Here is a 115,343-nt window from a genome sequence, read left to right as displayed (position 1 = left end):
CGACATCCGGATGTAATTCAAGCGCTTTCGCTATGGCTTCATCCCCGTCGGCGGCATCTCCGATGACGCTAATATCATGCTTTCCGTCCAATAATGCAATCAGGCCGGACCGGACAACAACATGGTCATCAACAACAAGTATACGAACCAAAATATCCCTCCGTAGGCGATGTATCGCGTGTATGATCTCATCATAGCAAAAAGAAAGGAAACCTATCAATGCAGGATTCCTTTCTAAAAGCCCCGTTAGGAATGAATACAGGCACAAACAACCAGTACAGGTTAAAACTTGAGGGTGCCCAGCCGCCGGGCAGTCTGCTCCACCAAAGCAGTATCATGGGGAACAAAGCTGTAGGCGTTCCGATGTCCGACCAATACCACACCATTGGGAATATCGTCCACGCCGAAAATAGGAGCCGCAAAGGCGGAGTGAAGCTGTTCCGCAAGCATTAATGCAGAGTCCTGTCTTAAACGGTAGGTATCCCTTAAAAGAGGATTAGCCTCTATGGAACGTCCAAGCCTCGCGGCCATGCCTGATAAGCCGTGTCCGGCCTTAAAGGAAATTCGCTGGTAACGGTCATTGCGATTTCCGGAGATATAACGCCAGCGGAAAAAATTATGCGCCGAATGAATCCAGGCTACCGCAGCCACATCACACGAAATCAGCGCACGCAGAGAGTCAAGCTCACGCTTGACTTCCAGCAAAAGATCGTTCATGACAGAGCACTTCCTTTACGAGGTGAAAAGCAAATATTTTCGATCTATCTTCAATTAGGGAAAATATCATATTCTCGTCCGGACTGTAGTGATTTTTATCACACATATTCAGGGTCATGGAGTGGGGAAAATCAGGTAATTTCCTGATAACGCAAATTCGTGAATTATACTATGATTAGAATATAAGAAAGACATGAAGGGGAGATGAGCATGGCTTCATTATATATAGCAAAACTGGCAGGATCGGCACAGGTGGAACGTACGGGAATCAACTTATTTTTGACGGAAGAGCATATTGAACTGCTTAAAAGTATTATGACCTGGAAGAAGGTTAAGGCGGGCGTCAGTCTTTTTATGGAGGGAGAGGCAGCGGGACAGCTTTACTATATTCACGCAGGACGGATCAAATTGCACAAATCAACGGAAGACGGTAAAGAGCTTTTGCTGACCATTCAACGCAGGGGTGACCTGATCGGCGAATTCGGCGGCTTGGGCGGGGAGGAGCATAACTACACAGCGGAAACGGCGGACACATGCGAAATCGGCGTCATTCAAGGTAAGGAATTGGAAGGGCTCTTGACGAGGCATGGAGATATGGCTGTGCAATTTATAAAATGGTTCGGTCTCAAACAGCGGATTATGGAATCCCGTTTCAGGGATTTGCTGCTGTATGGAAAAACCGGTGCTTTGGCTTCGACCTTGATCCGTGCATCGAATACGTGTGGAATCAAAAACGAGGATGGGATTTTGCTGAACATCAAGCTGAATCATACGGAGATTGGAGAAATGATTGGCGCGACTCGTGAGAGTGTCAACCGGATGCTTACCTCGCTCAAAGAACAGGGCACGATTGAGATGAGGGAGGGGAAAATCAATATTTTGCGGATGGAGGACTTACGCTTGATGTGCGGCTGTCCTGAGGTGGGACACTGTTCTGATGAAATATGCCGTTTGTAAGAAGAAAAAAAGGCTAATCAAGGAGCGAATCCCGGATTAGCTTTCTTAATTTATTCTAGGCCTGTTGTGATGTATGCTGCAGCAAGCCTTGCAGTTTACGCCGAATTTCCTTCTGCCATTTCTCATCCTGAACTTTAACAGCAAGATTCAGAAGGTCCAAGTAATCATCAATATGCAGAGAGGTCTTTTGAAGAGCTGCGTTCACCAGGTTCCTTCCCCCTTAGAAATATTACACATCATGGATAAACTCAATAATGATAATCATTATCACAAAATCAATTTAAACCTATTATGCCGATTATTCAGGAGAAAAGCAAGTGATTTGCAGGAAATGCATGAAATAAAACCCCCTTAAAAAAACAAACCTCACTTCCTAAGTTCGCACATTGTTCACGTCCGTGAATTGGAAGATAATAACCATATCACCTTAGACAAAAAGTTCTTTATGCAAACGGCAAGAAAATGCTTAATTCATTTATTTAAGGAGGAAAAAGGGTCATGCGTACAGGAAAAATGAAAGCGTTTGCCTTGACGATGGCAGGCGCAATGATCTTCATGCTGGCGGCATGCAGCAGCGGGCAGGAAGGCGGTGGAACTACCGATAATTCCAGCAGCAGCGGCGGCGGAGAAAAAAGCGGGGAGCAGGTTACGATTACATTCCAGAACATTTATCCTGATCCGACGACTCCCGCACATAAAATGATGAACCAGCTTGTGGAGCAGTATGAAAAGGATCACCCGAACATTAAGATTGAGCTTGACTCACTGAATACAGACCAGCAGAAGCTGAAGCTGAAAACACAGGCTGCTTCCAAGGAGGTTCCGGATATTACCATCGTGAACCCGGCGGCTCAGATGAAGCCCTTCGTTGACGCCGGACTGCTGGCACCGCTCAATGACGTGGTGGACCGCGACAATCTGAAGGATAAATTCCAGGATGGTTTGCTGAACTATTACAGCTTCGATAGCAACGTCTACGCGCTTCCTGACGGCAATAACATCGAAGTCGTGTACTACAACAAGGCTCTGTTCGAGCAAGCCGGCATTAAGGAAACGCCAAAAACATTTGATGAACTGCTTGAAGTTGTCAAGACTTTGAAAGCCAAAGGCATTACCCCGATCGCTATCGGTGAGAAGGACTCCTGGACAGGTTCGCTGTTGTTCATGAACATCCTGCTTCGCACCAACGGCGGCCCTGGCTTCTTGCAGGACGTCATTGATGGCAAGAAAACGTTCAATGATCCCGCATTCACGGAAGCTGTAGCAGCGTTCCAGGAGCTGGTGAAAGCCGGAGCATTCCCGGATGGAGCAACTTCGATCGATTACAACGCTGGTGGCAACATTTTCAAAACAGGCAAAGCGGCCATGTACATCATGGGCACCTGGGAGACCGGAGCTATTGACTCGTCCTCTGTAGCGGATCAAGTAGCCGCATTCCAGTTCCCTACGGTGAACGGCAAAGGCGATGTCAACGAATATATTATTGCGCCTGGCAGCGCCTTTGCGATTTCCGCGAACAGCGAGCACCTGGAAGAAACCAAAGACTTCCTGCATTATTTTATGACCGAAATGCCTAAAGTTAAGTTTGAGCTTAAGGACGCGGTAGGCAGCGGCCACAAAATTGAAGGCGACTTTAAAGCAGCAGGCTATTCGGAGCTCGCCGTCGGTCTCAACGAGCTGTTCAAAAATATTAAGGGCGGAGATCTGGCCTTCGATAATACGATGAACCCTGCAGTCGCCCAGGCGCATCTGAGCAGCATTCAAAATCTGTTCGTCACGGATGCAGACCCGGCCCAGGTAGCACAAGAGCACCAGGCTGCTTTTGAAGCCAATCCGCAATAACAGAATGGCCCGGCCAGCGGCAGGGAGGGAGCCTTCCGGTTCCTTCCCTGCTTTTAGGATCGGCAAAATAAGCTCTGCAATAGAGGATAGAGTAAGAGATACAGATAAAGGAGGAGAACCATGAATGTATTAAAAGTGCGGGCCGGTACCATCGCGGTATTCGTGCTGCCTTGTCTGCTGCTTTACGTTTGTATGGTGTTCATACCGATTCTCGTGTCCATCTACAGCGGCCTGCTGGATTGGAACGGAATCTCGGATGCGAAGTTTGTAGGCGTGGCTAACTACCAGAAATTTTTGACCGATGATCCGTTGTTCTGGCCTTCCGTGAAGCGCACGATCATGTTTGCTGTCTTTTCAATGCTTGAAATTCCAGTCTGTCTGCTGATTGCGATCTTGTTGAACCGGTATGTGCGAAAATCCAATACCCTCGTCACCATCTACTTTCTGCCTGTCATCCTGTCTGTCGTTATCATCGGCCAACTGTGGAAAACGATTTACAATCCTGCTTCGATGGGTGGCATGCTGAACGGAGTGCTCACGTCATTAGGACTTGAAGCATGGACCCGGAACTGGCTGACTGAGCCTGAGATTGCCATCTATTCACTCTTCTTCGTAGCCCTGTGGCAGTATTTCGGGTATCATCTGTTGATTCAGTTTACAGGTGTGCAGAATATTCCCAACGAGTTGTATGAGGCGGCCAAAATTGATGGAGCCGAAGGCTTCAAGGCCGACCGTTATGTCACGCTGCCGCTGATCGTCCCGATTTTTAAAATTTCTATCGTTCTGGCCTTTATCGGTTCACTCCAGTCCTTCGATCTGATCTGGGTCATGACAGGCGGCGGTCCGGCTCATGCCACAGACACCGTGGCTACCTATATGTACGGTATGTCCTTCCTGTCGATGAAATATGGATACGGCAGTGCCCTGGCATCCTTCCTGGTCGTTTTCTGCCTTGTATTTACAGTCATCATAAATTTTGTTTTCAAACGAATCGAGAATAAGGTAAACTAAGGAGGCCGGAGCCGATGAAAATGTTAAAAAAGTCAATCGTATACGTTGTGCTTGCGGTCCTCGTCGTTACGCAGGTGTATCCGCTGTTTTGGCTGTTGACGTATTCGCTGAAGACCAATGAGGAGATTCTGGGCGGTAGCTTCTTTGCTCTTCCCGAAACACCACGTTGGAGTAATTATCAAGAGGCTTTTGAATCAGGCAGCTACCTGCAGTACCTGTCCAACAGTGTGTTTGTTACCGGCGTGACGATGATCTGCGTCATTCTGCTCAGCTCCATGACGGCTTATGCGATCACACGCTTCCGCTGGCGTTATGGCGGCATCGTTATGCTGGTGTTTCTCGTAGGCATGATGATCCCGATGCAGGCTACACTGCTGCCCTTAATGGTCATTTTTAAAAATGTAAATATCCTGAACACCCATTTGTCATTGATTCTGCCCTACGTTGCGTTCCAGACTCCAATCGCGGTGTTCATCCTCAGTGGTTTTATGAGATCCATTCCTCATGAAATTGAAGAGTCGGCTTATATGGACGGGGCGAACATATACCGGATTTTCCGGAGCATCATTCTGCCGATCTCTATACCGCCGGTCATGACGGTCTGCATTCTGACGTTCATTAATATCTGGAATGAATACATCATGGCAGCTACGTTTATTTCCTCAGAAAAGCTAAAAACGCTGCCATTCGGTATCTATACGTTTGTCAGCCAATATACCGTTAATTACGGCAACATCGGCGCGTATCTCGTGATGGGGGCGCTTCCGGTCATCATCATTTATTTCCTGCTCTCCGAACGGATTACCAAAGGTATGGTTGCCGGCGCGGTGAAGGGCTGAATCAGGCTTGTCCAGCACATGGCCAGCACGAAGAGGGGCAGATGGGACAAACGAGACGAAAGGAGCGTATATACGTTTGCAGCGCCGTTTTCAATCCATTCATCATCGGATGTTCATTCTGTTTCTCTTCTGCATGTCAGGCATTGTGCTGGCGGTAAGCCTGCTGTTCTACAACCGGACCACCGTGCAGTTCCATGACAAAATCAGCGATCTGGCCCGCAAGAACGTGTCCCAGACGGCAGGGCTGTTCGATTTGCTGCTGAACAGCTATAACAGTCTGACCAAATCCATCACCAATAACCTGGACCTTGTCCGGCTGCTCGGTACGGAAACCGATCATCAGCCAGAGGCAGTTGCTTATATTAATGAGCGCACAATTACCAATATTCTGGGCGCTATTTATTATTCGCGGGAAGATCTGATAGGCATTCATGTCTTGAAGGACAGCGGCAAGGTATATAATTACGGCAACTACATGAATGTTATAGATCCGGAATACATGCATGCGGAATGGTATAAGGAAATCAAGAAATCCGCAGGCAAAATTGCCTGGCTGGGCGTCTATCCCCATTCGGTTATTGACCAGATGGAGAAGAGGCCTGTTTTTGCATTCGGGCGTCAGCTCTATGACCTGGATGAACATAAGCCAATCGGTATCGTGCTGATTGAGGCGGAGCCGAAGTCGATACTGGCTGCCCTCCATAATCTGCGTCTGGGCCCGAACAGTGAGGTTTACCTGATGGGCCAGGAGGGACGGATTGTCTCGTCAACCTCCGTTAACCCTCCCCCGTCTCTTGAAAGCCTGCAGGCGGCCGGCGGAGACGACATCATCGTGGAACGGAGCGACCAACAGGTCGTTATTGCTTCCCGGCTTCCTTATGCCGATTGGTCCGTGATCAGTGTAACGCCAAACCGGGATTTGAATGTCGAGCTGGCTCAGACGCAGCGCTTTCTGCTGATTGTCGCCCCTGTTCTCATTATTCTGTCCGCACTTATTGCCCTGGTGGTGTCCAGAAGCATATCTCAGCCCCTGAAGCGGCTGATTCGTGAAATGAAGCTGGTCGAGACAGGCAATTTCCGGCGAAGGCTGGAGGTGACCTCCTATCAGGAGGTCAATCAATTGGTAGACTCCTTTAACCATATGGTCGGGCGGATCGAGGAACTGATCGAACTGGTCAAAATATCTTCGGTCAGTGAGAAGAACGCAGAGCTGCATGCCCTGCAAACCCAGGTGAATCCCCATTTTTTATACAACACGCTTGATATGATCTACTGGCTGCTTGATGAGAAGGGGCAGGATCAGCTTGGTGAGGTCGTGCTGGCCTTGTCCCATCTGTTCCGCTACAGCAGCCATTGGGAAGAGGGAGCGGAGGTGACCCTGCGGGAGGAAGTTGAGCAGATGGGGCATTATCTGACGATTATTCAGGCCCGTCTGGAGGGCAGGGTGACCGTGCTCATGGAGATCAGCGAGCGCTGGATGGATATCCGTATTCCCAAAATGACGCTCCAGCCTTTGATTGAGAATGCGGTCAAGCATGGCCTTGAGCCGCTGGAGCTGAGTGTGCGCGGGGAGCTGCATGTCCGTGCCGAGGAAGCGGGGAACACGCTGCGGCTGACCATTGCCGACAATGGTGTCGGGATTACATCGGAGCGTTTAATCGATGTCCGGTATGCGCTGGCTAATCCGGGCAAACAGAGCATAAGCGGCAGATCCGGCCATATCGGCTTACAGAATCTGCAAATGCGTCTGCATCATATGTTCGGCAAGGAATTCGGGCTTGGTATCGCAGGAAAACCCGGGAAAGGAACTGTAATCACCGTAACCATTCCGCTTCCAAAGGAGAGGAAAAGCGATGAATATACTGATAGCTGATGACGAGCATACGATCCGCCAGGGGATTGGGCGCACCCTTCACCAGGCCTGGCCGGACAGCCGTATTTATGCGGCCGCTTCCACGGAGGAAGCGGCGGGCATTCTGACTGAGCATCCGGTGGATATTGTGCTCACTGATATCTTGATGCCAGGTATGGACGGTCTTGAGTTTATGCGGATCTCCAAGCGCAAGCACCCGCACTTGCAGTGGGTGGTCATTTCCGCGCACTCGGAATTTCAATATGCCCAGAAGGCGGTACGTCTTGGCGCAAAGGATTACCTGCTGAAGCCGATCGGCAAAAAAAAGCTGCTGGAGTGTGTGGAGACGCTGGCAGGAGAAGTACAGGCCGAATCGGAGAGAATGAAGGAAGGCAAGCTGCTGAAATCCAGTCTGGGCTACCTGAGAGAAGCCGTATTTCAGCGCTACGCGCTCGGTCTGGATACGGGCAAGCTGGATATTCGCCCTTTCGTGCAGAATTATCCGCAATTCCACCTTTTTATGGTTGGGATGGAGGCAGTGCAGCGAAAGAATCATCTGGAGCATTTTATTGTTGAAAATGTGCTCTCCGAGCTGCTGGACACGGCCGGTCATGGCTTTGTCGTCAGCCTGGACCGGTATAGCCTGCTCGGCATCGCCCGCCTTCAGGATGAATCGGAAGCAAGCAGGCTGATCAGCCAGTTGAAGGAGCATTTGCGGAGATATTTGAAGCTGCCCTTTCAGGCGGCGGTTTCCGGACCGCATCATGATTTTGCGGGCATTCCCGATGCGGTCGCGGCGCTGCGCAGTTCATTGGAGGGCAGCCTGGTATCCGGCGGAGATGAATCGCTGAAGGAGGGGATTCATACGGTGGATGTGGCGCTGCAATATATTCGTGCCCACTATACAGAGGACTTGTCTCTTGAGGGAGTAGCATCGGTTGTATTCCTGAATCCCGTCTATTTCAGCCAGCTGTTCAAACAGAAGACCGGCCAGGGCTACAAGGATTATGTCATCAGCCTGCGCATGGAACAGGCCAAAAAGCTGCTGCTTGATCCCCAGTTGAAGCTGGCCGATATTGCCGACCGGATCGGGTATCATGATGTCAGGCATTTTACGCAGGTATTCCGCCGCAAGTGCGGCATGACTCCGACGGAATATAGAATAGGTATGTCAAAATAGGACTAAAGTATCTTAATTTTTTCCCAGCATCTACCGATATATGAACTTATGAAGTTTAAAGAATACACATATATCGGAGGTAAATCATTTGAGGAACCGTTTGACCAAACCGCTCGCGATCATGCTGTCCTTCCTGCTGTTGATCGTTGGTGCCGCACCGGCATGGGCTGCAAGTACAACTGTTTCGAAAATTGTTCTCTCAGCGAACAGTGCCCAGCTGATGGTTGGCGAGACGTTAAAGCTGAACGCTACAGCCGTATATAGCGATGCCAAAACCTCGGACGTAACGATTAATGCTGATTGGACAAGTGATGACACTTCCATTGCTTCCGTATATAACGGTACAGTTACCGCCAAGTCGGTGGGAACAGCAACGATCGTTGCCATTTTCAAGGACGGGGACGGCAAAGCATTTTCCCAATCGGCTTCCATTACAGTCACCAAGAACGTAAAAGCTTTGACCGCAGATGTAACGAGCCTGAATATTCGCAAGGGAGCATCTGAACAAATTACACTCACAGCCACTTACAGTGATAATACGACAGACAATAAGGTGGCTAATCAGGCGGAATGGACATCCAGCAGCCCGGCTGTCGCTACGGTCGTGAATGGCGCAGTGACAGGTATTGGGGCCGGTAAGGCAACCATTACCGGCGTATACGGCAAGCAGACCGTTTCGGTAGAGGTAACTGTGGATGTGGTGAAGCGCATTACACCAAGCACCACGGATGTCTCCCTTTTGCTTAGCGAGGGTTCGGAGACAGTCACGTTGACCGCTACTTTTCCTGACGGAACAACCGAGGACGTAACTGCTGCTGCCGAGTGGTCCTCCAGTGATGAAGCGGTGGCCGATGTGCTGAAAGGCAGCATTACACCTTATAAACAGGGGACCGCAGTCATTACAGCCGAGTACGGAACCAAGACAGCCACTATCAACGTAACGGTCGAGAAAACAAGCAAGCTGACCGTGGACAATGAGGATCTGTTCCTCGGGATTGGCGGAGAGAAGCAGCTTAAATTGACCGCATCTTATCCTGAGGCTGCGGCCAAGGATATTACCGCTGACGCTCAGTGGACATCAAGTGATGAGAGCATTGCCAGCGTGTATAAGGGCAAGGTCACAGCCAACAAAGCAGGAGTAGCTACGATCACTGCCAAATACGGCGATAAAACGGCAACAGTCAAGGTAAGTGTGGAGGTTGCCCGCTATCTTGACTTTAGTCAGGGCCAGGTCATTCTTGATTCCGTTGGCGGGAAGCAGCAGCTGGAGCTGACCGCGACATTTGCGGACGGTACCCGTAAAAATGTGACAGCAAGCGCTTCTTACTCGTCCAGCAGCCCGTCCGTAGCAGATGTGAAGGACGGCTTCGTGATCGGGTATAGTGCAGGGACGACGACAATTACGGCAAGTTATGGCACACAGACGGCAACCCTGCCTGTAAAGGTGGGCCAAGTCAACACGCTGAGCGTGGACAAGTCCGCAGTCTATCTGGCTGTCAAAGGCACCCATCAGCCTGTATTGAAGGATGAAAACGAAACCGATGTTACAAGCCAGGCTGCCTGGACATCGAGCAACGAAGCCGTTGCCTCTGTGTCTGACGGTGGACTGATTACGGCATATAGCTCCGGGACCGCTACGATTACAGCGGCATATGGCGGTAAAACGGCTACCATCACCGTCAATGTGGAGACAGCATCCCATTTGGACATCGGCAGCTCGAAAATTTCCATGTCTGAGAACGGGAAACCGGTTCAATTGACAGCCAAAGTAACTTATACAGACGGATCGACGGAAGTTGTAACCGATAGTACAACCTGGACATCCGATAATGATAGTATTGTATATGTGAACCAGGGCAAGCTGACGGCTTACAAAAAAGGAACTGCGGTCATTACCGCAACCTACAACGGCAAAACAGCCACAGTTACCGTCACAGTTGGCGAGCCTGCAAAGCTGGAAGTGAAATCCAAATCACTCGTTCTCGATATTGATGATACGTACCAGCAACAGCTCACGGTAACTTACAAAGATGGAACCACGGAAGATGTGACCAATGAAGCGGAATGGACCACAAGCAGCGCTAAAGCTGCGACGGTTGATTCTTCAGGCTTGATCACAGGCATGGCTGAGGGTGAAGCCACTGTAACGGCTACCTATGGAAGTCTGAAAGCGACCGTTAAAGTGGAAGTGGGCCTTGCTGCTGAGCTTGAGGCCGATAAAATTCTGATTGTCATGTCGGCAGGAGATGCCCCCCAACTGATTACGCTCACAGCAACGAATTCGAAGGGCGATACAAGAAATGTAACGAAAGACGCGGAATGGTCTTCAAGCAGTGCGGCGATTGCTTCCGTCAAGAACGGTAATGTCACCGCATATAAAAAAGGCAAAGCGAATATTACGGCAAAATATGGCGGTCAAAAGGTAACCATAACGGTTTACGTAGACACGGCCACAAAAATATCAGCATCCGAAGTTACCCTTTCACTGAAAACGGGTGAAACGGATAATATTAAAGTTACAGCCACACTAAGCGACGGTTCGACCATCGACGTGACGGACAAAGCCGAATGGACAACAGGCAGCTACAAGGTAGCCACTGTGAAGGGCGGCACCGTAACGGCAACCGGATACGGCAAGACCAGTATTACGGCAAAATACGGTGGTAAGACGGTCAAAGTGCCGGTTACGGTGGATGCGCTGAAATACCTTGAGACCAGCGAGGTATTGTTGAACCTTACTGTCGGCCAGCAGGTGCAACTGGCCGGAACGGCTACGTATGTGGACGGCACAGAGGGGGATGTAACGAAAAAAGGAGTATGGACCTCCTCCAGAATTCTGGTGGCTACAGCTAAAGACGGAGGGATTAAAGGCATCAGCAAAGGGAAAACCACCGTCACGCTGAAGTTTGCCGGCAAGACAGCCAAGGTTGTTGTCAATGTAACAGAAAAATAATGGGTTTATGAGCAGAAAGGCCGCTCCCGGTGAAACGGGAACGGCCTTTTTCCGTTATACTGCACGATGGCGGGTGAGGTACGTTGCTGAACGTTGCTGAATCAAGAACGGAACTAACTTTTATCCCCTGCCCCTGCCTCTGCCTTGCGGCTGCCGGCTAGTGATTCTGTCATCCGTCGGCCCGTCGGGGTCTGGGCAAGGCCGCCCTTGGCGGTCTCCCGGTGCTTGACAGGCATGGCGCTGCCGACTTCAAGCATGACATCAATGACTTCATCCGATGGAATGGCGCTGCGTACGCCTGCCAGTGCCATATCAGCCGCAGCCAGAGCCGTCACCGCCCCGAGTCCGTTGCGGACGATACAGGGGATTTCGACGAGGCCGGCTACAGGATCGCAGATGAGACCCAGCGTATTTTTCAAGGCAAGGCCGACCGCATGAACCGCCTGCTCCGGGGTGCCGCCGCGCAGCTCGACCATGGCGCCTGCGGCCATGCCAATGGCGGAGCCGATCTCGGCCTGACAGCCTCCTTCGGCGCCGGAGATAAATGAATTGTTGGCGATCACGTAACCGATGGCTCCCGCCGCGAAGAGACCGCGCACCATGTGCTCATCCGACCATCCGAATCGCTCCTGGGCGCTGATGAATACCCCGGGAATGACACCGCAGGAGCCGGCTGTTGGTGTAGCGACAATACGACCCATCGAGGCATTTACCTCAGAGACGGAAAGGGCATAGGCCATGGCGAGGGCTGAGGCATCTCCTGAGCAGGTTTCACCTGACCGCAGATAATCCGCCACCCGTTTGCCGTCTCCGCCCGTTAAGCCGCTGCGTGATACGGTATTCTCTGTCTGGCCGCGGCGCACGGCTTCCTTCATCACCTCGTAATAGTCGGTCATCTGGCTGATCACGTCCTGGGCAGGGGTGTCCGTCTCCCGGGATTGTTCTTCGATCATTAAAGTGCTGATGGTCTTGGACTCTTGCCGGCAGATTTTGCTGATTTCGTGAAGATGACTGAAACGCATCGCTTATTTTGCTCCTTTATTGGCATTTATGGCAGACGCCTGTTTTTGTTGCGGATATCGATCTTTCTTACTTCGTACATATGGGCTAATGACTGCAGCTGCGTGATGACCTGTTCAGGGACAGCGCTGTCCGTCTCAATTGCGGTTAAAGCCTCGCCGTCCCGCCCTTTGCGGTCCACATGCATATAAGCGATATTGACGCTGGCGGCCCCGAGCCCGGAGGTTACAGCCCCGAGCATGCCAGGCTTGTCGGAATGAAGCAGGATCAAGGCCGGAAGCTCGCCCGTCAAATTGACACGGAACTCATTGAGCTGCTGTACATTTATATTTCCCCCGCCAATGGATGAACCGAGCAGCGTGCGCTGTTCGCCGCCGCGCTGCAGTTCAAAGCGGACGGTATTGGGATGAGGAGCGGGGAGGCTGCTGGCAACAAACTCAAATGTCATCCCGGCCTGCTCCGCCCACTGCTCGGCATCGGGAATGCGGGCATCATCGGTATCGTAATCAAGCAAACCGCTCAGCAGGGCCAGATCCGTGCCATGCCCTTTGTAAGTATCTGCAAAAGAGCCGTACAGCGTCATTTTGGCCTGCTCAGGCACTCCACCGAGCCAGTGCCGGGCCATGCGGCCAAGACGAACGGCACCGGCGGTATGCGAGCTTGACGGGCCCGTCATGGCCGGGCCAATGATGGAGAACACATCCTTGAAGCGCATATCCATTCCTCCTGATCTGGTGCAGTATTCATTTACTTACGTAATATGTAAGCACAAAAAAGGACAGAACAAGGAATAGTCCCTTGTCTCTGTCCTTTGTACCTGAGAGTTTCCGACAGGCACTGGCCCGTCTTACCCCTTGGGTGGCTTCAAAAATGCTCTCTCCAGAGCTGCGTCGGCTGGCGGTACATGTACCTGAGAGATTAACTGCCGGCCGGGTGCCGTGCAGCTTGCTCCTTCGGTGCCCTGTATCCTCCGTGGATCAGGTCTCTCCCGTCAGCTTCATCCGCGGCGGTATTCAGTTCAATGATTCAAATTAAGAGTAAAGGATGGCCGCCAGCGTGTCAATGCTCACTGGCCCATAGTTGCTCAGTGGGTCCGCACTTCCAGCTTCCTGGCAATCAGCGACATGCTATAGTTTACAGCAAAGTACAGGAACGCCGCAAACAGCAGGGCCGGAATAACGTACGACTGATTCTGGGCACCGGCAATTTGTGCGCTGTGCGTCAGTTCAGGCAGCGAGATGATGACCGCCAGTGAAGTATCCTTCATCAATGAAATGTACTGGCTGACCAGGGGCGGTATCATGCGCCGCAGGCCCTGCGGAAGAATGATATGCCACAAGGTCTGCGTGTAATTCAAACCGGACGACCTTGCAGCTTCAATCTGCCCCTTATCGACCGATTTCAGGCCACTGCGCACCACCTCGGCAATCATGGCGCCTTCGAAAATGGACAAGCCGATGATGGCGGACCATTTCAATTCGACATCAAATCCGAGCGGCTTGAGGACGAGGAACAGGAAATAAATGATGAGCAGCAGCGGCAGGTTGCGGATCAGGTCAATAAGGGTGGCAGCAGCCTGCGAGATCACGGGGATTCGAGTATAACGCAGAACCCCGAAGATAATACCCGCGATTGTGCTGATGGCAATGGACCAGATGCCGACTTCCAACGTAAGGAGGAAGCCCTGCAGTATAAATTTGACGTTAGGCCCGGAAAATAATCCAGCAAAATCCATAAGTGGCTTCCCTCCTTAAGTTGTTCTGGCCAGCCGTTTTTCCATGTACAGCATGACAAAGCTGAGCGGAAGGGTGACGACCAGATATAATACAGCGGTGAACGCATAAACGCTGACAGGCAAAAATGTCTCCGAATTGATCCGGTCGGACATCAGCATCAAATCTGCGGCGGCCACGACAGCGAGAATGGATGAGTTCTTGAACAGGTTAATGAACTGATTGCCCATGGCCGGCAGCGCGATCTTGATGGCCTGCGGTAGAATGATATGGATCATCGTCTGATTGTACGTCAAGCCGGACGAGCGGCCGGCTTCCATCTGGCCTTTGGGCACTGTCTGAATGCCCGCCCGTATGGCTTCCGCTATATAAGCGGCGGTATAAATGGACAATCCAATAGTGCCAGAAGCAAAACCGTCAAGGTTGATGCCAAGAGGACCGAGACCCAGATAGAAAATATAGACTGTGATCAACAGCGGGATATTCCGGAAGATTTCCACATAAACGGTACCAAGCCAATTCAGTGGTTTGAAGGGTGCTATCCGGAAAATGGCAATCAAGGCGCCAAGCAGAAAGCTTGCCACAAGAGCAATCAGGCTGACCTTGATGGTGTTCAGGAAGCCTTCCATGTACAAGTCCCAATAATTGAACAGGACATTAACGTCAAAAGTTAGCATGTCGGATCACACCTCCGTTAACCGATGGCAAGCAAGAAGGAGCACGCTGCTGCGGCTCCTTCCGCCATTCTTTTATTCAGGTTTAACGCCAAGCCACTGCTCATACAGTTTGTCATAATCACCGCTTGACTTCAGGTCAGCCAGCGTATCGTTGACCGCCTGCAGCAGATCGCTGGAGCCTTTCTTCACTGCGATGCCGTAGGGTTCGTCCGTGAAGTTGCCGCCTACCAGCTCGAAGTTCGGGTCCTGCTGCTGCATTCCGAGCAGAATGGCGTTGTCTGTTGTCAGGGTGTCGCCTTTATTGGCTTTGAGCGCGTTGAAGGCATCCTGATAGTTTTCAAATTCAAGCACTTCGGCTTCCGGAGCCTTTTCCCTGATATTTTTTACGGAGGTGGAGCCTTTAACGGCGAGCACGGTTGTGCCTTTAGTCAAAGAATCTACGCCGGTAATCGGGCTTCCCTTCGGAACGAGCAGGGATTGGCCTGCTTCAAAATATACGTCGCTGAAGTCAACCTGCTGCTTGCGTTCTTCCGTAATCGTCATCGTTGCGACGATCATGTCGATTTCGCCGTTTTGCAGGAGGGGAATGCGGGTCTTGGAGGTTACTTCTTTCAGTTCAATCTTGGATTCGTCACCCAAAATGTGCTTTGCGATCGCTTTTGCGATATCCACGTCGAAGCCTTCGATTTCACCGGTGCCGGTGTTTTTCAGACCGAAAAGCTTGGTGTCGCTCTTTACACCGACAACGAGCTTGCCGCGTTCCTTGATGGCATCCAGCGCGCTTTGCGCTTTGCCGCCGGATTCACCGGAAGAGCCGGTGTTGGTGCCGGATGAAGCATTGTTGCCGCATGCGGCAAGAACGAGAGCGAAAGAGAGGACGAGCAGCAAAAGCGCATTCCATTTCAAACCTTTTTTCATAAGATTGAACCCCTTTCAAAGCTTTATATTTAGTGGTTGATCAAACGGCTAAGGAACGTGCGTGCACGTTCTTCACGCGGCTCGGCAAAAAACTCGGCCGGCGTACTGTCTTCCAGAATCTGACCCTGATCCATAAAAATGACCCTGTCGGCAACCTCGCGGGCAAAGCCCATCTCATGGGTGACAATCACCATCGTCATGCCATCATGGGCAAGAGAACGCATCACATCAAGCACTTCACCAATCGTCTCGGGGTCGAGTGCCGACGTCGGCTCATCAAACAGCATGACCTGGGGTTTCATGGCTAGCCCCCGTGCGATGGCGACACGCTGCTGCTGTCCTCCGGACAGCTGTGAAGGATAGCTCTGTGCCTTGTCTTCAATGCCAACCCGCTTCAGATAAGTCATGGCTGTCGCGGCGGCTTCCGATTTAGTCACACCGAGAACCTTCGTCGGAGCAAGCACGATGTTGTCAATGACCCGCTTATGAGGATAAAGGTTGAAGTGCTGGAAAACCATGCCGATGTTGCGGCGGAACTTGTTGATGTCCACTTTCTTGTCATGAAGCTGCACACCGTTGACGATCAGCTCGCCGCTGGAAATCGTCTCCAGACGGTTCATGCAGCGAAGCAGTGTACTCTTACCGGAACCGGAAGGGCCAATAATCACAACGACCTGGCCTTCTTCAATCGTCAGGTTGATGTCTTTCAGAACTTGAAAGCTGCCGTAATATTTGTTGACGTTCCGAAACTGAATCAGAACGAGCCCCCCTTTGTCTGTGCTTAAGCTCTAAGTTCAGTAGCCAGTAGCTAGTGTCTATGCCTCCATTTTAACATCGTAGCTGTAAAATAAACACATTTTTGTTATGTTAGCTAATAGAACACGATAAAGATAGATAATTCATGATACAATGATATTATGGGAATTTCAAGATTTTTTGTGAAGAAAGATAACACAAGATTAAGATATGGAAGCATAAGCATATAAATATGGAAGCATAAGCCATATAGATATGGAGGCATAAGCATATCGTAAAGGGAATATAGTATTTCACGACTGCTGCGTGACAAATGTATGTAAGTGTCTTACAGTAGAGGGAGCGTCTTTGTTTGAATAAGGCAATATTTTTAATAAAGGAAGGTAATGATGATGAGCAAACCTGTTTCCCCGCTGGTGGCGGCATTACATATGGAACCGCATCCCGAAGGCGGATGGTACAAGGAGATGTGGAAGGCCAATTTTCAAATTCCGAAACCGGTGCTGCCGGACGTGTATTCCGGCCCCCGCTTTGCTGCGTCCTCAACGTATTTTCTGCTTCATCCCGGTGAATTCTCCGAGTGGCATGTGGTGCACTCTGATGAGCTCTGGCTGTACCACAGCGGGAGTCCGATCGAGCTGAAGCTGGGGGGCAGCGGCGTAGAGCCTGGCGAAGAAACTGTCATTATTGTAGGCGCTGATGTGGAGAAGGGAGAGTCTCCGCAGGCGCTTGTTCCAGGTGGTGTGTGGCAGACAGCCCGTCCGCTCGGCGATGAGCCGGTGCTTGTTACTTGTGTGGTTGCGCCGGGCTTCCACTTTGATGATTTCAAGCTGTATTCCCGTCCGCAGGAATGAGCATGTGATCCGTAGTTGGAAAAAGGGGCTGACGCACGGTCTGGTGACCGGCGGCAGGTCCTTTTTTGTCATTGGCAGATTTTTATTGCTGTAGAATGGTGACGGTTTATGAAGGCTACTGTTTGGGATTTTTGCCGTACGGTGATAATATGGTGCCAAAGGGTAATTCAGTCAGAGGGGCATTGTTTGGAGGATAAATCATGGCAAAACCGAAACAGAGAAGACAGACCAAGAAAGCGGCCACCTGGTCGTTAGTCATAATGGGGGCAGGATTTGCAGCATCCCTTCCGTTTCAGCAGTACGGCGCTGTCCGTCTGTTGGCAGGCGCATTTGAGGCCGGAATGGTTGGCGGTCTGGCGGACTGGTTCGCCGTTACGGCACTGTTCCGCCATCCGCTGGGCATTCCAATCCCGCATACGGCACTTCTCCCCAAAAACCGGGGCAAGCTGACAGATGCGCTGGTGGGCACGGTGGAAAATAATTTGTTGAACAAAGAAAGCATCGCAGCCAAAATCAGGGATATCCGGCTCGCGGAAATGCTGCTTGGCGGGGCGGAGCAGGCGCTTGCATCCCCTAAGGCGGCCGAGGCCATCGATACACTGGCGAAACGGCTGGTGAGCCGGCTACCGCTGGACAGTATCGCCCCAGTCATTACGGAGGAGATCCGCAGGCAGATGACTTCCCTGGATGCAGGGCAACTGCTTGAATCGCTGGCAAACAAGACATTGGAACACGGCTATGACCACAAGGCACTGGATTATGCGCTTGAGCAGGCGGAATCCTGGCTGAGGAAGCCAGAGTCCATCATGACGCTGGGAACGATGGGCATGCAGGCCATTTCAGGCTTGCAGTTGCACGGACTAATGCAGTTCGCGGTCAATGCGTTTCTTGGTTACCTCAATGAGGAGCGTATGGGGGAAATGATCCGGCAGTTTTTGCTGGCAAGAATAGATGAGCTGCAGATGGAGCATCATCCGCGTCGCTCTGCTTTGCTGACAGGCTTGCAGGGACAGATTGAGAAGCTGGCGTCGGACAGCGCGGTTCATACCAGACTGAATGATTGGAAAAATGAACAGGCCGCCTCCTGGAAGGGCGAAGAAATGGTGCTGGGCAAGCTGGAGGAGCTGCGCAGCCGCCTGCTGGTCTATATGGAGGATGGGGCTTATGTGCAGGCTCATATTTTTCCGCTGTGTGCACGGCTGCTTGAGGATTTGCGCAAGCACGAGGAACTGCTTGACAGGCTAAATGAGCAGATTATCTCGGCTATTACCAGTCTGGTGGAGAAGAATCACGGCCGGATCGGCGATCTGGTCAGAGAAAATGTGGAGAAGATGGATAACGCCACACTGATCACGCTTATGGAGGACAAGCTGGGGCAGGATCTGCAGTGGATTCGTATCAACGGGGCGCTGACCGGGTTCTTGATCGGCATCGTGCTTACGGGAATTCGTATGCTGGTAGAATCACCTATTTGGTGATTTGGGATAGATCAAAGTCAAAGGACCTCAAATCTCACTATTAAGTGGGAAAGAGGTCCTTTTTTTGCAGCCAGATTTAATACTAAGTGGGCTTAATTACTCAACTTTCACAGAGCCCGAATCCACTTCAGCCTTTGTAGCTACTAGGTTCTGAGGAATTCGAAACCCCTTCTAGTGCTTGACAGTCAAGCTGCCAGCCGATCGTGGCAAGACATGTGATACTCGCTGTTCAGGGGCTTTGCACGATTATCCCGTTGGATCAGGCACAGAAAAACAGAAAACCAGGAACCGAAAAAATACATTTTAGGCACGTTAAAGTAAATAACGGATCAAATGAGGCACGAGCATGCCTGTACCCCCGAATCTATAATACACGAGCATAAGTTCTTTTTTTATTATGCCAAACGTGTGTTCCAGTTTCAAACCGGATATCCCATTTGAGCCGTCTCTTTTATTCTTATCACTCTTTTGTCTCGTTTCTCTTTATTCCTTCCCCTAGGCCCTCCGAACCTCCACCCTCCGCATTCTGAGCAAAAGGGATAATCGTGCAAGGCTGTATGGAGAGGCACCAAGCACCGGGCACCAGGCACCACACACCACACACCACACACCAGGTAACGGACACCAGACACCACACCTTTTATAGACACCACATCTATAGATACCTATCTCACTCTGACTACTAGACTCTGAGGGGATCATCCTCTTCTTGCAAGAAAGCTGGAAAAAAGCTGTCTGCTTTGATTCAGCGTCCACCCCAGTAGTAGATCTCCGTTTTCCCCCGTTATCTCCGGCTTTTTAACGCACGCAGGAGGGCCGCGGCGGATAACAAGAGGGCGGCGATGCTGATCACAAGTGTGGCGGTTTGCACACCGGAAGAGGCTGATGCAGCCGGGGCGGCTTGTGAGGCAGCAGAGCTGTTGTCAGTGGCGGTCTGTTCTCCTTCATTGGTATCTGCTGCACCAGGTGCGCCGTTGTGTCCTGTTTTGGCATCGCTGTGCCCGCTTTGCTCCGGCGCTGCTGCGGGGTCAGCAGTCACGGTCGTCACGGAATGAGGGAGGTCGGACCCTTCATCACCGGTCCATTCGACAATGCTTCCATCCGCATAATACTGGAAGGCATCCCAGGCGACTTTCGCTTCTGCGGATGGATTCACGGCCACAAAGCTGAACCGCTGGTACTGGCCGGCCAGAATTCCTTCCCCTTCAGCGGTCCAGGTTACGGTTTTGACGGTGCCGGAGTCACCAGCGGTTGTGCTGACCTTCCAGCCAGGAATGGGCTCATACTGCTTGAACTCCACGCCCTCCGGAATTTTAAGGGCTACCTTCGTGGTGGCCACATCTTTTTCGACAGGCACCTTGATCGTATAGGTCTCCCAAGCTTCCGGCTGCGAGACGGCAGGGGAGACGGTGACATGCGCGCTGGCAATACCGGCGAACAACAGCGCCCCCGTCACAGCAGCGGAAAAGGCGGAGGATAATTTCATCAATTTCTTTTTGAAGGAACGATTGTTTGTATTCATCAGTTTTTTTTACTCCTTTTAAAATAATTTCGGGCTGCGGCTGCCTTGAAGCCCTGAATGGTACAGTCGGCTTTCCATAAGCATGTTACGGGCCGGCAACAGGCAGCTCGAAGTCGGCATCGATGGAATCGAGGGACCCGGTCAGGGCATGCACCTTAACGGTCCAGGTGCCTGGGGCAGCAAGCAAGCCCTTAGCGTCGAACGGTTGGGCAGACTTGCCGGGAATCACAATTTCCTGGCTTTGGTTTTGGCTGCCATCAGCTTCAGGTGTCAGTGTCAGCGTTATCTGCTGAATGTCCGCAACAGGCTGCTCGCCAGTGTCGCGGATCCAGACCTGGAAGCTGCTGCTGCCTACCCTGGTCGGATCAACGGACAGCTCGACCGTATAGCTGCCTGCTGCTGCTGTCTGCCGGAAAGAGCCGTTTTCCGCCTCAGTCTCTGCCCCTGCAGTAGGGGACAGATGGGTAAGCAGCGCGGCCAGCAGCAGCACGAGCATGCCGGTGGAGAGCTCCCAGCGGATCGCGGCTCCGTTCTGCGTACGACCGTCTGACTGGCGGGCTCGCAGGAACTGGTAAGCGGCGAAGGCAAGCATGACGATCAGCAGCGCTGTTTTGCCAAGCAGCGTATAACCATAGCCTGTTGTGATGAGCGCGCCAAGTGAAGGCAGATGCACCAGGGCGGTATAAATGCCTGTCGCCAGCAGAACTGCCGCCGCCGTCATGCCCCACCCGGCAAACCGCCGCATCGTCTCGTTCCGGACGCGTCCGCTCTCCGTGGCGGGAAGCTGCCGAGTGGCTGCCGGCAAGTACAGGATCATGGCAGCGAGCGCGCCAATCCAGAAGGAGGCGGCTGCCAGATGAACGAAATCGGCGGTGATGGTCAAAGCCGGGATCGGAGCCGCCGCCGCATGGCCTGTGAAGGCTTTGGCCAGCATGATACCGAGGATCAGGATGACCGCCGTATGGGACCACAACAGCCGCCTGCGCTCAGGCTGGGCATGGTCGAAAGCATACAGCAGCAGCACGCTGAGCAGCAGCAAAATCATGACCTGGACAAACCAGACCTTGCCTGCGGTTGTGAACTGCAGGGCTTCACCGATCAACGCCGGGGAAAAGGCACGGGCTACCGGCACCCCGGCATCCCAGGAGACCTGCAAGGGCAGACTGACCAATACCGCTGCGGTGGTTATGGCAAAGCCTGTCCAGATCAGCGCCTGCAAGCGAGCCGCTCCCGCCTCCAGCCAGGAACTGTTGCTCTCGTTATGGCTGCGCCACACGTAAAGACGGAAGCACAGCAGCCCGAATAACAGGGACAAACCCGCATAGAGCAGCCAGCGTACGGCAACAAGGTCAGGGCGGGCCGGGGGAGAAGGAGTGGCAGATCCGGTTCCGCCCGGCATCTCGCCTGCAGTGCCGACCTGGAAAGGAATAACCCCTTGAATAGGGTGTCCGTCAGCGGACAGCACTCGCCAGGTTATGGTATAAACGCCGTCGGGAATACCGGTCTTCAAGCTGGCAGTAACCACCGCAGCATCGCCGGGGGACAGCGCTGCGTCTCCTGTATCCACTCTCGAACCGTTAGCGCCCCTCACCTGTACGGACAGAAACGCAGGCTGCAAATGCTCGCTGAAGGTCATCTCGATGTCGGCAGGCGGCTCGCTGAGCACCTCATTGGCGGCAGGATTGGAGTCCACAAGCGAAGCGTGAGCCCAAGCCATATGTGGGAACAGGAAAAGCAGCGCCAGACCAAGACTTGTAAAGCCGGCTCTCAGCACGGCTCGGATGCTGCGGTTCATAAGGCACCTCCGGAACATGTTTCAATAAGTAATCTTGATGAGTGATCATTATAGTATTTCGCAAGGAATGGGGACATCCCCACAATGGGCTATATTACAGGAAAATTGAGCGCGGAAATTTGACAGAAGTATGAAAAATATCACATGAAAGCTGAGAAGTATACTTTATTTGCTTAACTATTCATATGATTTACAAATAATACAATTAAAAGACAGGCACGGGTATCTGTGCCTGTCTGCTTATTTGCGCGGCTGCCGGTCGACCAGTCCCTGTTCCAGGGCGTAACGTGTAAGCTGGACGCGGTTTTCGAGCTGCAATTTATGAAGAATGTTTTTGAGATGATTTTTGACGGTCTGCTCCGAGATGCCCAGCCCTTCCCCGATTTCCTTGTTCGTCTGTCCGGACGCCACCCAGTTCAGAATTTCCCGCTCGCGGGGGGTCAGGCTCTGACCTGCTGCCGTCTGCTTCGGAGGAGCCGGGAATTCCTGCAAAATACGGTAAGCCAGTTCCTGGCTCAGCGGCGCTTCATCACTGACTACAGCCCGCAAGTATTCCAGCCAGGTGGAGGGAGACAGGTTTTTCAGCAGATAGCCTTGCGCCCCCCGCTTCAGCGCCTCGAATAAATGGGCCGCATCGTCGGATACGGTGATGATTACGATCTTTACGTACGGAAAACGCATCTTGATCAGTCCAGTGGCCTCCAGCCCGTCCATATCCGGCATGCGAATATCCATCAGAATCAAATCCGGCATCAGCTCCTCTGTCATGCGGAGAGCCTGTTCTCCGCCGGAAGCTTCCCCGATGATTTCAAAAGCCCCGTCTTCCGCCAGAATATCGGAGATCGCCTCCCGTGCGTGGGCTGAATCGTCCGCGACCAGCACCCTTGTCCTGTTCAATTGACTTGCCCTCCTTTGGAAATCTCCATTACGGTCCTGCCGTTGCGCCGTTCAAATGTGAACGTCCATCCCATTTGTTCTGCGCGTTCCCTCGTAATGCGCAGCCCGTACCTGTCCGCCCTGTCCAACGGGTCGCCCTCAAAGCCACGGCCATTGTCTTCAACAAGCATCCTCCAGCCCTGCTGCCCTGCTGGCGTTCCATGGATGCTGATCAGGCTGGCCTGGGCATGCTTGCGGGCGTTCAGCAGCGCTTCCCGGATGCAAGCGAGCAGCTCGGCCTGTTCACGGGCCGTCAAGGCTTCATCGGCCATGTCCCACTCCACGTCAGCCTGGGGGTAGACATCATCGGCTGTGTCTCTGACCCGCTGCAGCATCGAGGGAAGTGCCGCCCGGTCCGAATGGGGCGGAAGATCACGCAGATTGGAAATGGACTGCCGGACATATCGGTCCACCTCATGCAGTGTTTTGCGGATCCCGCTCCAATGCGATGAATCCGCAGCGGAGCCGATGCTGCGTTCGGCTTTATCGATTTTGACGGACAGCAGAAACAGCGACTGGGCAATGCCGTCATGCAGCTCCCGCGCAAGCATTTCCCGGGCCTGCAGCACATCCTTGGTGGCCCGTTCCCTCTCAAGCTCGGCCCGGGATGCCTCCATGAGGGTGAACAGGCGCCTGAGCAGCGTTACACTGATGACAAACACAATGAACGGAGTCAGCCAGTTGCCTGTCTCCATTGAAATGACAGGCAGCAGAAACTGATGCCTCACATATTCCCACAAGCCGACGGTAATGGTTGGAATGATAAGAATCATCCATTTGAGTTGTCTGTATTTCATCCCGCTCTCCTTAAGTCATTCTTTCTTTACATTATAGCTACTGCAGTGAACGGATGTAAGGGGAGGACAGATGTGAGTCTTTGATGTAACGGATAAAAATACGGGTGAGTTCGGGATCAAACTGTGTGCCGGAGCAGGCGCGCAGCTCGTTCAGGGCCTGCTCGAACGTTTTCGTCCGCTGATAGGGCCTCTCCGTCGTCATCGCATCAAAGGAATCGATAATGGTAAGCATGCGGCACAGCCGCGGGATTTCATCCCCCGCGAAGCCGTAAGGATAACCGGTGCCGTCATATCGCTCGTGATGCAGCTCGATGAACGGGATCAGCTCTTCAAAGCGTTCGTTGGCTTCGACGATTCGTCTGCCCCAGGTAACATGTCCCTTCACGAGCCTCCATTCATCGGGAGTGAGCTTTTCTTTTTTGTTCATAATATCCCAGGGAATTTCCAGCTTTCCGATATCATGAATCAGGGATCCAAGCACAAAGCGGCGTTTCTCCTCCTGTCCTAGCCCCAGCACTTCGCTGATATCCATGGCGTATTTGAATACACGCTTGGAATGTTTGAAGGCATTAATATCCTTGTATAAAAATAAGGTGAGCTGCTGCTCAATATCCCGGATATCCTGGGCGAGGTCGATTTCGCGTTCCGTCTCATTATAGCTGCCGGATAGATGGACTGCATTTTTCCCCTGACGCTTCGCATAATACAAGGCCTTGTCAGCCTGATCCACAAGCTGGGATTTATCGTAAATCCCGGCCTGATATTCCGAGATGCCGGCTGAGAAGGATAGGCACCCGTGGGGGAAAATCTCCACCCCCTCATAATGGGAATCGTTCAGCTTCTTGCGGATGCGATTGACCATTTCATAGGCCTGTTCGGCGGAATACCCCGGCATCAGCAGGGTGAATTCCTCGCCGCCGTATCGCGAGGCGGTTATGCTGGTCTTTTCCGTTTCCTTCTTCAACAGATTGCCCAGAAACCCGAGCAGCTGATCCCCTTTCAGATGGCCGAATTGATCGTTAAACCTCTTGAAGTCATCGATATCTATTAAGGCAAGCGACAGGGGGAGCTTGTCTTTTCTTGCTGTCTTCAGCTCGGATTCGAGCGCATTTTCAAAATAACTGTGGTTATATAAACCGGTCCGGCGGTCCATGATGGACTTTTCTTCCACATCTCTGAACATATCAAACAGCTTCTTGAAGGCGTGTGACAGCAGCATGCTCAGCCCCAGGAACAGCACCAGCCCCAGAATGCCGTTGTGATAGATCAGCACGGTCAGCACCAGCGACAGAATCAGCGTGCACAGGTACACCAGCAGGGATTCTGCGACGAAGGCTCTCCGCAGCTGCTTTAACGAGCCTTCGTAGGCCAAATAGAAGTATAACCCCAGGGTGAACGTATTTACCGCAAAATAGGTGAGCATGGACAAAACATAAGCGGCGATATAACCATCATTAAGCGGCCCCTGGGACCCTCCGGCCCATTGAAAAATGGAGGCTGCTGAAAAAATAGACAACGCGTAAATGGAAAAATTGATAAAATGCTTCCACCAGGAAAGCTTGTAATCCCGGATCGCCGCAATTACGCTCGTTAGCAGCAGGATGAAGATGGCAACTTCGCTGCCGTGGACGAATATGCAGGCAAGATAAACGGACGAGTCCATGGACTGCTTGTTGCTTGCAGGCGGAAGCTGAAACGTGAAGTATTCAAGGATAAGCACAGCTCCCAGCATGGAATAGACGGTAACCCATTCCAAGGAGGAATACTGCAAAAAGGACCCCTTGTTCGTATATCCAAATATCGCGGCACCAGCGAGGCATATCACTACAGCGTAGATGCCGGTAGGGGTAATGTGCTGATGGAGAGATTTCAATAATCTCATGGGTATTGTTCTCCTGCCTTGTAGGGAATCTTGATGTCTAACATATCAGGGTCTGTGCGAAAAATCCACTCATTCGCAATGATGTGACCACAATCGACACTGCCGGAGAATACACGAAAAAACAGGCCGATCCCGGCCTGTCTGGGTGATGGATACAAATCATTAACCGCCAATCTTGTATCCGGAAGTCAGAGCGATAACAACAGAAGCAATAATAATGGCGTTTACAACAATGCGTGAATATTTGATGTTTTTCATCCTCTTCTACCTCCCTTCAGCGTAGTATGCTGTATATTAGGCATGATGCGGATTCACCTGTTTGTTTATTTTTTTCTTCTTGACCACCATGACACGCTGAATGAACAGAAAGATGCCGACATTCATCACGACGTCACCGACGCTGATCACCTGGGTGCGGGGATAAGGGGCGGACAGGGGGATGATATCACCCAGAAAAGAAAGGCGGGTGCTGTCATTCATCATAAAATGCTTGGATATAACCTCTCCCGACTGCAGCAGTTCAACATAATAAGGGCCCAGGACGTAGGAGGCGGTCAAAGATACCGGCATACGCCCACCGTTGACAGCCATAACGAGAAAATTCAGGAACACGCCGATCAGAATGATAAGGAAGCCGGGCTGATGTCTGTTCAGCCAGAGAAATACAAGGCCTGCCACATAAACGGCCATGAACAGATAGCCATTAATGGAAGCCAGAAAGGCGGAGTCCTCCTGAAGATAAAAAATACCAAGCTGAACGAGCAGCAGGAGTGGAAAGATCCAGCCGGCAACCAGCCGGATATGGCTTAATCCCGTCAAACCCTGACGAAATCCGCCCCTGAACAGACCGGTGATCAAGCCGAGCAGCACTCCATCATACACCATAGCGCATCCTCCGTAACGTGATTTGTATAAGTGATGATACAACGTGAGCGGTTTCAACAAAATCCTTCGAAATAACTCTTCATGTTCTTGCATTTTTGTGTAAAAGACGTTGTGAACAAGCAAGAATAAACCGCGAATTTTCGAATAAAATGAAATATTGTAGACATTATACCAGAATCAAGTAAAATGTAATGAGTATTTTTTACCAAATTCATGGACATTTTTGGTCGAAAATTATGTTTTTCGAATATTGAGATAAATGGGTTTGACATACCCTGTGGGGGTATATTATGATGTGTGTATAACACATGGGGGAGGGAACAGCCAGTGAAGCATCCGGAAATGGGAGCAGATGCGGTGCAGGCTGACGGCAATGTCCACGCCTGCGGCCATACTGACACCGGTGAAGAAACGGCGGTCAGACGCAGCCATCATTCTCCTGAACTGAAGAACAGCATGATATCGCGCTTGAACCGGATTGAAGGGCAGATCCGTGGCATCAAGGGACTGATTGAGAAAGACACCTATTGCGACGATGTACTGAACCAAATTGCGGCTGTCCAGTCCGCGTTGAACGGTGTCGGCAAGCTGCTGCTGGAAGGGCACATGAAGAGCTGTGTGATCGAACGCATACAGGCGGGAGAAGATGAAGTGATTGATGAGCTTTTGGTTACTGTCAAGAAATTGATGAAATAATATATCCAGGGAGGAAATGAACAATGGCACAAGTTACGCTGAATGTAGAAGGAATGTCCTGCAACCATTGCGTTAATGCTGTACAAACAGCCGTTAAAAATGCAGGGGGCAGCGCCAAGGTCGATCTTGCATCCAAGACGGTAGAGGTCGAATTTGATGAGGGCAAAGCAACGTTGAAGGCGATTAAGGATGCGATAGAAGATCAGGGTTATGATGTGGTCTGAAACGAGATACAGAAACCAGGCTTTTGCAAAAGCGAGGGGGAGCTTCAGGGGATGAAGCTCTTTCTTTGAAAGTGAATTATACCCCACTGGGGTATTTTAGATAGAGGAGGATGATCGAAAATGAGCGCACAAGCGGAAGGGAACGAGCAGGCAACACTGCATATTACAGGCATGACGTGTGCGGCTTGCGCTACTCGGATTGAAAAAGGGCTCAACCGGATGGAGGGGGTAACACAGGCAAACGTCAATTTGGCTTTGGAGCAGGCGACAGTAAGCTTTGATCCGGAGGTTGCGAATCTTAAGGACGTGCGGGATAAGATTGGCTCTCTCGGGTACGGTACGGCCGTGGAACAGGCGAATTTTGATATTACCGGAATGACCTGCGCCGCCTGTGCCAGCCGGATCGAGAAGGGACTGTCGAGAATGCCTGGCGTGACCTCGGCCAGCGTCAACCTGGCGCTGGAAACCGCGCATGTGGAGTATATGGCGGGTGCGGTCACCGCTGTGGACATGGTTAAAAAAGTGGAGCAGCTTGGCTACGGTGCCGTCCTGCAGTCGGAAGGCACGGACATCTCCGATGTGCGGCGGCGTGAAATCCGGCGCAAGCAGTGGAAATGGATGATTTCCGCCATCCTGTCGCTGCCGCTGCTATGGGCGATGGTGGGGCACTTCAGCTTCACCTCCGGCCTCTATGTGCCTGAGCTGTTTATGAATCCGTGGTTCCAGCTCATTCTGGCGACACCTGTACAGTTTATTATTGGCTGGCAGTTCTATGTTGGTGCTTTCAAAGCATTGCGCAGCGGCAGCGCCAACATGGATGTGCTTGTGGCACTGGGGACTTCGGCGGCATACTTCTACAGTCTGTATCTCACACTGGAATCGCTTGGAATGCACGGACACGGTCAGGTTGAAATGTACTATGAGACCAGTTCGGTGCTCATTACGCTGATCCTGGTAGGCAAATGGTTTGAGGCGGTGGCCAAGGGCCGGTCCTCTGATGCCATTAAAAGCCTGATGGGACTGCAGGCACGTACGGCCCGGATTGTAAGGGACGGACAGGAGCTGGATGTGCCCATTGAGCAGGTGCTTGTTGGGGATACTCTGATCGTGCGTCCGGGGGAAAAGGTCCCGGTTGACGGAGAAGTCATGGAAGGACGCTCGGCGGTGGACGAATCGATGCTGAGCGGGGAAAGCCTGCCGGTCGAGAAGCAGCAGGGTGATCCGGTTACCGGGGCGACCCTGAACAAGAACGGGCTGCTGAAAATCCGCGCGGCCCGTGTGGGCGCAGACACCACGCTGGCGCGAATTATCAGGGTGGTGGAGGAGGCGCAAAGCTCCAAAGCTCCGATCCAGCGGATTGCGGATGTCATCTCGGGTATTTTTGTCCCGATTGTCGTGGGCATCGCGCTGGTGACCTTTGCGGTTTGGTACTTCTTCGCTGCACCGGGCGATTTCGCCGGCTCGCTGGAGAAGGCGATTGCTGTTCTCGTCATCGCCTGCCCCTGTGCGCTTGGGCTTGCTACACCGACGTCGATTATGGCAGGCTCGGGCCGGGCGGCCGAATACGGCATCCTGTTCAAGGGCGGAGAGCATCTGGAGGCTGCACGGAATATCCGTACGGTGGTGCTGGATAAAACGGGCACTGTTACGAACGGCAAGCCGGAGCTGACGGACATCATCCCGGCAACCGGTATGCCGGAAGAGCGTTTGCTGCGCTTGCTGGGAGCTGCGGAGAAGGGCTCGGAGCATCCGCTGGCGGAGGCCATCGTTGTGGGGATATCGGCCCGTTCCGTGGAGCTGGCGGAGGCATCTGCCTTTGAGAATATCCCAGGTTATGGCGTCAAGGCTGTCGTTGAGAGCAGCACGGTATTGGCGGGTACGCGCAGGCTGATGGAACGGGAACGGGTGCAGCTTGATACACAGGTCCATGAGTTGATGGAGCAGCTAGAGAGCAGCGGCAAGACGGCTATGATCATTGCCGTGGATGGCCGGTATGCAGGGCTGGCTGCAGTGGCCGACACCATCAAGGATACTTCGCGTGAAGCCGTGTCCCGTCTGCATGAGATGGGGGTTGAAGTGCTGATGATCACCGGTGATAACGAGCGGACGGCGCAGGCGGTGGCGAAGCAGGCCGGAATCCGGCGTGTGCTGGCCGAAGTGCTGCCGGAAGGAAAAGCAGACGAAGTGAAGAAGCTGCAGCAGCTTGGCGGTTCTGTCGCCATGGTCGGTGACGGCATTAACGATGCACCTGCTTTGGCTACGGCGGATGTCGGCATGGCCATGGGCACAGGCACGGATGTAGCGATGGAGGCTGCGGATATTACGCTGATGCGCGGCGATTTGAACAGTATTCCCGATGCGATTGAGATGAGCCGCCGCACGATGGCCAACATCAAGCAGAATCTGTTCTGGGCTTTGGCCTACAATGTCATCGGCATTCCGATTGCGGCGCTCGGTTTCCTGGCCCCATGGCTGGCGGGAGCGGCGATGGCATTCAGTTCGGTCTCGGTGGTGCTGAACGCGCTGCGGCTGCAACGGGTCAAGTTGTAAGGGGGGCATGCCTGGAGTGGGGCGTACCCGGATTACTCTTCTGATCGCTGTTGGGGCCGTGGCCCGGATTGTCCCTCCGATTGCTGTTGTCCCTGAATTTCCTGATTGAAGCAGGCAGCGTAAGAAATCCGGGGACGAAGGCGGACGCTCTGCTTCTCCAGAACAATTCCGGGCACTTGGCAGGGAGTATGCCTTGAACACTTCGTTTGTTCAAGGCAATTTTTGTCGGTTCTTTCGAAGATGTAAAGAATGTGAGTAGTCCATCTGGACGGATTGAGCCAGAACTTTATATAGGCTTCATAATTGTTACAGTAAGAGTACCGGTGAATGAAGTGGCTGGTATATTCAACTCAACTTTCACAGCATGAAATCGGCAAAGGCCCCGTTGTCTGTTGCCTAATGCCTAATGCCTTTTCATGCAGCTTTGCACGATTATCCCTTTCAGTCAGAATGCGGGGGTTGGAGGTTCGGAGGGCCTAGGGGAAGGACTACAGAGAAACGAGAAAAGAGAAAAGAGATAAGAAAAAAGAGGCAGCTCAAGTGGGCTGTTCGACTTGAAATGGGAACATGTGTTTGGTATAATGAAAAAGAACTTATGTTCGTGGATTATGGATTATGGATTATGGATTATGGATTCGGGGGCGAGCAGACATGGAAGTCCAAGTGGAAACGAAACTTCAATCCTTTAGCAGTCGTTATCACAACGAGCAGGCCTGCATGGAGGCATTGATCGCGATGAAGTGGCCGAATGGCTTCGTCTGTCCACGCTGCGCTCACACCCGCTGCAGTCGTCTAACTTCCCGACGTGTCCCTTTGTTCGAGTGCACCAGGTGTGCGCATCAAACGTCGGCTTTGGTGGGCACGATTTTTGAACGAACGCATCTCCCCCTGACCAAGTGGTTCCAGGCGCTGGAGTTGTTCCTGCTGCCCGACGGCATCTCGGCGATGCGGCTGAGTCAGGTGATCCAGGTCACCTACAAGACCGCCTGGGCGATGCTGCACCGAATCCGCCATGCCATCGGAGAGTTCGACGCCCGGGAGCTGCTCTGCGGAGATGTGAAGGTGAACAGCGACCTGTATGGGTGTAATCCGTCCCGGCCTCAGTTTCCTCATCCGCATGCTTCGGTAGTCGTAGCGGGGTGCACGGTCACGGAGTCAGGCGAGCCGGAGCAGGTCAAAATCCACCTAATCCCGCAGAAGAAGGGAGAGGGGCAAAGAGCAAATCGTCACGAACTTGCTGCGTTCATCAGCGAACAGGTAGATGTCCGTGCATCGGAGGTACAGTCGTTCCCTCAAGCCTATCGACTGTATAGACCCTTGCGGAAAGTGGTAAGAGAGGCGTGGACATCGCTGAAGAGTACGTATGTAGCCTTAGGAACAAAGCATCTGCAGGCGTACCTCAACGAGTACACCGGACGCCGCCGCCTGCGCCTGTCCGAAGGGGAAGAAACGATGTGGCAGAAGTTGCTGTACATGAGCGTGGCGATTCCGGCGATCCCTTACCGCCAACTGATTGCGTGCCAACCGGTTCAGCCTCTTGCGGCTGCGGCCTGATCGCAGTACTTGAACGAGGAAAGGTGAGCATAAGGTGCGTCGCTTGATCGGTGTGGGCTAGTGTCGGCTAGCTCCATTGATGTTAGTTTTCAGACACGCCCTAGTATGAACGAGGAAATTGGAAAAATTCGAGTTCAAGCTGCAACGAGGACCAGGCTCTTTTTATTTTTCCGATGCCTTGCTCCGCTTCTTCCTTCTCCCTCCTTCTCTTTCGGTCGGTTTCACATCACCTAAACGCTCTGCTTTCTCCTAAGATCGTCTCATGACCTCGAACCGATCTGCTTCTCCATAAGGCACAATCTAAAAAATAATAGACCCATTCAAGGGTCCTGAATAGCGTAACAACAGGCATTTTTGTGCCTCATATGCTCCGTTATTTTCTTTAACGTGCCTAAAGTGTATTTTTGGTTCCCGGTTTTCTGTTTTTCTGTACCTGATCCAACGGGATAATCGTGCAAGGCTCCTGAAAAGCGAGTATCACATGTCTTGCCACGATCGGCTGGCGTCCTGACTGTCCATAATGAAAATTACATAAAAATATTGACATATAGTTTCAAATCCAATATATTTTAAACAAACGTTTGATTTAAACGTGTGATTAATTTAAATTTGGAGGATGAAACATGCTTAAAGCATTAAAGCTTTATTTCAGCAAGCCCATGACCATTGTGGGCATCATTACCGCTCTGATGTTCCAGATTATTTTCAGTGTTATCTGGATGACTGCATATAGTGGAGTAACCGAGCGCAGCAGCAATCTGAAAATAGCTATCGTCAACGAGGATCAGAACGTCGGCAAGACGATTGCCAATGAGCTGGAAGGCAGTCTGCCTTTTCAAATCGTAACCGGATTGACGGCAGAGGAAGCGCAAAAACGGCTCAATGACCGGGAAATGCAGATGGTGATGGAAATACCGGCTGATTTTACGGCCCGGCTGACGTCACCGGTGGAGAAGGCGGAAATCCGCTACACCATCAATGAAGCCAATCCGATGACGATCAAGAGCATCATGCAGGGTGTTGAGCAGAAGGTCACGGCCACGATCAACAGCCAGGCGGCGGTGGAAGGAACGACGGCGGCGCTTGTCCAGGCCAATATGCCGGAGGCAGCAGCGGAACAGACAGCCGGGGCGTTAACGGAGAAGGTGGAGTCGCAGGTGACTTCCATTCACCCGGTGAATGGAATGAACAATCAAATGGTGCCAATGATGATGGTTTTGGCTACGTTTGTAGGCTCCATGATCATGGGGCTGAATATTCAGCAGTCCACAATGGCCCTCGGCAATCAGGTCGGCAAATGGAGCAAATATGGCGCGCGCGTGCTGATTAACGTGGGAACGGCACTGGTTGTTTCGTTTGTGGGAACGGTTCTGATCAACATATTGGGAGGACAGATGGAGCAGGGCTTTGGGCTGATGTGGCTGTATGAAGGGCTGCTGATGCTGACTTTCATGTTTTTCACCCAAATGTTCCTGATCGTATTCGGCATGCCGGGCATGTTTTTCAACATCACCATGCTGTCCATCCAGCTTGTATCCTCGGGAGCGATGGTGCCGCGTGAAATGCTGAACGGCTTCTATCAGCACATCGGGGCGTTTTTACCGGCCACCTATGCCGTCAACGGCATTATGAGCCTGCAGCTAGGAGGGCCGGGCGCTGGCCATGCGGCGGGAGTGCTTGCTCTTATTCTGCTCGTATGCATGGGAGTTGCCCTGCTGGCAACAGCTCTGAAGAGAAAACCGGCAGTGGCTCCCGCAGTAGTGCCGAAGACCACTTAAGCAGCCGAAAGGCGAATCTCTTTGCGGGTCATGCAGCAGGGCCCGCTTGATTCCCCTTCGGCAAAGATACATAATAAAACTAGCATATGACGAAGGAGATCGGGGTAGAATGACGCAGACGGAACCGGATATCAAAATGCGTATCCTGCTGGCGGCCAAGAAGCTGTTTGCCCAGCACGGCTATAGTGGAACGAGCTGTCGGCAGATTTGTGAAGAGGCAGGTGCCAACATCGCGCTGATATCTTACCACTTCGGGGGGAAAGAGGGTGTATATCAGGCGGTTTTTGAGCACTTTTTTCCCATTAGGGAGCTGAAGAGTATAAATTTCGCCGATCTGGACCCCATTGAAGGGATTCGTCTGCTGGTTTCACGGATTATTCGCTTGACTTACCAGGATGGGGAGCTAAGCTTTATGATCCAACAGGAAATGCTGCTGCGCTCACCGCGCAGGCAGATTGTGATGAATGTTCTGGTTGAGGTCTGGGCGCAGGTAAGATCACTTTTGCTGAGAGGGAAGGAGGATGGAATATTCTTCTTCGGTTCGGCAACCAATGCCCTTGTCATGGTGATGAGTGTGGCCTTGTCCCACAAACATATGGTCAATTTTGAAGATGTGTTCGCTGATGAGAAAATAGGGGTCGACCATATTGCGGCAGAAGCGATACGGTTTATATTGTCAGGATTAGGGGTGAAGGAACCATGAACGAAACGTTGTCCGTATTAATGAACCACAGATCGATCCGTAAATTCAAGCAGGAGGAAGTTTCGCAGGAGCAGCTGGCTTCCATTGTGGCGGCGGGGCAAATGGCGTCAACCTCCAGCAATGTGCAGGCATATTCGGTGATCGCAGTCACGGAGCCAGGCCTGAAAAAGCAGCTTGCCGCACTGGCCGGAGGTCAGGCGTATGTGGAGCAGTGTCCTGTGTTCCTCGTCTGGTGTGCTGATCTGTACCGTTTGAAACGTGTGACAGAAGAGCATAGGCCTGATCAGACATCCTATGAAGATTCGACGGAAAATTTCATCATCGCTACGATTGATGCCGCGCTTGCGGCCCAGAACGCGGCCATTGCCGCGGAATCGATGGGTCTGGGCATTGTGTATATTGGAGGCATCCGCAACCATATTGCCGAAGTAGCCGAGCTGCTGGGTCTGCCGGAGCTGGTCTATCCGGTGTTTGGTATGTGTGTAGGTGTGCCTGACCAGGAGCCTGGTCTGCGCCCCCGTCTGCCGCAGGCCGCCGTTCTGCATATGAACGGTTACGATGCGAACCAGACGATGGAGCAGGTGAAGCTGTATGACGAGACGATGGGCCATTATTTGTCTGAGCGTACGAGCGGGGAACGGACGACCCCGTGGTCGGAGATTATGGCGGTGCGGTTGACTGAACCGGTACGCCTTCACATGAAGAGCTTTCTTGAGCAAAAGGGATTCTTGAAGCAGTAAAGAAAACATTTTTAATCTGATCTATCAAAATTTGCTTGAAATCAAGAGATGATCTGATTACAATGAACGAAACGGAAATCATTTACACATATTACATCGATCAACCAAGGCTTAAAGCTCCTTACATCCTGTCAGGCCCTCTAAAGGCGGAAACCACTGAGTATTTCACACCCGCTCTGGCCGCTTCTTGTGTTCGCATCCCGGTCCAGTCAAGGTCGGAAGCCGTCGAATTTCAAGCTTGCAAGCAGGAGGAGGAACGTTATGCATGTGGCACTTGTAAGCATGCCCTTTGCCTCGGCCTACCGGCCGTCGATCGGGCTTGGTCTGCTTCAGTCCGGACTGCGCAGCCGTGGTATTGACTGTGATACCTTGTACCTGAATCTGAAGTTCGCAGCGCTGATCGGCCTGGAGGAGTACGATTGTTTTGCCGAAAATTCAACCTACCCGACCAATGCGCTGGCAGGGGACTGGATTTTCTCACAATCGTTATTTGATGGGGAAGATACGTTTGAACAATATAAGGAGTATCTGATAACGACGTATTCCCGATTCAGGAGGAATTCCTCCAATAAAGGACAGGCTTTCCAGCGCCTGCTGGATGTGCGTGCCAAAGTTGACTCTTTTCTGGACAGCTGCCTGACCGATTATGACTGGACTCGCTACGATGTCATCGGTTTTACTACAGTTTTTGAGCAAAATACAGCCTCTCTAAGCATGGCTAAACTTCTAAAGTCCCGTTTTCCCGACAAATTGATCATCTTTGGCGGCTCCAATGTCGAGAGCCCAATGGGACTGGGGACACTTCGCAATTTCGGCTTCATTGACGCGGTATGCTCGGGTGAGGGGGATCAATCCTTTATTTCCTTCATCGATCGTCTTCGGGATACCGGGGATCCGGCCGCAAGCGCCGGTCCAGGCATCATCCTTCGCTCTGCCCTTGATGGACAACATCCGGAGCAGACAGCTTCTTCTCCATCTATTCATGATATGAATTCTCTTCCTTATCCGGACTATGATGATTATTTTGCACAATTTGACGGGCTGGGCCTGCCGGATCACAAGACCAGGCGCCGTTTCCTCTTTGAATCCTCCAGGGGCTGCTGGTGGGGACAAAAATCACACTGTCTGTTTTGCGGGCTCAACGGCTCTACCATGAGCTTTCGCAGCAAATCGCCCGCAAGGGCCTTGGACGAAATCATGTATTTAAAAGAACGGTACGGACAGTACACGAATAAAGCGACGGCCGTGGATAATATCATAGACATGAACTATTTCAAAACGGTACTTCCGGTCATCAGGGACAATGAGCTTGATCTTGACATGTTCTATGAAACCAAAGCGAACCTGACCAAAGAGCAAATCAAGCTGTTCAAGGAAGCCGGGTTTCATTACGTGCAGCCAGGTATCGAGAGTATGATCACCTCCGTGCTGAAGCTGATGAAAAAAGGAGTGAGCATGCTCCAGAACATCCGTTTGCTGAAATGGTGCTCTGAATATTCGGTAACACCGCTATGGAATTTTCTGTACGGCTTTCCCGGCGAGAACGAGTGGGAATATGATGCGGCCGCAGAGCTGATCCCGGCTTTGACCCACCTGATGCCCCCGGGAGGGACCGCGCCTATCCGGCTTGATCGTTTCAGTCCGTATTTCATGAATCCGGAAGCCTACGGGATCTGCAATATCTGGCCGCTCCGTTCCTATGAGCTGATCTATCCTGTACTTCCTTCCGAGCAGCTGGCACAGATCGCCTACCATTTCGATTTTGACTACATAGACCACCAAAACCCGTTTTCGTACACATCCCGTATGCGCCAGGCCGTCCAAAGCTGGCAGGCTGAACATGGGGAGAGTGAGTTCTTTTCCGTGCTCAAGGATGACCGGATCATTCTGGTGGATACACGTTCAGCTTCCGCACAGCCTACAACGCTGCTCACTTTTCATGAAACAATGATTTATCAAGCATGTGACAATATGATATCGATCCCGAACATTGTCATTCGCTTGCGCGAGCAGGGGGTTACGGTGCATGAGGACGAGGTGAGGCATTGTCTGGAAAGGTTTGTGGAGCGGCGCTGGATGGTAACCGAGGGCGAAGTTTATTTGGCTCTGGCTGTTTCGCTGGGAACCTATACACCCAAGCAAGCCGGATTGCAGCGTCTGCGGGAGCTGTCTGCTCCAGGCAGAAGCGGGGAGAATCAGCTTAGTACCATGTCCTGAAGGCTTGGCATAACGGGAGGATCACCCTAAGGGGAGGTGAGGATCAAAAAAACGGGTATGAACGTTGTCCGGTAGGCGGAACTGTCTGGCTTCTTAGAAAGTACGATTGATGAACGTTTTACTTACTTATCCCATTTTATTTAAAAGGAGAGATTGAAATGGCACAGGAGAAAAAACAGTTAACGCTCAGCCCGGAGGCATTCACGGTAAACAGCCAGGGTGAGGTGATCATCAGTGATTCGGCGCTGTCCGAAGCATTGCTGGGATCTGCCGAGGAGAACAAGATTGGCGAGCAGGGAATCCAGGAAGCTGTCAAAGTATCGGTGAGCGTGTCCTTCTAGCCAGCAGCCTGAAATAAGCGGGAAGCGGGAGCCGCTCTTGTATGACGGCGGCTCTGCCGCTTTTTGCGGTACAGGGCCCGTGCGAGGCCCATCCGGGGAAGGGAGTAGGATCATAGGATGTTCTCTGAGCTGGTGACCAAAGCTGTTTTTGAAAATTGCCTGCAGGTGACCATACGCAAAATACCTCATGCAAGAACAATGAATATCGGCGTATTTATCAATCACGGTGTCAAGAACGAAGAGAATCATGTGAACGGCATTTCCCATTTTATCGAACATGTGTCCTTTAATTATACGAATATGAACAGTCATGCCCGCCACCTGCTCGGCGGTTTGATGGACCGGGGTGCGCTGTATGAGGCGTTTACAGGCAAGGAGATGACACGCTGTACACTGTCTGCCCAGCGGGAGCACTTGCCGATGATGATCGAATGCCTGGGCAGTATTGTCATGAATAACAACGTAAGTCCGGAGAGTCTGGAGCATGAACGCAATATTATCCTTCATGAAGCGGAAAGCTATTTTTCCTCAGGCAGAATCAAGGAAGAGCTGGTGGAGCAAGCCCTGTGGGGCAACCGTTCCCTGGGGCAATTTGTGATCGGGAACCGGAACAACATTCTTGGCTTTAACCGGGAGCAGATTGAAGAGAGGCTGCATCACTATTATATTCCGAACAATACCCAGATGATTGTCCAGGGCAATGTTGAGCCTGAAGAAGTCATCGAGCAGGTGGGCCGTTATTTCCGCGATTGGAAGTATCAGGGGAAGCAGCGGGATGTTGTCATTGAAATCGAACCGAGCATTCTGGGCTTGCCTACCGCAAATCCAAGGGTGGACTTGAATATTTCTTTTGTGGGGGCGTCCTTTCATTCCCAGGAAAGGCAGCTGATGAATCTTCTGTCCGTCATTCTCGGCTCAGGGCTGAAGTCACGCCTGCATGTGGAGCTTCGAGAGAAGCGGGAGCTTGCCTATCTGGTCTTTTCTTATACGCAAAGCTATGCGCTCAGCGGATATTTAAGCATCCAGGTGAACTGCCGCCGGGACCAGATCAAGGAGGTTTACGAGGCCATCTTATCCGTACTGGAGGACTTGAAAACAGGTGCCGTTGGAGAGGAAGAGCTCCAGCGGGTGAAGGCGGCAAGAATCACCAACCTGATGCAGGTTCCCGGCAATGACGCCAAGCTGCTGCAGATTACAGGTCGTTACGCGCTCCTGAACAGAGACTTCTTCATCGATCTGGAGCGGGTCGAAATCGAGCGCCTGACCGCTGAAGAGCTGCAGTCGTTCGCTTGCGAGTTGTTCAATCAGGATCGGATGGCCCTTTCGGCCCTCGGTGTAGGCTCAGAGGAACTGGCTATTTTACTGTAAGGAGGATGAATCATGACGCCATCGCAATACGGCAGCGGCAGTGAAGTACAGGGAAAGCCGGAGCTTTTGGAGCGGCTCATTAAAGACAGGGGGCTGGAGGTATTCCTGAGCATTATGGATAAGCCTTCCACTGCGGGAGAGCTGGCCGACCGGCTCGGCTGTTCGAGGGCCAAAATGAATTATATTCTCGACAGCATGCTGAAGCAGGAATTTATTACTTTGCATTCAGAAAAGGTCAGCGGCGGAATTGTCGAGAAATGCTATTCCTCCAAGGCGGACACGTTTCATCTGCTGGTGGGCAGCAGCTACAGCGACTCGGAGCGGCTGTCTGCCGCCATGTATATCCTCGGGGTTGTCAAAACGGCGCTGCTCACCAATATGAACCGGGGAGATCTCTTTCATATGGGCATGGTGCATGCCAAGGTGCCTGTCTCCCGCATCGATGAGTACATGACGAGACTTAAAGAGCTTCAGCAGGAGTTTGATGATGAAAATCTGGTTTCAAACGATCCGGATTGTGAATGGCACACGCTCGCCGTAAGTATGTTTCGGGGGCCGACGCCCAGTAATTGAATCGGAGGGGGGACGGGGGGATGGACGATTCCTACAGAGCTTTATTTTCCATCCGCAACTATCGGCTGCTGTTGCTGTCCCAGACGGTATCGGTCATCGGGGATGGCGTCTATGCCATTGCGTTGATCTGGCTGATGAAGCTGCTCACGGGAAGCGCCTTATGGATGTCTGTTCTGCTCGTTGCCGAAACGCTGCCGCTCATTGTGCTCGGGATGTTCGCCGGTGTCATTGTGGACCGCAGCAGCAAGCGGAAAATTCTGATCTGCTGCGATATTGCGCGCGGGCTCATTATCGGCATGGTCATCCTGCTGTGGGCCACCGGACTGCTGCAGCCGTACCAGCTCATCGTGGCCGCGCTCCTGCTGTCATCCTTCACGGCATTCTTCGGACCGGCCAGGGCGGTCACGGTCCGGAATGTCGTGCCCGAACCGTATATGTTTCAGGCCCAAAGTGTGGCCCAACTGGTACAGACCGTGGTAGGATTATCGGCTCCTGCTCTCGGGGCATGGCTGCTAACTTTTGGAACGGTGTATGCGTTCAGTTTTAATGCGGCTACGTTTTTTGTATCCTGCCTACTGCTTATGACGGTACGGGATGCCCGCATGACGGAGCGAAAGGAAGAGAAAATGAATGTTGCCAGCCTGGCCGCCGATTTCAAGGAAGGGCTGGACACGATTATGACGCAGTCTCTGCTGCGTAATCTGATCATTTACATTATGCTGATCAACTTCATGCTGTCCCCCACCGCTCTGCTGTTTCCCCTTATGGTCCATAACTCTTCTGAGCTCGCGGTGCTGGAAATTTCCTTCTTCATCGGCATTGCCGCTGGTGCGCTGGTAACGGGCTTCGTCAGACGGTGGCCTTATGTCGTTACCATGTCCATCGGTCTCGGTCTGCTGATGACCGGTCTTGGCATGCTGTTCTGGATTCGGGGGCTGGTATGGGAAGCGCTGTTTGTATTCATCGCCGGCCTGGGCAGCCCGCTGGCCAATGTAACGCTGCAGACGCTGTTTATGCTTAAGGTGCCTCGTCCTGTGCTGGGGCGTGCGGCCGGCATGATGAGAGTTCTGACAGAAGGCTCCCGTCCGCTCGCCATGATGCTTACGGGCATGCTGCTGTCATGGATACCGGTGCGCAGCTTCTTTGGTGTGATGGGGATTTTCGGGATTATGGTGATCGTATTGATGGTTATGAACCCGGCTATCCGCAAGGATTCGGATGCGTCGGTGCATCATCCGGCTGCTGCGGAAGCAGGGGCCGCAACCAAGGAGGTTATGTAGATGTTCAAGTTTGTACAGCCGTCCGAAATGAAGAATGATTTTGTATATACCCTGATGGTGAAGCGCCGCATGGAGCGGCTGAGGCATCATCTGCAGGCTTGCGCGGAGCAGGATGCGGACCTGCTGCGCTGGGACAGCATGCTGCACGAAGAGCATTACCGTGAGCTCATGCATCCTGTGCTGGTGAATTGGATGGATACCCGGTTGTTTCCTGCCTTTCAAGGAGGGATACCTGACAAGCCGCTCAGGGAGCAGCTGCTGGAGGAATTTGCGCGTCTGGTCCTCATCCCGCTGTGGAAGCATCAGGAGGGGCCGGATACTGCGGTGCTGCAGACGGATGCGGAAGGCTGCATATATTTTCCGGGCTGCATCACAGCCGTGAATCTTGGCACGGAAGCGCAGGGGATGCATGTCAGGCTGGCCAAGACGGGGGACAGGGTACGGATATCTGCAGGAGAGCGGCGGTTCGAGGTCGGAATCTCCGAGCTGACCGGCGAAAAGGAGACAGCCGCTCCGCTGCTCAAGCGGCTTGGCTTCTACAAGCATGGCGACATCCAGTTCGGGGGCTCCGATCCGCTCGTTGAAGCCTTTCTGGAGCAGGAGCTGCCGGAGATCATACAATCCTACGGCAAGGAAAAGCCGTCGTTTCCGGCGATTCGTTCCGTGCCTCTCGCGGATATGTGGTATTACGAGAAGGCTATGGACCTGATCAAGGAGGTCTGGCCGCAGATGTACCGGGAGGCGTCCGCGCATGTGCGGGCGGTGTATCTTCTGGATACCCGCGAGATCGGGGCGCTTACCCATAACCTGTTCCAGGGAGCTGTTTTCATGTCTCACCGCAGCAATCTGATGTGGACGACCGAAAATCTGATTCATGAATTCGGCCACGCCCGGCTGGACCAGCTGTTTGAACTGGATGATCTGTTATTGAACAGCCCGGAGGAGCGGGTTCCTTCGCCCTGGCGGGAGGATTTGCGCCCACTGAAAGGAGTTCTGCACGGTCTCTTTGTGTTCGTGCGCATCGGGCTGTGGTATGAGCTTGCCGGCGCCGCCGTTCCGCATCCCGATATCCCGGTCAGAATGCAGGAGGTGCTGGCCCAGATCAGGCAGGCGCTGGATGTTCTGGGCCAGCATGCCCGCTGGACAGCCCTGGGCGAGCAGCTCTTCTCCGAGCTGGCGGAGCAGTATGACCGGCTGGCAGAGGCCGCTGCCGTATCTAACCCTGCCGGTTCACCGGAAGAAAGCATCGCCGCAGGCTGAGCTGCGGCAAAAAGCGGTACATGGTAGATGGCAGGCCTTTCCCGGTTACAAGCGGCGCAGAGGGGGCTACAGCCGGTAAAACCGGCGGGTATTCGCATGGAACAGCCGCCTGCCTTCAGCCTCGGTCATGCCATGGATGCCGCAGTACGCCCGGATGACGTCGGCCGTCATCCGTGGATGGGTCGTTTGTCCGGCAAAGGAGCCTGCAAAGGGCCAGGGGCCATCCGTTTCCGCCATCACTTGGGATGGCGGATAGTTTGCCGCCAATACCCGGATCTCCGGCTCGTACAGCAGGTCCGGCGTGAAGGAGATATAATATCCGTTCCGGGCCATGCGCCGGACGGTGGCCGGACTGCCCTTGAACCAATGGAAATGGGCCCGGGTGACTTGATGCCGTTCCAGCAGCGTACATGCGATATCGGCGTCGTCGTACACGGCGTGCAGTACTACGGGTTTGTCATGCCCTTTGGCGAACAGAATGAACCGTTCCAGCAGCTCAACATAACCGCTTGGATCAAAGGTGGCCCCCTTGCTCATAGCTTCCTGGGCGGTGTAATAAGGCAATCCGACTTCTCCTACGGCAACCATCCGGTCCACATGGCGTTCCATCCAGCCGAACAGTCGGTCTAACTCTGCTGCGCTGGGTAAAGGCTGCTCAGGATGGAAGCCGAACGCCGGAAAGATCATACCGGGTCGTGCGGAAGCGAGGCGCACATTGGCTTCGCATGACGGAAGATTCATGGAGACGGCAATGACCGCTTCTACGCCGCTTTCGCCCATAGACGACAGGAGAGCTGCCCGCTCTTCATCTGAATAGCTGTCCAGATGAAGGTGGGCGTCGATTAAAGGAGCAAAGAGGCTCATACGGTGCCACCTGCCCATGCGGCCGTGTTTTTCGCTTTTTCCTCCCGCATCCGCCGGCTCAGTTCATGCTTCAGCTCCACAAAGTCCTTGTCAGCGGCGAGGTCCTCCCGTCGCGGCCTTGCAAAAGGAACATCCACTACCTGCAGCACCGACGCCGGTCTGGCAGACAGCACATAGATGCGGTCCGACAGGAGCAAAGCCTCCTCAATGCTGTGCGTAATGAACAGCACGGAACGGCGGTGGCGCTCCCACATCTGCAGCAGCCACTGCTGCATGTCTGACCGTGTTAGCTCGTCCAGCGCGCTGAACGGCTCGTCGAGCAGCATCAGCTCCTGCGGACTCAGCATGGCCCGCAGAAAGGCCGCGCGCTGCTGCATTCCTCCGGACAGCGTGTGCGGGTACGCATCGGCGAATTTGCCGAGCCCGACCTCGTCCAGCCGGCGGCGGGCCTCTTCCCGGGCCTCGCGGCGGGGCTCCTTGTCTGGCCCCGGCGCATTCTCCTGCCCGAGCAAGACGTTGTCCAGCGTCGTTCGCCACGGGAACAGGGCAGGCTGCTGTGGCATGTAGCTAATCCGCCCGCGCGTGCCCGTCACATCCTCACCGTCCATATAAATACGCCCCTGATCCGGTGCCAGAAGTCCGCCAATCAGGTGAAACAGTGTGCTTTTGCCGCTGCCGGAAGGGCCAAGCAACGAAACGAACTCTCCGCGTTCCACGGTCAGGGAAATGTCCTTGAGCACAGGGAGCAAGGTTTTCCGCTGCCGGAAAGCGACGCTCACCTGTTCTACATTCAAAGCTGCTTTTTCTCTGTCACCCCTGCGGTTATTTTCCTTTCCGTTCTGCCGGGACTCTACGGGCAGACCATTCAAGCTCATCTTCTCATACTCCTTCCCCTGCACAGGCATAACGCTTGCCAGGCTGGTTTATTTCCTATTTTTGCTCCGGCCGCCACCGAATCAGCAGCCTTTCCATCAGCGCAATGAGCAGGAACATGATCAGGCTTAGCGCCACGATAATGGCAATCGCGGCAAACACCCGGTCCGTGCGGTAGGCTGATTTTTGCAGGAGCATATAATAGCCGATCCCCTCGCTTGCCCCAAGCCATTCGGCGACGATGGCTCCCATCACGCTGTAGGTGGCGGCAATTTTCATGCCTGAAAAGAGGGAAGGCAGCGCATGCGGCAGCTCAAGCTTGCGGAAGATGCCCATCCGGCTTGCGCCTGACATCTGCATGTAGTTCATCATCAGCCGGTCCGTTTGCGCCAGCCCGTCCAGGGCGGCAACAACGACAGGAAAGAAGCAGACCAGCGTAATGACCATCAGCTTGGGCAGCAGGCCGAAGCCAAACCAGATCATCAGCAGCGGTCCAAGCGCAATGGTCGGAATGTTCTGGCTCAGAATGAGCAACGGGTACAGTGCCCGCTTCAGGAAAGGGATCAGGTGCAGCAGCACGGCCAGCAGTAGCCCGACGACGGTGCCAATCGCAAAACCGCTCAGCGTGAGCCTGACGGTAGCCCAGGTATGATCGGCCAGCAGGGCGGATTGGGCGGCCGCTTCGGCGGCAATGTCCGCCGGACTCGGCAGCATCCAGGGCTCAATGTGCAGGAAGACCGCTGCGGCCTGCCATACCGCCAAAAAGAAGAGGACCGCCACAACGGGCGGCCATACGCTTCTGAACACAGCATAGAGGCTTTCTTTCCTGTTCATGGACGGTATTTCTCGGTCAGCTTATCCATGCTGATTCCATTCGGATTATGGGCGATTTTGATCTGGGAAATCACGCTTGGAATTCCTGCCTCGGTAAGTGCGGTGTGCATCTCCTTAACGATGTGCAGCAGCTCATCCAGCTCGCCCTCCATGGTTGTCTCCAGCGGGTTGACCTGATGCTTGACGCCTGAGCGCTGGATCACCTCAATCGCTTTATCGACGTAAGGGATGGTGTCCTCTCCGCCCGGTGTTTTGGGAATCACCTGAATACTCAACAATGTGTTAGCCATGAAAAACCGTCTCCTTTCCGAATCAGATTAGAGGTAGTTCAAAAAGTCAGCTTTTGAACACGCACTATTAGGATTTGCCGTCTTGTGGCAGGAAATCATTGGTGAAGGCTTTGTCAACCTCCAGCGGTTTGTCAAGCAGCTTGCGCTCATACATCCAATCTGCGTAGTTTTTCCATACTTCTGCTTTTTGGACGCCCCACTGTGCGGCATCATCCTGATAGCGGGGGCTCAGCCATTGCTGGCTGGCCAGTACAAGCTCTTTATCCAGCTCAGGCACGGCCTTCGACAACATTTCCGCCGCCTTTTCCGGTTGGTCAATCGCATATTGATAACCTTTGGCCGTAGCGCTCATGAAGGCTTTTACCAGCTCAGGATCGCTGCTGAGGGTCGCTTCATTTGTGACGATGACCGGTGTGTAATAGTCCAGACTCTTGGAGTAGTCCTTGACGTACAGCATATCCAACTGCTCGCCGCGTTGCTCAGCTTCAATTCCTGTCCATGCATAGAAAATCCAGGCGAAATCGATATCCCGCTTGACTGCGGTGAAGTAATCCGCATCGCCCATGTTGATGTTTTGCACCTTGCTGACATCCCCGCCATCCAGCTCCATGATGGATTTCATGACAGCCTCCTCGACAGGCGAGCCCCAGCCGCCGTATTTCTTGCCTTCAAAATCCTTGGGCGACTTGATGCCCCGATCCACCGGAGCGGCGAAGCCGGACGTATTATGCTGAATTACGGCCGCAATAGAGACGAGCGGAACCCCTTGCGTACGAGCCTGGGTGACGCTTTCCTGATAGCTGATGCCGAACGGAACGGCATTCGAAGCGACCATCTGATCGGCGCCGCCTTCTCCGGGCTGTACAATCTCCACATTCAGACCGGCTTCTTCATAGTATCCCTGGTCTTTGGCCACATACAATCCGGTATGGTTGGTGTTAGGGGTCCAGTCGAGCACCACCTTTACGTCTTTCAATTTCCCGGAGGCCGTACTGCCGCTGCCGGAAGGACCGGAAGCGTTCGAGTCCTGTGGAGCGGACGATTGCCCTCCGCAGGCGGTCAGGATGAGGAGCAGGGAGCATACCGCTCCAAGGCCCCATTTTTGCAAAGAAAACATACTTTCTTCTCCCTTCTTCATCATCCGTACTCTTTCTGCAATGCTGTCATCTGCCGTGATCCTGCACAAAAAAGCGCCCCGTTATCCGGGACGCCTGTAATCTACCAAAGGAAGGAATGACGATGCCAAAAAGACATGTCACTCTATAGCGATTCCTACGCTGGCATTACCCAGATCAGGTTGTAAGGGTCAGTGTCTAGGGACACAATCTCAGCCGGCCGATTCCAGCACCCCTGGCAAGTTGTATGAAGGAGCATCAAGACGGCAAGCTGCTGCCTCGACACGTCCGCATTGTTTGAAGATTTTGCGGGCTCAGTAATATGAACTAACGTTGATTATATGCCTTCATGGCCGGAGTGTCCAGAGGGACTTATTCGAAAAAACCTCGGTGCCGCACCCGTTCTAAGCCTTTTGCGTTTTGATAACGCTCTTCAATTCAGCTTCTTGTTGGATGGAGCGGGCAGAGAGAAGTTCAATAGTTCTGTGCTGGTTCTCCAGAAAGTCACCTATTTCCATAACCCGTTCATTCGTATCCAGGACGGCTCGTTTCATCTCCTGCTGATCGACTCTGATTTCTTGAATCTCCTGTTTCATCTCTTGTTTCATCTCTTGCTGATCGGTTTCAATTTTTTCAAGATGCTCATGAATCGGTTGAAGTTCTTCCCGGATTACGGATTGCAGCAATTCCTTTAACTCACTATTCATGTACCCCGCTCCTTATACTTTTATGGTGTTATTGTAGCATATGACTTAATAAAGAGCTATAATATTGCGTAATTACGATGTCACGTTTATAACGCCACTGGGATCAGTAGGATACTCACGGGAATTGGCCAGTGTCTTTTCTCTTTTCTTGCCTGCTAAAGGAGACTATAATTTTGAGTAAGTGCTTATCCCGGAAACAAAACGGATTGAACAACCTGTGAGTATCCTAATTAAGGACGAGGTATTGACGAAGAACGAGCCTGTATTGAATAAGGCGATGACAACATTGGAATTTCTAAGTCAGGATGAGGAAGCCTGCCGATTGTATAAAGATAGACAGAAGTATTTGCACGATCAAGATATCTCAATTATAGCAAAAGCTTCAGGTTTGTCTGAGTCTGAAATTATTGCCTTGAAGAACGAAACCAGCTAAGACCGTTCCTAATTTTGTTCAATTCAATACCACTTTTTATTATTGGAAAAGGCCCACTACTTCTACATTATTGAATGATGTATTGAGCAATATGTTGTTGCTCCGATTACGCGGACGAGGCACTCGCGCGTACCCGCTTGGGGGCACCAAATCGGTGAAAAACAATACCTTTCCTATCCCGCAGGGAGATGATTCTCTGCCGCTGCCACCATTTCAGATATGAAACATGAATCGACCTTGTACTCACAAGGTCGATTCTTTAGTTTAGGAGAACTTTGCGGCTGTTTTGGACTACAAAAACTTTTTCGTTAGGCTCACTCGAAGCGTAAGAATCAAGAATCTCGGTCAGCTTTTTTGTACGCGTGAATACCATTCAGCGGATGCCGGAAGATAACCAGGAGATGCATTGTTCATGGGATTGGAAAAAATCCTGGATGATATTGAACGCATGGATAGTTCATCTATTGCACAGGCCACGGGTTTAGCCGGAATGTCCAAGCCCGCTTTTCATAGACGTGTGGCTGAACACGAAGCTTAATTGCAAAAAAGACCCCTTTCGGGGTCCTTACTGTTAGGATCATAGCAGGGCGGCGTATCCTGATCTCTGGTAACTTACCTCTCGGTAAGCGCGTGGGGAACCTTTCCCACCTCTAATGATCCATAAATAATAGTATGCGTCTAAAAGCCGTTTAATATCATAAATACATTGTATATACTACTCTTAATATGATAGCGCAATGAGTTTTCTCAGTCAAGAGTTAGGAAAATTATTTATAAGGAACTAAACGGCCACTTTTTAAACGCTTTTTCACTTTTTCGACCGCATTGTCTAATTGATAGAAAGTTGATAAGTATAAGTACCCAGAAGGATCCAGTTTGATTGCCAGTAGTAAATGGGGTGTCACAGCTTTAACCAATTCAACGCTGTTAGGCTCTTTGGGATGTTGGCCAATATAATCCGGGTTTGCAATCGTGTCTGGGATTAGATGGCCGTAGGCCTCAATATCACCTGGGTGATTACGTTTTATATGTTTGATTGCACCTGGATACATGCGCACCTCAGCAACAGGAAAATCTATACCAAGCAGGCTTTTAATCTTTACAGTATCTAGTTTACCCACGATTTGGGTCTCGGTTGCGTGAATATCAATAGTATAGGTGTTCGGTTCCACAGTTCAGTTCCTTCCGTTATCAGTCGATAAAGTGAGTATACTGGACTGAGAATGATTGGAACAGTTAAATTATAAGAATTTTGATTCGCGATTTAACAAAATAGAAAGGAAGAATCGGTCTGAGAGCTTGTTTGACAGCCGAAGGTTCAAAACGATGGGGGATATAGGGAGGCTGCTGGAATTCCTAAGCATACTGGCTTATGTGGCGGAGCAGGAACGAAAAAAGAACCGGCAGCGTTAGGCGGAGGGAATCGGAGTTGATCGCTGATGTACGAATTGCTTGATCCCCAAATGGGAGGTATTGACGATGAACGCGAAGAAGAAAGCCATTCAAATGGCATTGGAGCTTCTTAACCTCGGAGTGGATATCTCAATCATAGCCAAAGCTTCAGGTTTGTCTGAGTCTGAAATTATTGCCTTGAAGAACGAAACCAGCTAAGACTGTTCCTAATTTTGTTCAATTCAATACCACTGGGGCACCAAATCGGTGAAAAACAATACCTTTCCTATCCGCAGGGAGATGATTCTCTGCCGCTGCCACCATTTCAGAAATGAAAACATGAATCGGCCTTGTACTCACAAGGTCGGTTCTTTAGTTTAGGAGAACTTTGCGGCTGTTTACTCAGGAGTCTTCCATTTGCTTTTGAATTGTATGATACGTTCAGCAGCCTTGTTATAGGCTTCTTTCCTATCACGAGGGCCTATAGCTATAACCTCCATGCGTATAATTCCATTACGAATGGGACGATAAACTACTCGGATCTGGGGCTTCATGTGTTTAATTTTTGCAAACCCATTCAGCTTCCCCCGTAAAGGCTCACCAATACCATTCGGTTTAAGAAGCGGGCCGTGGATGCCACGTTTAATGATCAGCGCGATGATTAATTCTTGCTGCTCTTTTTGGTAGCTGATCAAGTCCTCAATAGCTTTGTCCCCGAATTTAACAACCACGTTATACGGGGACAGTATGCTATTGATTTGTTCACTTATCGACTTGAGCTTATCCGACATTAATCAAGATCCCCGCCCTCCACAAGGCGCATGATACGGGTCATGTCGAGATCCAATTCATCAATGACTTGAGAAAGATCGACATTGGCAGCATCCGCTTCGCGCTCAAGTGTAATTTGGTACATCATATCATCGATAGATTCCTCAACAGCTTCTTTGATCTGTAGGAGCTCGAAGAAGAAGTCAAGGTCTGCAATGACAGCCTGAGCTTCTTTGTTACGGCTGTTTTGGACTACAAAAACTTTTTCGTTAGGCTCACTCGAAGCGTAAGAATCGAGAATTTCGGTCAGCTTTTTTGTACGTGTAATGTCCGTTACGGTAAGGACGTTCTGCTTAAAAAAGCCAAGCATGTCGGACGTTATTGAGGAACGAGGGTCTGCCATGGCGTATTGCCTCCCTTTCGTAACCAGCATTTGAGAAGCCATCTGCACTCTCTCCTTAGTATATGCAATTTATAATTCATATTATACTGCATTTTACCATGTGAAGCGTGAATTAACAACACGTTTCAACCTGCATGTTTTGTATGTTCATTTGCGGATTTCTGCATACTTTTCTAAAAAGAACGCATGACTGCATTCCAAGGTTAGCCTGAAGGAACGGGTGTTGTTCCTTTCTGTTCCTGAAATAGAAGGAGCAGGCTGAAAATTTTAGAGCAGACAGGTTAGGGACAGCTTCCATGCAAGGAAGGCTGCCCCTGATTTTGTTCTAATGAGTTGTCAGACTTTTAATTGGACATGGAGAGCCGAGAATGCGACAATATACTTAATAAAGGCGTCCTTTTTGAGCCGTACGAATGGATACGATTACCCTAGAACCCCCTGCCTCAAACGAAGCGTAGGTGGGGAGTGGTTCACAATCAGGAGGTGCGATGTGGCCAAGGAAATGAATGAACAAACTAAATATAGCCTGCTCGATCTGTTGAAGAGGGCTGGTATCAAAGGTAAAGTTCTGGTAGATCCCGAAAAAGGTATCGTGGAATATTTAGAACCCCAGGAAGACTCTATGGCTATCGCCAAGAAAATTTCTGCCGAAATCGAAAGAATTCTTGGGGATAATTTGCTAAGAGTGATCTTGTTTGGTTCAAGGGCCAGAGGAGATTTTGGTAAAAATAGTGATTACGATTTTATGGTGTTAGTTAAAGATACCTCTATATCTTCGTGGCCTTTACGGACTATTGATTTGCGCAAACAGTTCACAGAGGAGTTCCCATCTGTAGATATCTTAGTTTTAACATCTGAGGAGTTCGAGGAGAAGTTTCTCTTCAGTGAGGACGTGAAGAAAGAGGGTATCGTGTTGTATGGACAGGCAGACTGAGCAGTGGTTGAGATATGCAAAAGATGATCAAGAATCTGCTGTCATCCTTGCTGCATCCGGGAAGTTAGAAGCAGCTTGTTACCACTTTCAACAATCTGGAGAGAAGTATTTAAAAGCTGTACAGATCCATACGAACTCCGGTGTAGCAAAGACTCATCTTCTTACAAGAGTTTGTGAGCAGATCGAGTCTTTAGGGATCTTTGTGCCGGACCAGGTAAAAGATTCTTCATGGCGGTGGGTAACCACGGCAAGATTTTCTATAGTGTAAGACAAACCACCGGATTCTTAGGCTCCCAACCTATTCACGGTGGTTTGTCTTGTTTCGTGCCAGTGATAGGGCAGCAGTTCAAGCTGCGAGTCCATGAAAATGCACCCAGGAGCAAACAATCTGAACGGTCAAATGATTTGTCGCTAACCTTGTCTGTACAAAACTTCACGAACGTGAATTATTAGTAGGCTTCACATTGATGTGAGTATGTTCAGAAAGGAGGAGCACCACTCTACTGGAACTGGATTCGTTTCCTGTAGAGTGGCCGAATTGATCTCTAAGCCAAGAAGTTTGCTTTCAGATGTGCTGCCCCCGACTATTTGGTCCTCAATATTAGAACTCGTCGTCTTCTCTAACAGAAGACGACGAGTTCTAATATTCCGCTTCCCAGACCATGTTAGGAAGGCTTTCCGGCGTATATGGCCAGAGATTCTTGGCTAGATCATCTGTTCTGCATCCAACACAAGCCAACCGAAACATCGCGAAAAATCCTCTGTCCATGCCGTCGCATCTTCATGTTGCATGAAGCCAAACCCCAATTGATCTGCCACATATGGAGTGGGGGGAGGCTCACTGGATTGGGTCGCAAGCGGAATCCAAGATTCATTCTGGAGTATTCTCCAGTACGTTCCATCATCCCATTGGCAACAGTTGGTCGTTAAAATCGGTATTCCTTTTCCATTACAGAGAGTTCCGACGGTAACCCGTCTGGATTGAAAGCTCTTGAATCGATATCCCTCAAATAGCTGCACCCCTTCAGACTTGAAGGAGTCCTTCCAAACCCGTTTCATGGCAGCATATAGTTGTTTGTCCACCTCGCCCGGATAGATGCGTCGAACCTGACCTGTATTAAGCGTAATGTGGGTAAGATAGGGTATCTCCTCATCCTCGTGCAATACGTCTGCTCCTGTTCGTTCAGCATCGTGCTGCTCCTCGGCAGTGTACTCCCTGATGAGGTGCGAAATTGCGGCGCGTACGAGCTCGTCCATCGATCCGAAGAGCTTGCCGGTGAATGGACACTCAAACCGCAGATGAATCCGGACAAGGGCGTGTTCTTCATCATGCGGGTACAACATTCCAAACATGGACGTTTTAGCGGCTTCGATGATGTCATCTGAAGGTGGGTACTACACCCATATTTAAAAATATTTTCTAAATGAATTTCCCAGCACTCTTCTGCAGATCTACGTGGGTAATCCACAAAATCCTGCTTTGGGGTGACATTACGGGATTGTATAAACCGATCAAGTTCGTCCGGCGGGATTTGCCAGCCTTTCTTGCGGTTTTCGGTTCGCTCGCCCTGGATCACCCCATTGCGTAGCCAGCGGCGCACCATCTGAATACTGCTGGTTATTCCATATTCACTGAGTTTCGTTAACGCTTGTTCGACGGTCAGCATTGGCATTTCCCCCTTTGCCTCATAACATTACTCATCGTAACATGACAACTCCCCCAACTCCTGCAGGCTGGTGGGCATAGCCGGTAAACAGTTCCGAACCAGCGCCAGCCGCAACCCCCGGCTTGTTTCTCTTCTTAATTATCCTATTCGAAACGTGTTCTATTTTATGAATGGGCGGCCGCCATCGCTTGTCCACGGGTGAGGCTTGCTTATGCTCGGGTAGAGGTATTCCTCTGATTCCTGCTTTGGAGAGACATCTGCTGTGGCTCTTACATTACTCACGGTAACATTACGGGATTGAACAAGCAGTTCAAGCTCGTCTGGTAGTAATTCGGCAGCTGAAAAGTTACCATATTTAGCGGAAATTTTCCCTAAATTTCCTAAAAGTAAGTCACTTGCCATTGTAGTGTTCACTTTTAGCAGATTATCTCCAAGAAAGGCACTACTTCATGCTGAAGGCCACCCTTCAGAGCCATATAAACGGCTGAAGGGTGGCGAAGTTGACGGCCTATAAGGCTGAACATGATCTGTTAGACAGCGATGCTGACGAAGTTATGCCAGCAATGTATTTTTTTAAATAATCATAGAGATCCCGTGTTTCCGGGCTTTTTCAGGCCTCCAGAGGGGAAGGCTTCCCCGCTCCATTCGTCGAGCTAGGCGAGTGGAGGTTAACATAATTCTGCTTTTTTTGTTACACGTCTTTGCCTCATAATTTGAGTGATATGCACTTTTTTTGGTAACTCAACTTTCGCAGCATGAAATCGTCAAACAAGCCCTGAAATAACGGGGTAAAACGGAGATCTACTGCTGGGTTGACGCTGAATCAAAGCAGACCGCTTTTTGCTAGCTTTCTTGCAGGAAGGGCATTCGGCCCTCTCAGAGTCTAGTAGCCAGAGTGAGGTTAGTGTGTTGTCTGGTGCCTTTCCATACAGCTTTGCACGATTATCCCTTTTGCTCAGAATGCGGGAGTTGAGGGTTGGGGAGGGCCTAGGGGAAGAAACAATGTGGCGGAAATTGCTGTACATGGGCGTGACGATTCCGGCGATCCCTTACCGCCGACTGATCGCGCGCCAATCGGTTCAGCCTCTTGCGGCTGCGGCCTAGTTGCAGTACTTAAACGGGAAAAGGTGAGCATGATGTGCGTGGCTTGATCGGTGTGGGGCCGCATGAACGAGGACATCGGAAACCTTTGGGTTCAAGCGGCAACGAGGACCTGATCCAACGGGATAATCGTGCAAAGCCACCGGACAGAGAGTGCACATGCCTTGCCACGATCGGTTATCGGCTTGACTGTCAAGCACGGATGATTCGGTGGATTTGGGCTCTGCGAAAGTTGAGTTCGTAATTCTTCTATAGATCATGATTTGGTAGGAGCCGCGATGTGTATCATTCCCATGGCTTAAAAATATTCAATGGTAAAGCGGAGGGGATAGGCTTGACGTTCCAGGCTCCTGGGAGAATTTGAAGTTCATGAAGTGGATCTTTTGTTTGTGATATGATAACGGTAATGAGTAAAAGCAATACCTTTCGTTTGCAGCGGGCAAGGAGATCAGAAATACGATCAGGTATCCTGCTGTGGGACAGGCGGGTTTATGCCGGAAAGCACTTCAATCATCATGGTTGCGCCAAGCTTAAAGCCGGTTGTAAACGAGGAGGCCATATCCATTCCCTGAATTTGATGATATAGATCGGTTAAAGCTTCAAGCTCGTTGAAATCTTCTTCGACAAGCTTCTTTTTCCAGTGATTCAGGGATTCGGTGATTTGTTCGTTCAGCAATCGATATTCCGGGCTTTGGGAGGCGCTTTTTTCATGGGGAGCCAGATCACCATAATAGAGTGATTCCAATACATTTTGCATGTTTCTCCACCTTTCTATGTATTTTCCTTAGAAAAGTACAGAGGTTGTTTATGTAAAGTCAGATTCTAAGGATTGAACAAGCGTATTACAGTGGAAATAATACGTTCACGCGTATCGTTCATGAATTCATTTTACAATACGCCCACGCGTATCGTCAAGTGATATATATTTAGTCATGCGAGGGGATTCAGATGAACAAGAAAATTGTCATAAAAATAGCAGAGTTGGCTAAAGATCATCATATCTCATTAAGGGAGTTATCCAGAATTTCAAATGTCAGACAAGCGGCATTAAGTGAACTATCCAACGGTAAAAGAGAGAACATTAGCTTCAGCCATATCGAAAAAATCGCAGCAGCCCTGAATATTCAGGATATTCGTGAGATTATCGATTTGGTGGATGTAGAGGAATAGTACGAGGTATTAAACACCTTTAGAGACAGCCTTGAACGAAGGCTGTCTCTGATCCATTGGCGTTGTTTTCCGATGTTGGCTCAGAAGTGTGGGAGGATTTATCGAAGAGAAAGGCTTGGGAAATATTCAATGGTATATTTAAAGGGATGGACTTGGGTGGGCGAGCCTAATGGCCTACATGGCTTAAGTATGATGCATTATCATTATGATTCGACGGCTCTTCGAACGTGATCCTTGTATCTTCACCCATCAGGCTCGCCAGGGTCAAATAAAAGTCGGATTCCTTCTGATTTCCGGCAGATAAGTACAATAGGCCAAGCTCAATACAAGTCAAGTAGGAGCCGTAACCAGCCATACTGGGGTAATCTTCCGGGGCCGGGCCAACGTTCAAGGCTTCCCGGAGCACATGGGCGGCTTGGTCCACTCTGCCCAAAGCGATTAGCCCTTCGGCTTTGTAATGGTACAGATCTGTGTACGCCGGGAACTCGGTCATGTTTTCGCTGCACTGCTCTACCATATCTTCATAACGCTTCATCAGCCACAGCGCAAGGATTCGATACCTATGCGCACTCACGATCACGGTCAACGTAAATCCCTCAGGATGAGCCAACGCGGTGTTTAAATGGGCAAGCCCATCCTCCAGTTCGTTCGCTTTAAGGAGCTCCGTCCCCAGGTAATAGTGATATTGCCAATAATTCGGGTACTCCTCAAGTGCCTTCCGCAGCAGGGATGTATTTCGTTTTACCTTATTCTGGCGGATCATATTGCGGATCAGATATCCGTAATGGTGAACCGTTACATCCACCCTTCCCAACCGGCAATTCGGAGTGTGATGCAGCATCACCGCATAAATCTGCTCATGGACCCTACCTTCGAAACGATATGTGGGCCGATTCCGCACCAGCCGGAGCACGTAAGAACGTTCCATACTGCTGTTATCCAGATAATTATGAAACAGTAGCTCAATCCCTTCAATCTGCTGCTCCCGAACCGTATCCCGAGTTAACAGCTCCTTCAGCTTAAGTGCCTCGTTCCTGTCCAGCGCTTCATCCGCGTCCAGCCACAAGATCCACTCGCACGTAGCCTCCTCCAGCCCCCGATTTCGGGCATTCGAGAAGCTATCATCCCATGGCTGATGAATGACTTTGGCTCCAAAATCGCTCGCAATCGCTGCGGAGCGATCCGTCGAGCCCGTGTCCACCACAATGATCTCGTCCACGATACTCTGGGCGCTGCTTAAGCATTGCGCCAGATACGGTTCTTCATTCTTGACGATCATACATAACGAAATACTAGGGGTGTCCATCCCTCACCTCTTCGAATATAGAGTTATTTCTATTCATGTAAGCTCCATCCCAGAGCGGGGGCGTCATGCCGGGACTGGTCTTTGCATCTGCTGGATACATTTGTGGAATTTTGGGCTTGTGATTCAATAAATTGGAATCTAGCCACTCTTCAGGTCTGTGAATGTCTGATGAGTGGCTAAGTTGAAGTTGGTTTCCTATGTTCCGCTATAAATTGTCGTACTATTTTTCAAGTCTGAATACCGGTCATTCCCCCGCTTCATTCGCCGAGCTTGGCGAGTGGAGGTTAACATAATTCTGATTTTTGCTACACGTCTTTGCCTCATGATTTGAGCTGCACTTTGTTTCGTAATCCTTCTATAGATCATGATTTGGTAGACGCGAACGTGTTGAATGCCCTCCGTGTTAAAGAGTGTTAGCACGAGATGATAGTCGTGGGAACTAGTAGAACATTTCAAAAGTCCGTACCGTGCAAAAAAAGCTGACCTACAGGTCGGCAAGGGCAAAGGGAAATTGGTCAATGAGCATGCGAACCAAGGCTTGAGGGGTCCCGGTGAAAGGTGCCTGTTCCCATGTTCCTTGGTGGTCAGCCATACTCAGTCTGAATGTCGTGGTATCCAATACACTTAAACGAGCCCGATTCACTTTTTGACCGTCTTCTATGGAAAACAGAATCAAATGTTGGCCTCGAGGGCGCACTTGAATATGCTTGAAGCCGTTGGCTTCAAGCAGGTCCTCCAATTCGTCGCCGATAGCTTCGAGTATGAGGGTATCCATCGCTTACACCGCCTCCCGATCCTGGATGGGGTACCCTCGGAATGTCCAGTTGAAAGGATGCCCATCCTGCTGATTCCACCGCTGGATGAAGGCCATAACTTTTCGTCGAAGATCCGTTTTGGAGATAAAGCTGTTATGACGCAGACACCGTTTGTACAGGATAGAAAAGAAGATTTCGATCTGGTTCACCCATGACGCATGCAGGGGCGTGTAGTGAAATTCAAACTTGTTGCCGTGCCTGGCATTGAACGTCGTCCAACGCTCGGATGGACCATCGAAATGAATGTTTAAGTTGTCCCAGACGATGATGATCTTGCGGCAATGCCGATACTGCTCTGCGACTTGATCCATGAACGAAAGCAGGTCCTCGGCTTTGCGGTGATCGCCGCATGTCGCTACGACTTCGCCGGTCTTCACCTCAAAGCTGGCGAGCAGCGTCTGCGTGCCATGGCGAATATATTCATATTCGACCCGACCTGCTTTGCCGATGCGCGGCAGGCGTGTTTCGTACTTCTTTTCGTTGGCCTGCATGCCCGTCTTTTCATCCACACAGCAAAGTGCCACATCGTCCGGGAGGTCGGCGTGGTAAAGACCGACGACATCATTGACTTTTTCTTTGAACTGCGGGTCCTTGCTGTGCAACCATAACGTCTGCCGATGTGGCTTGAGGGCGTTTTCTTCGAGCGTCCGCCACACGCTGGAACGACTCATGGAAGGGCCGTCAACTTCTCGTTGCACGACTTCCGTTAACGTGTCATAGGTCCAACAGACTTGACCGGACAGCCCGTGATGTTCCGGTTTATCACAGGCCATGGCGATGACTTCGCACCGTTGTACCGGGTCAAACGTAGCGGGTGCGCCCGAGCGTGGCGCGTCTTCTAGTCCAGGGATGCGTTCTTTGGCAAAGCGATCGCGCCATTTGCGCACGGTTTTCTCCGTCACGCCAACTTCGATGGCAACTTGCGTAACAGAAGCATGCTCCATCGCTAATTTCCAGATGATGGTGGACCGTTGTTTTAGACGAAAGGCGATCTTTTGACCGAGCATCATTTTTTTGATCCGTTTTCGCTCTTTGGTCGTCAATCGAATGGATTTCATCAAACTCACCTCGATGTGATGGCTCTTTCTTTTTTTATTAACCATCTCGCACCAAGTTTCACCCTCGTCACGCCATTTTTCTCAGAGAACGAACTTATGAAACAGTGTACTAGTCCAGTGTCGCAGCCCCCGCATCAGATAAGGCTGTACGAGGGATTTAATTCACTTATGTACGTTGTTTTCTGATGTTTCTCGGGCATGATCTCTTCAAGGAAGCTTGGTATTCAACGCTATTATACTAATGTGATAAGCTACTATACTGCTGGAAAGAGCTTGTCATTTCATATGCTTGGCAGAGAGTTTAATGATATGTTACGAGACGGCGATCCTTGGATAAGGAGTGCAGTAGGGGAGCAAATGAAATGAGTTATTTGACGTGTGAAGGATTCGCTCAATCTTGAACATACGATAGCACAATACTCCATGACTTAAATGCGATATTTCGGCGGATTTATCTCAAAAAAGTGACTAAAAAATATATACATTCCTGCCAAAAAGAAGTATACTAATTCGGACAGGTAAAATATTCTAAGTTTGTTTGGTGAAGGGGATATGATATCCAATTGAGCTGGGTTTGACATCAGGGATTTACTGAACATGTCAACTTATGAAGGAGTGGTTTCATATGAGCAATATTACCACCATACGCTCGGAAGTCGAAAAATTTATGGAGCGTGAGCAGCTTTCGCTTAGCGATTTAGGCCGCAAAACGGGACTGAATGTAGGGACTCTCAGTTCAATCTTCACTGGAGGCAGAGTCATGTCGGTGAATCAGCTTGACCGGATCACCTCACTGATGAGGCTTCCCGAGGGACATTTTTACGAATTATACATACATCAAGAGAATATGGCTGCAACCCAGCCGAATTGGAGACGGCTCAGACCCTTCATATTCAGATGTGCCGAATTGAACAAGCTGGATTGCATTAGGTATGTCACCGGCTGGATGCTGGATAACATCGTATATTGTCCCGTGCTGTTTGATGCGGCGGAAGATCTGCTGTGGGAGGAAAAAAAAGAAGCCGCCGCCATTCTTTACGAAAGTGTGGCCATCACGGAGAACTCCCAGCATTCCGAACGTCTGGCCCTCTGCCAATACCGCCTGTTTACAATCCGATTAGGTGAAGATCAGGCGCAAAATTTGCAAGTCGCCGCCCAATTCGAGCCGTACGTGGAACGGTTGGACGAGGTAACGCAATTAGATGCGCTCAAGGATTTGGCAAATGTCTATCGTTTCCTGCGAGGGTGGGATAAAATGGATAAGTTCGCTGAAATGATGGGAAACAGAGCAAGAAGGCATTACTTTGCAGAGACCCGGAAAAAGAGGAGTGGGGAAGATCTTTATTCCAAACTGAGCAGACCGTTGTTTGTGTATATTTCATATAGTGATTTGCTTCGTGGTGAGGTGTGTCATGAGCTCGAAGAATATGCGCAGGCTCTGCAATTTATTTTTAATTATTCAGATTTGAGCTGGGTTAAGGAAAACGATGCAGAGGCTTTGCGCTGGAAGGATCTTTTTCAGGAATGGGCAAAAACAAATATGTATGTCACCAAATTGTTTTCCGGAGATTTGAGCGTATTGTCGGAATATATAGCATATATTGATACTCAAAAGGATGACATTCTCCTGTCCTTGCTTAACATCGCTAAATTGGCGAATCAGTTTCATATTAATGTTGATGAAACCTTCGAGCATTTCGGGCCGGAGATTCTGCTGTTATTAGAAGCAGAAGACTTACCGGGGATTCACAATAAGAGATTAAACGCAGAACGACTTACACGCCTACTCAGTGAATTATCTGAATACTACTTGCGAAAAGGCGAGATTCAGGCTGGATTTAAATATTTATTAAATAGTTTGGCAAAATCGGCTGCAATAAACCACGATAGCAACATAGTAAAATGCGTAGGGTTGTTTGAGTATTTCAGGGATTATGCAGATTTCGAAACACAGTTGAAATACCAAAAACTTTTTAAAGAGGTGTACCAGAATGAAAAAAACAATCGTCCTGCTCGTAACCGTCGTTAGTCTTTTATTTACTTTTACTGTACAAACGCCGTCGCCTTACCAAGTCCTGGGCCATAAGGGCGAGGCATAAAAAGTTACATCATCGAACCCAGACAGGCCAGCTTTTATAGCTGGCCTGTCTGGGTTGGAAATAAATGAATTAACAACTAATTTCCAGATTGAATAACATCCGACAGGACGTCGTATAAGGAATCCAAACTACGATTTATTCTCTCCCGAGTTTGAGAAAACAGTTCATACAACTGCTGCTTCTTTTCCTTATCTCTTGTTTCATCTGAAGAATACTGTTCAGAAGTTTCGACAAAATTCAGTAAATGCTTCAGTAGATCGTGAATTGCATTTTGATATTCAGAATTTCCCTTTGCAGGTGTGGAAGATGGGTTCCTGTCAAGGAAATGTCCTTGCTGAACATGAAACTGGAGCCTCTTCAAAGTTTCATGAAAATCAGGTATATCGATATTCCTAAAGTGTACGTTCATACTTCTGGAACCTTCTCCGGTTCGCAACCATGTTTCATTCACGCCCAAATCCAGACAAATCAACTTCATGAGTGTATCAGACGGTGATTCTTTATTAGCCTCGATTTTACTAATATGTGAATGACTCACCCCCATCATCTCGCCGAATACCACCTGTGTTAGTCCGCGCTCTTTTCGGATCTCCCTGATTCGCTCCCCAATTGAAGACATATAACCCTCCTGAAATGTGAGTAACACAAATTAATTATTTACAAATGTGTGTATAGAACATATGATACCAATAGGAACCGTCATTTATTCCTGAATTTTACCATAAACCCGTGTTCCTGTCGTCCAAAGTCTATATTGACATGTGCGTTACTCAAGTTTTCCAAATCATAAGGGAGGACGAAAAAAATGAGTTTCATAGAACAATACGTACTCGATTGGCTGAATATCCACGACGAAAGCATCGAAGACGAACGCTTGCGGATTCAGGAGCACTTGGCCGGACAGATGGGAAAACTCATTGAAGGAGCACTTCACGCGGACGGTGGATTTCAGTCCACAATCATGGAACTGGAAGAGGCTTATACGAGGCGGCAAGACCTGCACCGTGAGATCTTCTTTCGCCGTGGAATGGCGCTTGCTTATTCCCTTGCAAACCAAGGGGATTCGTCGATCCATGGTTCACTCACGGAATCCGTTCAGCCCTACCTGTTTGAATACGGGCATTCCGAGCTTTACAGGCGTGATTTATACCCGGCAGAGAAAGAAACCATCCACCAGGAACAAATGTACATCAACCAGCTACATAAGAAGATCCATCAAAAGGTTATTGATCACCGCGTAACACATTGCATTGGCTTTTTATTTGAAATGGATGGTCTGTACAGCCTGATTCAGGAAGGGATAAAAGAAGTCTACTTTCTGCGTGGTATGCTGCACGGCTACCGTCTGTTCTCCTCCTTGCTTGCCGAGATTGGAAGCCCTTATCCCGCATAGCATTGGGTCATCCTTGCTTCGTGCTCGATGGGTCCGGCAACTTGTGAAGCAAATGTCGGACGGGCTGAACTGCACAACACGCCTCGTCGGTACGTTTATGCTGAGAGAGTGAGTTGACTGCTGTGACGAGGTGGTTTCCTATGGGATTGCAAAGGAAATAAAGGCCACTCTCCAACCGTATTGGCTGACGGTTGGGGGGTGGCCAAGTTGATTCACTAAAAAAACACCAGTGCGAACACTACACACAAAAAAGAACGGCCTAAGCCGTTCAGGAGATTTTCCAATTATTGCTTAATGACGAAATCGGACCGACTTTTCGACCGGTGTGTCCCTTGACGACGACGGAAGCTTTGGGAGACTGATATGGCTGCCGGGTTAGGGTGGTTTCCTGCAGATGTTTCCATAAAGCGGTCAGCTCATTTTTCAGCTAAGGTTAGCTCACTTAGAATTAGGTAATCTTCATCGAAGCTAAGCCGTGGTTGATGTTCTTGGAATCATGCGAGTTTTATAATGTTCAAAACAGTTCCACTAAAATTTTCTGCTACACCGGTGCTGTTAATAAGTGTAAGATTAGTACCCGCAGAGGTGCTAAATACAGCAGAAGAACTCAAACTAACAGAGTTTCCAGCGGTAACTACTCCATTAGTTGCACTGCCACTAATGGGAATCCCATTCAATGCCAGGGCTGCACCTAAATTAGCCGTCGCCCCAGTGGGGGATGAGGCAGTTGTTTCATAGGATGCAAAATACGTCTGATTAGGAGCCAATCTAACAGTAGTTGAATTGTTCGTGTGTTGGATCGCTGATCCATTAATGAGTGCGTTGTCCAGGGTAACGGGAGCATTAGATGGGACCGTTTCTATCCCCGAATTGACAAGACGGGCATTATTGGCCGTCACCGTCGGGCCGGTTGGGCCCGTCACCCCCGTCATCCCGGTAGCCCCAGTCAATCCGGTCACGCCCGTGACGCCTGTTGCGCCAGTCGGGACGTCGATCCTTATCCCCCAAAAAAAATCTTGTATGTAATTATTTCGAATAATCCAAAAAATCCCGTGTTTCCGGGCTTTTTCAGGCCTCCAGAGGGAAGACTCACCGTCCCATTCACCGAGATAGGCGGGTGGAGGTTAACATAATTCTGCTTTCCGTTACACGTCTTTGCCTCATAATTTGAGCTACACTTTGTTTTGTAATCCTTCTATAGATCATGATTTGGTAGACGCGAACGTGTCGAATGCCCCCAGTGTTAAAGAGTGTTATCACGAGATGATAGTCGTGGGAACTAGTCCAGTGTCGCAGCCCCCCGCATCAGACAAGGCTGTACGGGAGCTGTACTTCACTTATGTTCGTTGTTTTCTGATGTTTGTTCGGACATAATTTCTTCAAGGAAGCTTGGTATTCGACGCTACTATACTCATGTAATAAGCTACTATTCTGCTGGAAGGAGCTTGTCATTTCATATGCTTGGCAGAGAGTTTAAGGATATCTTACTAGACGGCGATCCCTGGATAAGGAGCAGTAGTAGGGGAGCAAATGAATTGAGTTATTTGACGTGTGGAGGATTCGCTCAATCTTGAACATACCATGGAGACGTAAACGTGCTACGTGTACGTCCCACGTGTACGTAGCACGTTTACGTCCTACGTTTACGTCTTACGTGTACATCCTACGTTTACGTAAACGTTTCAGTGAAAGCTGCGCATGCTCCGAATTAATAAAGAAAAAAATTGCATCACAGGATGTGTATCATTCGTGTAACAACGTACTTTCATACCACACGGCTGTCAGGCAGCGCCTTGCTACATAGACTCCTGTTATTTCCATAATTAACAGCGTGTTTGTCCTCATAGAATGAACTATACAACATTCAGGAAGAAGGGAATCGCTATGGGTATCATTTACGGGGTGGTCACCATTAAGGGCGGAGTAGGGAAAACCAGTTTCATCAGCAACCTGGCAGCGGCCATGGTTCGGGAGCTTCCCGAAGCTCGTGTATTGCTTGTGGACACCGACCCGAAAGGGAATTTGGCCATCGCTTTTGGTCACTCCCCCGCACAACTGGAGCACACCTTGTATGACATGATGATGGAAGGAATGCCTCTTCAGGAAGTCAGAATTCCACTCATGGATCGGCTTGACCTCATCCCATCTAACCGGCGCATCGCCGCGCTTGCTTTTGACATGTCCCCGAATCCGCTCTATCGGTTGAAAGGTCTGCTGAAGACCATTCGGGATCAGTACGATTATATCTTCCTTGATACGCCTTCGGACATCGGGGTCCTGATGGGAAATGTGCTGGGGGCTGCGGATCGGATCATTATTCCGTTCGAGCCGGAGATGTTTGCCATGGCTGCGATGATTCAGACGGTCGAAATCGTTCAGGATTTCCAAAAGAACTATCGCCCGAAGCTCATCATCGATGGCATCGTGGCCATGAAAGTGGACGACGTCACCGCACTGTACTCGGAAATGCTGCCGCTGGCCCGGGAATACTGCCTTTCCCATGGGTTAACCATGTATGAAACCATCATCCCGAAATCGATGCGATACGCGAGCACGGTGGCCTATGAACGAAGGCCCGCATTTTTGTCCACGCCCGGAGATCGTTATATTTCCCCATACGCGGAACTGGTGAAGGAGGTATTGGAGCATGGCGAAGAAAAAACAGCCATTAGCTGACTTCATTGATACCTTCCCCTCCCCCGTAACCGATTCCTTGTTCCAGATCACGGCGAAACATCCACCGGCTCCGCCTTCCGAAGCTCCAGCTCCATTGAACCATGGGGCGGAAACGTTCGAACATCCCCGTCCATCAATCCGCAAGTCGCAACGGTTTGAGGATATCTATATGCGTCAGACGCTTTTTCTGCGTAAGGATCTCATTGAACGCTTGAGCAACATAGCTGCCACACAGAGCAAAGGCTTCAAAACGCGCTTAATCAATGAAGTATTAGAGAAAGGGCTGGACGATTTCGAAAAATCAGGAGTTTTCTGAGGAAATCAGGCTCCATAACATGGGGGATGAGCATGCTGAATGGCGGCACGGGGTTATTCGGAGCACTCTACCTGCGCATTTCACGGGCCAAGGGGGAAAATGAAGACACGCTGCAGAATCATCGTGAGCTGATGCAGGAATTTTGTCGTGAGCATGGCTATACCTTCGAGATATATGAAGAAATTGTGAGTGGGGGGAAGCATCAGCTGGAAGCACGCCCCCAGCTGCAGAAGCTGATCCACAACATCGAATCGATATGAGGCCATTTTTGTGGTAGCTCTGGACCGTCTTTCCCGCAATGGATTGGTGTCACAGCTGATTAAGAAGGCGTGTATCGATCATGATGTGAAAATCATTACACCTACCCAAACGTTTGACCTGGCGAACTCGGATGGATCTCGTCTATTTTATGATATTAGCTCTATGTACGCTGTGATGGAATATGAGATGATCGGCCGCAGAACCAAAACCAATAAATTGCAGCGGGCCGTACGGGGAGAGCATGTCAGCGGGCAGGCCGCATACGGTTATCGACGCAATCCGGACACCAGGAAGCTTGAAATTTACGAGCCTGAGGCCGGGGGGGTTCGTTACATGTTCAAGCTGTACCTCAGAGGCTGCAGCTGCCGCAAGATTGCCGACCTGTTGAACGGTGATGGCCTCAAAACACAACAGTTGCATGACTACCTGCCCACCAACATTCATACGATCCTGCGGAATCCCGTCTACAAGGGCACGCTCGTGTATCGGGATCGCAAGCGAATCAAGGAAGGGAACGTGCACAGCTACAAGGTGCTGGAGACGATCATCACGGAACACGTGCATCCCGCGATCATTTCACCGGACCAGTGGGAAGAGGCGAATCGGAAACGGGTGAAAAGCGAGCAAACAGGCACGTTCACCCGCGAAAAGCCGGCTGGTCAAACGGGAGCCACCCTGCTGAAAGACCTGCTCTTCTGCGGGAGGTGCGGAAAAAAGCTTGAGATAGCAAAGAGAAAAAACGATATGTTGTTCATCAGGCATTGCAGACATGTGCTGCCTGACAGCCGTATGAAATGCAACAACCAGGGAATGAAGCTGCAGTTGCTGGAAGAAGAAGTGCTGCCTGAACTCCAGAGACATAAAGAGCATCTGCTGGCAGAGCTTTTGCAACAGCAAGAGCTGGGAAACAGCCTGATGGACCTCAAAGAACGTCTGCTGCTCATTGAACATCATCTGCAGGAGAACGAGCAGGCACAGCCGCAGCTGATCGAAGTCGGACGGGCCAAAATCACGATCCAGGAAAAAATGAAATTCGTCATGAAGGTGAAGGCCTTGCTGGAACAACGTCCGCTGCTGTACGAGTCCAGAGAGAAGATCCGAAAGCAAATCCGGAACCTGGAGACAATGCCCCAGGCGGAACCCACGGCACACGGGAGCGGACCGTTTGAGACATTCCAATCCCTCCCGGCAGAAAAGCAGAACGAGATCCTGAAGCAATTTGTACAACGAATACACTATGTGCGGGTGATGCCCGAGGAGATCAGGAAGCTGCCTGTCCGCAGCCCGGAACGCCAAGCCTATTCGTTTAGCTTTACCATTGAATACTTTTAAGCTATTTGGGCAATTACACAGGGACCAACCAGGGAAAGAAATTTATTTTCTGCATACGTCACGTCCAGATTTGAAATTTGAAGAGAGATGGGTCGGATTCAAAAGATGGCGATAGATCTGCGATTGTTTTTCGCGCCCATTTGATCCGTTATTTTCTTTAACGTGCCTAAAGTATATTTTTTCGGTTCCCGGTTTTCTGTTTTTCTGTACCTGATCCAACGGGATAATCGTGCAAAGCCCCTGAACAGCGAGTATCACATGTCTTGCCACGATCGCCTGGCGGCTTTTGAATATGTTACATAAACTCACACATGGCCATGATTTGTTATAAAAACTCTATTCATTTAACCATAGTTCGATTAGAATAAGTATCAATCAGGTGATTTTTTGGGACAGGATTTACAAGGGATGTGCACAGATTTTACATACATAGATTATAATCATTGCTTGTGGGTTCTTGCCGTCTGCCTATACAGGGGTAAATCACCTGATTATTTATACATAGGAGGGGTTAATCTTGAAATTTCGAAAAAAAGGGCTGAAAAGCCTCGCAGCGACAGTTGTCGCGTTCAATGTGCTTGCACTGCCGGCCGTGCCGATCTGGGCTGCTGAAGACAGCGCTGAGGTCAAGCTGCGTATTATGCAAACGACCGATCTGCATGTGAACCTGCTGAACTATGACTATTATACGGACAAGCCAACAGACGAATACGGGCTTGCCAAGACGGCTACACTCATCAAGCAGGCGAGGGAGGAAGCCCGGAACAGCATGCTGTTTGACAGCGGTGATCTGATTCAGGGCAATCCGCTCGGAGACTATGTGGCCAAGATCAACCCGCTTAAGGACGGAGAAGTCCACCCGGTATACAAAGCAATGAATCTACTGGATTATGATGCCGCCACTCTGGGCAATCATGAATTCAATTACGGTCTTGATTATCTTCAGAAAGCGCTGAAAGGCGCCGATTTCCCTTACATCAATGCCAACGTGTATGCGGTTGACGGGGACAATGATGAAAGCAATGATAAAAACTATTTTACGCCATACCGGATTATCGATAAAAAAGTCGTGGATGAGGACGGGACGGAGCATACGCTTAAGGTCGGGATCATCGGCCTGCTGCCTCCGCAAATCAATCAGTGGGACGAGGCCAATCTGAAAGGAAAGGTTATCGCCAAAGATATTGTGGAAACAGCCAGGAAATTTGTTCCGCAAATCAAGGCTGACGGCGCAGATATCGTCATTGCGCTCGTGCACAGCGGATATGAGGATACCCCCGAGACTCCAAATATGGAGAATGCGGTTAAATATTTGAGCCAGGTGGACGGCATTGATTCCATCCTGTTCGGGCATGCCCACAAGGTGTTTCCAAGCGCAGCCTTTGAAGGCATGGCAGGGGTTGATGTAGAAGCCGGAACGATCAACGGGATGCCGGCTGTTGAATCCGGTTATTGGGGGGACAACCTGGGGGTTGTCGACCTGGAGCTGGAGTTGAAGGACGGCAAATGGACGGTCGCGGATTCGCAATCCGTTGCCCGCCCGATCTATGACAAAACGAAAAAGGCATCTCTCGCTGAGCCGGACCCTGCGGTGGTGCAAGCCGTTTATGAAGAGCATACCAAAACACTGGAGTATGTGCGCGGACCGGTCGGTAAGGCGACCGCCCCGATCAACAGCTACTTTGCGCTGGTTCAGGATGACCCTTCCATTCAAATCGTAACCAATGCACAGAAATGGTATGTGGAGCAAAAGCTTGCCGGAACCGAGTACGAGGGCTTGCCGGTGTTGTCTGCAGGAGCGCCTTTCAAAGCAGGCGGGCGTTCCGGAGCCTCCTATTACACCAACATTCCGGAAGGCACCATCGCGATCAAGAACGTCGCTGATCTCTATGTCTATCCGAACACGGTCTATGCCGTGAAGCTTACTGGAGCCGAAGTAAAAGAGTGGCTGGAATGGTCGGCAGGGCAGTTCAATCAGATTCATCCGGGACAAAGCGGTGAACAGCCGCTGGTTAATAACGATTTTCCGACGTATAACTTTGATGTCATTGACGGGTTAACCTACCAGATTGATGTAACCGAACCGGCGAAGTATGACGGCAAAGGAAACGTGGCGAATGCTTCCGCGAACCGGATTAAAAATCTGAGCTATGATGGCAAGCCGATCAATCCCGAGCAGGAGTTCATCGTCGCTACCAACAACTACCGGGCTTCTTCTTCCAAGCTGGCCAACCCGGACGGACAGCGTATCGTCCTTGCCGCACCGGATGAAAGCCGTCAGGTCATCATTGATTATATCAGCGAAAATGGCAGCATTAACCCGGCGGCTGACGGCAACTGGTCCATCGCACCATTCGGGAATGCGGAAGTGACCTTCGTGTCTTCGCCTGACGCCCAGGCCTTGGCTTCCGATACCTCAAGCGTCACCTATGCAGGAGCCGGAGAGAACGGGTTCGCCAAATACAAGCTGCTGTCGTCCGCACCTTCCGAGGAATCGGCAGAAACGCCTGCAGCTCCGGTAAAACCGGAAACGCCGTCAGCATCTGTACCGGCTGCTCCCGCCAAGCCTGCTCCAGTAACATCGCCAGCGCCGCCATCCGGATCGACCTATACGATCCAAAAGGGTGATAACCTGTACAGAATCGGCCTGAAGTTCGGAGTAAGCTGGGAAGAAATCGCGAAGCTGAACGGAATCCGGAATGTGCACCGTCTGCAGATCGGCCAGACGATTCAGATTCCATAATATAGGCCTGTCAGAGAAGCCGGCGCCCCATGCCGGCTTTTTTGTCGAACAAAACTAAAGCGAATAGTGTCAATAGACTAAGGAATTTGGGAATGAATTGAATATAATACAAATAAATAAGTATGAATAAATGAAAACAGATTGGAAAAGCTCGAATTTTGGCGAATTAAACCAATAAACTAGTTCTTTTGCTCTATTTTGCGTGCTATAATAAAGCGGAATACAGGAAAAATGTTCCGGAGGGATTGTTTAATGAATTGCAGCAGCTGCAGCGGTATACTGCCTTCCGACGATCAAGGGTTACTAAGATTCCGCCCAGTTGTCCCATCGCTCGTAGAAGTGCTCGGTCCTATTTTTAACAAAATGGAAGTTTTGCCGGATAATACAGCACAGCTAAGATATACAAACAGGGAAGAGTTACTGGAGCTCCTGAAGCTGCTTGCAATAACAGATAAGGATGGGCCAGGCGATGTGCTTGTACAGGTGTCCGGAGCGGTGGATATTGGTCTGCACGGTTCCTGGATGCCGCAGGACATCGTAAAATCCCGAATAGAGTACAGCGAACTGGTGCATGTCATTTTAGAGCGCTGCTTTGCAAGTTATATGCAGCCGATTGTGAATCTGGACACCCGGATCATCGGATATGAATTTTTACTGCGTCCGCTGGCGGGTGTCAGGCCATTTTCGCCTTTAGAGCTATTTGAAGTTGCCCGCAAAACAGGTCTTCTCTCTTTTCTTGACAATGCCGCCCGGATCTCGGCCGTGGAAACGAGCGCACGCTGGCTGCCCAGGGGCATCAAGAGATTCATTAATTTTCTGCCTTCATCGATCCATGATTCACAATATTGCCTGAGCCGTACGTTCGATACGATTGACCAACTGGCGCTGAATCCGGAGGACTTTGTATTTGAAGTGGTGGAGACGGAGCGAATTGATGACATGAGAGAGATTCAGCATATTTTCGATGAATACCGCAGCCGGGGAATGTCTGTTGCCCTGGACGATCTCGGTGCAGGTTATTCTACGCTTGAAGTCATGAACAGGCTCCAGCCTGATTACGTCAAAATTGACCGTGGTATTGTCGACGGCTGCCACAAGGATGCGGATAAGCAGCGCCAAATTAGCCAGATTGTCGAATCGGCCGGGCGTTTTGCAGGTCAGGTGCTTGCTGAAGGGATTGAGCAGTGGGAGGATTTTGAATTTTGCCGGCAAGCAGGTGTCTCGCTCGCCCAGGGTTATTTGTTCGGCAAGCCTGAGGAAAGGCCAGTCAGCGGCATGGGGTAGGTTGATCATTTCGTCTGTGGATGTGAATCTGTTTCTTTGGACGCACAAAAAGGCCCTCTTTAATAATTCTTGAGAGCCTGGTTAATTTCCCGTTTCGCTGTCTCTACTTGAGTGTGGTGACATAGATGCCCAGAGGCGTGCTTGCGCTGCCTGCCACCATGAAGCTGAACGAATAGGAGGAGGCTCCTGGCGATACAGAGATTTCGGCCAGTTGGCATACTTCCGTATTCGTCTCCATGAGGGGAATGCCGTAGACCTTGCCGTCGATTTTCACTGAACCGGCGAATGCGCCGCCGCGTGGGTTGGCGTGTATGCGGATCACCCGCTCCCCGTCCGAGTTGTTGACAACCGGGATGGTAACATTATAGATGACTCCGAACTGCCCCGGGTTATCGAGTGCCGGCTGCAGCTCGCTGCTGGCCGCCGTGAACAGAGTATCGGCAGGCACGGACCCGTCGAGCCGCCGGGCTGCGCAGGCGCGGTAGTTCGCGCTGGTGCCGACGGTATACTCCGGCATTAGGGCATCCGTCTCACTGAAGGCCCAGCTTCCGCGTGGATGGGCCTGCGGCGGAGGCATAAGCGGCAGGGGCGCCGAGGTGATCAGCCGCAGGTCGGCGGAAGTGTCCTTGCTGACTACCGTGCGCACCTCGTAATCCAGCAGGCCGTGCCCTTCAGCATATTCCACTGTAAAATCATAGACAAATCCGGCCAGATCACCTTCGGCGGCTTCGAATTCCTCAATCAATGCAACCCCGCAGCCAAATTTATGCTTGTCTGCGGGTCTGATGCGCTCCATCGTTCCTGCCAGACAGGATTTGGCGATGCTTTGGCCGACATCGATAATCCAGTCGCCGTCCTCCGGTACAATACGCAGCTCGCGTTCGATGTGGCGGAGCTCCAGCCGTTCCGCGGATTTATTCTCTACCGTTACGCCGATTTTGACGGGTCCGCCCGTCTTGTTGTAGTGCCAGCCGAAAACGCGGTGTTTTACCGTCTTCTCATCCGACCGCACCACATCATGCCACAGCGTGCCATCCTGGCCGGGCACACTTTCAGGCTTTAGCGTTTCGGGATTGTCGCTCAGCATCAGCCTGCGTTTGCCACCCGGCGTGGCCGCAGCCACGTCGATATTGATATTTCCGGGTACGATGGTCGTTTCGCTTGTCAGATTCTCCTGTTTGCACGTCATTCTGATTCCTCCCATCCTTTTTCGAAAAAAAAATTCTTAACAATTAACTTGACAGTCAAGCCGCCAGCCGATCGTGGCAAGACATGTGATACTCGCTTTTCAGGAGCTTTGCACGATTATCCCGTTGGATCAGGTACAGAAAAACAGAAAACCGGGAGCCGAAAAAAATACACTTTAGGCATGTTAAAGAAAATAACGGTAAATCAGGCACGAAAATGCCTGTTGTTACGCTATCCAAGACCATTGAATAAGTCTATTATTTGTTGGATCGTGCCTTATGGAGAAGCAGATCGATTCGAGGCATCAGACGTTCTTCGGAGAAAGCAGAGGTTTAGGTGATGTGAAACCGACCGAGAGAGAAGGAAGGGAGCGGAGCAAGGCACCGAAAAAATAAAAAGACCCTGGTCCTCAATCCATAATCCACGAACATAAGTTCTTTTTCTCATTATACCAAACGTATGTTCCTATTTCAAGCCAAACATCCCACTTGAGCTGCTTCTTTTTTTCTTCTTTTTTCTTTTTTCTTTTTTCTCTTTTCTCTTTTCTCTTTTCTCTTTATTCCTTCCCCTAGCCCCCCAACCCTCAACACCCCCGCATTCTGATCAAAAGGGATAATCGTGCAAAGCTGTATGGAAAGGCATTAGGCACCGGGCACCAGGCACCGGGCACCAGGCACCGGGCACCACACACCACACACCACACCCTATAGCCCCCCACCTCACTCTGGCTACTAGACTCTGAGGGGGCGAATCCCCTTTGAGTTAACAAAATTACGTGTTAATTACGCGGAGCTCTTATTCTGTACAGGCAAACAGCCGTTAAGATTACGATGGCGATCAATCCCGAGACAGCCCATTGGGCGGTGTACGATTTATGAGGTGCAGAGGGAGCGGAATACTCTGGCAGCGGGGATGCTGCATTCTCTCGTGTGGCGGATGCCGTTGAGGGACCAAGCTCCTGCAAATCGCCCGCAGCCTCGGATAAAAGGGCCGTACGGTCGCATAAGGTGGTGTGCAGCACGCCGGATTCCTGGTCATAGCGGGCATAGACAAGATAATCCTGCCCCTCTGTGAACTCATATCCGCAGCTTGCGGATGACATGGCTGTGGTGATGACGGTGGTGCTGCTTACCTTGCCCTTCCACAACCGATCCACCTGAAAGGTGACTTTGACCGGATCATCCGTTGACAAGATGGGAGCTATCTTCTGCTTGACAGATAAGGCTTTTCCGCTAAACACAGCCGCGCTTTGCGCTTTGGCTTCATTTGGAGGCGGCGGCTCCGCACAGGAGCATGCATACACGACCGTTGGTTTGGCGACCAACAGCACACTTAAAAGCACCGCCGCCATCAACAGGAGCAAAAGCGGCTTGTGCAAAACGTTGCTCACAAGATCACCCCCCTTTTTCTTCCAGACGGAACGAACCGGCAGGTTGTTGCATTAATCCTGTGCAAAGCAGAACAAAAGCAGGCTAACGGTAAATTTTTACGTTCAAATCATTCAGACTTTTGAAGCTGTACCCTTGCTTGCGCGCATCATCAATGATGGAGGAGAGGGCTTCGGCATTGTCTCTGGATACCGAGTGCAGCAAAATGACTGCTCCGGGGTGCAGTTGTGACATGACTTGCTGATAGGCATGTGTGGCGCCCTGCTGCCTGTCTGTTTCCCAGTCCCGGTAGGCGGCGGACCAGAACACGTTGGTGTATCCAAGCTGCTTGCACGTCTCCAGTACCCTGCCGCTGAATATGCCGCGCGGAGGTCTTACAAAGCTCATCGCCTGCTGGCCGGTGACACCTGCGACCGCTTCGCGCACCTTGTCCAGCTCTGTGCGGATTTGTTCCGGCGATAGTGTCGTCATATCAGGATGGCTCCAGGAGTGATTGCCGATGATATGACCTTCTTCACCCATACGGCGCAGCAGCTCAGGCTGGTCCTGCACAAAATGCCCGGTAACGAAAAATGCGGCTGGCACCTTCTTGGCCTTCAGCACATCAAGCACCTTTCCCGTATATCCGTTCTCATAGCCGTTATCGAAGGTCAGATACAGCTCCTTCTGCTCCGTGTCCCCCAGAAAAATCGCTTCATTCGCCTGCAGGATATTCATAAAGCCTTCCTGGGCAATGGACGGCAGCTCTCCATTTTTGCTTTTCTTAAACCCGAAATGATAAGGCTGAACAGAAGAGGCCATAACAGGCACAGTTTCAGAAACGGCGGCTTCGATCATAAAGGCAAGTGTTATACACAAAATCAGCTTCAATAGACGCGGCATTCCATATCCCCCTATTTCCAAACTTCCGGAGCCTGCAGTGGTTCCGTCTCTTGTTAGCATTTTCAGATGCTGGATAATTTATGTGAACTGGCAGCCTGGATTTGATCTTGGAGTTTATAACGGTATAATCAATGCAGGAGAGGCCTGGTCGGGAGGACCGGGTCTCTTTATTAAGTGACATATTTACAATGAAGGGCATGGGGGCTATGAGAAAACAGTGGATCATCCTGTCAGGCTTCTTTTTATTAACCGTAGTCTTTCCTGCTTATTATCTTTTCAACAAATCAGTCTCAGATGAAGAACAGTGTCTTGCCTATCAAGGCGTTCTGGATTTGAGCGACTGGGATTTCGATGTAAACGGAGCTGTGGGACTCAATGGCGAATGGGAGTTTTACCCCGGACAATTTCTGAATCCCGGCACCTGGAGCATGGACGGACCAAAACACCCGCACAGCTATGCCAGTGTTCCGAATACCTGGAATCCATATATGCCCGCGAACAGCGGTACAGGATACGGAACCTACCGACTGCTGATCCGGATTCCGGAGCAGGCCAATGAGCTCTTCGGCATACGTATAATCAATATCCGGACGGCGAGCAGTATTTATATCAATGGCGCCAAAGTGGGAAGCAGAGGCATACCAGGAGAGAATGATCAGTCCTCTGTTCCGGCCAACAGGCCTTATAACGGGTATTTCAGGGTGACCGGATCAACGGTTGAAGTGATGATTCACGTATCCAATTATCATTACTATTCAGGTGGAATCGTCAAACCAATCATGTTCGGCGAGTATGCCTCCATCCGCAACGCGCGGGACATCAGTCTGGCCACTGACCTGATTCTGGGGGCAGGCTTCTTTATTCCTTCCGTATTTTTTCTGCTGCTTTACAGATTTCGCACAAGGGAGCCCTCACTCTTTTATATGGGCTGCTTCTGCTTTGCAACGCTGCTGTACGTGTTGAGCCAGGGAGAAAAGCTGATCGGGGCCATTCCCGGAATGCAGTACGAATGGGTTGTCAGCACTCAGTGGGTGTCCTCCGTGCTCGCATTTTTCTTTTTGGTTCGTTATGTAAATGTATATTCATCCGGAATTGTGAATCCGAGGATTCTTAGTCTTTCGACGGCGGCAACCATCGTATGGACTGTTCTGGTTCCCTTGGTGCCGATGGTGCTGATGTCCCGTGCGGAGGCGCTGCTGCTTATTTATCATGTGTGCTGGGTAGGGTACGTGGTATATGTCCTGATTAAAGGGTTTAGCAAAAGCAAACAGGACACTACATTAATGGCACTGGCCATATTGAGCATTATGATGGTGGTTCTTCTATGCATTGCTTATTTGCTTGGATGGATCGATATGCGGGGCGTGGTATCCTTTGAAACGCTGATCTTTATTTTTTCACAGGCTTTGCTGCTGGCCAAACGGTTCGCCGTCACCTTCGCGGAGGTCGAGCTGCTGTCGCAGCGTCTGCTGACGCTTGATGGATTGAAGGATGAATTTCTGGCCCATACGTCGCATGAGCTGCGCACCCCGCTGCATGGCATGATTAATATTGCACAAGGCATGATTGACCGGAGGGACGGCCAGGAAAATGAAGAACAGCAGCGTAATTTGCAGCTGATCGTGTCTGTGGGGAAACGGTTGTCTTTTCTGATTAATGATATTCTGGATTTCTCCAATTTGAAGAATGGCAGGCTCGTCATTCATCCTACTCCTGTAAACCTGAAGGCGGCGGTGCAATCCGTGCTGGAAGTGCTGGGGCATACTGCCGGCACCAAGGAGGTCCGATTTGTAACTGAGCTGCCGGACCCTCTGCCTTACGTGCTGGCCGATGAGGACAGGCTTATGCAGGTGCTTTACAATTTGCTTGGTAATGCGGTCAAGTTTACAGAGCGCGGGCAGATCAAGGTGTCCGCAGCCGTTCGCGGCGGGAGCCTTGAAATCAAGGTGGAGGATACAGGCATCGGCATCCCGCCGGAGCTTCATGAAGCTATTTTTGAGTCCTTTAAACGAGGAGAGCACACGGAGAACATGTCTGTCAACGGAACCGGCCTTGGACTGAGCGTGACGAAGCAGCTGATCGAGCTTCATGGCGGGCGCATCTGGGTTGAGTCCCGGCTCGGAGCAGGCGCTGTGTTCACTTTTACGCTCCCGGCTGCCGCAGAACATGCCATTTTTGCCACAGAACATGCCATTTTAGCTCATGAACCGGCTACAAGAGAGCAAGAGTCCCTGCCGGAGGGAAGGAATGGTGCGGAGAGAACTGCACGCTTCGGCGCCAAAAGTAAATATACGATTCTGGCCGTCGATGATGACAGCGTGAATTTGCATGTGCTGACAAGCCTGCTGGAATCAGAGGAAAGCAGGGTTATAGCTGTCCGGGATGCCCAGTCAGCGCTGCAGCACATCGGCAGCGAGCATATCGATCTGGTCATTACGGATTGGATGATGCCGGGCGTGTCGGGACTGGATTTGTGCCGGGAAATCCGCAAAAGGTTCTCGATGGCTGAGCTGCCTGTGCTCCTGCTTACCGCCCGCAACCTCCCCGGCGACATTCATGCAGGCCTGCAGGCGGAAGCGAATGACTTTTTGCGCAAACCGGTGAATGCCGAAGAATTGCGCGCACGTGTGCGTACCCTGCTGAATTTGCGGGAATCGACCCAGGAGGCGATTCGTTCGGAGATGGCTTTTCTGCAGGCACAGATCAAGCCGCATTTTCTGTTCAATGCGCTGAATGTCATTATCGCCCAATGTGCGGAGAATCCGGAGCGGGCTATCGTATTGCTGATGGAGCTCAGCCAATATCTGCGCAGCAGCTTTGATTTTCACAATCGCGATCAGACGGTGCCGCTGCATAAAGAGCTGGAGCTGGTGCGCTCTTACCTGTTGCTGGAGCGCGCCCGCTTCGAGGAACGGCTTCAGGTTGAATTTGATATCGCGGAACAGGCCAAGTCTTTAATTCCTCCTTTATCCATTCAACCTATCGTAGAGAACGCAATACGTCACGGAATTATGCAGCGTGCGAACGGCGGAATGATCAAAATTTCGATACGTACCCGGGAGAAAGGCATACTTGTCGTCGTCGAAGATAACGGAGTGGGGATGCCGCACGATCAAGTGGAGCAGATTCTGTCCAATACCGGGGAAGCGGGCGGGGTGGGACTGCGGAATATTCATCGCAGGCTCGTTTCCCTCTACGGAAGCGGTCTGCAGATCAGCAGCGGACCTGATGACGGAACGATCGTGAGCTTTCAGATTCCGTATCATCCGCCTGCCTGATGCCAGGCACTGGAAACTTCACTTACAAACGAGACTGCTTGATTATGCAAAAGGTGGGGACGCTAACATGATGAAGGCCATTCTGGTTGATGATGAGAGATCGGCTTTAATCCAATTGGAAAGGCTGCTGCGCGCGGACGGACGTGTCGAGGCGGCGGGAATGTTCAATTCCGCCACGGCGGCATTGGAATATTTGGCATCCGAACGGGCGGACATCGTATTTCTGGATATCGGCATGCCCGAGATTAGCGGACTGGAGGCTGCTGAACTCATTCAACAGCTGGACATCGACACTCATGTGGTGTTCGTGACTGCCTATTCGGAATATGCCATTGAAGCGTTTGAGCTGCAGGCGCTGGATTATTTGCTGAAGCCGGTGCATCCCCAGCGTTTGTCCAAAACGATCGACCGGATCGCCGGGAAGGCCAAAGAAAGCAAAGATCCTGCCCCCGTCAAGGAACCCAATGTGCTCTGTTTTCAAAGGCTTGAGATTACAGACAGTGTTATCGGCCATACAGATGGCGCACATTTTAAATGGCGGACGCTGAAATCCCAGGAGCTGTTTGCCTATCTGCTGCAAAACGGACGAGAGTGGATCAGCAAGCAGGAGCTGCTGAATGTGCTGTGGCCTGATTACATGCCTGAAAAAGCTGTGGTCCATTTGCATACCTCGATATATCAAATCCGCAAGGCGATCAAGGAATGGGTGTACGGCACCAGGCTGGAATTCAGTCTGGACAGGTACAGGCTTATCCTCGGCGGATGTACGACCGATGTGGAGGAATTCGAACGGGGCATGACGGAAATTTACGTGTCCGGGCAGCCGGACGCGGCCCGGCTGGATCAGGTTCTGGGCCTGTACCGTGGTAACTATTTGGAAGAGCATGATTATCCCTGGGCCTACTCCAGGAGGGAGAAGCTGCGCAGGAAGTATATAAAAGGCGTAACGGACGCAGCAGCAGATGAAATGCGCGCAGGCCACTTGCGGCTGGCGGCCGAGCGGCTGTTGGCCCTGCAGCACAAGGAGCCCTATTCGGAGGAGGTTTGCTGCCAGCTGCTGGAGCTGTATGCCCGCATGGAGGATGACAAAGCGGCGGCGGAGCATTACAGCAGCTTTACCAAGCTGCTGGAAGACGATCTGGGCATCCTTCCCGAGCCCTCTACCCGGCAGTTGTTCGAGCGGCTGTTTTTGCAGCGTCCTCCGCAAGCATTAACTTGAACAGAGAAAGTGGATGTCCCCCATATGGTGGTATGGGCTCGGGACATCCACTTTTTTGTGTATCCAATACCAATGGTTTTACGAGAGAGGCGCGTGCAGCACGGCATACCCGTACCCGGGAAGCCTGGCGTTCAGCACACCGTCCAAGGTTGTCCAACTGCATTGACCAAACAGGAGCTGCCAGCCGGATTCACGGACAGGGCAGGAGATGGATTGTGGTTTCGTATCCCTGTTCAGGAGCACGATAAGCACTTCATCCGCGCCGCGGCGCTCATAGGCGATGGCTGAACCGTCGGCCTCGGCGGAGAGGAACGTGATGGCGCCATCTGCTCTCAGGGCAGGGTGGGACCGGTGCAGCTCAATCAGCTCCTGGTAGAAATGCAGCAATTCGCGGTCCTGCTTCGCCTCATTCCATTCCATACATTTGCGGCAGCCCGGATCAGGCCCGCCGTCCAGACCGATCTCATCCCCGTAATAAATGCACGGGGTGCCGATGTAGGTGAACTGGAAGATCACAGCCAGGCGCATCTTCCGCTTGTCCCCTCCGGCGAGGGTCAGAATACGGGGGGTATCGTGGCTGTCCAGCAGATTGAACGCCACTTCCGTCGCTTGCTTGGGGTAGCGGGCAATCTGCTTGCCGATCCGGAAGGCAAAACCTTCGGCATCCAGCTCCTGCTTGATAAAAAAGTCATGGACCGCATAGGTGAACGGATAGTTCATGGTCGCATCAAACTGGTCGCCCTGCAGCCATTCGGAGGATTCATTCCACATCTCTCCAAGAATATAAGCCTCCGGATTGGCGGCCTTGACCGTTTTCCGGAATTCACGCCAGAAGGCATGATCCACCTCATCCGCCACATCCAGCCGCCAGCCGTCGATGCCGATTGCGCGGGTCCAGTATTCCGCTGCGCCCAGCAAATATTTTTTGACCTCAGGATGCTCCGTGTTCAGCTTGGGCATCATCGGCTCGAAGGAAAAGGTATCGTACGTTGGCACTCCATCCACGACCCGCAGCGGAAACTGGCGGACATGGAACCAGTCTTTATACGCCGATTTCTCTCCCTTCTCCAGTACATCCACGAAAGGGGCAAAAGTACGTCCCGAATGATTAAAGACTGCATCGAACAGCACGCGGATACCACGGCGATGGCACTCGTTCACCAAACTTTTGAGCGTCTCCAGGTCCCCGAAATGGGGATCCACCTTCATATAATCCTCCGTATCGTATTTGTGGTTGGTAGTTGCCAGAAAGACAGGGGTAAAGTAAATGGCGCTAATCCCCAGCTCGTTCAGATAGTCCAGGTGATCGATCACGCCCTGCAGGTCTCCCCCAAAAAAGTTGTCCCTGCGCGGCTCACCTCCCCACGGCTCCGTCCCTTCCGGGTCGTTCGACGGGTCCCCGTTCGCGAAGCGTTCCGGGAATATCTGATAAAACACAGCATCCTTGACCCAGGCGGGAGGTTTTAAAATATCAATCGGATTGAGGAACGGATACTGAAACATCCGCTCGGGATTTTGCGGCTCCTCTGTCACAAATTCGTTCTCATTCATCCAAACCCGCTCGTCCCCGTCTTCTAGCATAAAGCCGTACCGTAAACGACGAAAACGGGGTTTAACCCGGCATTCGTAATAGTCAAATCTGTCGTCACTGGCGAGCTTGTACATGGGGATCACCTCACGGGTCCGCTCCCAGTCATATTTGTCTCCGGCCAGGGCATGGGCGGCAGTAAGGTCGTTCTTTTTCGCCCGCAGACGCAAGTAGACGGTCTCCTCATCATAACCGAAGGCCCAGTTCCGTTTCGGTTGATGATATACGGCTTCAAGCAGCAACATCCATTCCCCCTTCAAGTGGTAAGGTTAGTGTTCCGGCGCTTTCATGCTTTTAATCAGGAACGATGCTTTATATTTAAGATCATACCGGGTGTGCGGCTTTTTATCTGATACTTTATGGTTAATCAATCGGCCTGTATAATGAAACATTTTCCTTCTATTCGTTGTCTATACAATGGGAAACTCAGGTTTTTACAAATCCAGGAGGAAACAAAAATGAAGTTAACAAAGTTGAGCGTGGGTCTTATAGTTGCCGTTATTTTGGCAGCCACTTTTATTTTGTATAACAACCAGAAGAAAGTTGAACATGGAATGCAAATGAAGCTGGAGAGCTTGGCAGGAAACTCACTGTATGAAATCTGGCATAATTACACCAATATTTCTTCTTCTAATATGCTAACCCAAGAAAAGTTAGAGAATGCCCAAATTAAGCTTTCTATGGTGCAAGCTTATTCCAGAGTAGTAGATACCAGCACAAATACGGATATTTTAGAGTCTATTGCAAAGCACTATATTGAAAAGATAAATGGAATGAGTCAAAACTATAAATCAACAGATTCTTTTTCACAGAAGGATGAGGAAGAATATAGGGATATAATGAAAAATATACAAAATTTACTTTCTTTAATTTCACAGGTTTATTACGATAAAAAGGATATTGAAGGTGGAAAAGCAAGTCTAAGTATTAATAAAAACTCATATTATACTCAATTGATACAGTATAAAAATTCACTACTTCAACGTTAACTCAAAAGTCAGCAAACAGGCTCTGATATAACGGGGTAAAACGGAGATCTACTGCTGGGGTTGACGCTGAATCAAGGCAGATAACTTTTTTCTAGCTTTCTTGCAAGAAGAGGATTCGCCCCCTTCAGAGTCTAGTAGCCAGAGTGAGGTGGGTGTCTATAGGGTGGTGCCTGGTGTGTAGTGTGTAGTGTGTGGTGTGTGGTGTCTGATGCCTGATGCCTTTCCATGCAGCTTTGCACGATTATCCCTTTTGATCAGAATGCGGGGGTGTTGTGGGTTGGGGGCCAAGGGGAAGGAATAAAGAGAAACGAGAAAAGAGATAAGAAAAAAGAGGCAGCTCAAGTGGGATGTTCAACTTGAAACGAGAACAAATGTTTGGTATAATGAAAAAAAGAACTTATGTTCGTGAATTATGAATTATGAATTTGGGGGCGAGCAGACATGGAAGTCCAAGCGGAAACGGAACTTCAACCTTTTAGCCATCGTTATCACAACGAGCAGGCCTGCATGGAGGCATTGATCGCGATGAAGTGGCCGAATGGCTTCGTCTGTCCACGCTGCGCCCATACCCGCTGCAGTCGCCTGACTTCCCGACGTGTCCCTTTGTTCGAGTGCGCCAGGTGTGCGCATCAAACGTCGGCTTTGGTGGGCACGATGTTTGAACGAACGCATCTCCCCCTGACCAAGTGGTTCCAGGCGCTGGAGTTGTTCCTGCTGCCCGACGGTATCTCAGCGATGCGGCTGAGCCAGGTGATCCAGGTCACCTACAAGACTGCTTGGACTGTGCTACACAAAATACGCCATGCCATCGGAGAGTTCGACGCCCGGGAGCTGCTCTGCGGAGACGTGAAGGTGAACAGCGACCTGTATGGGTGTAATCCGTCCCGGCCTCAGTTTCCTCATCCGCATGCTTCGGTAGTCGTAGCCGGGTGCACGGTCACGGAGTCGGGCGAGCCGGAGCAGGTCAAAATCCGCCTGGTGCCGCAGATGAGGGGAGATGGGTACGGAGCGAATCGTCACGAACTCGCTGTGTTCATCTACGAACAGGTAGATGTTCGTGCATCGGCGGTACAATCGTTCCCTCAAGCGTATCGGCTATATAGACCCTTGCGGAAAGTGGTGAGAGAGGCGTGGACATCGCTGAAAAGTACGTATGTAGCCTTGGGTCCGAAGCATCTGCAGGTGTATCTCAACGAGTACACCGGACGCCGCCGACTGCGCCTGTCCGAAGCGGAAGGAACAATGTGGAAGAAGTTACTATACATCGGTGTGGCGATTCCGGCGATTACCTACCGTCGGCTGATCGCGCGCCAAACGGATCAGCCTCTTGCGGCTGCGGCCTAATTGCAGTACTTGAACCTAATTGCAGTACTTAAACGAGGAAAGGTGAGCATAAGGTGCGTCGCTTGATCGGTGTGGGCTAGTGTGGTTAGTATGAACGAGGAAACCGGAAAAATTCGAGTTCAAGCGGCAACGAGGATCAGGGTCTTTTTATTTTTTCGGTGCCTTGCTCCGCTCCTTCCTTCTCCCTCCTTCTCTCTCGGTCGGTTTCACATCACCTAAACGCTCTGCTTTCTCCTAAGAACGTCTCATGACCTCGAACCGATCTGCTTCTCCATAAGGCACAATCCAAAAAATAATAGACCCATTCGAGGGTCCTGAATAGCGTAACCACAGGCATTTTCGTGCCTGATTTGCTCCGTTATTTGCTTTAGCGTGCCTAAAGTATATTTTTGGTTCCCGGTTTTCTGTTTTTCTGTACCTGATCCAACGGGATAATCGTGCAAAGCCCCTGAAAAGCGAGTATCACATGTCTTGCCACGATCGGCTGGCGGCTTGACTGGTCAGTATGGGCTGAATAGTATTTCCCCTATCTAGCTGTAACCTAATATTAGTTGTATTCTAACATGGATTAAATGATACTTTGGGAATGTCAAATTGTTTTAACTGCTCGGATATGCTCGGATATGCTCTGAAATAATCCGGCAGGAGTGATCGAATTTGGCCTGCTCCTCAGGCGTCAGTTCCAGCTCGATTACTTCCTGGATGCCCTTGCTGCCTATAATCGCCGGAACACCTGTGCATACATCACGTTGGCCGTATTCGCCGTCAAGCACGGCAGATATGGCTATAATTTTGCCGTCATCGTTCAGAATGCTGCGGGTAATATAGGCGAGGGCGTTGCCGATACCGAATTGGGTGAAACCTTTGCGGGTGAAAATCTCCCAGCCTGCATCCTTCGTCTTGCGGGCGATATCGTCCAGATCGACATGGCTGAAGCGTTCCCGGTGCTGGCGCAGAATGTGGAGCAGCGGTTTGCCGCCAATGGTGACGTGGGACCAGGCGACAAACTGGGATTCTCCGTGTTCACCAAGCGCGTAACCGTGAACGCTGCGCGGATCAACGTTGAAAACTCCGGACAGCAGCGTCTTCAATCTGGAGGAATCGATGGAGGTGCCTGTTCCGATTACCTTGGCGCGGGGCAGGCCCGAAATATCCCTGACCAGGTAAGTCACGATATCGACCGGGTTGGCGGCGATCACAAATATGCCGTCAAAGCCTGAAGCCATAATGGGGGTGACGATGCTACGCGTGATCGAAGCGGCCGCCTCTACCACGCTAAGACGGGACTCTCCAGGTTTGGGATTGGCTCCGGCGGTGAGGATGATGACATCCATGCCGCGGCAGTCCGCATAGGTGCCCGGATATACCTTTGTTCTTGTATGTGTAAAATCCATGCAATGCGACAGGTCGAGCGCCTGTGCGATCGCACGGTCATCATTTCGGTCTACGATCATGATTTCATCGCAAATCGACTGATTGACCATGGAGTAAGCGCAGCCTGAACCAACCATGCCGGCCCCCACCACCGCTACCTTCCTTGATGTTGCTCTCATCATGGATTCCCCCTGTCTCGCTCCATAAAGTGATACCATAAAATATGCGCAAGCGGAAATTTGCGTTACATAACATTACATATTTTGCTTGTCCCTGGAAACGAATAGACGGTTTATTCATGAATAAGACAGATTTCCTGCAATTTGTTTAACGAAAAATTCACATATACATAGCGCCATAGCCGGTAAATCTGATTCAGGCCAAGCCCTTCAAGGCCGGCAGCCATCCCGACAAAAGCTCTCAGCAATCCGCAATAATAGAATATTTACGTCAAAGGAATTTTATGTGTAGCCGACGAAATGGAAAAGCATGAGAAAAGGGCGGGGCAAGCCACCAGGGCTGTGCGACCGTCATGCTGGAATGTCGCCCTGTTTAATTCAAATTACAGGAGGTATGGCGTATGCAAGAAACTGGAGTCACAACGGAAATTGCCAAAACATTGGGGGTCGGCGCAAGCACCTTGCGGAAATATGCCGCAGCTTTGGAGGAGAAGGGTTATGTCTTCGAGCGGGCGGTCAACCAATCCAGAATATATACAGAGCAGGACATCGAAAGCTTTCGTCATCTGAAGTCCCTGATGCGGGAAAATAACATGACGATGGCGGAAGCGGTTGAGAATGTTTTGACCGAACTCAGACACCAGGAGGAGCCTTTGCCGTTCCCGAAGGAGGCATCGCCTGATCTCATGGCGCTGGTGGAAGAGGTTACGGCAGCTTCCGTGCTGCAAAAGCCGGAGCCGTCTCATGAACCGGTGCATCCTTCGGTTGCGGTTGAGGAAGTCGCTTCCGATCTGGAGCGGATAGACGCTCCTTTGCAATGGGAGGAGCTTCACCGCCGCATTGCCGAGCTGGAAGAGCAGCAGGAAAAGCTGCTGGAGACGCATAGCGACCTGTCAGCCCAGCTGGAGGAGCAGCGGCGCTGGATCAAGGAGAAAACGGAGGAGGAAAGGGACCGGCAGCTTATTACGAATCTGCGCAGCTACCAGGGACGCAGGAAGAAGGCACGGAGTCCGCTGTTCAGCATTTTCGGCCTGCTTCCGCGAAAGAGCAGAGAGGCATAATGACCTTCACTATGGCCCCTACTGCTGGTGTCCACTAATGGCACTCACTAATGGCACTCGCTAACGGCACTCACTAATGACACTCACTAATGGCACTCACTAATGGCACTCGCTTTCCCTGCGGTCTGTCCATGATATAATGGGCTGTGATGGCGGGCCTGAAGCCCGTCTGTCCAAGGAGGAAAGGTGTTGCTGGCATATTTACGCAGAGTACGTGAAGCCTGGATGGATTATCCGCATCAGCCTGGTGAAGTAATCGGCGGCAGATACAAGGTGGTCAGACTTCTCGGGATTGGCAGCTATGGGCTTACCTATCTGTGCACGGACAAGGAGACCGGCCTGAGCGCAGCCGTCAAACAGGCCAAGCCAAGCAAGCGAGCCCGTGCCGTCAAGCTGCTGCGGCGGGAGGCGGATATGTTACAGCAGTTGAGCCATCGCTGCATTCCCCGGTATATCGAGTGGATTGAGCTGGGACGGAACAAGGCATATTTGGTATCCGAATATATAGAGGGAAGCACGCTTGAGGATTTGATTTTTGGGCAAGAACAAAGGTTCACGGAAACGGAGTGTGTCCTGTACACGCTGGAGCTGCTGAAGCGGGTCCGCTATGTACATGAGCAGGGCTTCGTTCATATGGATATTCGCATCCCGAATGTGATTCAACGGGCTGGGGAGCCCTGTCTGATCGATTTCGGACTGGCTCTCGCCATGGGGGAGGACCCGCAGGAGGTGTTCCCCGGCTCCATGATGCAAATGCGCGATCCGCAGCGGCGGGACGCCCGAATGTACAGCGACCTGTATGATATCGGGCATTTTATGTTGTTTATGCTGTATTCCGCTTACGACCCGGCCCCCGGCCAGGAGCCTTCCGGGTGGCAGGAGGAACTGGATTTGCACCCGGAGACCCGCCGGTTCCTGGAGCGTCTGCTGCAGCTTGTACCCGGATATGAGGATTCGGCTGCAGCCCTTCAGGATCTGCGCCGGTTATCCCGGTTGCTGCAGAAGGAAATATAGAACAATGGGGTGCTACCCATTACACCGGAATGATCGTGTACATAAGATGATTCTGTGTTATAGACTGACGGAGTGATTAGCAGGAAGGGGGATTGAACATTGAAACTGCAAAGTACAGAATATGGTGTCAGATACGGCGGAGGGTACTCGGCCGGGGCCATTCTGGTTTTATTTATTCTACTGGTCATTATCTCCCGTACATTAGTGCTGTACTGAAATAGAAAGAACAGGCCATTGCAGGGCCTGTTCTTTCTATTTCAAGGTATATCCAGACTCAGGAGCTGGAGAAGCTGCGGTGCCTGTTTTTGTAATGTCCGTGTCCGTGACGGCTGTGTCCGTATTTCAGATCAGATGAAGACAGCTTCCCGACATAACCTCCGTGATGCCTTTTATGGTAATCACTGCTGGAGTGGCGTTTGTAATGCCGCATGTCCGAGCTGCTGTGATGGCGCCGGTGGGAAGAATGTGAAGAATGGGAAGCGGAATGCAGCAGGCGGTCCAATATTTTCCTAAGCATCGTTTTGTCCTCCTTGGTATTGAGTCAGCGGTTGCAACTATTCTTCCAGCATTTTGTTTTGGAAATCGGCCAGAATCCTGAACTCTTCTTCAAATTTCCGTGAAATCCGGATGTAAATCGGCAGCAGCTCACGGTACACGTCAACATGCTTTTTCTCCGGCACGTGACGATGTGTCGTTCCGATCATGCTTCCGACTGCGTCCAGGGAGTCGATTCGCTTTTGCGCGTACAGCCCAAGGATCACGGCGCCGAGACAGGAGCTTTCCAGGCTCTCGGGGATGATAACCTCCTGATCGAAAATATCGGCCATTAACTGCCGCCACAGCTCGGAACGGGCAAAGCCGCCTGTAGCATGAATGACGGAAGGTCTGGCGATGACCTCTTCCATGGCCAGCATGACCGTGTACAGATTGAACAAAACGCCTTCCAGGGCAGACCGGATCATATGCTCCTTTTTATGCCGCAGGGTCAGGCCGAAGAAGGAGCCCCGTGCGTTCGGGTCCCACAGCGGCGCGCGTTCGCCGGACAGGTAAGGATGAAACAGCAGCCCGTCCGAGCCCGGAGGCACCTGCTCTGCGATCTGGGTCAGCACATGGTAGGGATCCAGTCCGAGTCGCTTGGCCGTTTCGACCTCAGAGGCGGCAAATTCGTCGCGAATCCAGCGGAAAATAATCCCCCCGTTATTGACGGGTCCCCCAATCACCCACTGATCCTCCGTCAGTGCGTAACAGAAGAAACGTCCCTTCGGATCGGTGACAGGCTTGTCGACCACGGTACGGATAGCTCCGCTTGTGCCGATGGTGACGGCCACGACCCCAGGCTTAATGGCGTTGACGCCCAGGTTGGACAGTACGCCGTCACTGGCACCCACGACAAACGGTGTCGATTCCAGCAGGCCCATTTCCTTGGCATAGACCGGATTCAAGCCGTTCATGATATGCGTCGTAGGCACAAGCGTTGATAGCTGCTGGCGGGTGACCCCGGCCACCGTCAAAGCCTCTTCATCCCAGTCCAGCTTCTCCAGATTCATCATGCCCGTGGCTGAGGCGATAGAGTGATCCACGACGTATTCCTGGAACAGCCGGGCAAATACATACTCCTTGATGGAAATATATTTATGCGCTTTTGCCGCAATATCCGGCAGATCCCGCGTAATCCACATCAGCTTGGTAAGAGGCGACATGGGGTGGACAGGCGTTCCGGTACGCAGATAGATCGCATGCCCATTCAGCTCTTGTTTCAGCACTTCGGTCCAATGAGCGCTGCGGTTATCTGCCCAGGTCATGCATGCCGTCAGCGGTACGCCACTTTCATCGACAGCCAGTACACTGTGCATGGCCGAGCTGAAGGAAACGAACAGGACCGATTGCGGCGGTACTCCACTCTTGGCCATAACTTCACGGATGGTTGTCAGCACTGCCTTGAAAATGTCATCCGGGTCCTGCTCCGCTGCAGCCGGCACCGGAGTGTTCAGGGGATAACCGACATTATGCTCCGCCTTGATGGTACCATTCTCTTCAAACAATACCGCTTTGGTGCTCGTTGTGCCGATATCCACACCGATCATATGATTAACACTTGCCATTATGACTCTCCTCTCTGTTCCGCAGCTGTATGGTTCCTTTAGTTAAACTACCACACTCAGCAGCATAATCAAAATGAAAGCAACGAGGGAAAGAATCGTTTCCATGACAGTCCACGTTTTGAGCGTCTGCGGCACCGTCATATTGAAGAACTCCTTAATCATCCAGAAGCCGGCGTCGTTGACATGGGACAGAATCAGCGAGCCGGCGCCGGTTGCAAGCACGACCAGCTCCACATTGGCGCCTGGCGTCATGGCAAGCACGGGAGCGACAATGCCCGCTGCAGTGGTCATGGCAACCGTGGCCGAGCCTGTGGCGACACGAATCAGCGCAGCCACCAGATACGCAAATACGATAACATTAACGTTCGCCCCTGTAGCCATTTCCGCAATCGCTTTGCCAACACCACTGTCAATCAGGACCGTCTTGAAGGCCCCGCCAGCCCCGATGATCAGAATGATAGAAGCGGTCGGCGCAAGGCATTCACTGGTAAAGCGGGCCAGATCATTCTTGTTGAAGCCGCGGGCATAACCCAGTGTGAAGAAAGAAAAGACAGCGGCAATCAGCAAAGCTACAACTTCGTCACCGATAAATTCGAGGAAAATGGTCAAACCGCTGGTCTGGCCAGGGTCTGCAATCATGGCGACCGAACCGCTAAGCATCAGAATAACCGGCAGCAGGATGGTAAACAATGTAATACCGAAGCCTGGTAGCGGCCGCTCGTTTTTGTTGGTGAACTGGTCGACAAGCTCAGGGTTTGGTGTCACGTGAACTCTCTTACTGATCCAGTTGGCGAATACCGGTCCGGAGATAATCGCGGTCGGGATCCCGACAATCAGCGCGTACACGAGGGTACGTCCGATGTCCGCCTGGAACGAGTCAATCGCAATCATTGGAGCAGGATGGGGCGGCAGCAGGCCATGTACCGTGGACAGACCGGCAAGCATGGGAATCCCGATTTTAATCAGCGACATATTCATTTTACGTGCAACGGTGAACAGAATAGGGATCAACAGGATTAAACCAACTTCGAAAAATACAGGAATGCCGACAATAAAGGCAACGAGAAGCATGGCCCAATGAACGCGTTTTTCGCCAAAGCGGTCGATCAGCGTCGTGGCAATGCGCTCCGCCCCGCCGGATTCGGCCATCATTTTCCCGAGCATCGTGCCGAGACCGATGACGATGGCGATGGAACCGAGTGTTCCTCCGAGGCCTTTCGTTACAGAGGTGATCACATCAGGCGCCGGCATGCCGTTCATCAGCCCGAGGAAGAAGGCCGCGAGCAGGAGGGAAACGAACGGATTCCATTTAAACTTGGCAATGAGCAAAATCAGCAGAACGATCGTGATGAGCGCCCAGATCAATAAACTGGTGTTATGGCTGAGCCCGAATAGTGCTTGCATAGGTAAACCTCCTTGGAATCATTAATTTGTATACTTGTCGACAACTTTGGCTAACGAAAACATTTCCGTAAACGGAAATATGTTTTCATTTTGCAGATCAAGGAAATCAAATGGAATCAGTCCTGCAGCACCGATCCGCGAAAAGGGGAGAGCACGCTGTCATTGACCGCATTACGCGTGTCTTTGTAATGATCGTCTACGAGAGACACCAGCCGTTCCTCGTCCCTGTCCATTAAAGCAGTTGCAATCGTCCGGTGCTTGGCAATAGTGACAACCGACTCGGTGCTCTTCATGGAGAAACGCTGTTCCGTCGCGGCGAGCATCACGGTAAGGATGAGCTGTCTCATGCCGTTCCACGTATGCAGAATCCGCGTATGGCCTGCTTCCAGCACTAACGTTTCATGGAACAGAAAGTCCTGCAGCGAAAATTCGGCAACATCCCAATGCTTGAAGGCGACCTCCATCTTGTCCGTAAGGCGCTCCAGCACGGCTGCGATGGGGGCGGTATCTTTACGAACGAGACGCTTGACGGCGAAATGCTCGATCAGCAGTCTTACATCAAACAGTTCCTCCATGTCAGCAGGCGACATGCCAATGACGATGGCACCCATTCGCTCAAGACGGATTAATCCTTCGCCAGACAGTACCTTCATGGCTTCTCTTACCGGGGAGCGGCTTGTCCCGAAATCGGCAGCGATCTGGTTCTCGGATAAAACCGTCCCTGGAGCATAGTGTCCCCGGATAATCTGCAGCCGGAGGTCACAGGCGATTTTTTCACCCAGTGAAGCGCCTTGCAGCCAAGCTGCCGGATAATCCACAACGCTCACGCTCCTGTCTGTTATAAAGTTTGTCAACATGTATACAGGTATACAAATCACGATCATTATATACACAAATTTAAATTCTTGTAAACGGTAACAATAAAATTTTAGGAAATTGATTGATGCAGTCACGAAAATTCTTTGGCCGCGGCGGTTTTCCTTTTATCTCTTTTCACGATACAATAGCAGGTAGTATATCGGCCGCATAAGCTGCATTAAAATGAGTATACAGAGAGCCGCATTCCGGCGGCTTGCGTTATGGCGTTACTGGCGCTAATCCATAGGTAAGGAGACTCACCATGATTATTTTGAAAACGAAGGAACAAATAGAAAATATGAAGAAGGCTGGCGAAATTCTGGCCGCCTGTCACCGGGAGATCGCAAAGATGATCCGTCCCGGGATTACGACGCTGGAAATTGATGCTTTTGCCGAAGCGTTTATGAAGAAAAACGGGGCGACTCCCGAGCAGAAGGGGTATAACGGTTATCCGTATGCAACCTGCGGTTCTGTGAATGATGTAATCTGCCACGGCTTCCCTAACCATACTCCGCTGAAGGAAGGCGACATTGCCACCATCGACATGGTCGTGAATTTAAACGGCTGGCTTGCTGACTCCGCATGGTCCTATGCGGTGGGACAGGTGTCCGAGCAGGCGCAGAAGCTGCTTGACGTAACGAAGGAATCATTATTCAAAGGTATCGAGCAGGCTGTTGTTGGCAACCGGGTCGGGGATATTTCCCACGCTATTCAAGTATATGCGGAAGCGCAGGGCTTCTCCGTGGTGCGCGATTTCATCGCACACGGAATCGGTCAAAGTATGCACGAAGAGCCGCATTATCCTCACTACGGTCCTCCGCATCGCGGCACCCGTCTGAAGGAGGGCATGGTCATCACCATCGAGCCGATGCTGAATACCGGGACCTACCGCTGCAAGATTGACGAGGACGGCTGGACGGCACGCACGCTGGACGGGGGATTATCCGCCCAATACGAGCATACGCTTGCGATTACCGCTGACGGGCCGGTCCTACTGACAGAGCAATAACAGCGTTTTCCAACATCCAAAAGGGGTGCCTCAGGGTCAAACGACCTCTGAGGCACCCCTAAATCGTTTGGGCCGACACTTATGAGTTGACCGGATTGTCCGGTGTTCCGGCAGGGAACAGCTTGCGGTACTGCATATACATATAAAGACGCCAATGCAGCAGCGTGCCAAATGCCAGCGTAAAGAACACAGAAGCCGTCTGTGGGATGGTGATATACTGCTGGACGAACTCGTGCAGCAGCATGCGGACAGCCAGCAGGCCGATCAAAATAAAGAAGAAGGCCCGTGAGCGCTGAACAAAAATCTGTCCGTCCACCATCTCAAACCTGGTGCTGCGGATGAGCGGGTAGGAGAAGATGAACCAGCCCACCAGAAACGAAATGACACCCCACCACAGCGGAATGTGGAAATCTTTTACGATGAACATTAAAAATCCCGTACTCATGCCAAGCGGAGGGATAATAATTTTTTTTGCATTTATGGGACGGTGGCTGGCCTTCATGCGAATAAAGATCGCAAGTACGGCCATAATCACCATGCCGACAGTCGCTCCGTACTGTAAGTAAGCTGTGTTGATGTGTAACAACTGAAGAACCCCTCTCTAATGGGATTACCATCTTCTTCTTTCCTGTCTGCTGATCACCATCATGGCCGCAATAATCAGAATGAATGCAATCAGCGCCAGCATCGGAATCGTAACAAAGCCGAACCAGTTCAGATAATCCGTCTCGCAGGATACTCGGCCACAGGAGGTGCTGGGAGTGGCGGCAGCGCGGGCGGCGGCGATTCGCTGAATCGTCACATGGTAGGCAGAGATGAGCCCGCCGATCACGGACAAAGGAATGATATAGATGCGGATGCCTGTATCACCTCTAAAGTAGGCAACGCCAAGCAAGAGCGTGAGAGGGTACATCAGTATGCGCTGAAACCAGCACAGCTTGCAGGGCTCGTACCCCAGGTATTCGCTTAAAAAAAGGCTGCCCAGTGTCGCCACACACGCGACAATCCATGCGAAGAATAACATCAAATCAGACTTTTTTCCGAACATGAACGTTCTCCTTTTTATATTGATCATACTATAAGCGATTGAGGAAAAACAGTGGTTTGGTTCTGCATCGCGCAAAAAAGAAAGTTTGACGATTTATTGACAGTTTGAACTGTAACTTTTATAATTACAATTGGTTACGGAAATGAAAGCAATCGTTGTGTTACATAAACAAAAGGAGAACAGGAGAGTGTAAACCATGTCCAAAGTTGAGCTGAACGAAACACTTCGTGTCATTAGCGAAAGACATGCGGTGAAGAAATATGAGACTGGTGTTCAAATGCCGGAAGAGGACCTGCAGATGATTTTGAAGGCGGCCGGTGAGGCTCCTTCCGCCTGGAACCTTCAGCATTGGAAGTTCCTTGTCATTGAATCCGAAGCCGACAAGCAGAAGCTGCTTCCGATTGCGTACAACCAGTCCCAGGTTGCCGAGAGCTGCCTGACAGTTGCTGTACTGGGCGATCTGGAGGCGAACCGCAATACGGTCATTTATGACCAGGCTGTGGAAGCAGGCTTCCTCAAGGCGGACATCCGTGACGCATTAGTTGGCCAGATTAACGGTGCCTATCAGAGTCCTCAAGTGGCGCGGGATTCCGCGATCAGGAACGCTTCGCTGGCAGCTCAGAACATCATGCTGGCAGCAAAATCACTGGGTTATGATACCTGCCCTATGAGCGGATTTAACCCGGAGCAGTTGATTGAGGGATTCAACATTCCGGACCGTTATCTGCCGGTTATGCTGATTACCGTAGGCAAGGCGAAGGAGCCTGCTCATCCGTCAGGCCGTCTGCCGCTGTCCGAGACGATTGTTCGCGGCAGCTTCTAAGAACTTCATATTGATCAAAAATGATAGGGGCAAGCCTGAAGGCTGAGCCCCTTTAACTTTTGTGTTGAAAGGTGCTTGACAGTAAGCCGCCAGTCGATCGTGGCAAGACATGTGACTCGCTGTTCAAGGGCTTTGCACGATTATCCCGTTGGATCAGGTCAAGAAAAACCTTCCCCTAAGGCCTCCCAAACCCCAACCCTCAACCCTCAACCCTCGCATTCTGATCAAAAGGGATAATCGTGCAAAGCAGTATGGAGGGGCACCAGGCACCAGGCAACGGACACCACACACCACGCTCTATGGACACCACCCTATAGACACCATCTCACTCTGGCTACTAGACTCTGAGGAGGCGAATCCCCTTTTTGCAAGAAAGCTAGCAAAAAGCGGTCTGGAAGCCTAATCCATTTTGCGTGACACCAGGTACATAAGCTCAGCCGTAAGAATAGGCAAAGAGACTGAAGCAGGATAAGCCAGATAGCGTGGCTCCCAGGCCGGGGAGAACTTTTCCTTGTATCGGCGCAAGCCCTGAAAGCCGTACCAGTGGCCGCCGTATTGAAACACCAGCCGCGCCAGCTTCTCTTCACGCAGGGCGCGTTCGCTCTGGCCCACACTGGAGAGCGGGGCCATGCCAAGATTAAAGGTCACATACCCTTCATCCCGTGCCCACTCCATCACATGCGTGAACAGAAAGTCCATAGTCCCGTTCGGCGCGTCCGGTAGATGGCGCATCAGATCAATGGATATGGTCTGTTTGTTATCATAAGCCGGGGCAAGGGAGGCGAAGGCGATAACCTGCTGCTGCGGGTCCAGCACGAGCGCAAGCGGCGCTAACTGAAGGTACGTTTCGTTAAACCAGCCAAGCGAATAGCCCTTTTCCTTTCGCCCCTCAAGCCACACGTCCGACACGGCCCGAAGCCGGGTCAGCAGGCTGTCGTCAAACGGGGGATAAGCCATTTGAAACGAGTAGCCTTCTCTGCCGAACCGGTTTCTCACCGTGCGTAGCGGCGTATTGATTTTGCCCGCTAAAGTAAAGGATTCCAGCGGCACCAGCGCCTCTTCCCCAAGCTTGAAAAAGCGGTAGCCGTTCTCATGGTAAAGCGGGAGATAGGCCGGGGATGCCTGATAAAATACCACCGCAAGCGCGTATCTGTCAGCATAACCCTGGAATTCCTGGATGGCGGCGCTGGCCTGGTCCATTGGACCGAGGGGGTCGCCGAGCACGACAAGCTTGTTGCGGCTTCTGGCGTAAGGGATGAGAACGTTGCCCTCTTGTGCCCAATAGAACTGTTTATCGCCCAGAAACAGCATGTGGGTCAGCAAATTTCCTTGCTCATGAGCGATAAATTCACGGAGCCTGTCCATTTCGGCGGCATCCGGCAGCTCTTCGACGCCGCGCTTGGGACGCATCATGAGGTACATGGTCAGGAACACCCAGGCGGACAGCAAACTGAGCAGGCCTTTGATGCCAAAATGCTGGCGGTCAAAAAGCAGGTTTGTGCTCATGCGCAAGGGCAGACGATGCAGAAAGTAGCTGTAGCCGCCTGCTCCGATCAGGAGATACGCCACAGTCACCAGCACGGTGAGCCCTCCCCAGATCAACAAATTGGTACGGCTTACCGGAGCGCCTTCACGGTAAAAGCGCGAACGGGAAAGGTACAGCATCAAGGCGACAAACAGCAGGAAGAAGGCTTCCTCGAAGTCGAAACCCTTGATGAACGTAAAAATCGCGCCTGCGAACAGCAGCCCAAGCGTAAGGCGAAGCGCCCGCCGGATACGCAGCGAAATCCCGTGCGACAGCACGATCAGCATGATGCCGATGATGACCGAGATATCATGGGAGAGCTGCATGATGGGCAGGGTCAACAGCTTTTCAGCGAAACGAAGTCTGTACAGCAGACCCGGTAAAGCCGCAGACAGCAGAAGCAGCAGTCCTGATGCGAGTACCAGCTTGCTCAGCGCCCAGACCCCTAGGTCAGCCAGAAAGCGGAACTGCCCGGGCCATGCCCAAATCTGCTGCCATTTGTTCAGGGAATAGCTCCAGCCGGAGCCGGCCAGCTCACCGATTCGTTCCCGCTTCGGGATGATCTCGACCGCGGTCATCACGAGGGCGATGAGCCAGGGAACGATAAAATAAAAGAAACGGAACAGCAGCAGCACCGTCAGCGCAAGATCGGGATGCACCCCCAGAAGCTGCAGGCCGAGCAGGGCCGTTACGTCAAAAGCACCGATGCCGCCGGGGGCCATGCTGATCAGGCCGGCTGTAGCGGCAATGACATAGACGCCGATAAGAGCCTCCAGCGGTACGCCGTCCAGAACGCGGGTGCCAACGAGGCCGAAGGCCAACGCAGCGAACAGCCATTCCAGCAAGGAGGAGGCCAAAGAGGCGAAAATGGTTGTCCAGGGCATGGTGCCTTTGCCCTGATTGAACCATTTGCCGAACAGGCGCGAGCGCTGAACCAGCAGGAACACCGGCAGATAGAGAGCCATTCCCCACATGGCCCACCGCAGCCAGGGATAGGCGTGCAGCAGCTGATCCGCGGGAAACAGGCGGGCCAGCACAGTCCACGCGAGCAGGGATAACCCCGTAATCACGACAGGGGAGAGAAAAATGACGGCGGCCGTGATGACGTTAAGGGGGACGCCGCTTTTTTTATATAGAAATGCGCGCAGACCGGCCCCCGTGAACCCCGCGAATCCACAGGCATTATTGAAGGTATTGGCGATCCAGCCGTACCGGAACGCTGCCCCGATGGATATCGGCATCCGGAAATGCTTGCGGACGACCAAATCGTAGGAGCTCATTACGCCGGCGGCAAGCAGTGAAAAAAGCGCAATCTCGAGTATAGACCACGGTGTAAGACGCCGCAGCTCGAACAGCATGCGACCGATGTTCATATTATGAAGCTCCCGGCTTCCCAGCCAAATGACCAGGGCCAAAATAATCAGGGGAATCAGCAGCCTGACGATTCGTTTCTGGTAAGCAGCCAGTATGAGTTGCACAATCCGGAATGATTTGAGCTGCTTGAGTGCTGTAAGCAAATAGATTCACTCTCCTGAAAATTCTTGAATGTAATGGAAGACGGGGCCATGTCTCAATCCGCTCCTGCAAATTGACCGGACATTGGAGGCCGACGTATACTGATAAGAAGAATATACCAGAATCAACTTTTAATTACGAAATTTCGTGCTTGCGCTATCTTATTTCTACATGATTATAAGAGAGGTTTTGCCCTGATGAAACTGGTGAAGAGCCTGCTGGGTTGGTTGGGAACGTTCGGCGCCGCCATCGCTGTCACATTGTTTATCGGCATATTCATTGCCCAGCCTTATACTGTGGAAGGACATTCGATGGAGCCGACGCTGCATGATCAGCAGAAGCTGTATGTCTCCAAAATTCCTAACACCTTCCCTGAAACGTTGAAGCATGGCGATATTGTGATCATTGACAGCCGTGTCGAGGAAAAGCGCAGCTTCATTAATGATTTATGGGAGCAGCCGTTATTCCGGATGTTTGATGAGCAGAAAAATAAAAGTATATATGTCAAGCGTGTGATCGGCAAGGCCGGCGATGTGATCGAAGTGAAGAATCATGCGGTCTATTTGAACGGAAATCTGCTGAATGAGCCTTATATTAAGGAAACCATGGATGAGACGGAAGACCGGAGATGGGTTGTGCCCGAGGGATATATTTTCGTCATGGGGGATAACCGGAATAACAGCAATGACAGCCGTTCGATCGGCTTCATCCCGCTGGATCATGTGATTGGCACAACATTTTGACAGGTTTATATGCAAGCTGGCGGAAAGCTGAATGCTTTGCGGGAACTGGCACAGGATCGGCCATTGCGGCTCGGGCCTGTGTTTTTTTGTTGTTTTGGAAATTATGATTTTTGCAATCTGTGGATAAGATGTGTATAAAGTTGGGGATAAGTGCGGCGGTTTTGTCGTTTTGTCACTTGAAGGATGGTTTTGATCTGTGCGAGGAAGAATATTTTTCTTCCAAAGGTGCGAACATATGTGCTATAATGCGATATGCTGGATGAAATATCCCTAAAGGAGGACAAGCCATGGCTGAAATCGATGATTTTTTGAAGCTGGATATCCGGATCGGCACCATTATTGGCGCTGAACCTTTTGAGAGGGCCCGGAAGCCTGCGTACAAGCTACAAATTCAATTTGGGGAAGAATTGGGGATCAAGCGCTCCAGTGCCCAGATTACGAAACGCTATCAGCCCGAACAACTGATTGGGCGGCAGGTGGTCGCCGTTGTGAATTTCCCGCCGCGCAACATTGCTGGCTTTCAGTCGGAAGTTCTTGTGCTGGGCGGTATACCGGATGAAGGGGACGTGGTGCTGCTGGCACCGGATACTCCGCTGCCGGACGGCACACCGATTGGATAATTTTGTTTGTCTTTTGACAGACGCTACATTAATATATAAGAGCTTAGAGATTAGATCTCCAAGTAAGGCATTCTTTCCATAATAAACAGAGAGATGCGCGTGAGGAGGAGAAACCGCATTATGTCAGCAACAAAGTTAGGGAAAGGCCCGTTGATCATTCTGATGGTCAACATGTTCATTGCCATGCTGGGGATAGGTCTGATTATCCCTGTACTGCCGGAATTTATGAGCATGCTGGGGGGCAGCGGGGAAGCAGGAGGCTACCTGGTTGCCGTCTTCGGGCTTACACAGTTTATATTTTCCCCTATCGGCGGGGAATGGTCCGACAAATACGGGCGCAAAAAGCTGATTATTCTGGGTCTGATCATTATGACGGTCTCATCCGTTATCTTTGCCTTGGGCACTTCGATGTGGATGCTTTACGTTTCCCGTCTGATCGGAGGCATCGGGGCGGCCTTTCTGATCCCGCCAATGATGGCCTATATCGCGGATATTACAACGCTGGAGACACGCGGTAAAGGAATGGGCCTGCTCGGCTCGGCAATGTCGCTGGGCTTTGTCATCGGACCGGGCGTAGGCGGCCTGTTGGCTGATATTTCAGTAAGGGCCCCTTTTTATGTATCGGCCGCTGTATCCCTTGTGGCAACGCTGGTGTCCCTGTTCCTGCTGCCTGAAACGCTGTCGCTTGAGGATCAGCTGCGGCACCGCAATACGATGCTCAAGCGGGAGAACGTGATCAAGCAGTTTGCACTGTCGTTCCGCAAGCCGTACTTTGCGCTGCTCATTATGATATTTACACTGACATTCGGCCTGTCCCACTTTGAGACGATGTTTCCGTTCTTTGTGACAGGCAAGTTTCACTATGATGAACAGGACATTGCCCTGGTCATTACGATCGGAGCCCTGATCGGCACCGTGATCCAGGCCGTTGCTATTGGCCCGGTGCTGCAACGTTTCGGAGAAAAGGCTGTCATTAGCGGATCGTTCCTGTTTTCGGCGATTTCGCTGGTATTGATGCTGTTCTCGGGCAACTTTTACTACGTGCTTGGGGTGGCTTTGATTTTCTTCACGGCCACGGCACTGCTTCGCCCGGCGATCAATACGGCTTTATCCAAAATGGCGGGCGACGAACAAGGTGTAGCTGCAGGCATGAACAATGCTTATATGAGCATCGGCAATATCGTTGGGCCTGCCCTGGCGGGAACCTTGTTCGATGTGCATATTAATCTGCCTTACATTTTCGGGGCGGCCATCCTTATGATTAGTCTGGTTCTGGCCGTGAACTGGAAGGCGGGCGTAAGAGCGGAGCCTGCTGTATAAAAGATAGTGCAGACCCAATATTAGCTTCAATAGAGAAAGGCGGCTTCTTTGGACAGAAGGACCGCCTTTTTCAGCTACAGGCGTTTTCACAAAAAAACGGTCTTATTCCCACGGCAACATGGGTAATAATGAAGGATGGAAAACGTTTGAATTGAGAGGGGAGACAAGAATGGAGCAGAAGCAGGAGCATTTATTCTATACGGGTACATACGCTTCCCGCACGGAAACAGGGATTTTTCTGTGTGCCCTTGACGGGGAAAGCGGCGAGATGAGAATCGTAAGCGGGACTGAAGGGATCGAAAGACCGTCGTTTCTGGCGCTGAGTCCGGACGGCTCCTATTTGTATGCGGTAAGTGAAACGGCAGAGGGGCAATTATATGCTTATGCGGTGGAAGCCGGGACGGGGGAACTGCATATGCAGGACCGGCAGGCGACGGAAGGAGCCGATCCTTGTTATGTATCTGTGACCTCTGACGGACGTTATGTGCTGGCCTCCAACTATTCTGGCGGCAATGCGGTCGTCTATGGCATTTTGCCGGCCAGCGGGCTGGGGAATTTGCTGGCACAGGTGAAGCATAGCGGCTCAGGTATCCGCAAGGACCGGCAGGAAGGTCCGCATCCCCATTCCATCGTGCCTGATCCGTCAGGACGATATGTCATGATATGCGATCTTGGTCTGGATCAAGTCGTCGTCTACCGTCTGGAGGAAGGGAAGCTGGTGACGCATCGTGCAGCGGAGCTCCCGCCGGGCTCAGGTCCCCGCCATCTGGTGTTCCATCCGACTCATAAATTTGCTTATGTGGCCAATGAGCTGAACAATACGGTCACGGCTTTTATTTATAATGAGCACACCGGCGAGCTTCAGCCGTTGCAGCATCTGTCTACCCTGCCGGAAGGGATGATGGTGCAGGACAATACGGCTGCGGATATTCGTGTAACCCCTTGCGGCCGTTATCTGTATGTCTCCAATCGCGGACATAACAGCATCGCGGCGTTTCGGATCGATCAAGACAGCGGGAAGCTGGCGGCAATCGACTGGGTGGACACTGCGGGCGCCACACCGCGCAATTTCAATCTGCTTCCCGGCGGGTATCTGATTGTTGCCAACCAGGATGGCGGCAATCTCGTATCCTTTTCCATCGACGGGGACAGCGGTCGGCTGCAGCCTACGGGATATGTACTGGAGATTCCAAGCCCGGTATGCATAGAACCGGTGCAAAAGCCTGCGAAGTAGAGCAAGAACTGCAATTCCCAAAATGCGTCATTACTACCGATTCTACTGGTAGTAATGACGCATTTTTGAAAAGCATCCGAATGCAAAATCCCTGGCTAATGGCCACTTGTGTGGCCTGTTCTGCCGCTGTTGCTGATGTTTGTGTAGTACAGACGGAACACAATATCCTGATTGTAATTGCCGAAGCCTGTTCCGAACAGGGTCACTCCTCCGATATGCTCAGCGTCCTCGTTTACGGCAATTCGGAAGTTCCATTGCTTGCGGGCAATCACCACTTCATCCAGCGTTACATCCGAAATGCGGTTTCCGTCCATATACGTGCCGTCCGCAGTCACTCGCAGCCGCTTGAGCAGCCCGTACTGGTTGATGGCATCCGGCCACCAGGACGGCGTATATTTGCCCCGGTTGTCCCCGAAATCACCCGGACTGGTCCAGACCCCCAATTTCACGTCATTCAGATAAAAAGAGATGTCCGATGGCCAGTTGTCGTTAGTGGAAGGCGCCTCCGAGGAGAGCTCCATAGTGATTTCCAGCTCCTCCGGCTGTTGGCTGGCGAGCAGGAAGTTAGGGATTTTGTACTCAATATGTCCCTGGCCGAACCATAAAATTTTGGCGTTCACCCGCTCTGAATCCAGAAAATAACGGGGCTCGTCAAACTCCCCGATAATTTTCTCCACGGTGGCCAGGCCACACGTCGGTTCGATATCGAAATCCGTATAGTGGCCCACAGAGAGCTCGGTCTGGTGAAACTGGCGGGTGTCCTGCTCCTGCAGCGGCAGGGTGATATGGATGTTGCCTACGGCCAGCGAGCATACCTTTTGCACACCTCCGCGACCGGGGAGCATTTTGGTCATGATCAAACCGGCTTTCTCCAGTTTTTTGACATGCATGGTCATAATGGCGCTGCTAAGCCCCAGAGCTTCCGCCAATTCACGGATATTCATGGGCGAGTCCGCCAGCAGCCGGATCACCTTCAGCCGTACTTCACTGGCCAGCGCTTCGTATACCGGCAATGATTTTGCAGAAATATCAAGCTCCATACTTCCTCCATCTATAAAAGTTTGATTCTATATAATTGATTTACATTTGTATAAATAATAACCCTCAATAAGTCCGGACACAATCGGAAAGCAAAAAAACAAGCGCAGCGTTCGTGAAGACCGCAGCGCTTGTTGCATTGTTTGCCGGTTTATCTGTGCAGGGTTGACGCCATCTCTCCCGTATCCGTATCAGCGTCCTGGCTTTTCTGCCCCTCCGCCTGAGAGGCTTGCCGGGCTTGTCCGGCCTGCTCAGGGGTGCCTGCGTACGGGCGCTTGCTGCGCGGACGTTCGCGGGTGAACATAAATCCGCTCAAAAACAGGATTAACTGAGCTCCCAGGATGTAAGGCGAAGCGTGCGGGCCGATCCATTGAAACAGCGCGACGGCAGCGATTAGAAAGGACAGCGCACTGGCCGGCAGGCGGGAGGCCGTTACATCGATTCCGTTCTGGCGCGGCAGACTTAGCAGCCGGTATACGTACACGACGGCCAGCAGGCCGGATACGTATCTCATCCATACAACCGTAAGCGTCATGCCGGGTGAGGGAGCTTCAGGGAATTGCAGCTCCGATACCAGCCGCCAGGTCAGCAGGGCAAAGCCTGCGACGGCAGCAGGAGCAGCGGCCGGGCGGAGCAAATTCCATAGAGCCGCGCCCCAGCCGGGAGCATGGGTTTCCTTGAGCAGCAGTCGCCGTTCCTCAATCAGCTTGTTCATTTCCCGTTCCAGAGATCTATGAAGCAGCGAAACTCTGGAGCTGTCCCTGCGATCGAGGCAGTTCTGAATTTCCTCCTGCAGGTAAGGAGTCAGATACGGTGCGGACTTGCACTCCTGCAGCGCCTTCACGAGCGCGATGTCCCCGCCGCTTTGCTCAAGCTGTCCGTGAGCGGCGGCATGTAGCGGTCCGGCGAGCCTTCCGTACAGATATAAGGATTCCTGAAGCTCGTCCAGCCGCCGCCTGCGGGACAGACGCAGCTGCACGGCGCTGTGCACATACAGCCACACCATGACAGCCGCTGCAATCAGCACAGTCAGAGCGCCAGCCGGATGATCCGGCAAAAAGGCGGTTTGTTCCAAGGGGGTCAACGCAGCCCCTCCTTTCTATTCTATAGATCACTAATGCACATCCACTACAACGTTTTCAAAATAAAGCCTGCGTGAAACAATTATCTTGCAAAGCTTGATGAAAGTGGGAGACGAATTTCAGTAGGCGAAGCCTGAATAACCTAATTTTAGATGTATCTCAGGGTGTACGTCTACACATATTTGACGGAACTGGTGAAACGCCCGGGAAACCAACACATAACGATAGCGAACACATACTTTTTCAGTTGTTGCCTGTTGCCTGTTGCCTAATGCCTAATGCCTAATGCCTAATGCCTAATGCCTGATGCCTGGTGCCTGATGCCTTTTCATACAGCTTTGCACGATTATCCCTTTCGATCAGAATGCGGGGGTGTTGAGGGTTGGGGACGAAGGGGAAGGACTGAAGAGAAACGAGAAAAGAGAAAAGAAATAAGGAAAAAAGAGGCAGCTCAAGTGGGATGTTCAACTTGAAATGAGAACGCATGTTTGGTATAATAAAAAAAGAAATTATGTCCGTGAATTATGAATTATGAATTATGAATTATGAATTATGAATTATGAATTATGAATTACGATTATGGATTATGGATTATGGATTATGGATTATGGATTATGGATTATGGATTATGGATTATGGATTATGGAATCGGAGGCGAGCAGACATGGAAGTCCAAGCGGAAACGGAACATCAACCCTTTAGCCATCGTTATCACAACGAGCAGGCCTGCATGGAGGCATTGATCGCGATGAAGTGGCCGAACGGCTTCGTCTGCCCGCGTTGCGCTCATACCCGCTGCAGTCGTCTGACTTCCCGACGTGTCCCTTTGTTCGAGTGCGCCAGGTGTGCGCATCAAACGTCGGCTTTGGTGGGCACGATGTTTGAACGAACGCATCTCCCTCTGACCAAGTGGTTTCAGGCGTTGGAGTTGTTCCTGCTCCCCGACGGTATCTCAGCGATGCGGCTAAGCCAGGTGATCCAGGTCACCTACAAGACCGCCTGGGTAATGCTTCACAAAATCCGCCACTCCATCGGAGAGTTCGACGCCAGGGAGCTGCTCTGCGGAGAAGTGAAGGTAAACAGCGATCTGTATGGGTGTAATCCGTCCCGGCCTCAGTTTCCTCATCCGCATGCTTCGGTAGTCGTAGCGGGGTGCACGGTCACGGAGTCGGGCGAGCCGGAGCAGGTCAAAATCCACCTAATCCCGCAGAGGAAGGGGGAGGGGCAAAGAGCAAATCGTCACGAACTCGCTGCGTTCATCAACGAACAGGTAGATGTCCGTGCATCGGAGGTACAATCGTTCCCTCAAGCTTATCGGCTGTATAGACCCTTGCGTAAAGTGGTGAGAGAGGCGTGGACATCGCTGAAGAGTACGTATGTAGCCCTGGGACAAAAGCATCTGCAGGCGTACCTCAACGAGTACACCGGCCGCCGCCGACTGCGCTTAACCGAAGGGGAAGAGACGATGTGGCAGAAGTTATTGTACATCGGTGTGGCGATTCCGGCGATTACCTACCGTCGGCTGATCGCGCGCCAAACGGATCAGCCTCTTGCGGCTGCGGCCTAATTGCAGTACTTGAACCTAATTGCAGTACTTAAACGAGGAAAGGTGAGCATAAGGTGCGTCGCTTGATCGGTGTGGGCTAGTGTCGGCTAGCTCCATTGATGTTAGTTTTCAGACACGCCCTAGTATGAACGAGGAAATTGGAAAAATTCGAGTTCAAGCTGCAACGAGGACCAGGCTCTTTTTATTTTTCCGATGCCGTGCTCCGCTTCTTCCTTCTCTCTCGGTCGGTTTCACATCACCTAAACGCTCTGCTTTCTCCAAAGAACGTCTCATGACCTCGAATCGATCTGCTTCTCCATAAGGCACGATCCATCAAATATTAGACTTATTCAATGGTCTTGAATAGCGTAACAACAGGCATGTTCGCGCCTCATTTGATCCGTTATTTTCTTTAACGTGCCTAAAGTATATTTTCGGTTCCCGGTTTTCTGTTTTTCTGTACCTGATCCAACGGGATAATCGTGCAAGGCTCCTGAAAAGAGAGTATCACATGTCTTGCCACGATCGGCTGGCGGCTTGACTGTCCAGCACTAGAAAGGGATTCGAATTCCTCAGAACCCAGCAGCTGCAAAGGCTGAAGTGGCGGAAAGATAATTACAGGATTAACGATAGGCTTTGGTTGTCTTGATGATGAGCATTTTTTCACTGAATTATAGTATATGATCCAGTGGAAAATGGTTAGATTTCGATGACGGAAGAAGGGAGCATGGAGATCCTCCCCATCGTCGCTAAAGCGAGCGGACTCTCTGAAGCCGTGGTTCAATCGCTCCAACCCAACCCAACCCAACCCAACCCAACCCAACCCGTAACCCTGAATCGGCCGTTGTTGTTATGAATGTCCTAAAGTCATGCAGATCAAGGGCAGTACAAAAGCGAGCATGATCGGTACAAAGGATTCCCGCATCCATCGTCTGCGGCAAGCCATGTAAATGGCGGCAACCATCATGCCGGCATACACGTCTGCCGTCGAGATGCCGGTGAGGCGGGGCACAGAAAAATAAGCAAGCATCAGAAACAGGCCGTACCCGGTTGTGAAATACAGGGCGGCTTTTTTCTTTTTATCCGGCATGTACAGGCCTTCCACAGCCGCATCCGCAGCCAGGGCGGCCGGAAGGCCGAAGCCATAGGCCCATAGCTGAATGGGCCATCCGTCGTTATAGTCCGGCCCGGTCAGGGCTGCAAGTGGAATCTGCAGCAGCGGCGGAAGGAACGAGAGCAGGCTCAGCAGGGTAAAGGCAAGGCCGCCGCAGGCAAGCTTGTTCAGCGCATAGTGGCCAACGGCCATCCGCCAGGGCAGCTTGGGCCGGGTATTGTTCATATTTCGCATTCAAGATTCCTCCTGAGCATACATAAATGAATACCGGCACAAGGTTTGACAGGAATGCCGGGACGTGAAGATTACAGAAGGCTGACCGTTCGCTGCATTTCTTTTAACATTTATTGTGTAGGATGGTCCTCATAGGAATTTTACGTACAGCGATGAAAGGCGGGGCAAGCATGATACAGGCTGTCATATTCAATTTGGAAAGCGCACTGCTGGATCCCGGGGGCCACGGACTCTCACAGGGGATAAAGGATTTATTCCGCTGGATGGGGATTGATGTCAGTCAGCAGAATATCAGGCGGGGCCTGGGATTGACGATCCGGGAGCATATCGCTGGCACTTTGCGCCTCTCGGAGGTGCGGGCGAGCTGGATAGACCGCTTTGGCACCGAACCGGGGCGAGTGGATGTCGATCATATATGTGCGGAGCTTGTGCCTGTGCTTCGTTCCCTGCTGCAATCCTCTACCCCCTGCAGGGGTTTGGACAAAGCGTTGCAGGAAATCCGCGACCGTCGTATCCAGTCCGGAGCAACCTCGGCTTTTACCAGTGATCTGTTGGGTAGTCTTCCGCGCCGCTCGTTGGAGGATCATGTACTGGATTGTACGGTGACACCCTGCGAGGTCAGCAGTGGCCGGCCTTTTCCATGGATGGTCTATGAAAATGCACACCGTATGCAGGTCTATCCGCTCAGCGATATGGTCAAGGTTGGCGACACGGTTGCCGACATGCAGGAAGGACGGAACGCCGGAGTCTGGACGCTCGGCGTGCTCGACGGCTTCATGAACCGCATGGAAGGCGGCGGATCTGGGGATGCGGCCTATGAGGATCAGCGCAAAGAAGCGGTCTATCTGCTGAAGCGGGCCGGCGCCCATCTGGTCATGGATTCGCTTGCCGATCTGCCCCGCATGCTCCGTGAAATCGAAATGCTGCAGCATACCGGTGGCCGTCCCTGATCTGCAGCCGTTCCTCAGGTGGCCGCCATGGCGCCGCCGTTGACGTGGATACATTCTCCGGTCACGTAGGAGGAATCCCCGCTTGCCAGATATACATAGGCAGCGGCCAGCTCATAAGGCTGCGCAGCCCGTCCAAGTGCTGTATCCGCACCGAAGGTGCTGACAATGTGCGGCGGCAGCGAGGCGGGGATCAACGGGGTCCAGACTGGACCCGGAGCCACGCAGTTGACGCGGATATTCTGCGGAGCAAGCGATTTTGCAAGGGAGCGTGTTAGTGAGACAATCGCCCCTTTGGTGGCAGAATAGTCAATCAGCAGTGTGTGTCCCTCAAAAGCCACAACGGATGCGGTATTAATAATGGAGGAACCAGCGGATAAATGAGGCAGTGCGGCCTGGATCAGAAAGAAGAATGATATGATATTGGTCTGAAAAACGTTGTAAAGCTGCTCTTCCGTAATGTCCAGAATACTATTCCTGGAACATTGAACCGTATGATTGTTTATAAGAATATCAAGCTTCCCGAATGTCCGTACCGTGTCTTGCACGGACCGGACACAGTTGGCCTTGTGGCGCAGATCCGTTTCGATCAGCAGACAGCGGCCCCCGTGCTGCTCGATTCGCTGTCTGGTCTCCTCTGCATCAGAACGCTCGCTTAAATAGGCGATTGCTATGTCCGCTCCTTCTTTGGCAAAGGCGATAGCGGCAGCTTTCCCGATTCCGCTGTCTCCCCCCGTGATGAGGGCTATTTTGCCATGTAGCCTGCCGCTGCCTTGCACAGAGGGATTCTCGCTGATCGGACGCGGATTCATAAGGCTCTCCAGCCCGGGAAGCTGCTGCTGCTGAGGCGGGAAGGTGAACACCTGTTCCTTGCAGACCGTTTCTTTTTTGTAAAATGGGTATACGGGATTCATGGGGCCCTCCTGGGTGAGCTGTTTACTCCATAGTCTATGCGTACGCCCAGGAAATGTGAGCATGCGGGAAGGGATGAACCTCGGCCGGGTGCCGGGTGGATTCGGGACAAGGGACTGAAGCGCGGATCGGCGAAGAAACTTCGGCGAAGGAAACTCTGGCGAGGAAGCCCTGGTGAGGAAAGCCCTGGCGAGGAAAGCCCTAAAAAAAATCCTGTCTTCTGAGAACGAAGACAGGATTTTTTTCAGTATATAAATAACTTACTCCATAAAAGGTTAACCACGTATATCATTCAACGTATGAAGCTTGTTCCGTCTTACAGCTGGTTCTGTCCTACAGCTGGTCCCGGCTTACAGATCGTCGAACCCGTTATCGTCGCCAACCTTGCCGTAGTTGCGGGATTTGGCTTCGAAGAAGTCGGTTTTGGTCGCGTTCAGCGCTTCATCCGAGAACGGCTTGATCCAAGGCATGCAGTTCACATCAACGCCTTCATAGGCTTTGTCCAGACCGAGCAGCCGCAGACGCATGTTGGCCATGTATTTGATGTAATCGGACAGCTCGTTCAGGTCGATGCCACGCACCTCGGACAGCGTGTAGTAAGCCCAGTTTGTTTCGAGCTCTACAGCGCGGTCAATGGTCTTGTAGACATAATCAATATTCTCTTTCGTATTCAGCTCAGGGAAGTCGGCGAGCAATTGCTTGAACACTTCCGCGAAGAAATAGCAGTGCTGGTTCTCGTCCCGCTGAATATAGGAAATCATTTGGCTCGTACCCATCATCTTCTGGTCACGCGCCAGATTGTAGAAGAAGGCAAACGTGCTGTAGAAGAAAATGCCCTCCAGAATCAGGTCGGCGACAAGAGCCTGGAAGAAGGTTTGCGGGTTCTCATTGTCCCGGAACTCCTGATAAATTTTCGAAATAAACGTATTGCGCTCCAGCAGCACCGGATCATGCTTCCAATATTCAAAAATCTCCTTCTGCTCCTGCTCGGAGACCAGGGAGGACAGCACGTACGAATAAGACTGGTTATGGACAACCTCCTGCTGGCCGATAATCGCCGAAATGGCCTCCAGCGATGAATCGGTAAAGTAACGCTTTACATCGCCGACAAACATCGTCTGCATGGAGTCCAGCACCGCCAGCAGCCCGATATTGATTTTAAAAGTGCGCTGTTCTTCCGAATCAAGAAGCGGGAACTGCGACGCATCCTTGGACATCGGAATTTCGTCCGCGATCCAGTGGTTGAGCAGCAGCACCTTGTACAGCTTGTACATGTGCGGCATGCGGATATCGTTCCAGTTCAGAATGCCGGAGCATTCGCCTTCGATGATGCGGGTGGAACGGTTAGGGGCTTCTGTGTTAAAAATCTTTTGCAACTGCATGGGAGATTCTCTCCTTTTAAAATGGGCTTGATCTATAGTTAAGCCTTCAAGCTTTATGACGCACAGCTTTCACACTCTTCAATCGTCAGCGCACGGCTGCGGACATAATACGTCGATTTCATGCCGGATTTCCATGCATGCAGATGCAGGTCAAGGAACTCGGTAGCTTTGATGTCCGGACGGACGTACAGGTTAAAGCTTTGGCCCTGGTCGATATGACGCTGGCGCGCGGCCGCCATATTGATGGAGGCATGCTGATCCACCAGGAACGCTGTTTTGTAGTACCAGATCGTTTTTTCGTTCAGATCCGGCGCAGGGTTCGCAATCTTGTAGGTTGTCTTTTCCTCGTAAGAGAGCAGCTCGTACAGCGGGTCAATGCTGGCGGTCGAACCGGCGATGATCGAGGTCGATCCGTTAGGCGCGATGGCGAACAGCCAGGCGTTGCGGACTCCGTTCGTTTTCACCTGCTCGGCCAGCTCCTGCCATTCCGCTGTCGTAACGAACTTGCCTTCACGCGTGCCGTCCGTGTATTGACGGGAGGTGAAATAGTTCCCGTTCTCCCAGTCGGAGCCTTCAAACTTCGCGTAGCGGCCTTTTTCCTGGGCCAGCTCCATGCTGGATCTGACGGCAAGGTAGTTGATTTTCTCATACAGGTTATCGTTGTATTGCACTGCTTCGTCGGATTCCCAGCGGATGCCCTCAAGTGCAAGCAGATGGTGCAGACCGAAGGTGCCCAGACCTACCGCACGGTACTGACTGTTCGTATATTGGGCTTGCAGCACTTCAATGTTGTTGATGTCAATGACGTTATCCAGCATCCGCACCTGTATCGGCACCAGACGCTCCAGCACTCCGGCAGGCACTGCACGTGCCAGATGGATAGAGTTCAGGTTGCAGACTACGAAGTCGCCCGGGATTTTGGAGATGACGATCCGGGTTTGCCCGTCCTTGGTCACCAGCTCTTCTTTCTCCACCACGGTAGGCGACTGGTTCTGCATAATTTCCGTACACAAGTTGGAAGAGTACACCATTCCATGAGCACGGTTCGGGTTCGAACGGTTCACCGTATCCCGATAGAACATGTAAGGCGTGCCTGTCTCCAGCTGTGACTTCATGACACGTTTCATGATATCAATGGCCTGCACCGTGATGCGGGGCAGCAGCGGATGATTGACGGCTTCCTCGTATTTTTCACGGAAGGAGCCTTGGCCCTGCTCTTCATCATAGAAGTCTTCCAGCCCGAGCGGAAGGCCGTTCCCGTCAGTCCAGCCCATGATCTTCTTCACTTCGTGAGGGCAGAACAGGCTCCATTCACCACGCGTTTCCACACGCTCCATGAAGAGATCAGGCAGGCACACGCCGTGGAACACGTCATGTGCGCGCATGCGCTCGTCGCCGTTGTTCAGCTTCAGATCCAGGAAGGCCAGAATATCCCTGTGGAATACGTCCAGATAGACGGCGATAGCGCCTTTGCGCGTGCCGAGCTGATCTACGCTGACGGCGGTATTATTCAGCTGGCGGATCCAGGGGATGACGCCGGAGCTGGTGTTCTTGTGGCCACGGATATCTGAGCCTCTGGCCCGGACTTTGCCAAGGTATACGCCGATACCGCCACCCATCTTGCTCAAGCGGGCCACGTCGGTATTGGAATCGAAGATCCCTTCGAGGGAGTCGTCTACCGTATCAATGAAGCAGCTGGACAGCTGGCCTGCCACCTTTTTGCCCGCATTGGACATCGTAGGAGTAGCAGCGGTCATATACAGATTGCTCATCGCCCAGTAAGCTTCCTTGACCAACTCCATGCGCTTCTCGGCAGGTTCCTTGTGCATCAGGTACATGGCGATGACCATGTAACGCTCCTGTGGCAGCTCCATGACTTTGCCGTCGAAATCGTTGGCAAGGTAGCGCTCAGACAAGGTCAACAGCCCTATGTAATCGAACAAGAAATCATTCTCCGGTGCAATGCATTCCCCGAGCTCGTCGATTTGCTCTTTGGAGTAGCATTCCAGAAGCTCTTCGCGGTAAATTCCCTTTTTCACCATTTCGGTAATGAGAGGGTAGAACGCGCCATAAGGCTCGTCAGGATAGGATTTATAACGACGGTTATTAGCAGCTTTCTTGTACAGCGAAGTCAGCAGGGAACGTGCGGCGGCGAATTTCCAATCCGGCTCGTCCTTGCTCACCAGCTCCAGGGCGGACATGATGAACGCATTGCTGATCTCATCCCCTGTCACCTCTTCCCGGCGCAGCTTGGTGTTCACACCACGCACGAGGCGGTCTTTATCGAGCTTATCCAGTCCCTGTAATACACGGTCGGCATAAACAGAAATCCGCATTTCGTCAAAAGCAAGCTGACGATTATTCGGTTTGATTACGAGTTGTGGCATGGATGATTCCTCACTTTCAGTCACCACAAACCCTGAAGAAAGGCGCCTTGCTCCAGGAATGCGCCTCTGCTTCAGGGTTGTGTCGAATTTTGGCTTCCGTACTATATTTAGGTGCTGCTCATCTACTTTAACCCAATATATTGTATCTGTAAACCGAAAAAATGAAATTGGCACAGGGACGATTATAACAAAGAAACGAGTCATCCGCAAAGGAAAGAGATTGGAAAACGAGCTCAATCGACGTAATTGGGACGTATGGACGAGGAGGGTGAAGAAAGAGTGAAGAAAGACGCATTTTTTGAATTGTGTATTTGAACTGGATGGAGGCTGGCTGGTAAAATACATGTAAAACATGCCGGCTGTGGAAAGTGCCGGAAAGACAAAGGAGGGCAAGAACATGGCTATCGCGGAAGTGACGGTCATCCCGATCGGCACAGGCAGCACCAGTCTCAGCGCCTACGTCGCGGAAATGCAGCGTGTGCTGCAGCAGCAAAAGGGGATTTCCTATGAGCTCACCTCTATGAGCACGATCATCGAAGGCACGCTGGATGATGTATTCACCGCCATTGCGGCGCTTCATGAGGCGCCTTTCATGACAGGGGCGAAACGCGTCTCGACATCCGTCAAGATCGATGACCGCCGTGACAAGGAATCGTCCAGTGTGCTGAAGCTGCAGTCGGTTGAGAGCAAGCTGAGTAAAGGGGGTTGATCCGCTCCTTGTTATGTGAGTATTTAACCATTACTATTAGGATACAATGAGGCTGGGAAGGAAGTGTTTCGTATGGACCTTGCAAAACAGATTGTTGATCAATGGGTAAGGAAAATGGTTAATGATCAGCCCAGTTGGTTTAATGAAAATGATGAAAATAAAAAAGTGTCCAGGGCATTTACTATTTTGGGTGTATCCTCATATTTGAGTATTGAGCCGGTTGAAGCAACTTCCTTGTTAACAGAGGGAGGCAATGATGCTGGTGTTGACGCAGTTTATATAGGTGACCCAGATGGGGATAGTGTAAGCTTTCCTGTGGTCATTTTTCAAGCAAAGTATAAGTTTGGACTTGAGAATGATGCTAATTTTCCAGCAAACAGCATTTTAAGAGTGGTTAATGCAATAAAATCCATTTTTAATCCGAATAAGGATATTATAATGAATTCTCTACTTAAGCAAAAAGTAACGGAAATAAGAACCTTGATTCTTGAAGGTTATATCCCGGATATAAGATGTGTGATGTTAAATAACGAACTACACATACAAGAAGTGCTGAATGACCAAATTTTGTTCGAACATTATAACCATAAAGATGTTGTTAATCAGCTTCAAAGGAAAATTCAGGTTAGTGAAACTTTGACATTGCCTGGAAAAAGTGTTGTGGAAGATTTTAATTTCAAAAGAGTTGTCATAGGTAAGATGAATGTCCGGGATGTGTCAGTCCTTTTAGAGAAATATGGGGATGCACTTTTAGAAAAAAATATTAGAAGGCATTTAGGAATTCATAAAAACAGAGTGAATTCGGATATACAACAAACCTTAACTTCAGACAAGCGCCCAAACTTTTATTTCTTTAACAATGGTATAACCATGGTGTGTAGTCAATTTAATTACAATAAGTTTACTGAAGAGAACAGGCTTATACATGTAAAGGATCTGCAAATCATTAATGGCGGGCAAACGAGTAAAACAATACTTCAAACGGTGAAAGAAAATCCGGAAATTGACTATTCTCAATGTTTTGTTTTGATTCGTTTATACGAACTGCCGGGGGAAGAACATGATGAAATGCTCTCCGATATTACATTTGCAACAAATAGTCAAAATCCGGTTGATTTGCGAGATTTACGTGCTAATGAGGCACATCAAAAAGAACTGGAGATGGGAGTAGAACAACTCGGGTATGTATATAAGCGTAAGAGAGACAATACGGTATCCTTTGTAGATAATATACCTTCTTCTGTTGCTGCCGAGGCCGTCTATGCTATATGGAGGAAGCAGCCCCACGTAGCCAAATATAAACGGAATGAGTTGTTTGGCAAGTTTTATAACGATATATTTCATAATCTAAATGCGGCACAGCTAATCATCGCCGTATTAATTTATAGGTATTGTGATACACAAAGAAAACGGGAAACCCTGGTAAATCAGTTTCCTCATCTTCCTTATAGTAACTACTTTATGTCAACCATAATCGGGAAACTATTAATGGATGATCTGAGTATATCTTTAGATCAACTTACACATAGGAACTTCGAGACAACCAGACAGCACTTTGATGAGAATAAAGAAGAACTTTATAACCGAGCCAATGAACAGATTATGGCTGTTTTAAGAGAACTTTATCCTAACGGCTATGAAGAAATTGATCCACGAAGACTGTCCTCTACTTTTAGGAGCGGTTTACTTTTAGAAAAACTTGATCTATAGATAAATCATTCTTAATCCTATGATTTGGGTTATTAATACTTAAGAGGTGATTTCCATGGTGGAAATGAGCAGAGAAGAGCTCTTGGAGTTGGCCAAGAAGTGGGGAGCTGAAATTGAACTTCAATCTGATCAACCAGGATTCTTTCTAAGCAGTGAAGAAGGGGAAACAGAAGTATTTATTGATGATATTTTTCCCCTAGAGGGCGACAAAAGTGTCGATGGGCTTTTAGAGCAATCAATTGCTGCGGCATTAGCTACTCCTGGGACTAAATCCGGCAAGGTAAAAAAGCCAAGCATTGGATTTACTTACTTCAATATTTACGACGAGTGTGATCATAATATATATGAGGTGGCCTAATTGTTAGCTATTCAAATGAAACACTATTATGTTTCAGATATTCAATTTAAATACAATCCCGATAGTGAGGATATTGTCACTCTTCTTGGTTTTTTTGAAGTAATATTTAATAATGATGATCCTGAGAAACGTGGATATAATGTGAAAAGTCTATGTGAAAGAAATACTTTGGCGATATTGTTTCCTTATTTACGGAGTACAATTTCTGATATTTCTTTAAAAGCAAATGCAGAGCCCATTATTCTTCCAACGATTAATATCGTGGAACTTATTGAAGAGCGTGAGAAAGAGGCCGGTGACATTGATAAATTGTAATTAACGCCACTATAGATAGACCCTGTCATTCCGGGCAGGCAACTAAAAAAATATAAGCCTCAGGACCTGCCTGGGGCTTGTTTGTGTTATAATTTGGATTGGACAACGGTGGGAGTCACGGCGCAGCCTTCTATAAAGGAGGTGATAGACGCCATGACTGCCCTTGATGCGCTTTTCTGGATCTTGAGAGTAATCGCGACATTGTTAAACCTATGGTTTAACTCTCGTAAGCTGTACCGATGGATCAGAAGAAAACGTAACAAGCGCAAAACCCACCGCTAAAGGTTGACCGCCTTCGGTGGGTTTTGCTGCTAGATGAAGCAAACGCGCGCCGTGAGGCACACCTCGTTGTCCTGGGGGAGGGTTGCGACCTCCCTTATTTCTATTGTTATGTTATCACATTGATTTTATTCAGGCAATGTGATAGACGAACTTTCATTAGCGGAGCTAACTTCGCGTTACCCTTCGTTTTTGGTTTAGCTGATGTTAGCACAGCCCATTCGTTTTGGGATTCTTCGGCACTGAATGGAAGCGGCGTTGCAGGAATCTTGGCAACTACATAAAAAATATAAGCCTCAGGACCTACCCGAGGCTTGTTTGTGCTATAATTTGGATTGGACAACGGTGGGGTCACGGCGCAGCCTTCTATAAAGGAGGTGATATACGCCATGACTGCCCTTGATGCGCTTTTCTGGATCTTGAGAGTAATCGCGACATTGTTAAACCTATGGTTTAACTCTCGTAAGCTGTACCGATGGATCAGAAGAAAACGTAACAAGCGCAAAACCCACCGCTAAAGGTTCGCCGCCTTCGGTGGGTTTTGCTGTGAATTAAAACAGTGCGCGCCGTGAGGCATACCTCGTTGTCCTGGGGGAGGTTAGCGGCCTCCCTTATTTCTATTGTTATGTTATCACATTGATTTTATTCAGGCAATGTGATAGACAAACTTTCATGTGGATAATATTCTCACTGGATAAAGAACATATGTTCCCATATAATAATAACAAACGTCCATCATTCAATCGGCATAGGAGGATGACAGCATGAGCAAGAAGCTTGAAGCCAACGGCGTGTTTGAGAGTTCGCGCATGATACTCCCGGAACACAGAGAAGCGTATCAGGCGTATATGAGGGAGCAGGAGAGACGCGGGAAGCCGACTCTGGATGACCAGGAAATGCAGCTGATCGAGCAGGCGCTGATCGAATCCTACAATCGGCGCGTGCCGATTACAGTGGTTGTGTTCAATCCATTTGATGATGAAGAGCTGCGCGGAATCGTGACCCATGTGAACACAAGTCTTCGGGAGATCAAGCTTGTGCGTGGGGACGAGGATTATAGCTGGATCAAGCTTGAGGAGATCATTTCGGTCATTGCATAACGCACCACGCTACAATGCCACACAACCTCGGTCCGGCAGGGATCGGGGTTGTTTTGTATCCCGGCATTCATTATGCGGTGAAGCCATTTCTGAAGAGCCGGGTGCGGATGCTCACGTCGGGTTTCGCGGCGGAATAGTTGAGCTTGAGCCTATTTTGGCTAAACTGCAAAAAACAGAAAAATGTCCAAGCACCCCAGGCCCCAGGGCGGAATAGACTGCGATTAATCCAACTGAAAGGAGAGATTGTTATTGTCTCAATCTAACGTGCCAAACATTACACCAACAATCACGATTACAAGAGATGATGCCATATCTTTAATCGTAGCTTCCATAGCTATGGAGGAACTGGGGCTCAGCCATATTCTGAATGCTGAAGGTGAGAAGCTTCAATATGTACTGGGAACCCTGCCAGGTACTGTAGGACCGATTGCTTCCATCAGTGATTTATTGGCTATCAATGAAAGCGTCCGGAAAACGCTGCAGGAAACGATCAATAAAGACTGGGTGCTGAGCAACAAATTAGAAACTGCATTGGACGCAACAAATCTTGTAGGGCCGCCCGGCCCGCCAGGACCAACGGGACCATCAGGAGGAGGCCCAACAGGACCGACCGGGCCAAAAGGAGACAAAGGAGACAAAGGAGACAAAGGAGATAAAGGGGACAAAGGAGATAAAGGAGACAAAGGAGATACTGGGGCAATAGGACCAACTGGGGCCACAGGCGCGACAGGAGCAACAGGAGCCACAGGAACGGGAACCACCGGACCAACAGGAGATACAGGGGCCACAGGCGCGACAGG

General features: G+C 51.0%; 105 protein-coding genes, 2 pseudogenes and 3 riboswitches (1 of these 110 running past the window's edge). Of the genes and pseudogenes, 58 read left to right on the top strand and 49 right to left on the bottom strand.

The features are described 5' to 3' along the window. On the bottom strand, positions 1-151 hold the 5' end (the start) of the coding sequence (locus ACE5LO_RS18315) for a response regulator transcription factor (RefSeq protein WP_375521451.1). 503 nt of this gene lie to the left of the window's left edge; 151 of the gene's 654 nt are visible here — the first part of the coding sequence; its start codon is at positions 149-151; its stop codon lies beyond the left edge, outside the window. A 131-nt stretch (positions 152-282) separates the two neighbouring features. Continuing rightward, entirely contained in the window at positions 283-717 is a 435-nt protein-coding gene (locus ACE5LO_RS18310) for a GAF domain-containing protein (protein ID WP_375521450.1), read from the bottom strand. A gap of 210 nt (positions 718-927) precedes the next feature. Between ACE5LO_RS18310 and ACE5LO_RS18305 the strand changes: the two genes are divergently transcribed. Next, positions 928-1,674 carry a Crp/Fnr family transcriptional regulator gene (locus ACE5LO_RS18305; protein ID WP_375521449.1) on the top strand — a complete coding sequence of 249 codons (747 nt, stop codon included), beginning with the start codon at positions 928-930 and terminating at the stop codon, positions 1,672-1,674. A 55-nt stretch (positions 1,675-1,729) separates the two neighbouring features. Here the strand turns inward: ACE5LO_RS18305 and ACE5LO_RS18300 are convergent, their stop codons facing one another. Then, a complete protein-coding gene (locus tag ACE5LO_RS18300; RefSeq protein ID WP_355325765.1) occupies positions 1,730-1,879 on the bottom strand; it encodes a hypothetical protein in 150 nt (49 codons plus the stop codon). 293 nt (positions 1,880-2,172) lie between these two features. Between ACE5LO_RS18300 and ACE5LO_RS18295 the strand changes: the two genes are divergently transcribed. The 6 genes from ACE5LO_RS18295 to ACE5LO_RS18270 all read left to right on the top strand — a co-directional run bounded on the left by ACE5LO_RS18295 (position 2,173) and on the right by ACE5LO_RS18270 (position 11,351). Continuing rightward, the gene (locus ACE5LO_RS18295) at positions 2,173-3,516 is read left to right on the top strand and encodes a sugar ABC transporter substrate-binding protein (RefSeq protein WP_375521448.1); all 1,344 of its coding nucleotides are present in this window, start codon (positions 2,173-2,175) and stop codon (positions 3,514-3,516) included. 120 nt (positions 3,517-3,636) lie between these two features. Continuing rightward, positions 3,637-4,527, top strand: a complete 891-nt coding sequence (locus ACE5LO_RS18290; RefSeq protein WP_375521447.1) for a carbohydrate ABC transporter permease — start codon at positions 3,637-3,639, stop codon at positions 4,525-4,527. A gap of 14 nt (positions 4,528-4,541) precedes the next feature. Next, entirely contained in the window at positions 4,542-5,366 is an 825-nt protein-coding gene (locus ACE5LO_RS18285) for a carbohydrate ABC transporter permease (protein WP_375521446.1), read from the top strand. Between the two features lie 76 nt (positions 5,367-5,442). Beyond that, positions 5,443-7,239 carry a cache domain-containing sensor histidine kinase gene (locus tag ACE5LO_RS18280; protein WP_375521445.1) on the top strand — a complete coding sequence of 599 codons (1,797 nt, stop codon included), beginning with the start codon at positions 5,443-5,445 and terminating at the stop codon, positions 7,237-7,239. Beyond that, positions 7,220-8,398, top strand: a complete 1,179-nt coding sequence (locus ACE5LO_RS18275; protein WP_375521444.1) for a response regulator — start codon at positions 7,220-7,222, stop codon at positions 8,396-8,398. Before ACE5LO_RS18280 ends, ACE5LO_RS18275 begins: the two co-directional genes overlap by 20 nt. Positions 8,399-8,486: 88 nt before the next feature. Then, positions 8,487-11,351: an Ig-like domain-containing protein gene (locus ACE5LO_RS18270; protein WP_375521443.1), complete on the top strand. Its 2,865-nt coding sequence runs from the start codon at positions 8,487-8,489 to the stop codon at positions 11,349-11,351. A 113-nt stretch (positions 11,352-11,464) separates the two neighbouring features. Here ACE5LO_RS18270 and sdaAA read toward each other — a convergent pair whose 3' ends face one another. The 6 genes from sdaAA to ACE5LO_RS18240 form a co-directional block, all read right to left on the bottom strand. Then, on the bottom strand, positions 11,465-12,373 hold the full coding sequence (gene sdaAA / locus ACE5LO_RS18265) for an L-serine ammonia-lyase, iron-sulfur-dependent, subunit alpha (RefSeq protein WP_375521442.1): 909 nt from the start codon (positions 12,371-12,373) through the stop codon (positions 11,465-11,467). 26 nt (positions 12,374-12,399) lie between these two features. After that, complete coding sequence (gene sdaAB / locus ACE5LO_RS18260) at positions 12,400-13,086, bottom strand: L-serine ammonia-lyase, iron-sulfur-dependent subunit beta (RefSeq protein WP_375521441.1); 687 nt, start codon at positions 13,084-13,086, stop codon at positions 12,400-12,402. An 87-nt stretch (positions 13,087-13,173) separates the two neighbouring features. Further along, positions 13,174-13,256, bottom strand: a riboswitch (glycine riboswitch). A gap of 3 nt (positions 13,257-13,259) precedes the next feature. Beyond that, positions 13,260-13,372: riboswitch (glycine riboswitch) on the bottom strand. Positions 13,373-13,455: 83 nt separating this feature from the next. Then, a complete protein-coding gene (locus ACE5LO_RS18255; protein WP_375521440.1) occupies positions 13,456-14,106 on the bottom strand; it encodes an amino acid ABC transporter permease in 651 nt (216 codons plus the stop codon). Between the two features lie 15 nt (positions 14,107-14,121). Further along, on the bottom strand, positions 14,122-14,781 hold the full coding sequence (locus ACE5LO_RS18250) for an amino acid ABC transporter permease (RefSeq protein ID WP_375521439.1): 660 nt from the start codon (positions 14,779-14,781) through the stop codon (positions 14,122-14,124). A 72-nt stretch (positions 14,782-14,853) separates the two neighbouring features. Continuing rightward, positions 14,854-15,699: an ABC transporter substrate-binding protein gene (locus ACE5LO_RS18245; protein ID WP_375521438.1), complete on the bottom strand. Its 846-nt coding sequence runs from the start codon at positions 15,697-15,699 to the stop codon at positions 14,854-14,856. Positions 15,700-15,728: 29 nt separating this feature from the next. After that, entirely contained in the window at positions 15,729-16,457 is a 729-nt protein-coding gene (locus tag ACE5LO_RS18240; RefSeq protein WP_375521456.1) for an amino acid ABC transporter ATP-binding protein, read from the bottom strand. Between the two features lie 390 nt (positions 16,458-16,847). On the opposite strand from ACE5LO_RS18240, the gene ACE5LO_RS18235 reads away from it, so the two are divergent. Both ACE5LO_RS18235 and ACE5LO_RS18230 read left to right on the top strand, forming a co-directional pair. Continuing rightward, positions 16,848-17,309 (top strand): cupin domain-containing protein, encoded by a 462-nt coding sequence (locus ACE5LO_RS18235; protein ID WP_375357192.1) that lies wholly within the window; start codon positions 16,848-16,850, stop codon positions 17,307-17,309. Between the two features lie 200 nt (positions 17,310-17,509). Beyond that, complete coding sequence (locus tag ACE5LO_RS18230) at positions 17,510-18,787, top strand: DUF445 domain-containing protein (RefSeq protein WP_375521437.1); 1,278 nt, start codon at positions 17,510-17,512, stop codon at positions 18,785-18,787. Positions 18,788-19,571: 784 nt separating this feature from the next. Here ACE5LO_RS18230 and ACE5LO_RS18225 read toward each other — a convergent pair. From ACE5LO_RS18225 to ACE5LO_RS18200, 6 genes are all read right to left on the bottom strand, one after another. Continuing rightward, on the bottom strand, positions 19,572-20,309 hold the full coding sequence (locus ACE5LO_RS18225) for a YcnI family copper-binding membrane protein (protein ID WP_375521436.1): 738 nt from the start codon (positions 20,307-20,309) through the stop codon (positions 19,572-19,574). Positions 20,310-20,394: 85 nt separating this feature from the next. Next, positions 20,395-22,104, bottom strand: coding sequence for a copper resistance protein CopC (locus ACE5LO_RS18220; protein WP_375521435.1), 1,710 nt, complete (start codon positions 22,102-22,104; stop codon positions 20,395-20,397). 240 nt (positions 22,105-22,344) lie between these two features. After that, complete coding sequence (locus ACE5LO_RS18215; protein ID WP_375521434.1) at positions 22,345-23,001, bottom strand: response regulator; 657 nt, start codon at positions 22,999-23,001, stop codon at positions 22,345-22,347. Further along, the gene (locus ACE5LO_RS18210; RefSeq protein ID WP_375521433.1) at positions 22,998-23,837 is read right to left on the bottom strand and encodes a sensor histidine kinase; all 840 of its coding nucleotides are present in this window, start codon (positions 23,835-23,837) and stop codon (positions 22,998-23,000) included. Before ACE5LO_RS18210 ends, ACE5LO_RS18215 begins: the two co-directional genes overlap by 4 nt. 37 nt (positions 23,838-23,874) lie before the next feature. Then, entirely contained in the window at positions 23,875-25,719 is a 1,845-nt protein-coding gene (locus ACE5LO_RS18205; RefSeq protein ID WP_375521432.1) for a bifunctional diguanylate cyclase/phosphohydrolase, read from the bottom strand. 294 nt (positions 25,720-26,013) lie between these two features. Then, positions 26,014-26,604 (bottom strand): DUF5317 domain-containing protein, encoded by a 591-nt coding sequence (locus ACE5LO_RS18200; RefSeq protein ID WP_375521431.1) that lies wholly within the window; start codon positions 26,602-26,604, stop codon positions 26,014-26,016. Positions 26,605-26,946: 342 nt separating this feature from the next. On the opposite strand from ACE5LO_RS18200, the gene ACE5LO_RS18195 reads away from it, so the two are divergent. The 13 genes from ACE5LO_RS18195 (at position 26,947) to ACE5LO_RS18135 (ending at position 41,888) form a co-directional block, all read left to right on the top strand. Beyond that, complete coding sequence (locus tag ACE5LO_RS18195) at positions 26,947-27,300, top strand: metal-sensitive transcriptional regulator (RefSeq protein ID WP_375521455.1); 354 nt, start codon at positions 26,947-26,949, stop codon at positions 27,298-27,300. A 23-nt stretch (positions 27,301-27,323) separates the two neighbouring features. Then, complete coding sequence (locus ACE5LO_RS18190; protein WP_375521430.1) at positions 27,324-27,524, top strand: copper ion binding protein; 201 nt, start codon at positions 27,324-27,326, stop codon at positions 27,522-27,524. A gap of 120 nt (positions 27,525-27,644) precedes the next feature. Continuing rightward, complete coding sequence (locus ACE5LO_RS18185) at positions 27,645-30,074, top strand: heavy metal translocating P-type ATPase (RefSeq protein ID WP_375521429.1); 2,430 nt, start codon at positions 27,645-27,647, stop codon at positions 30,072-30,074. Between the two features lie 651 nt (positions 30,075-30,725). Then, the gene (locus ACE5LO_RS18180; RefSeq protein ID WP_375521428.1) at positions 30,726-31,628 is read left to right on the top strand and encodes a transposase; all 903 of its coding nucleotides are present in this window, start codon (positions 30,726-30,728) and stop codon (positions 31,626-31,628) included. A gap of 623 nt (positions 31,629-32,251) precedes the next feature. Continuing rightward, positions 32,252-33,406 carry a YhgE/Pip domain-containing protein gene (locus tag ACE5LO_RS18175; protein WP_375521427.1) on the top strand — a complete coding sequence of 385 codons (1,155 nt, stop codon included), beginning with the start codon at positions 32,252-32,254 and terminating at the stop codon, positions 33,404-33,406. Between the two features lie 109 nt (positions 33,407-33,515). Continuing rightward, positions 33,516-34,109, top strand: a complete 594-nt coding sequence (locus ACE5LO_RS18170; protein WP_375521426.1) for a TetR family transcriptional regulator — start codon at positions 33,516-33,518, stop codon at positions 34,107-34,109. Continuing rightward, entirely contained in the window at positions 34,106-34,849 is a 744-nt protein-coding gene (nfsA, locus tag ACE5LO_RS18165) for an oxygen-insensitive NADPH nitroreductase (RefSeq protein ID WP_375521425.1), read from the top strand. Before ACE5LO_RS18170 ends, nfsA begins: the two co-directional genes overlap by 4 nt. Positions 34,850-35,110: 261 nt before the next feature. Continuing rightward, positions 35,111-37,066, top strand: coding sequence for a RiPP maturation radical SAM C-methyltransferase (locus tag ACE5LO_RS18160; RefSeq protein WP_375521424.1), 1,956 nt, complete (start codon positions 35,111-35,113; stop codon positions 37,064-37,066). 158 nt (positions 37,067-37,224) lie between these two features. Then, positions 37,225-37,407 carry a hypothetical protein gene (locus ACE5LO_RS18155; RefSeq protein ID WP_375357176.1) on the top strand — a complete coding sequence of 61 codons (183 nt, stop codon included), beginning with the start codon at positions 37,225-37,227 and terminating at the stop codon, positions 37,405-37,407. 117 nt (positions 37,408-37,524) lie between these two features. Then, the gene (locus ACE5LO_RS18150) at positions 37,525-38,775 is read left to right on the top strand and encodes a M16 family metallopeptidase (RefSeq protein ID WP_375521423.1); all 1,251 of its coding nucleotides are present in this window, start codon (positions 37,525-37,527) and stop codon (positions 38,773-38,775) included. Between the two features lie 12 nt (positions 38,776-38,787). Next, the gene (locus ACE5LO_RS18145; RefSeq protein ID WP_375521422.1) at positions 38,788-39,348 is read left to right on the top strand and encodes a hypothetical protein; all 561 of its coding nucleotides are present in this window, start codon (positions 38,788-38,790) and stop codon (positions 39,346-39,348) included. Positions 39,349-39,368: 20 nt separating this feature from the next. Next, on the top strand, positions 39,369-40,628 hold the full coding sequence (locus tag ACE5LO_RS18140; protein ID WP_375521421.1) for an MFS transporter: 1,260 nt from the start codon (positions 39,369-39,371) through the stop codon (positions 40,626-40,628). Continuing rightward, positions 40,629-41,888 carry an aKG-HExxH-type peptide beta-hydroxylase gene (locus tag ACE5LO_RS18135; RefSeq protein ID WP_375521420.1) on the top strand — a complete coding sequence of 420 codons (1,260 nt, stop codon included), beginning with the start codon at positions 40,629-40,631 and terminating at the stop codon, positions 41,886-41,888. 66 nt (positions 41,889-41,954) lie between these two features. Here the strand turns inward: ACE5LO_RS18135 and ACE5LO_RS18130 are convergent, their stop codons facing one another. From ACE5LO_RS18130 to ACE5LO_RS18105, 6 genes are all read right to left on the bottom strand, one after another. Beyond that, positions 41,955-42,752, bottom strand: coding sequence for a TatD family hydrolase (locus tag ACE5LO_RS18130; protein ID WP_375521419.1), 798 nt, complete (start codon positions 42,750-42,752; stop codon positions 41,955-41,957). Further along, on the bottom strand, positions 42,749-43,627 hold the full coding sequence (locus ACE5LO_RS18125) for an ABC transporter ATP-binding protein (protein WP_375521418.1): 879 nt from the start codon (positions 43,625-43,627) through the stop codon (positions 42,749-42,751). The genes ACE5LO_RS18130 and ACE5LO_RS18125 overlap by 4 nt, the downstream gene beginning before the upstream one ends. 55 nt (positions 43,628-43,682) lie before the next feature. Beyond that, positions 43,683-44,459, bottom strand: a complete 777-nt coding sequence (locus ACE5LO_RS18120; protein WP_375521417.1) for an ABC transporter permease — start codon at positions 44,457-44,459, stop codon at positions 43,683-43,685. Further along, positions 44,456-44,749 carry an MTH1187 family thiamine-binding protein gene (locus ACE5LO_RS18115; RefSeq protein WP_375521416.1) on the bottom strand — a complete coding sequence of 98 codons (294 nt, stop codon included), beginning with the start codon at positions 44,747-44,749 and terminating at the stop codon, positions 44,456-44,458. The genes ACE5LO_RS18120 and ACE5LO_RS18115 overlap by 4 nt, the downstream gene beginning before the upstream one ends. A gap of 67 nt (positions 44,750-44,816) precedes the next feature. Further along, entirely contained in the window at positions 44,817-45,866 is a 1,050-nt protein-coding gene (locus ACE5LO_RS18110) for an ABC transporter substrate-binding protein (RefSeq protein ID WP_375521415.1), read from the bottom strand. Positions 45,867-46,000: 134 nt separating this feature from the next. Continuing rightward, positions 46,001-46,111, bottom strand: a riboswitch (TPP riboswitch). A 157-nt stretch (positions 46,112-46,268) separates the two neighbouring features. Then, a complete protein-coding gene (locus ACE5LO_RS18105) occupies positions 46,269-46,571 on the bottom strand; it encodes a CCDC90 family protein (RefSeq protein ID WP_375521414.1) in 303 nt (100 codons plus the stop codon). Positions 46,572-46,809: 238 nt separating this feature from the next. Between ACE5LO_RS18105 and ACE5LO_RS18100 the strand changes: the two are divergent. Beyond that, positions 46,810-47,004 (top strand): annotated as a pseudogene (locus tag ACE5LO_RS18100) (Rpn family recombination-promoting nuclease/putative transposase); the annotation flags it as partial. A 412-nt stretch (positions 47,005-47,416) separates the two neighbouring features. Then, the gene (locus ACE5LO_RS18095; protein ID WP_375521412.1) at positions 47,417-47,542 is read left to right on the top strand and encodes a hypothetical protein; all 126 of its coding nucleotides are present in this window, start codon (positions 47,417-47,419) and stop codon (positions 47,540-47,542) included. A gap of 229 nt (positions 47,543-47,771) precedes the next feature. Here ACE5LO_RS18095 and ACE5LO_RS18090 read toward each other — a convergent pair whose 3' ends face one another. Then, a complete protein-coding gene (locus ACE5LO_RS18090) occupies positions 47,772-48,176 on the bottom strand; it encodes a PBECR3 domain-containing polyvalent protein (protein ID WP_375521411.1) in 405 nt (134 codons plus the stop codon). A gap of 118 nt (positions 48,177-48,294) precedes the next feature. Here ACE5LO_RS18090 and ACE5LO_RS18085 point away from each other — a divergent pair. Together ACE5LO_RS18085 and ACE5LO_RS18080 are read left to right on the top strand one after the other, a co-directional pair. Then, positions 48,295-48,414, top strand: a pseudogene (locus ACE5LO_RS18085) (recombinase family protein); the annotation flags it as partial. A gap of 69 nt (positions 48,415-48,483) precedes the next feature. Beyond that, entirely contained in the window at positions 48,484-48,615 is a 132-nt protein-coding gene (locus tag ACE5LO_RS18080; RefSeq protein WP_375521410.1) for an Rpn/YhgA-type helix-turn-helix domain-containing protein, read from the top strand. 179 nt (positions 48,616-48,794) lie between these two features. On the opposite strand, the gene ACE5LO_RS18075 is transcribed toward ACE5LO_RS18080, so the two are convergent. Together ACE5LO_RS18075 and ACE5LO_RS18070 are read right to left on the bottom strand one after the other, a co-directional pair. Then, complete coding sequence (locus ACE5LO_RS18075) at positions 48,795-49,187, bottom strand: type II toxin-antitoxin system RelE family toxin (RefSeq protein WP_375521409.1); 393 nt, start codon at positions 49,185-49,187, stop codon at positions 48,795-48,797. Beyond that, on the bottom strand, positions 49,187-49,612 hold the full coding sequence (locus ACE5LO_RS18070; RefSeq protein WP_375521408.1) for a hypothetical protein: 426 nt from the start codon (positions 49,610-49,612) through the stop codon (positions 49,187-49,189). The genes ACE5LO_RS18075 and ACE5LO_RS18070 overlap by 1 nt, the downstream gene beginning before the upstream one ends. A 448-nt stretch (positions 49,613-50,060) precedes the next feature. Here ACE5LO_RS18070 and ACE5LO_RS18065 point away from each other — a divergent pair, with 448 nt between their 5' ends. Next, positions 50,061-50,504, top strand: coding sequence for a nucleotidyltransferase domain-containing protein (locus ACE5LO_RS18065; protein ID WP_375521407.1), 444 nt, complete (start codon positions 50,061-50,063; stop codon positions 50,502-50,504). Next, positions 50,488-50,772 (top strand): HEPN domain-containing protein, encoded by a 285-nt coding sequence (locus ACE5LO_RS18060; RefSeq protein ID WP_375521406.1) that lies wholly within the window; start codon positions 50,488-50,490, stop codon positions 50,770-50,772. The genes ACE5LO_RS18065 and ACE5LO_RS18060 overlap by 17 nt, the downstream gene beginning before the upstream one ends. 437 nt (positions 50,773-51,209) lie before the next feature. Here the strand turns inward: ACE5LO_RS18060 and ACE5LO_RS18055 are convergent, their stop codons facing one another. Together ACE5LO_RS18055 and ACE5LO_RS18050 are read right to left on the bottom strand one after the other, a co-directional pair. Continuing rightward, positions 51,210-51,857 (bottom strand): hypothetical protein, encoded by a 648-nt coding sequence (locus ACE5LO_RS18055; protein WP_375521405.1) that lies wholly within the window; start codon positions 51,855-51,857, stop codon positions 51,210-51,212. Between the two features lie 1,875 nt (positions 51,858-53,732). Next, complete coding sequence (locus ACE5LO_RS18050) at positions 53,733-54,029, bottom strand: DUF6809 family protein (RefSeq protein WP_375521404.1); 297 nt, start codon at positions 54,027-54,029, stop codon at positions 53,733-53,735. A gap of 191 nt (positions 54,030-54,220) precedes the next feature. Between ACE5LO_RS18050 and ACE5LO_RS18045 the strand changes: the two genes are divergently transcribed. Continuing rightward, complete coding sequence (locus ACE5LO_RS18045) at positions 54,221-54,442, top strand: helix-turn-helix domain-containing protein (RefSeq protein WP_375521403.1); 222 nt, start codon at positions 54,221-54,223, stop codon at positions 54,440-54,442. A 166-nt stretch (positions 54,443-54,608) separates the two neighbouring features. Here ACE5LO_RS18045 and ACE5LO_RS18040 read toward each other — a convergent pair whose 3' ends face one another. From ACE5LO_RS18040 to ACE5LO_RS18030, 3 genes are all read right to left on the bottom strand, one after another. Beyond that, positions 54,609-55,748: a glycosyltransferase family 2 protein gene (locus tag ACE5LO_RS18040; protein ID WP_375521402.1), complete on the bottom strand. Its 1,140-nt coding sequence runs from the start codon at positions 55,746-55,748 to the stop codon at positions 54,609-54,611. A 484-nt stretch (positions 55,749-56,232) separates the two neighbouring features. Continuing rightward, positions 56,233-56,523 carry a hypothetical protein gene (locus ACE5LO_RS18035; protein WP_375521401.1) on the bottom strand — a complete coding sequence of 97 codons (291 nt, stop codon included), beginning with the start codon at positions 56,521-56,523 and terminating at the stop codon, positions 56,233-56,235. A gap of 3 nt (positions 56,524-56,526) precedes the next feature. Beyond that, positions 56,527-57,666, bottom strand: coding sequence for an IS630 family transposase (locus tag ACE5LO_RS18030; RefSeq protein ID WP_375521400.1), 1,140 nt, complete (start codon positions 57,664-57,666; stop codon positions 56,527-56,529). 580 nt (positions 57,667-58,246) lie between these two features. Here ACE5LO_RS18030 and ACE5LO_RS18025 point away from each other — a divergent pair. Then, positions 58,247-59,650: a helix-turn-helix domain-containing protein gene (locus ACE5LO_RS18025; RefSeq protein ID WP_375521399.1), complete on the top strand. Its 1,404-nt coding sequence runs from the start codon at positions 58,247-58,249 to the stop codon at positions 59,648-59,650. A 146-nt stretch (positions 59,651-59,796) separates the two neighbouring features. Here ACE5LO_RS18025 and ACE5LO_RS18020 read toward each other — a convergent pair whose 3' ends face one another. Then, positions 59,797-60,339, bottom strand: coding sequence for a helix-turn-helix domain-containing protein (locus tag ACE5LO_RS18020; RefSeq protein ID WP_375521398.1), 543 nt, complete (start codon positions 60,337-60,339; stop codon positions 59,797-59,799). 186 nt (positions 60,340-60,525) lie between these two features. Between ACE5LO_RS18020 and ACE5LO_RS18015 the strand changes: the two genes are divergently transcribed. Continuing rightward, positions 60,526-61,113, top strand: coding sequence for a hypothetical protein (locus ACE5LO_RS18015; RefSeq protein WP_375521397.1), 588 nt, complete (start codon positions 60,526-60,528; stop codon positions 61,111-61,113). Positions 61,114-61,607: 494 nt separating this feature from the next. On the opposite strand, the gene ACE5LO_RS18010 is transcribed toward ACE5LO_RS18015, so the two are convergent. Next, complete coding sequence (locus ACE5LO_RS18010; protein WP_375521396.1) at positions 61,608-62,045, bottom strand: hypothetical protein; 438 nt, start codon at positions 62,043-62,045, stop codon at positions 61,608-61,610. Between the two features lie 952 nt (positions 62,046-62,997). Between ACE5LO_RS18010 and ACE5LO_RS18005 the strand changes: the two genes are divergently transcribed. The 6 genes from ACE5LO_RS18005 to ACE5LO_RS17980 all read left to right on the top strand — a co-directional run bounded on the left by ACE5LO_RS18005 (position 62,998) and on the right by ACE5LO_RS17980 (position 69,725). Continuing rightward, entirely contained in the window at positions 62,998-63,789 is a 792-nt protein-coding gene (locus tag ACE5LO_RS18005) for a ParA family protein (RefSeq protein WP_375521395.1), read from the top strand. After that, positions 63,761-64,105, top strand: a complete 345-nt coding sequence (locus ACE5LO_RS18000; RefSeq protein WP_375521394.1) for a hypothetical protein — start codon at positions 63,761-63,763, stop codon at positions 64,103-64,105. Before ACE5LO_RS18005 ends, ACE5LO_RS18000 begins: the two co-directional genes overlap by 29 nt. A gap of 32 nt (positions 64,106-64,137) precedes the next feature. Next, a complete protein-coding gene (locus tag ACE5LO_RS17995; protein WP_375521393.1) occupies positions 64,138-64,365 on the top strand; it encodes a recombinase family protein in 228 nt (75 codons plus the stop codon). A 10-nt stretch (positions 64,366-64,375) separates the two neighbouring features. Next, the gene (locus ACE5LO_RS17990; RefSeq protein ID WP_375521392.1) at positions 64,376-65,698 is read left to right on the top strand and encodes a recombinase family protein; all 1,323 of its coding nucleotides are present in this window, start codon (positions 64,376-64,378) and stop codon (positions 65,696-65,698) included. A 517-nt stretch (positions 65,699-66,215) separates the two neighbouring features. Then, positions 66,216-68,441, top strand: coding sequence for a bifunctional 2',3'-cyclic-nucleotide 2'-phosphodiesterase/3'-nucleotidase (locus tag ACE5LO_RS17985; protein WP_375521391.1), 2,226 nt, complete (start codon positions 66,216-66,218; stop codon positions 68,439-68,441). 252 nt (positions 68,442-68,693) lie between these two features. Further along, the gene (locus ACE5LO_RS17980) at positions 68,694-69,725 is read left to right on the top strand and encodes an EAL domain-containing protein (protein ID WP_375521390.1); all 1,032 of its coding nucleotides are present in this window, start codon (positions 68,694-68,696) and stop codon (positions 69,723-69,725) included. Between the two features lie 103 nt (positions 69,726-69,828). Here the strand turns inward: ACE5LO_RS17980 and ACE5LO_RS17975 are convergent, their stop codons facing one another. The 3 genes from ACE5LO_RS17975 to pdaA all read right to left on the bottom strand — a co-directional run bounded on the left by ACE5LO_RS17975 (position 69,829) and on the right by pdaA (position 73,183). Continuing rightward, on the bottom strand, positions 69,829-70,914 hold the full coding sequence (locus ACE5LO_RS17975; protein ID WP_375521389.1) for a hypothetical protein: 1,086 nt from the start codon (positions 70,912-70,914) through the stop codon (positions 69,829-69,831). A gap of 777 nt (positions 70,915-71,691) precedes the next feature. Next, complete coding sequence (locus tag ACE5LO_RS17970) at positions 71,692-72,303, bottom strand: hypothetical protein (RefSeq protein WP_375521388.1); 612 nt, start codon at positions 72,301-72,303, stop codon at positions 71,692-71,694. A gap of 82 nt (positions 72,304-72,385) precedes the next feature. After that, entirely contained in the window at positions 72,386-73,183 is a 798-nt protein-coding gene (gene pdaA, locus ACE5LO_RS17965) for a delta-lactam-biosynthetic de-N-acetylase (protein ID WP_375521387.1), read from the bottom strand. 206 nt (positions 73,184-73,389) lie between these two features. Between pdaA and ACE5LO_RS17960 the strand changes: the two genes are divergently transcribed. Next, complete coding sequence (locus ACE5LO_RS17960; protein ID WP_375521386.1) at positions 73,390-76,461, top strand: hybrid sensor histidine kinase/response regulator; 3,072 nt, start codon at positions 73,390-73,392, stop codon at positions 76,459-76,461. A 67-nt stretch (positions 76,462-76,528) separates the two neighbouring features. Further along, entirely contained in the window at positions 76,529-77,680 is a 1,152-nt protein-coding gene (locus ACE5LO_RS17955) for a response regulator (RefSeq protein ID WP_375521385.1), read from the top strand. 78 nt (positions 77,681-77,758) lie between these two features. Here the strand turns inward: ACE5LO_RS17955 and ACE5LO_RS17950 are convergent, their stop codons facing one another. Further along, a complete protein-coding gene (locus ACE5LO_RS17950; RefSeq protein ID WP_375521454.1) occupies positions 77,759-79,510 on the bottom strand; it encodes an alpha-glycosidase in 1,752 nt (583 codons plus the stop codon). Positions 79,511-79,726: 216 nt separating this feature from the next. On the opposite strand from ACE5LO_RS17950, the gene ACE5LO_RS17945 reads away from it, so the two are divergent. Then, a complete protein-coding gene (locus ACE5LO_RS17945; protein WP_375521384.1) occupies positions 79,727-80,257 on the top strand; it encodes a hypothetical protein in 531 nt (176 codons plus the stop codon). Between the two features lie 441 nt (positions 80,258-80,698). Then, on the top strand, positions 80,699-81,601 hold the full coding sequence (locus tag ACE5LO_RS17940; protein WP_375521383.1) for a transposase: 903 nt from the start codon (positions 80,699-80,701) through the stop codon (positions 81,599-81,601). A 599-nt stretch (positions 81,602-82,200) separates the two neighbouring features. On the opposite strand, the gene ACE5LO_RS17935 is transcribed toward ACE5LO_RS17940, so the two are convergent. Beyond that, the gene (locus ACE5LO_RS17935) at positions 82,201-83,154 is read right to left on the bottom strand and encodes an L-lactate dehydrogenase (protein ID WP_375521382.1); all 954 of its coding nucleotides are present in this window, start codon (positions 83,152-83,154) and stop codon (positions 82,201-82,203) included. 401 nt (positions 83,155-83,555) lie between these two features. Between ACE5LO_RS17935 and ACE5LO_RS17930 the strand changes: the two genes are divergently transcribed. The 3 genes from ACE5LO_RS17930 (at position 83,556) to ACE5LO_RS17920 (ending at position 85,445) form a co-directional block, all read left to right on the top strand. Beyond that, positions 83,556-84,215: a MerR family transcriptional regulator gene (locus ACE5LO_RS17930; protein WP_375521381.1), complete on the top strand. Its 660-nt coding sequence runs from the start codon at positions 83,556-83,558 to the stop codon at positions 84,213-84,215. 189 nt (positions 84,216-84,404) lie between these two features. After that, positions 84,405-85,229 carry a serine/threonine protein kinase gene (locus tag ACE5LO_RS17925; protein ID WP_375521380.1) on the top strand — a complete coding sequence of 275 codons (825 nt, stop codon included), beginning with the start codon at positions 84,405-84,407 and terminating at the stop codon, positions 85,227-85,229. A gap of 105 nt (positions 85,230-85,334) precedes the next feature. Continuing rightward, positions 85,335-85,445: a sporulation protein YjcZ gene (locus ACE5LO_RS17920; RefSeq protein ID WP_375521453.1), complete on the top strand. Its 111-nt coding sequence runs from the start codon at positions 85,335-85,337 to the stop codon at positions 85,443-85,445. 58 nt (positions 85,446-85,503) lie between these two features. Here ACE5LO_RS17920 and ACE5LO_RS17915 read toward each other — a convergent pair whose 3' ends face one another. The 4 genes from ACE5LO_RS17915 to ACE5LO_RS17900 form a co-directional block, all read right to left on the bottom strand. Next, on the bottom strand, positions 85,504-85,746 hold the full coding sequence (locus ACE5LO_RS17915) for a hypothetical protein (RefSeq protein WP_375521379.1): 243 nt from the start codon (positions 85,744-85,746) through the stop codon (positions 85,504-85,506). A 37-nt stretch (positions 85,747-85,783) separates the two neighbouring features. Continuing rightward, positions 85,784-87,331, bottom strand: a complete 1,548-nt coding sequence (gene gntK, locus ACE5LO_RS17910) for a gluconokinase (RefSeq protein WP_375521378.1) — start codon at positions 87,329-87,331, stop codon at positions 85,784-85,786. Positions 87,332-87,373: 42 nt separating this feature from the next. Continuing rightward, the gene (locus ACE5LO_RS17905) at positions 87,374-88,735 is read right to left on the bottom strand and encodes a GntP family permease (RefSeq protein ID WP_375521377.1); all 1,362 of its coding nucleotides are present in this window, start codon (positions 88,733-88,735) and stop codon (positions 87,374-87,376) included. Between the two features lie 116 nt (positions 88,736-88,851). Beyond that, positions 88,852-89,553 (bottom strand): GntR family transcriptional regulator, encoded by a 702-nt coding sequence (locus ACE5LO_RS17900; protein ID WP_375521376.1) that lies wholly within the window; start codon positions 89,551-89,553, stop codon positions 88,852-88,854. Between the two features lie 302 nt (positions 89,554-89,855). Between ACE5LO_RS17900 and map the strand changes: the two genes are divergently transcribed. Then, the gene (map, locus tag ACE5LO_RS17895) at positions 89,856-90,602 is read left to right on the top strand and encodes a type I methionyl aminopeptidase (protein WP_375521375.1); all 747 of its coding nucleotides are present in this window, start codon (positions 89,856-89,858) and stop codon (positions 90,600-90,602) included. A gap of 79 nt (positions 90,603-90,681) precedes the next feature. On the opposite strand, the gene ACE5LO_RS17890 is transcribed toward map, so the two are convergent. Both ACE5LO_RS17890 and ACE5LO_RS17885 read right to left on the bottom strand, forming a co-directional pair. Next, on the bottom strand, positions 90,682-91,188 hold the full coding sequence (locus ACE5LO_RS17890) for a CcdC family protein (RefSeq protein ID WP_375521374.1): 507 nt from the start codon (positions 91,186-91,188) through the stop codon (positions 90,682-90,684). Positions 91,189-91,212: 24 nt separating this feature from the next. Further along, positions 91,213-91,650, bottom strand: a complete 438-nt coding sequence (locus ACE5LO_RS17885) for a disulfide oxidoreductase (protein ID WP_375521373.1) — start codon at positions 91,648-91,650, stop codon at positions 91,213-91,215. Between the two features lie 196 nt (positions 91,651-91,846). Between ACE5LO_RS17885 and ACE5LO_RS17880 the strand changes: the two genes are divergently transcribed. Beyond that, a complete protein-coding gene (locus ACE5LO_RS17880; protein ID WP_375521372.1) occupies positions 91,847-92,473 on the top strand; it encodes a nitroreductase family protein in 627 nt (208 codons plus the stop codon). A gap of 399 nt (positions 92,474-92,872) precedes the next feature. Here ACE5LO_RS17880 and mprF read toward each other — a convergent pair whose 3' ends face one another. Further along, positions 92,873-95,515 (bottom strand): bifunctional lysylphosphatidylglycerol flippase/synthetase MprF, encoded by a 2,643-nt coding sequence (gene mprF, locus ACE5LO_RS17875; RefSeq protein ID WP_375521371.1) that lies wholly within the window; start codon positions 95,513-95,515, stop codon positions 92,873-92,875. A gap of 195 nt (positions 95,516-95,710) precedes the next feature. On the opposite strand from mprF, the gene lepB reads away from it, so the two are divergent. The 4 genes from lepB (at position 95,711) to ACE5LO_RS17855 (ending at position 99,430) form a co-directional block, all read left to right on the top strand. Further along, on the top strand, positions 95,711-96,256 hold the full coding sequence (gene lepB / locus ACE5LO_RS17870) for a signal peptidase I (protein ID WP_375521370.1): 546 nt from the start codon (positions 95,711-95,713) through the stop codon (positions 96,254-96,256). Positions 96,257-96,543: 287 nt separating this feature from the next. After that, positions 96,544-96,876, top strand: a complete 333-nt coding sequence (gene csaA / locus ACE5LO_RS17865; RefSeq protein WP_375521369.1) for a chaperone CsaA — start codon at positions 96,544-96,546, stop codon at positions 96,874-96,876. Between the two features lie 120 nt (positions 96,877-96,996). Then, positions 96,997-98,196, top strand: coding sequence for an MFS transporter (locus tag ACE5LO_RS17860; RefSeq protein WP_375521368.1), 1,200 nt, complete (start codon positions 96,997-96,999; stop codon positions 98,194-98,196). Between the two features lie 169 nt (positions 98,197-98,365). After that, positions 98,366-99,430: a lactonase family protein gene (locus ACE5LO_RS17855; protein ID WP_375521367.1), complete on the top strand. Its 1,065-nt coding sequence runs from the start codon at positions 98,366-98,368 to the stop codon at positions 99,428-99,430. A gap of 95 nt (positions 99,431-99,525) precedes the next feature. Here ACE5LO_RS17855 and ACE5LO_RS17850 read toward each other — a convergent pair whose 3' ends face one another. Continuing rightward, positions 99,526-100,470, bottom strand: coding sequence for an ArsR/SmtB family transcription factor (locus ACE5LO_RS17850; protein WP_375521366.1), 945 nt, complete (start codon positions 100,468-100,470; stop codon positions 99,526-99,528). A 149-nt stretch (positions 100,471-100,619) separates the two neighbouring features. Next, positions 100,620-101,552: a hypothetical protein gene (locus tag ACE5LO_RS17845; protein WP_375521365.1), complete on the bottom strand. Its 933-nt coding sequence runs from the start codon at positions 101,550-101,552 to the stop codon at positions 100,620-100,622. 662 nt (positions 101,553-102,214) lie between these two features. Between ACE5LO_RS17845 and ACE5LO_RS17840 the strand changes: the two genes are divergently transcribed. Then, the gene (locus tag ACE5LO_RS17840; RefSeq protein WP_375521364.1) at positions 102,215-103,117 is read left to right on the top strand and encodes a transposase; all 903 of its coding nucleotides are present in this window, start codon (positions 102,215-102,217) and stop codon (positions 103,115-103,117) included. A gap of 829 nt (positions 103,118-103,946) precedes the next feature. On the opposite strand, the gene ACE5LO_RS17835 is transcribed toward ACE5LO_RS17840, so the two are convergent. Then, entirely contained in the window at positions 103,947-104,444 is a 498-nt protein-coding gene (locus ACE5LO_RS17835; protein WP_375521363.1) for a hypothetical protein, read from the bottom strand. Positions 104,445-104,614: 170 nt separating this feature from the next. Here ACE5LO_RS17835 and ACE5LO_RS17830 point away from each other — a divergent pair, with 170 nt between their 5' ends. After that, complete coding sequence (locus tag ACE5LO_RS17830; RefSeq protein WP_375521362.1) at positions 104,615-105,394, top strand: HAD hydrolase-like protein; 780 nt, start codon at positions 104,615-104,617, stop codon at positions 105,392-105,394. Between the two features lie 14 nt (positions 105,395-105,408). On the opposite strand, the gene ACE5LO_RS17825 is transcribed toward ACE5LO_RS17830, so the two are convergent. The 3 genes from ACE5LO_RS17825 to ACE5LO_RS17815 form a co-directional block, all read right to left on the bottom strand. Continuing rightward, complete coding sequence (locus ACE5LO_RS17825; protein ID WP_375521361.1) at positions 105,409-106,305, bottom strand: SDR family oxidoreductase; 897 nt, start codon at positions 106,303-106,305, stop codon at positions 105,409-105,411. Between the two features lie 348 nt (positions 106,306-106,653). After that, positions 106,654-107,685, bottom strand: coding sequence for a ribonucleotide-diphosphate reductase subunit beta (locus ACE5LO_RS17820; RefSeq protein ID WP_375521360.1), 1,032 nt, complete (start codon positions 107,683-107,685; stop codon positions 106,654-106,656). Positions 107,686-107,738: 53 nt separating this feature from the next. Beyond that, positions 107,739-110,072 (bottom strand): ribonucleoside-diphosphate reductase subunit alpha, encoded by a 2,334-nt coding sequence (locus tag ACE5LO_RS17815; protein ID WP_375521359.1) that lies wholly within the window; start codon positions 110,070-110,072, stop codon positions 107,739-107,741. A 397-nt stretch (positions 110,073-110,469) separates the two neighbouring features. Between ACE5LO_RS17815 and ACE5LO_RS17810 the strand changes: the two genes are divergently transcribed. The 6 genes from ACE5LO_RS17810 to ACE5LO_RS17785 form a co-directional block, all read left to right on the top strand. Then, entirely contained in the window at positions 110,470-110,781 is a 312-nt protein-coding gene (locus ACE5LO_RS17810; RefSeq protein WP_375521358.1) for an MTH1187 family thiamine-binding protein, read from the top strand. 72 nt (positions 110,782-110,853) lie between these two features. Next, entirely contained in the window at positions 110,854-112,491 is a 1,638-nt protein-coding gene (locus tag ACE5LO_RS17805; RefSeq protein ID WP_375521357.1) for an AIPR family protein, read from the top strand. Between the two features lie 55 nt (positions 112,492-112,546). Then, positions 112,547-112,849: a hypothetical protein gene (locus ACE5LO_RS17800; RefSeq protein WP_375521356.1), complete on the top strand. Its 303-nt coding sequence runs from the start codon at positions 112,547-112,549 to the stop codon at positions 112,847-112,849. Then, positions 112,850-113,164: a hypothetical protein gene (locus tag ACE5LO_RS17795; protein ID WP_375521355.1), complete on the top strand. Its 315-nt coding sequence runs from the start codon at positions 112,850-112,852 to the stop codon at positions 113,162-113,164. A 1,043-nt stretch (positions 113,165-114,207) separates the two neighbouring features. Then, on the top strand, positions 114,208-114,543 hold the full coding sequence (locus ACE5LO_RS17790; RefSeq protein ID WP_375521354.1) for a YolD-like family protein: 336 nt from the start codon (positions 114,208-114,210) through the stop codon (positions 114,541-114,543). 249 nt (positions 114,544-114,792) lie between these two features. Continuing rightward, positions 114,793-115,343 (top strand): alpha-helical endospore appendage domain-containing protein (locus tag ACE5LO_RS17785; protein WP_511227996.1); only part of this gene is annotated, 551 nt, incomplete at its 3' end.

The sequence above is a fragment of the Paenibacillus medicaginis genome, from assembly GCF_042138635.1.
Lineage (GTDB): Bacteria > Bacillota > Bacilli > Paenibacillales > Paenibacillaceae > Paenibacillus > Paenibacillus medicaginis.
Note: the sequence above shows the minus strand (reverse complement) of the source record. Positions and strands in the feature narration are given on the sequence as shown.

What these genes read in the sequence shown, in the direction of transcription:
- ACE5LO_RS18310 (WP_375521450.1), bottom strand. Translation starts at nt 717, where the DNA reads ATGAACGATCTTTTGCTGGAAGTCAAGCGTGAGCTTGACTCTCTGCGT.
- ACE5LO_RS18305 (WP_375521449.1), top strand. Translation starts at nt 928, where the DNA reads ATGGCTTCATTATATATAGCAAAACTGGCAGGATCGGCACAGGTGGAA.
- ACE5LO_RS18295 (WP_375521448.1), top strand. Translation starts at nt 2,173, where the DNA reads ATGCGTACAGGAAAAATGAAAGCGTTTGCCTTGACGATGGCAGGCGCA.
- ACE5LO_RS18290 (WP_375521447.1), top strand. Translation starts at nt 3,637, where the DNA reads ATGAATGTATTAAAAGTGCGGGCCGGTACCATCGCGGTATTCGTGCTG.
- ACE5LO_RS18285 (WP_375521446.1), top strand. Translation starts at nt 4,542, where the DNA reads ATGAAAATGTTAAAAAAGTCAATCGTATACGTTGTGCTTGCGGTCCTC.
- ACE5LO_RS18275 (WP_375521444.1), top strand. Translation starts at nt 7,220, where the DNA reads ATGAATATACTGATAGCTGATGACGAGCATACGATCCGCCAGGGGATT.
- sdaAA (WP_375521442.1), bottom strand. Translation starts at nt 12,373, where the DNA reads ATGCGTTTCAGTCATCTTCACGAAATCAGCAAAATCTGCCGGCAAGAG.
- sdaAB (WP_375521441.1), bottom strand. Translation starts at nt 13,086, where the DNA reads ATGCGCTTCAAGGATGTGTTCTCCATCATTGGCCCGGCCATGACGGGC.
- ACE5LO_RS18255 (WP_375521440.1), bottom strand. Translation starts at nt 14,106, where the DNA reads ATGGATTTTGCTGGATTATTTTCCGGGCCTAACGTCAAATTTATACTG.
- ACE5LO_RS18250 (WP_375521439.1), bottom strand. Translation starts at nt 14,781, where the DNA reads ATGCTAACTTTTGACGTTAATGTCCTGTTCAATTATTGGGACTTGTAC.
- ACE5LO_RS18245 (WP_375521438.1), bottom strand. Translation starts at nt 15,699, where the DNA reads ATGAAAAAAGGTTTGAAATGGAATGCGCTTTTGCTGCTCGTCCTCTCT.
- ACE5LO_RS18235 (WP_375357192.1), top strand. Translation starts at nt 16,848, where the DNA reads ATGAGCAAACCTGTTTCCCCGCTGGTGGCGGCATTACATATGGAACCG.
- ACE5LO_RS18230 (WP_375521437.1), top strand. Translation starts at nt 17,510, where the DNA reads ATGGCAAAACCGAAACAGAGAAGACAGACCAAGAAAGCGGCCACCTGG.
- ACE5LO_RS18225 (WP_375521436.1), bottom strand. Translation starts at nt 20,309, where the DNA reads ATGAATACAAACAATCGTTCCTTCAAAAAGAAATTGATGAAATTATCC.
- ACE5LO_RS18220 (WP_375521435.1), bottom strand. Translation starts at nt 22,104, where the DNA reads ATGAACCGCAGCATCCGAGCCGTGCTGAGAGCCGGCTTTACAAGTCTT.
- ACE5LO_RS18210 (WP_375521433.1), bottom strand. Translation starts at nt 23,837, where the DNA reads ATGAAATACAGACAACTCAAATGGATGATTCTTATCATTCCAACCATT.
- ACE5LO_RS18205 (WP_375521432.1), bottom strand. Translation starts at nt 25,719, where the DNA reads ATGAGATTATTGAAATCTCTCCATCAGCACATTACCCCTACCGGCATC.
- ACE5LO_RS18200 (WP_375521431.1), bottom strand. Translation starts at nt 26,604, where the DNA reads ATGGTGTATGATGGAGTGCTGCTCGGCTTGATCACCGGTCTGTTCAGG.
- ACE5LO_RS18195 (WP_375521455.1), top strand. Translation starts at nt 26,947, where the DNA reads ATGGGAGCAGATGCGGTGCAGGCTGACGGCAATGTCCACGCCTGCGGC.
- ACE5LO_RS18190 (WP_375521430.1), top strand. Translation starts at nt 27,324, where the DNA reads ATGGCACAAGTTACGCTGAATGTAGAAGGAATGTCCTGCAACCATTGC.
- ACE5LO_RS18185 (WP_375521429.1), top strand. Translation starts at nt 27,645, where the DNA reads ATGAGCGCACAAGCGGAAGGGAACGAGCAGGCAACACTGCATATTACA.
- ACE5LO_RS18180 (WP_375521428.1), top strand. Translation starts at nt 30,726, where the DNA reads ATGGAAGTCCAAGTGGAAACGAAACTTCAATCCTTTAGCAGTCGTTAT.
- ACE5LO_RS18175 (WP_375521427.1), top strand. Translation starts at nt 32,252, where the DNA reads ATGCTTAAAGCATTAAAGCTTTATTTCAGCAAGCCCATGACCATTGTG.
- ACE5LO_RS18170 (WP_375521426.1), top strand. Translation starts at nt 33,516, where the DNA reads ATGACGCAGACGGAACCGGATATCAAAATGCGTATCCTGCTGGCGGCC.
- nfsA (WP_375521425.1), top strand. Translation starts at nt 34,106, where the DNA reads ATGAACGAAACGTTGTCCGTATTAATGAACCACAGATCGATCCGTAAA.
- ACE5LO_RS18160 (WP_375521424.1), top strand. Translation starts at nt 35,111, where the DNA reads ATGCATGTGGCACTTGTAAGCATGCCCTTTGCCTCGGCCTACCGGCCG.
- ACE5LO_RS18155 (WP_375357176.1), top strand. Translation starts at nt 37,225, where the DNA reads ATGGCACAGGAGAAAAAACAGTTAACGCTCAGCCCGGAGGCATTCACG.
- ACE5LO_RS18150 (WP_375521423.1), top strand. Translation starts at nt 37,525, where the DNA reads ATGTTCTCTGAGCTGGTGACCAAAGCTGTTTTTGAAAATTGCCTGCAG.
- ACE5LO_RS18145 (WP_375521422.1), top strand. Translation starts at nt 38,788, where the DNA reads ATGACGCCATCGCAATACGGCAGCGGCAGTGAAGTACAGGGAAAGCCG.
- ACE5LO_RS18140 (WP_375521421.1), top strand. Translation starts at nt 39,369, where the DNA reads ATGGACGATTCCTACAGAGCTTTATTTTCCATCCGCAACTATCGGCTG.
- ACE5LO_RS18135 (WP_375521420.1), top strand. Translation starts at nt 40,629, where the DNA reads ATGTTCAAGTTTGTACAGCCGTCCGAAATGAAGAATGATTTTGTATAT.
- ACE5LO_RS18130 (WP_375521419.1), bottom strand. Translation starts at nt 42,752, where the DNA reads ATGAGCCTCTTTGCTCCTTTAATCGACGCCCACCTTCATCTGGACAGC.
- ACE5LO_RS18125 (WP_375521418.1), bottom strand. Translation starts at nt 43,627, where the DNA reads ATGAGCTTGAATGGTCTGCCCGTAGAGTCCCGGCAGAACGGAAAGGAA.
- ACE5LO_RS18120 (WP_375521417.1), bottom strand. Translation starts at nt 44,459, where the DNA reads ATGAACAGGAAAGAAAGCCTCTATGCTGTGTTCAGAAGCGTATGGCCG.
- ACE5LO_RS18115 (WP_375521416.1), bottom strand. Translation starts at nt 44,749, where the DNA reads ATGGCTAACACATTGTTGAGTATTCAGGTGATTCCCAAAACACCGGGC.
- ACE5LO_RS18110 (WP_375521415.1), bottom strand. Translation starts at nt 45,866, where the DNA reads ATGTTTTCTTTGCAAAAATGGGGCCTTGGAGCGGTATGCTCCCTGCTC.
- ACE5LO_RS18105 (WP_375521414.1), bottom strand. Translation starts at nt 46,571, where the DNA reads ATGAATAGTGAGTTAAAGGAATTGCTGCAATCCGTAATCCGGGAAGAA.
- ACE5LO_RS18095 (WP_375521412.1), top strand. Translation starts at nt 47,417, where the DNA reads ATGGGATTGGAAAAAATCCTGGATGATATTGAACGCATGGATAGTTCA.
- ACE5LO_RS18080 (WP_375521410.1), top strand. Translation starts at nt 48,484, where the DNA reads ATGAACGCGAAGAAGAAAGCCATTCAAATGGCATTGGAGCTTCTTAAC.
- ACE5LO_RS18075 (WP_375521409.1), bottom strand. Translation starts at nt 49,187, where the DNA reads ATGTCGGATAAGCTCAAGTCGATAAGTGAACAAATCAATAGCATACTG.
- ACE5LO_RS18070 (WP_375521408.1), bottom strand. Translation starts at nt 49,612, where the DNA reads ATGGCTTCTCAAATGCTGGTTACGAAAGGGAGGCAATACGCCATGGCA.
- ACE5LO_RS18060 (WP_375521406.1), top strand. Translation starts at nt 50,488, where the DNA reads ATGGACAGGCAGACTGAGCAGTGGTTGAGATATGCAAAAGATGATCAA.
- ACE5LO_RS18055 (WP_375521405.1), bottom strand. Translation starts at nt 51,857, where the DNA reads ATGTTTGGAATGTTGTACCCGCATGATGAAGAACACGCCCTTGTCCGG.
- ACE5LO_RS18050 (WP_375521404.1), bottom strand. Translation starts at nt 54,029, where the DNA reads ATGCAAAATGTATTGGAATCACTCTATTATGGTGATCTGGCTCCCCAT.
- ACE5LO_RS18045 (WP_375521403.1), top strand. Translation starts at nt 54,221, where the DNA reads ATGAACAAGAAAATTGTCATAAAAATAGCAGAGTTGGCTAAAGATCAT.
- ACE5LO_RS18040 (WP_375521402.1), bottom strand. Translation starts at nt 55,748, where the DNA reads ATGGACACCCCTAGTATTTCGTTATGTATGATCGTCAAGAATGAAGAA.
- ACE5LO_RS18035 (WP_375521401.1), bottom strand. Translation starts at nt 56,523, where the DNA reads ATGGATACCCTCATACTCGAAGCTATCGGCGACGAATTGGAGGACCTG.
- ACE5LO_RS18030 (WP_375521400.1), bottom strand. Translation starts at nt 57,666, where the DNA reads ATGGTTAATAAAAAAAGAAAGAGCCATCACATCGAGGTGAGTTTGATG.
- ACE5LO_RS18025 (WP_375521399.1), top strand. Translation starts at nt 58,247, where the DNA reads ATGAGCAATATTACCACCATACGCTCGGAAGTCGAAAAATTTATGGAG.
- ACE5LO_RS18020 (WP_375521398.1), bottom strand. Translation starts at nt 60,339, where the DNA reads ATGTCTTCAATTGGGGAGCGAATCAGGGAGATCCGAAAAGAGCGCGGA.
- ACE5LO_RS18015 (WP_375521397.1), top strand. Translation starts at nt 60,526, where the DNA reads ATGAGTTTCATAGAACAATACGTACTCGATTGGCTGAATATCCACGAC.
- ACE5LO_RS18010 (WP_375521396.1), bottom strand. Translation starts at nt 62,045, where the DNA reads ATGACGGGGGTGACGGGCCCAACCGGCCCGACGGTGACGGCCAATAAT.
- ACE5LO_RS18005 (WP_375521395.1), top strand. Translation starts at nt 62,998, where the DNA reads ATGGGTATCATTTACGGGGTGGTCACCATTAAGGGCGGAGTAGGGAAA.
- ACE5LO_RS18000 (WP_375521394.1), top strand. Translation starts at nt 63,761, where the DNA reads ATGGCGAAGAAAAAACAGCCATTAGCTGACTTCATTGATACCTTCCCC.
- ACE5LO_RS17995 (WP_375521393.1), top strand. Translation starts at nt 64,138, where the DNA reads ATGCTGAATGGCGGCACGGGGTTATTCGGAGCACTCTACCTGCGCATT.
- ACE5LO_RS17980 (WP_375521390.1), top strand. Translation starts at nt 68,694, where the DNA reads ATGAATTGCAGCAGCTGCAGCGGTATACTGCCTTCCGACGATCAAGGG.
- ACE5LO_RS17975 (WP_375521389.1), bottom strand. Translation starts at nt 70,914, where the DNA reads ATGACGTGCAAACAGGAGAATCTGACAAGCGAAACGACCATCGTACCC.
- pdaA (WP_375521387.1), bottom strand. Translation starts at nt 73,183, where the DNA reads ATGCCGCGTCTATTGAAGCTGATTTTGTGTATAACACTTGCCTTTATG.
- ACE5LO_RS17960 (WP_375521386.1), top strand. Translation starts at nt 73,390, where the DNA reads ATGAGAAAACAGTGGATCATCCTGTCAGGCTTCTTTTTATTAACCGTA.
- ACE5LO_RS17955 (WP_375521385.1), top strand. Translation starts at nt 76,529, where the DNA reads ATGATGAAGGCCATTCTGGTTGATGATGAGAGATCGGCTTTAATCCAA.
- ACE5LO_RS17945 (WP_375521384.1), top strand. Translation starts at nt 79,727, where the DNA reads ATGAAGTTAACAAAGTTGAGCGTGGGTCTTATAGTTGCCGTTATTTTG.
- ACE5LO_RS17940 (WP_375521383.1), top strand. Translation starts at nt 80,699, where the DNA reads ATGGAAGTCCAAGCGGAAACGGAACTTCAACCTTTTAGCCATCGTTAT.
- ACE5LO_RS17935 (WP_375521382.1), bottom strand. Translation starts at nt 83,154, where the DNA reads ATGAGAGCAACATCAAGGAAGGTAGCGGTGGTGGGGGCCGGCATGGTT.
- ACE5LO_RS17930 (WP_375521381.1), top strand. Translation starts at nt 83,556, where the DNA reads ATGCAAGAAACTGGAGTCACAACGGAAATTGCCAAAACATTGGGGGTC.
- ACE5LO_RS17915 (WP_375521379.1), bottom strand. Translation starts at nt 85,746, where the DNA reads ATGCTTAGGAAAATATTGGACCGCCTGCTGCATTCCGCTTCCCATTCT.
- gntK (WP_375521378.1), bottom strand. Translation starts at nt 87,331, where the DNA reads ATGGCAAGTGTTAATCATATGATCGGTGTGGATATCGGCACAACGAGC.
- ACE5LO_RS17905 (WP_375521377.1), bottom strand. Translation starts at nt 88,735, where the DNA reads ATGCAAGCACTATTCGGGCTCAGCCATAACACCAGTTTATTGATCTGG.
- map (WP_375521375.1), top strand. Translation starts at nt 89,856, where the DNA reads ATGATTATTTTGAAAACGAAGGAACAAATAGAAAATATGAAGAAGGCT.
- ACE5LO_RS17885 (WP_375521373.1), bottom strand. Translation starts at nt 91,650, where the DNA reads ATGTTCGGAAAAAAGTCTGATTTGATGTTATTCTTCGCATGGATTGTC.
- ACE5LO_RS17880 (WP_375521372.1), top strand. Translation starts at nt 91,847, where the DNA reads ATGTCCAAAGTTGAGCTGAACGAAACACTTCGTGTCATTAGCGAAAGA.
- lepB (WP_375521370.1), top strand. Translation starts at nt 95,711, where the DNA reads ATGAAACTGGTGAAGAGCCTGCTGGGTTGGTTGGGAACGTTCGGCGCC.
- csaA (WP_375521369.1), top strand. Translation starts at nt 96,544, where the DNA reads ATGGCTGAAATCGATGATTTTTTGAAGCTGGATATCCGGATCGGCACC.
- ACE5LO_RS17860 (WP_375521368.1), top strand. Translation starts at nt 96,997, where the DNA reads ATGTCAGCAACAAAGTTAGGGAAAGGCCCGTTGATCATTCTGATGGTC.
- ACE5LO_RS17855 (WP_375521367.1), top strand. Translation starts at nt 98,366, where the DNA reads ATGGAGCAGAAGCAGGAGCATTTATTCTATACGGGTACATACGCTTCC.
- ACE5LO_RS17850 (WP_375521366.1), bottom strand. Translation starts at nt 100,470, where the DNA reads ATGGAGCTTGATATTTCTGCAAAATCATTGCCGGTATACGAAGCGCTG.
- ACE5LO_RS17840 (WP_375521364.1), top strand. Translation starts at nt 102,215, where the DNA reads ATGGAAGTCCAAGCGGAAACGGAACATCAACCCTTTAGCCATCGTTAT.
- ACE5LO_RS17835 (WP_375521363.1), bottom strand. Translation starts at nt 104,444, where the DNA reads ATGCGAAATATGAACAATACCCGGCCCAAGCTGCCCTGGCGGATGGCC.
- ACE5LO_RS17830 (WP_375521362.1), top strand. Translation starts at nt 104,615, where the DNA reads ATGATACAGGCTGTCATATTCAATTTGGAAAGCGCACTGCTGGATCCC.
- ACE5LO_RS17825 (WP_375521361.1), bottom strand. Translation starts at nt 106,305, where the DNA reads ATGAATCCCGTATACCCATTTTACAAAAAAGAAACGGTCTGCAAGGAA.
- ACE5LO_RS17820 (WP_375521360.1), bottom strand. Translation starts at nt 107,685, where the DNA reads ATGCAGTTGCAAAAGATTTTTAACACAGAAGCCCCTAACCGTTCCACC.
- ACE5LO_RS17815 (WP_375521359.1), bottom strand. Translation starts at nt 110,072, where the DNA reads ATGCCACAACTCGTAATCAAACCGAATAATCGTCAGCTTGCTTTTGAC.
- ACE5LO_RS17810 (WP_375521358.1), top strand. Translation starts at nt 110,470, where the DNA reads ATGGCTATCGCGGAAGTGACGGTCATCCCGATCGGCACAGGCAGCACC.
- ACE5LO_RS17805 (WP_375521357.1), top strand. Translation starts at nt 110,854, where the DNA reads ATGGACCTTGCAAAACAGATTGTTGATCAATGGGTAAGGAAAATGGTT.
- ACE5LO_RS17800 (WP_375521356.1), top strand. Translation starts at nt 112,547, where the DNA reads ATGGTGGAAATGAGCAGAGAAGAGCTCTTGGAGTTGGCCAAGAAGTGG.
- ACE5LO_RS17790 (WP_375521354.1), top strand. Translation starts at nt 114,208, where the DNA reads ATGAGCAAGAAGCTTGAAGCCAACGGCGTGTTTGAGAGTTCGCGCATG.